We start from the raw sequence: 112,677 nt of genomic DNA, 5'->3' as shown, positions 1-112,677 counted from the left end.
CGTCTGCTCAAACGCCACTTTGGCGTCGGCATGCAGCACGGCGCTTTGCAATTTGAAGGGCAGGCTGGCCGGCCAGTAGGCCAGGTAGGGGTTCAGGTCGAAGCCGCGCAGGGTCAAGGTGGCGTCGGTTTTGTGGGTCTGGGCAAAGGGCGTGCCCTCGGCGGCGGTGTCAAAACTGCTGCCGTTGAGCTTGAAGGCCAGGTGCGGCGAGGTTTTGATCTCGCGCTGGGACTTGAGGTTGCTCAGGAAGGGCACGGAAAGGTTCAGCTCCCGCAGCGCATGGGTCTTGCCGACGGACTGGTCGCTAAAGTCCACGCGCCCGCCGCTCACCACGATGTTGTAGACCGCAAAGCGCGGCGGATCCCCGGCCGGCTGGTCCGCCGGCGCCTTCAGGCGCTCCAGGATGTCGTCGATGTCATAGCGGCCCTCGCCTTTGTGGGTCAGAAAGGCCACGGGTTCGTCGACCTGCACGGCGTCGGCCACCGGCGCCAGCCGCAGCAGGGACTCCAGTTCGGCATCTATATATATGCGCTTGATGGAAAGCTGGGGACTTTCCTGGGGAACTCCGGCAGCGCCGGCCTTGGCAATGGCCAGGTCGCGCAGGGTGAGTTCGAGCGACCAGGGCTTGAAGTCGACCGCGCCCACGGTGACCTGCCGGCCCAGTTTTTCAGAGGCTATCTTCTCGAGTTGCGACTTCAGGAGTACGGGCACAGCCGCATAGGCCAGCGCCCAGAGCAGCAGCAGCGCGCCAAGCGCCCAGGCGGCGCGTCGCCGCCACAAGGGTGAGCGGGCCAGGCCGGCAGCCCGTGCCGGCAGGGTTTTTGCGGTGTTCCGCCATTCGATTTCGCGCCATTTATTCTTCAAGTCAGGGATTGCCATAGGCGTCGAGTTTTTAACGCCGGCGCCAATCGGTCAACGACTTATTTGAAAAAGACAGTCACCCGAAAGGGCATAGCCCCCAAAAGAAAAACCCCGGGCAGTGAGACCGACCGGGGTTGACGGCGGGCGTTTATGCTCATGCCGTCGGGTTTCCGCAAAAGAGAGATGAATCGTCTCCAGTGCGATGAAAGCAAGTGATTGCTTCCAGATTTTCCGGGGTTGGTTACCCGGTTGGATGCGTGAATGAACACGCAATTGCAGGTTAAACCTCCAGCGCCGGGCAGGCAAGACCATCTTTTCAATCACAGGGACCGGAGTGATTGCCGCTGCCTTTGTCCAGCCCGAAAGACGCCTGAATCACCCCAACAGTCCCACATGGACCATCGAAAACCGCCTACAGCCGGATCCGCGATCCGCTGATCCGGCATTTTTCACGTCGAATTTAACTTAGAGCTTGGTCTCAAAAAGAGGCCGTAACTACCTTGATCCAGGCGGATTCTGCCGAAAATCAGGGTTTTTATTTGCTTATTTGATATAAAGAATGAATCTCTTATTATTGACAGGTTATTTAACGACCCCATAGAATCCCGCCAGTCCCACAGAAACCTAGGGACAACCCGAATCTCCGCTGCCCCATTCATCAAAGAAGCCGGCAACGTCAAACAGGGGTCAACACCCACAAGGCATGCCTTGGTTTGATGGCGACCCAATCAAAGCCTGCTCGGCCCCCAAAGGCCTGCAAGCGTAGAAAGGAGTGCTATGACAGCGCTAGGACAATTCGGCCTTGAGGCGCACTTGAAAAGTGTACAGAGCGGTATTTCAACCATCGCCGATGACATCGCCCAGGGCTTTTTCGAGATCACCCACAACAGCTTCGCCCTCCTGGGCCTGGCGGTCGTGTTCGCGGTGATCACACTGACGGCCCGGCCCGACTTGCGTCAGGCCGGTGAATTCAAGCTCATGACCTGGCTGCAGCAACGCCAGGAAGCGGCCATCGGTTTTACCGAGCCCGCCGCCATCGAGCGCGCCACGGCATCCAATCCCAAAGACCTGCCGGCCCAGCAGGCGGCGGTGGCCTACTGGCTGAGCAAAAAGTACGGCGTGGCGCCCGAGCCCTTGAGCGTGCTGGTGGCCGAGGCCTTCGAGATCGGCCAGAAGGCCAAGCTCGACCCCACCCTGATCCTGGCCATCATGGCGATCGAGTCCGGCTTCAACCCGTTCGCGCAAAGCCCTGTGGGCGCCCAGGGCCTGATGCAGGTCATGACCAAGGTGCACCACGACAAATACGACAACTTCGGCGGCAAGCTCGCGGCCTTCGACCCGGTGACCAACCTGCGCGTCGGCGTCAAGGTGCTGCAGGAATGCATCGCCCGCGCCGGCTCCGTGGAAGGCGGCCTCAAATACTATGTGGGCGCCGCCAATATGGAAGACGACGGCGGCTACGCCGGCAAGGTGATGGGGGAACATGCCCGCCTGCTGGCCGTGGTGGCCTCCGCGTCCAAACGCGGCAAACCCTCGCCTTTCTTTGCCGAGCCCGGCAACTCGCGCCCGGTTCCGGCCTCACTGCCGGGCAAGTCCGAGACGCCTGCCTCCGAGGGCAAAACGCCCGAGAAGGTGGCGCTGTTGAGCCAGTCCTGACCCCCGCCGGCGCGGCCTGAGGGCCCGCCGTTCGCACCGCAAAGCCGGGCCGCCGCCAGCGCCCTGTTTTTTGCTTTCCGGGCCACGGGTATGGGACGGGCGGGCACGGATTTCAGGCGCCCTCAGTTACACTAGCCGGGTGCGCAACTGGCGATAGGCTCAAGGTTTTCGCAACCATTGATGCTGACGTGGGACACCACTGGGAAGCGCACCGCTGACGGCCGTTGGGCCTCAGCGTTCAGCCGTTCGCCTGGGCAGCCCTTGTTTCATTCATTGAATAGCAGGGACCACGTCTTTAAGGACTGCCATGTACCACCGCAATATCCTGGTCGAACAGACCGATCCCGAAATCTTCGCCGCCATCCAGGCCGAAAACGCCCGGCAAGAGCAGCACATCGAGCTGATCGCCAGCGAAAACTACGCCTCGCCCGCCGTCATGGCCGCGCAGGGCTCGCAGCTCACCAACAAATACGCCGAAGGCTATCCCGGCCGCCGCTACTACGGTGGCTGCGAACACGTCGACGTGGCCGAGCAGCTCGCCATCGACCGCGTTAAAACCATCTTCGGCGCCGAAGCCGCCAACGTGCAGGCGCATTGCGGCGCTTCGGCCAACGAGGCCGTGTTCCTGGCCTTCCTCAAGCCCGGCGACACCATCATGGGCATGAGCCTCGCCGAAGGCGGCCACCTGACGCACGGCATGGCCCTGAACATGAGCGGCAAGTGGTTCAACGTCGTGTCCTACGGCCTGAACGACAAGGAAGAAATCGACTACGACGCCATGGAGCGCAAGGCCCATGAGACCAAACCCAAGCTGATCATCGCGGGCGCCTCGGCCTACAGCCTGCGCATCGACTTCGAGCGCTTCGCCAAGGTGGCCAAGGCCGTCGGCGCGATCTTCATGGTCGACATCGCCCATTACGCCGGCCTGGTGGCCGCGGGCGTGTACCCCAACCCGGTGCCGCATGCCGACATCGTCACCTCGACCACGCACAAAAGCCTGCGCGGCCCGCGCGGCGGCATCATCCTGATGAAGGCCGAGCACGAAAAAGCCATCAACAGCGCGATCTTCCCCGGCCTGCAGGGCGGCCCGCTGATGCACGTGATCGCGGCCAAGGCCGTGGCCTTCAAGGAGGCCATGACGCCTGAGTTCAAGGCTTACCAGCAGCAGGTCGTGAAAAACGCGCAGATCGTCGCCGACACCCTGACGCAGCGCGGCCTTCGCATCGTCAGCGGGCGCACCGAAAGCCACGTCATGCTGGTCGACCTGCGCGCCAAGGGCATCACCGGCAAGGAAGCCGAAGCGGTGCTGGGCAGCGCCCACATGACGATCAACAAGAACGCCATCCCAAACGACCCGGAAAAGCCCATGGTCACCAGCGGCGTGCGCATCGGCACCCCGGCCATGACCACCCGCGGCTTCAAGGACGAGGAAGCCCGCGCCACGGCCCACCTGATCGCCGACGTGCTCGACAACCCGCGCGACGCGGCCACGCTTGAAGCGGTACGCGCCAAGGTCCACGCCCTGACCAGCCGCTTCCCCGTCTATCGCTGACCATGGCGGACGGCGCGGGCACCATGGTTTTCATCGCTGCCCCTGCCGTCCTCAATGGGCTAAAGACCGGTTGATGTTTTTAAATTCAGGTCACCACCCATGAAATGCCCCTTCTGCGGCCACCTCGAAACCCAGGTTGTGGAAACCCGGGTGGCGGAAGACGCCGACTTCATACGCCGCCGCCGCCAGTGCGGTGCGTGTGAAAAGCGCTTCACCACCTACGAGCGGCCCGACGTCACCTTCCCGTCCATCGTCAAGAAGGACGGCCGGCGCATCGAGTACAAGCGCAGCAAGATCCTTGGCTCCATGAACCTGGCGCTGCGCAAGCGCCCCGTCAGTACCGAGCAGATCGACTCGGCCATCGAACGCATCGAGGAAAAACTGCTGAGCCTGGGAGTGCGTGAGGTGGCCTCCAACCGCCTGGGCGAGCTGGTCATGCGCGAACTCAAGAAACTCGACAAAGTGGCTTATGTCCGCTTTGCCAGCGTCTACCGCAGCTTTGAGGATATTGACGAGTTCAAGACCCTGGTGGATGAGGTCAGGCGCTAAGGCGCCGGACGCTCTGACCGTTCGTCACGCAGACCTGACCGGACGTCGAATACAGGAGGCGGGACCGGCGGGGCATGCTCACAATTGCGCATGTTCGAAAATCTATCGATCGCGGGCCCTGCCCCCCTCCGCCACCAACCGCCCTGGCGTGTCATGCGGCGAATCCAGCATGGATTCACCCTGATTGAAGTGCTGGTGGTGATAGCCATCATCGGAATCCTGACGGTCCTCGCAACGCCCTCCTTCATGGGCCTGCTTGCCAACGCCAATATCACCCGCGCCACCAACGGGTTTATCTCGGATACCCGCTACGCCCGCGGTGAAGCCATGCGGCGCGGGAAAAGCGTGACGATCTGCAGGACCGCCAACTACACCGCGGCAAGCCCGACGTGCTCCACCGGCAATGGTTCGACGGTCGGCGGCTGGATGGAGGGATGGGTGGTGTTYGTTGACAGCAATGGCAACGGCAGCTTCGATGCCGCGACCGACATCGTGCTGCGCGCCCAGGAGCCCATGGCCGGCGTCAGCGATTTTTTCGCGGTCGGCGTCTCCACTCCAACGGCTGTCGCCACGGGCAACGGCATCATCTACGACGGCACGGGCCGCGCCATCGGCCAGTCGGGCCGGTGGCTGGTGCATGCCTCGGGCTCGTTCGCCACCAACGCTTACTACACCCGCACCCTGTGCATGAACGCAGTGGGCCGGGTCAAGGTCCAGACGGGGGACGTCGCATGCTAGGCCTCACCAAAAAAGCACCACCTTCACGCAAGGGGCAGCAAGGCTCCTCGCTGCTGGAGGTCTTGATTTCCATATTGCTCATGTCCTTCGGCATGCTGGCGCTCGCCGGCATGCAGGCCTATTCGGTCGCGGCGCAGAAAAACGCGGCCAACCGTGCCATCGCCAGTGCCCTGGCCACGGAACTGGCGGAAGTGATCAGGCTCAACCCGACTGGACTTTCAGGCGGCAACTATGACGTGGCAATGATGACCACCGGCAGCCCCCCCGCCCTCGCGCCCTGCGCCTTTCCCAACTGCACAACCCCTGCGACACTGGCTGCAGCGGACCTGACGGCCTTCCAGAGCCGGGTTCGCGCGCTGCTGCCCCAGGGTGGCGTCGAGCTGGCCCGGCCCGGTGCCAGTGCAACTCAGGCCGACATCTGGATTCTCTGGGAAGAAGCCGGCGTGCTGGACAACTCCCGCCAGGTTGCTGGTGTCGACCAGTCCGCCGAATTGAAATCCGACAACTGCTCGGCCACCGCCAAAGCCCTGGCCACGCTGCCACGCTGCTTTTACATGAAGGTGCAGTTATGACTTCGCCCGCAAAAAGCTGCCCGCGGCAGCGCCTTCGCATGCCCGCGGCCAAGTCCGCAGCAAGGCAGCAATCAGGCTTCACCCTGATCGAACTGCTGATCTCCATGACACTGGGCATGGTGATCATCGGTGCGCTGGTGGTCATGTACCTCTCCGGCAGCACGGCCACGCGCAACGCGCAGGCCCAGGGCCAGATGAACGAGGACGCCCAGATGGCCCTCGGCGTCTTTACCCAGGAGCTGCGCCAGGCGGGCTACAACCCCACGCGCACCGGCGGCGTCAAGAACGACCTGGGCCTGGGCGGCTGGAACCTGTACGCCTGCAACACGGATTTCACGGATCCCACCGTTGCCGCCATGAGCGCCCTGAGCTGCGGAGCGGGCGGCGGTTTCGCGCTGGCCGTGGCCTACGAGGGAGACCTCAACAGCGGGAAAAATACCACCGGCAACCTGCCGATGGACTGCATCGGCAACGGCGTGGGTGCTGCGGGCGCTCCTTTCTACACCATGCAGTCGCGCATCTCCATCACGAACAATACGCTGACCTGCCGCGGAAGCGGCAACCTGGCGCAATCGCAGGTGCTGGCCGAAAATATTGAAAGCGCAACGGTGAATTTCGCGGTCGCCGAGCCCGCCGTGCCCAACAGCCAGAATGTGCGCGGTTACCTGAGCGCCTCCGGCATCACCACCCCCACGGATGCGGGCCTGGCGGCCCTGTCCCTGCTGGACCGCTGGAACAAGGTGGTTGCGGCGCAAGTCTGCGTGGTGGTCAGGAGCGAAGACCGCGTGCTGGGGGACCTGGGTACTTCGAGCACCAAGCCCAGCTATCAAGACTGCGCCGGCGCCGACGTCGACATCACCGACGGCAAGCTGCGCCGCGCCTATCGCACCACGGTGCTGTTGCGCAACCATGGAGTGGGTTATGTCAATCCCTGAACCACGCCAAACCGCGAAGACGAAGATGCACGGGCAGCAGGGCGTCGTCCTGATTGTGGCCCTCATCATGCTGATGATTCTTTCGGTTCTGGCCAGCATCTCGATTCGCGGCGCCTCGTCGACCGAGCAGGTGGCCAACCAGAGCCGTCAGCAGGCGCTGGCCCGGCAGACCGCCGAAACAGCCCTGCGCTTCTGCGAGCAGCAGGTGCAGCTCTACGCAGCCAACCCCGCCACCGGCTTCGCGCCCGAGGCGGCCCCCGTCGGCGCCGGGGTCCCCTACTCCTGGGCCACCATGAGCAACTGGGACAGCGCGACACCGGTGGCCAGCCTCAAGACAGTCACGGTCACCTCGTCCGGCGACGCGGGGACCAAGGTGTATTTCACCCGCCAGCCCGAGTGCATGTCGCAGTACCTGACCCCTGCCGACACCAAAGTTTTTGTCACGACGGCCAGAGGCTTCGGCCCTGAAGTCGGCGCGAAAGATGGAAGCGCACCCCAGGGCACCGAGGTGTGGCTCCAATCTGTAGTAACCATGAAATGATGCTCGACCCGAGCATGAAAGGCCTGGCCATGAAATTTTCCATTTTGCGCGGCGTTGCGTTTTACGCGGCTGCGTTGATCACGGCGGACAGTGCGTTCGCGGTTGTCGCGCAGGAGCCGCTGCTGTCCAGAACCGTGAACGTCCGGCCTAACATCGCGTTGGTGCTCGATACCTCGGGCTCCATGGACTGGGAATGCGTCTATGCCAAACATGTCAGCGCCGCGATGCTGGCTGAGTCCCCGGGCTCCACCAGCATCCCGGGCTTCCATGCGGATTGCATTAGCAGCGCCGACCCCCGTCAAAGCTCCCCTGTCAACAACCTGCTGTTTTACAACCCCAAAAAGGTCTATGGACCAGGTTATGTCGGAGGTGTTCTCCAGGCCAATGCGGCCGTGGGCAACTCCTCGGTCGTGACCATGTTCCTGCCTAAAGCAGGCAAGGATCCCACGACCTACACCACGTCCAATGCCATCAAGAACACGGCGGACTACGACAGCTATGAAGTGACGACCAGCAAGTTCAAGCTGAATGGGTCCAACACCTCCGGCAGCGGCAGCACCAACCCGTTTGGTCCGCACGGCGGCACCCGCACGGACTGCGCTGGTGCAACCTGCACGTTCAACGAGGAACGCCAGAACATCGCGAACTGGCGTGCCTACCACATAGATCGCCTCAGTTCGGCAAAAACAGGGTTGTCCGGGGCATTCGCAAGCCAAGCCGACAATTTTCGACTGGCCTACACAGACATAGACCCCCTAAACAACCTCAGTTCCATGAAGGACTTTGGCCTGGCCAAAAGTGCATTTTATTCGTGGCTTGATGCGCGCGTAGCCACCGGGGGCACGCCGCTGCGCGGCGCGCTTGACAAGGCCGGGAAGTACTACCAGAACAATGCCAACAATGGGCCCTGGGGATCCAAGCCCTGGGCCCCCCCCGCTGGCGAAACCGCAACCAGCCATTTATCCTGCCGTCGTTCATTCACCCTGTTGATCACCGATGGTTTTTACACGGATGCCGCCCCTGCAGGCATAGGTAATGTCGACGCGACCGTGGGACCAGCATATACCCATGCTCTGGATAACAGCAAAACATACCAGTACAAACCGACCGAAAAAACCGACGCACGAACCAAAGGCAAACCAGACAGAGTCAGTGGGACGGGTGGCGTTGCCGACACGCTGGCGGATATTGCCCTGAAGTACTGGGTCACCGATCTCCGTCCCGATTTGCCGAACGACCTTGGGAAAGGCACTTCCTCCGACCCCCCATTCTGGCAAAACATGACCAGCTATATGGTCAGCTTTGGCGCCCCGGGCAAAATGACGGATGCGGAGGTAACCAGTGCCAAGGCCGGCACCCTTGCCTGGGCCGACCCTGTACTCAATACCGTCACGACGATCGACGACATGCGCCACGCGGCCCACAACGGCGGTGGCGATTTCCTCACGGTAACCGACGCGGCCCAATTCACAACGGACCTGGGTAATGTCATTGGCAGTATCGCCAGCCAGCAGTTTTCACAAGCCGGTGTGGCGGCATCCGCCACGGATCTGGTCGCGGGCACCAAGAAATTTATCCCTTACTATACTAGCGGCACATGGTGGGGCAACCTGCAAATGAAAGATTTGACCAGCGGCTCCGTAGTTTGGCAGGTCGTCGCCACCGACGGCAACGGCCAGCCAACAGGCGTTACCACGCTGCCCGTACCAGCATCCCGGAAGATTTTCGTCTGGACCGACGCAACCAAGCAAGGCCTCGACTTCACCTATGCCAACATCACCACGGCGGCCAACAGCCTGAAGGGCACCAATACCAACATGCAGATGAGCAATGCGGTGACCTCCGACATGATCGACTACCTGCGTGGCGTGCGGACCAAGGAAGGTGCCGGCATGAGAAAACGTCCAACGGTTCTCGGTGACCTCGTCAATTCGACACCCGCTTACATCAGGAACAACACCAATCCCCAGTTTGAGCTGCTTCCAGTATCTACCCCAGGCTTGACCACCTATGCCGCCTACATGGCCAGCAAGGCGGCCCGCACCGAAGGTGTGGTGTTTGTGGGGGCCAATGACGGCATGGTGCATGCATTTGGAGAAGGCTACGGCTCAAGCATCGGCGGCCGGGAGGTCTTTGGCTATATTCCACGGTCTGCACTTGGAAAGCTCGAAGCCCTGACCGATAGCGGCTATCCCTATGCCCACACTTACATGGTGGACGGCCCGATGATGGAGGTCGACGCCTATTTAACAACCCCCAATCTGACCGGCGGAGGCACGTCCACAGGATGGCGCAACCTGGTCGTGGGTACCGCTGGCGCTGGCGCCAAGTCGGTCTTCGCGCTGAATGCCACCGACGCTCTCAATATGAATGGCAAGGCGATCTTGTGGGAGGTCAATGCGGACCCAGCATTTCCTGTGATGCCGGGAAACTCCACGACTTCGTTCGCAGAACTGGGCAATGTCCTGACTAAAGCCCAGAGTGGCATCACGGTTAGCGGCGACTGGGTGACCATCTTCGGCAACGGCTACGACAGCAAGTCCGGGAAAGCCAGCCTCTTCGTCGTTGAGACCGGCACCGGCAAACTGCTCAAGGAAATCCAGACCGACAACACGACCGGCAACGGGCTGGGAGGTGTGCGCGTGGTTTACAACGACAAACGGCAGATTATCGGCGTCTATGCGGGCGACCTGAAAGGCCGGTTGTGGAAATTCGACCTGAGCGGTGCTACCTCCTCCGCTTGGGGCGTTGGCAACGGCGGTGTTGCGCTGTTCACCGCGCTCAGCGGTGTAACACCTTTGCCCATTACAGCCGCACCGGCTGTCGTTGAGCGGACTGACCAACCTAGTTTCAAGCCCAGCTATATAGTGATCGTGGGTACCGGCAAGTTGTTTGAGGCGGGTGACACTTCCATAACAACGCCGATTCAGCAAGTCTATGGCCTGTGGGACCGGAAGCCATTCGGCTCCACGGGTACCGATTCCATTACTGACTCGCAACTCGAAGGTATTAAACAGACCGACGCTACAGGGGGTACCGATCCAAGCACCGGCGAGACAATCAATGGCGGCGGCGCTACTTCCGTCGGCGGGATCAGTTTTGTCAATCCGGCAGTCACCACCCTTGACTGGTCCACTCGTCGGGGCTGGAAGCTGGCTCAAGATACATTGACCGGTGAACGCGCCATCTCAGAGATCAACATAGTAGACGAAATAGTCAAAATCGATACGGTTGCCCCCCAAAGCAGCGCATCGAGCTGCCTGGCCTCAACAAGCAAAGGAGAGACCTACGCGATCAATCCATTCACTGCGACTTGCCGTGTGGGCGGCACGCTGGACACAAATGGCGATAAACAGATTGACGGGAAGGACGCGAACGTCTGCGCCTTCAGCACACCTGCTGATGGCGTCGACGTTGTCCTCATTATCCGGAACTCGCTGGGCGAAGACACCGGCCTCCGAAGCATTCAGACTGCAAGCGGCTCTATCACGATTCGCACCAAGGGCGCGCCCCCACCCCAGGACTGCACCAACCCGGCCTACGCGGTGGCACACGTTGCTGAATGCGGCAGCTGCGCCGACGCGGCATACGCTGCGGCACATGACAGCGAATGCACGACGGCCAACTGCAGCAACGCCGCCTACCGGGCAGCCCATCCCGGCGCCTGCCCGGGCGCAGTCCTGAACCGCTCGTGGCGCCAGCTCTTCCCGCGCGCCAACTGACGCCGGGCTTAAAAAACGCTGCCTTTACCAAGAGAATCACTCATGATGTCCAAATCAAAAAAAAACGGCGGCTCGGCGGGCTTTACGCTGATTGAGCTGATGGTCGTGGTGGCGATCATCGGCGTGCTGGCCGCGATCGCCATACCGTCCTACCAGAGCTATATCGCGCGCGGCAACCGCGCCGCGGCGCGAGCGGCGCTCTCGCAAGCCGCCCAGTACATGCAGCGTTTCTACGCGGCCAACGACCGCTACGACGCCGACCGCACCGGTTCCCAGACCATCTGGGCCACTCTGCCGCCCTCCTTCATGAGGGCCCCCGCCGACGGCACCCAGCTCTATGAAATCTCCAACACCGGCGGCAATGCCAGCAGCGCCACCGCGAGCACGTTCACGCTTATCATGCGTCCTGTGACCACAGCCAGCATGGCGAATGACAAATGCGGCGGATTCAGCCTGACGCAGGCGGGTGTCAAAGGCGTCACGGTCGCAGGCGCGACCACCGCATTGATCGCGGAATGCTGGCGTTAAAACCATAGGCCCGTCCCTGATGTGGCCGCAGCGGGAAACCATGCAGCAGCCCATCCAGACAGCCTCTACCCTCGAATTCATCCAGGCTGCCCTGCAGGCCGCGGCCAACGCGCCCCTCAGCGCAGCGCCCAACCCACGCATTGGCTGTGTCCTGGTCTCCGCCGCCGGGCAAACCATAGGCCTTGGCCACACGCAGCAGGCCGGCGGCCCCCACGCGGAAATCATGGCCCTGCGCGATGCCGTGGCCCGGGGCCAATCCACCGAAGGCGCCACCGCCTATGTCACGCTGGAGCCCTGTTCCCACCACGGGCGCACAGGCCCCTGCTGCGACGCCTTGATTGCCGCAGGTATCAAAAAAGTCGTCGCCTCCATGGCGGACCCCAATCCCAAAGTTTCCGGCCAGGGCTTTGAGCGCCTGCGCGCGGCCGGCATAGCGGTCGACGTGGGCGCCGGCGCCGCGCAGGCCAAAGAACTCAACATCGGCTTTTTCAGCCGCATGGTCCGCAAGACCCCCTGGGTCCGCATGAAGATCGCCGCATCGCTGGACGGCGCCACCGCCCTGGACAACGGCCAGAGCCAGTGGATCACCTCGCCCGAAGCGCGGGCCGACGGCCACGCCTGGCGCGCCCGGGCCGGCGCCGTGCTGACGGGCATAGGCACCGTGCTCCAGGACAACCCCAGGCTGGACGTCAGGCTGGTGGAAACGCCCCGGCAGCCCTTTCGGGTGATCGTCGACAGCCTGCTGCAGACGCCGATGGATGCGAAAATTTTCGAGGCCGGCGGCCCGGTGTGGATTTACACCGCCGTTCAAGGCGCCCCCCAGGAGGCCGCCCTGGCGGCCCGTGGCGCCACGGTCACCTGCATGCCCGGCGCCCGCGGCAAGGTGGACCTGGCGGCCATGCTGAAGGACCTGGCGTTGCGCGAAATCAACGAACTGCATGTCGAAGCCGGCAGCAAGCTCAACGGCTCCCTGGTTCGCGAAGGGCTGGTCGACGAGTTCCTGGTCTACCTCGCGCCCAAGCTGCTAGGCGCCGGCCTGGGCATGGCCTCCTTTGGTCCCCTGGAACAGCTCTCTGATGCGGTGCCCCTGCAATTCCAGTCCGTCGAGAGGGTAGGCCCCGACCTGCGCGTGCTGGCCCGCGGCGTTGGCCGGGACCAGTTCTAGACCGTTTTCACCTGCACCGGGTCTCGCCTGGACCGCATTTACAGGGCAATAGTGGCCTTTCCCCACGTCCGGGCCGGATTCCCTGCGAAAATAGCGCATGTTTACCGGAATCATTACCGGCTTGGGGCGCATCGTCGCCATCCAAAGCCTGGGCAGCTCTTCAGACCACGGCAAGCGCCTCACCATCGAGACGCCTGCGGGTTACCTTGACGACGTGGGCCTGGGCGACAGCATCGCCCTGAACGGCGCCTGCATGACGGCCACCTCGCTGGACCTCGCCCTCAACCGCTTTTCCATCGACATCTCCGCAGAATCCCTGGCCAAAACCACCGGACTGGCTGAAACCGGCCCCATCAACCTCGAAAAAGCCCTGCGCGCCCACGACCGCCTGGGCGGCCACATCGTTTCGGGCCATGTCGACGGCATAGGCCGCGTCACGCATTTCGCCGAAGTCGGTGAAAGCTGGGAACTGCGCATACTGGCCCCGCGCGAGCTCGGCAAATACCTGGCCTACAAAGGCTCCATCACCGTCAACGGCGTGAGCCTGACCGTCAACCGGGTCACGGACCTGGCGGGCGATGAGGGAGGCACGGAGCTCAGCATCAACCTGATCCCCCACACCGTGCAGAACACCGCCCTGGGCCAGCTGGCCGCCGGCTCCCACGTCAACCTCGAAATCGACCTGATCGCGCGCTATGTCGAGCGCATGCTGGGCGACACCCACAACAATATTTCAAAAAAGCCCTGAACCATGAGCACTGCCATTTCCCCTGTTGAAGACATCGTCGCCGACATGCGCGCCGGCCGCATGGTCATCCTGATCGACGAGGAAGACCGCGAAAACGAAGGCGACCTGGTGCTCGCGGCCGACCACGTCACGCCCGAGGCCATCAACTTCATGGCGCGCTTCGGACGCGGCCTGATCTGCCTGACCCTGACTCGCGAACGCTGCGAGTTGCTGCAGCTGCCGCCCATGGCGACCCGCAACGGCACCAAACATTCCACGGCCTTCACCGTCTCCATCGAGGCCGCCGAGGGCGTGACCACCGGCATTTCCGCGGCCGACCGCGCCCGCACCGTGCAAGCCGCCGTCGCCAAAAACGCCACCGTCAGCGACCTGGTGCAGCCCGGCCACATCTTCCCGCTGCAGGCGGTGGACGGCGGCGTGCTGATGCGCGCCGGCCATACCGAAGCCGGCTGCGACCTGGCCGGCATGGCCGGCTGCTCGCCGGCCGCCGTGATCTGCGAAATCATGAAGGACGACGGCACCATGGCCCGCCTGCCCGACCTGCTGCTGTTCGCGGCCGAGCACGGCCTCAAGATAGGCACCATCGCCGACCTGATAGAGCACCGCAGCCGCAACGACTCCCTGGTCGAAAAAATCGGCTGCCGCACGCTGAAAACCGCTTTTGGCGAGTTCACCGCCCACGCCTTTCGCGACAAGCCCAGCCAGGGCCTGCACCTGGCCCTCGTCAAGGGCGAATGGTCGGCCGACGACGTCGTGGCCGCGCGCGTGCACGAGCCGCTGTCGGTGCTGGATGTGCTGGAAACCGGCCGCCCCATGCATTCCTGGAGCCTGGACCAGAGCCTCAAGCACATCGCCGACGAAGGCCGCGGCGTGGCCGTGCTGCTCAACTGCGGCGAAAGCGCCGCGCAGTTGCTGGCCCAGTTTGAAGGCACGGCGCGCGCCAGCCAGGCCCCCGAGCGCGGCCGCATGGACCTGCGCACCTACGGCGTGGGCGCGCAGATCCTGCGTGAATGCGGCGTGCACCGCATGAACCTCATGGGCAACCCGCGCCGCATGCCCAGCATGACGGGCTACGGCCTGGAGATCGTCGGCTACATCACCAGGGACTGACGTTTGCGTCACCTCGCCTGAAATTCATAATCAATCAAAAGGGAAACACCGTGTTTGGAGCAGAAAAAGGGACGGCCGACAAGCTGGACGGCAAAAAACTTTCCATCGGCATCGTGCAGGCGCGCTTCAATGAAAGCATCACCAACGCCCTGGCCGAGGCCTGCAAGCACGAGCTCGCCGCCCTGGGCGTGCACGAAGACAACATCCGGCACGTCCTGGTGCCCGGCGCACTCGAGGTGCCCTGCGCCTTGCAGGCACTGGCCGAAAGCGACAAGTACGACGCGCTGATCGCGCTGGGCTGCATCATCCGCGGCGAAACCTATCACTTCGAGCTGGTGGCCAACGAAAGCGGCTCCGCCGTCACGCGCCTGGCGCTGGACTACCAGCTGCCCATCGCCAACGCCATCCTGACGACCGAGAACCTCGCCCAGGCCCAGGCCCGGCAGGTCGAAAAAGGCCGCGATGCCGCCCGCGTCGCCGTCGAAATGGCCAACCTGATCAATGAAATTGCCTGAGCTTGCGCTCCCACCCTTAACCCCGACTGGCATTTTTCATGGCTGATCCCATCATCAAACCCAAGCGCCCGCCGCAGACCCGCACCGGCCTGACCGACACCGGCGTCAAAAAAGCCGCCGACAAATCGGCGCGCACCCGCGCGCGTGAATTCGCCCTGCAGGCCCTCTACCAGCACCTGGTCGGCCGCAACGAGGCCGACTCCATCGATGCCTTCACCCGCGACCTGGTGGGTTTTCACAAAGCCGATTCGGCCCACTACGACGCCCTGCTGCACGGCTGCATCGCGGACGCGAAATCGCTGGACGCCGGCATCACCCCGCTGCTGGACCGGCCCATGGCCGAGATCTCGCCGATCGAGCATGCGGTGCTCTGGATAGGCGCCTACGAGTTCACCCACTGCCTGGATGTGCCCTGGCGCGTCGTCATCAACGAGTGCATCGAACTCGCCAAAGCCTTCGGCGGCACCGACGGCCACAAATACGTCAACGGCGTGCTCAACAAGATGGCGCCCACCCTTCGCGCCGCGGAAGTCGCTTCCGACAAAGCCAAACAACCTGCCCGGTGAAAGCGCCTGACGTGAGAATCGCCCGGCGGGCTCAACGCATCGAGCCGTTTTATGTCATGGAGGTTGCCAAGGCGGCCTCGGCGCTGGCGCAGGAGTTCGCCCATAGCGACCGGCCCATGATCTTCCTGAACATCGGCGAGCCGGACTTCACTGCGCCGCCCTTGGTGCAGGAGGCCGCGGCCCGGGCGATCTCGCAGGGCAACACGCAGTACACCCAGGCCACCGGACTGCCGGCGCTGCGCGAACGCATCAGCGCCTGGTACGCCTCGCGCTTCGGCGCCGATGTGGCACCCGGCCGCATCATCGTCACGGCGGGGGCCTCGGCCGCGCTGCAGCTGGCCTGCCTGGCGCTCATCGAGGCCGGCGATGAAATCCTGATGCCCGACCCCAGCTACCCCTGCAACCGGCATTTCGTCAGCGCCGCCGAAGGCAATGCGGTGCTGGTGCCGACCACCGCGGCCGAACGCTTCCAGCTCACGCGCGAGAAGGTCGAAGCGGCCTGGAAGCCGCAGACGCGCGGCGTACTGCTGGCCTCGCCTTCCAACCCGACCGGCACCTCGATCGCGCCCGAAGAACTGCAACGCATCCACGAATTCGTGCACGGCCGCGGCGGCATCACGCTGATCGACGAGATCTACCTGGGCCTGAGCTACGAAGAGCACTTCGGCCACTCGGCGCTGGCCATGCCCGGCGAGCTGGGCCAGAGCGTGATCAGCATCAACAGCTTCAGCAAATACTTCAACATGACCGGCTGGCGCCTGGGCTGGCTGGTGGTGCCCGAGGCGCTGGCGCCCGTGATCGAACGCATCGCGCAAAACCTGTTCATCTGCCCCAGCACCGTGGCCCAGCATGCAGCCCTGGCCTGCTTCGAGCCAGAAAGCCTGCAGGAATACGAGCGCCGGCGCGCCGAATTCAAGGCGCGCCGCGACTACTTCATCCCGGAACTGAATCGCCTGGGCCTCACGGTGCCGGTGATGCCCGACGGCGCGTTTTACGCCTATGCCGACTGCACCCAGGCCGCCGCGCGCCTGGGCGTCAGCGGCAGCTGGGACTTCGCCTTCGAGCTCATGAAGCGCGCCCACCTGGCCGTCACGCCGGGCCGCGATTTCGGCCATGCCGCACCTGAGCAGTTCGTGCGCTTTTCCACCGCCAACTCCATGGCGCAATTGCACGAGGCCGTGGCCCGGCTCAAGGCGGTGCTGGCATGAAGCCGGCCGCGCGGGTTTTCAGCTGGCCCGTCAGGGTCTATTGGGAAGACACCGACGCGGGCGGCATTGTGTTTTACGCGAACTACCTGAAATTTTTTGAACGTTCGCGCACCGAATGGCTCAGATCTTTGGGAATTGAACAGCAGCGCCTGCGGGAAAATACCGGCGGCATTTTCGTGGTGGCGGAAACCAGCATCCGCTACCATCGTTCCGCCCGCCTGGACGATGAACTGATTGTTACGGCAAGCCTGGTCGAAGCCGGCCGCGCGTCCATGATAATCAGCCAGCAGGTGCTATTAAAAACAGAGCAGATGCCGGCACAACCGGCGCCTTTACTTTGCGAGGGCAGCATACGGATCGGCTGGGTCGATGCCGCCAGCCTGCAGCCACGGCGAATACCAGCCTCCATTCTTGACAGCTTAAAACACGATACGGCCACAACATGAACCAAGACTTGTCCATCGTCAGCCTCATCCTCAATGCCAGCTGGGTCGTTCAGGCCGTCGTGGCGCTGCTGGTCGGCGTGTCCATCGCCAGCTGGGCCGCGATCTTCCGCAAGGTCATCGCGCTCAACAAAGTGCAGACGCTCAACGACGAGTTCGACCGCGAGTTCTGGTCGGGCACCAGCCTCAACGACCTGTTTTCCGGCGCCGCGCAAAACGCCAAGCACTCCGGCCCCATGGAGCGGATTTTCGCCAGCGGCATGCGTGAATACCAGAAGCTGCGCGAACGCCACATCACCGATCCCGGCACGCTGCTGGACGGCGCGCGCCGCGCCATGCGCGCCAGCTACCAGCGCGAGCTCGACGCCATCGAGGCCAACCTGTCCTTCCTGGCCACCGTCGGTTCGGTATCGCCTTACGTCGGCCTGTTCGGCACCGTCTGGGGCATCATGCACGCCTTCACCGGTCTGGCGGCCCTGGAGCAGGTCACGCTGGCCACGGTGGCGCCCGGCATCGCCGAGGCGCTGGTCGCCACCGCCATCGGCCTGTTCGCCGCCATCCCGGCCGTCGTCGCCTACAACCGCTTCTCGCACGACATAGACCGCGTCGCCAACCGGCTGGAAACCTTCATTGAAGAGTTCTCCAACATCCTGCAGCGCAACCTGGGCGCCCAATCACCTTCCGGCCACTAAGCCAAGAGGAGATAGCGATGCCAGCAGTCAATTCCCGCCGCGGCCGCAACCGGCGCACCATCAGCGAGATCAACATGGTGCCCTTCATCGACGTCATGCTGGTGCTGCTCATCATCTTCATGGTGACGGCGCCGCTGATCACGCCCAGCATGATCGCGCTGCCCAAGGTCGGCAGGGCGCCTAGCCAGCCGCAGAACCCGGTGCAAATCATGATCAGCAAGGACGAAACCGTGCAGATCAAGATCAAGACCGACAGCGTGCCCAGCAATGTGCGCAATGTCGCGGCCGACATCGCGAAGCTGGAGCCGGGCGTGAAGGCCGAGGGCGCGCAGGCCGTGCCCGTGGTGATCAGCGCCGACAAATCCATCAAGTACGAAACCGTGGTCCAGGTCATGGACAACCTGCAAAAAGCCGGTGTGTCGCGCGTGGGCCTGTCGGTACAGACCGGCAACAAGTAGCCGCCCGCACAGCCCCATGCCCAGCGCCGCAGACCGCCTCGACTTTCTTCCGCCCCGGGACGGCGGGTCGGGCCACGCGTTCGCGCTGGCGTTGCTGGTGCACGTCCTGCTGATCGCCGCCCTGACCTGGGGCGTCAACTGGAAGCGCAGCACCCCGGACGTCGCCTTCCAGGCCGAGCTGTGGACCAATGTGCCGGCGCAGCAGGCCGCGCCCAAACCGGTCGAAGTACCCACACCGCCGCCGCCTCCCCCACCCACACCCACCCCGGAAGTCAGGACGCCCCCGCCGCCGCCCGCCCCCAAGGTGGACATCGCGCTGGAGCAGGAGAAGAAGCGCAAGCTGGTGCAGGAACAGAAGGAAGCGGAAGCCCTGAAAGAAAAGCAGAAGGCTGAACTGCAAGCCAAAAAAGACAAAGAGCTGGAAAAGCAGAAAGCCGCCGAGAAGAAAGCCAAGGAAGACCTGGCCAAACGCAAGGCGGCGGAAGACGCCAAAAAGCTGGAAGCCCAGAAGGACAACAAGGACGCCGCGCAGCAGAAAGCCGCCCAGGCCGCCGCGGAGAAAGTGCGCCAGGAAAACCTGCGCCGCATCACCGGTATGGCCGGCGCCACCGGGGATGCGGAATCCAAGGGCACAGCGCAAAAATCCAGCGGTGGCTCCACGACTTACGGCGCGATCGTCAGGGCGGCCATCAAGCCTAACGTGGTGTTCACCGAGGACTTCACCGGCAATCCCATGGCGAAGGTGGAGGTCCGCCTGACGCTGGACGGCACCGTCATCAGCCAGCGGCTGGTTCAATCGAGCGGCAACAAAGCCTGGGATGATGCTGCCATCAACGCCATCATCCGCACCCGCGTCATGCCGCGAGACGTCGACGGGCGCATACCCGACACCACCTTGATCCTGGAAATGCGGCCGCGCAATTAGCGCCGGCCGTCAATTCAAGCCTTGCCCGCGCCCGTGTGAAGGGGCACCCGGCTCCGGCTCACTCGTAAACGATCTGCACCAGCCCCCTGTCGGCCTGCGCCATCCAGCTGGCCAGCGCCGCATCGGTCGGGAAGAATTTGGCCGCCTCACCCAGGTGCAGTTCTGCCGTCGCGCCGCCTTCGGTGTTTTGCCGCCTGAGGCTCAGGCGCACCGGCAGGCCGCGGCTGATCTCGCCCTGGTCGGACATTTCGCGGCGCGGCGGGAAATCCCGCACCAGCCGTGAGATGTCGGGCGCGCTGCCGTTGACGGCCACACGCAGGTATTTGCCGAACTTGCAGCGCGCGGTTTCCAGGTCCCACACCTGCGTGACCTTGAAGCGGCGGCCGAAGCGCTCCGACGCGCCCTGCAGCGTGCCCTGCACGATCACCAGTTCGTCGTCCTTGAGCAGGTTGCGGTTGGTGTTGAAGGTGGCTTCGTCCACGGAAGCTTCGAGCACGTCGGTCTTGTCGTCGAGCTTGAAGATGATCAGTTTGCCTCGATTGCCGTTGATGATGCGCAGGTCGCTCAAAATCGCGGCCAGCAGCTGCGGCTCGCGCGAATCGATCAGGTCCTCGATCTTGCGCTTGGCGAATTGGCGCACCTCGGTTTCCACCTCGTCGAACAAATGGCCCGAGAGGTAAAAGCCGATCGCGGTTTTCTCCTGCACCAGACGCGCTTTCACGCCGAAGGGCATGGCCTCGACCAGCGGCGGCTCCTGCGTGCTGGCGGCGTGCGAGTCGGACATGTCGAACAGCCCGCCCTGGTTGGCGTTGGCTTCGGTCGCGGCGGCGAACTCAAAAGCCCGGTCCACCGAGGCCAGCAGCGAAGCGCGGTTGAGCTGCAGGTTGTCGAAGGCGCCGCCTTTGATGAGGGCTTCCACCGTGCGCTTGTTAAGCCGGCTGCGGTCCACGCGCACGCAAAAATCGTAAATCGAAGTGAAGGGGCCGCCTTCCTTGCGCGCCGCGACAATCGCGGCAATCGCCTGCTGGCCCGTTCCTTTGATGGCCCCCAGGCCGTAGCGCACCGAGGTCGCGCTGATGGGCTCGAAGCGGTATTCGCCGCGATTGACGTCGGGCGACTCGAACTGCAGGCCCATCTTCTGTGCGTCGCCGAACAAGATCTTGAGCTTGTCGGTGTCGTCCATTTCCACCGTCATGTTGGCGGCGAAGAATTCGGCGGTGTAGTGCACCTTGAGCCAGGCCGTGTGGTAGGCCAGCAGCGCATAGGCGGCGGAGTGCGACTTGTTGAAGCCGTAGCCCGCGAATTTTTCCATCAGGTCGAAGACCTCGTCGGCTTTCTCTTCGCTGAGGCCGCCCTCGCCCGCGCCCTTGCGGAAGATCTCGCGCTGGGCGTCCATCTCCTCTTTTTTCTTCTTGCCCATGGCGCGGCGCAGCAAGTCGGCGCCGCCCAGCGAGTAGCCGCCAAGGATCTGCGCGGTCTGCATCACCTGCTCCTGGTAGACCATGATGCCGTAGGTCTCTTCGAGGATGGCCTTGACACGCGGGTCCGGGTACTCGGGCACTTCCTTGCCCTGCTTGCGCGCGATGTAGGTCGGGATCAGCTCCATCGGCCCCGGGCGATACAAGGCGTTCATCGCGATCAGGTCTTCCAGGCGGTCCGGCTTGGCGTCTTTCAGCATGCGCTGCATGCCGATACTTTCAAACTGGAACACGGCTTCGGTCTGCCCCCGGCCGAAAAGCTCGTAGACCTTGCGGTCATTGAGCGGCAGGTCCTCGAACTTGAAGTCTTTTTGCGCCGGGTGGCGCGCGATGATGAATTCCCTTGCGATCTCCAGGATGGTCAGGGTGGCCAGGCCCAAGAAGTCGAACTTGACCAGGCCTATGGCCTCCACGTCGTCCTTGTCGAACTGGCTCACGGCGGAGTCGCTGCCGGGCTGGGCATACAGCGGGCAGAAATCCGTCAGCTTGCTGGGCGCGATCAGCACGCCCCCGGCGTGCATGCCGACGTTGCGGGTCAGGCCTTCGAGCTTCTGCGCGAGTTCCAGCAGCGTGTGCACATCCTCTTCCTTGCGCTCGCGTTCGGCCAGGACGGGCTCCTGCTCCTTCGCCTGTTCAATCGTGATGTGCTGGCCCGGCTTGTTGGGAATCAGCTTGGAGATGCCGTCGCAAAAGCCGTAGGGAAAATCCAGCACGCGGCCCACGTCGCGGATGGCGGCTCGCGCCGCCATGGTGCCGAAGGTCACGATCTGGCTGACGGCCTCCTTGCCGTATTTGTCCTTCACGTAGTCGATCACGCGGTCGCGGTTGCTCTGGCAGAAGTCGATGTCGAAGTCGGGCATGGACACCCGCTCCGGATTCAGGAAGCGCTCGAACAGCAGGTTGTACTGCAGCGGGTCCAGGTCGGTGATTTTCAGCGAATAAGCTACCAGTGAGCCCGCGCCGGAACCCCGGCCCGGCCCGACCGGGCAGCCGTTGTTCTTGGCCCAGTTGATGAAGTCGCCGACGATCAGGAAGTAGCCGGGAAAACCCATCTTGAGGATGGTGTTGATCTCGAACTCCAGGCGCTTGACGTATTCCGGCCGTTTCTGGTCGCGCAGCGCCGCATCGCGGTACAGGTGCGCCAGGCGATCTTCCAGGCCTTCAAACGAGGCCTGGCGAAAATATTCATCGATTGGCATGCGCACGCCGCCCACTTCGGGCGTCGGGTAATCGGGCAGCATGGGCTTGCCGAGCTCCAGCGTGAGGTTGCAGCGCTTGGCAATCTCCAGCGTGTTGGCCAGGGCCGTGGGCACGTCGGCGAACAGCACCTGCATCTGCTCGGCCGACTTGAAGTACTGTTCGCGCGTGAATTTGCGCACGCGGCGCGTATTGCCCAGGATCTCGCCCTCCGAGATACAGACGCGCGCCTCATGCGCCTCGTAGTCTTCGTAGGTCAGGAACTGCACCGGATGCGTGGCCACCACCGGCAGCTTGAGCCGCGCCGCGAGCTGCACCGCCGCCGCCACATGGCGTTCGTCGTCGGGCCGCTGGGCGCGCTGCAATTCCAGGTAAAAACGGTGGGGGAACAGGCCCGCGAAATACAGCGCGCATTCCACGGCGCGGGCGCTGTCGCCCTGCAGCAGCGCCTGGCCCACGGAGCCGCCCTGCGCGCCCGACAGCGCGATCAGGCCTTCGCCCAGTTCCTGCAGCCATTCGAGCTTGACCACCGCCTGGTCGCGCACCACGTTTTTGGTCCAGGCCCGCGTGAGGATTTCGGAAAGGTTGAGATAGCCCTGGCGGTTCTGCACCAGCAGCAGCAGGCGCGCGGCGGGCGTGGCGGCATCCTTGCCGGGCACCTGCACCCAGATGTCGGCGCCAATCAGGGGTTTGACGCCCGCGCCGCGCCCTTCCTTGTAGAACTTGACAGTGCCGAACAGGTTGCTCAGGTCGGTGATGGCCAGCGCCGGTTGCCGGTCGGCGGCCGCTGCGGCCACGATTTCATCGATACGGTTGGTGCCGTCGACGACGGAAAATTCGGTGTGGAGACGCAAATGGACAAACATGAAGGCCATTTTAGGGCCGAGGCTGTCCGCTGAAGGGCCGCAGCCCGGTGCAAGGGCATGCATGCCTGCCTACAATCAAACGCATCATGCAAATCCTGAACATTGCAGCCTACAAGTTCGTCGCGCTGGCCCAGCCCGCGGCGCTGCAAGCCAGCTTGGCCGAACGGCTGCAAGGCCATGCCATCAGGGGCACGGTGCTGCTGGCCGAAGAAGGCATCAACCTCTTTCTGGCCGGCCCGGCCGGCGATATTCATGATTTTTTGGCATGGTTGAAACAGGATGTGCGTTTTGCCGACCTGCAGGCCAAGGAAAGCTGGTCGGGCGCCCAGCCCTTTCGCAAGCTGCTGGTCAAGGTCAAGCCGGAAATCATCCGCATGAACCACCCGGCCGTGCAGCCCGCCGCGGGACGCGCGCCGGCGGTGGACGCCGCCACGCTCAAGCGCTGGCTGGACGCCGGCCACGACGACACGGGCCGCCCGGTGGTGACGCTGGACACCCGCAATGACTTCGAGGCCGACGTCGGCACCTTCCGCCATGCCATCGACTGGCGCATCCGCAAGTTCACCGAGTTTCCCGAAGCCCTGCTGGCGCGCAAAGAGGAGCTCGCCGGCAAGACCGTGGTGAGCTTTTGCACCGGCGGCATTCGCTGCGAGAAAGCCGCCATCCTGATGCGCGAAGCCGGGGTGGAGAACGTCTGGCAGCTCGACGGCGGCATCCTCAAATACTTCGAAGAGAGCGGGCGCGCGCATTTCGACGGTGAATGTTTTGTTTTTGACGAACGCCGTGCCGTGGACCCGGAGCTCAAACCCCAGGTCAATCCATCCCCCAAAGCCTTGCAGCCACCCCCTGCCGCCCGCAGCACCGAAAATTTCGGGCTTTTGTCTGACAGCTGAGCCCCAAGCCCCGTGCGAAGCTTTTGAATCGTTCGCATCCCACGCCCGCCCGCCGTCCCCTTTTTAACGGTAGCCACCATGCCCACAGACACTTCCCCCGCGCGCCACCAGGCCGCCCATGCATTGCCCTCCCCGCTCGCCAGGCGCTTCAGTGCCGTGCGCCAGCAAACCGAGGTGCTGATCCAGCCCCTGAGCCCTGAAGACTGCCAGTTGCAGTCCATGCCGGACGCCAGCCCCGCCAAATGGCATCTGGCCCACCTGACCTGGTTTTTCGAGACCTTTATCCTCGAACGTTTTGAGCCCGGCTTCACGCCTTTCGATCCGGGCTTTCGTGTGCTGTTCAACAGCTATTACAACGGCGTGGGCGATAAATACCCCAGGCCCAAACGCGGCCTGATCAGCCGGCCTTCGCTGGACGAGGTGCTGGCCTACCGCGCGCAGGTCAACCAGCGCATGCTGGCGGTGATCGCCGCCGTGGAAGCCGGCGCCGACAGCGCGCAGCAGCGGGAACTCACCGAACTGGTGACCCTGGGCCTGCACCACGAACAGCAGCACCAGGAATTGCTGCTGACCGACATCAAGCACGCGCTGTCTTTCAACCCCGCGCGCCCGGCCTATGCCAGCCGCTGGCCGCTGGCCGGCATACACCCGCAGCCGGTTGACTGGCTGCGCCACGAGGCCGGCCTGGTGGAACACGGTTTTGACGCAGCGCGCGACGGCGAATTCGCCTTCGACAATGAAACGCCGCGCCACAAGGCCTATGTGGCGGCCTTCGAGCTGGCCAGCCGCCCCGTGACCAACGGCGAAATCATGGCCTTCATCGCCGACAAGGGCTACCAGCGCCCCGAGCTATGGCTGTCCATGGGCTGGGACTGGGTCACCGAGAACAAGGTCAGCCTGCCCTTTTATTGGCAAGGCGAGGAAGGCAGTTACCAGCACTTCACGCTGCAAGGCCTGATAGACGTCGACCCGAACACGCCGGCCTGCCACCTCAGCTATTTTGAAGCCGACGCCTTTGCGCGCTGGGCCGGCGCGCGCCTGCCGACCGAGTTTGAATGGGAGCTTGCCGCGCGCGGCCTCCCCGTCGGCCCCGCCCCGCAAGGCAACTTTGTGGAGACATCCGCCTTCCACCCGCTACCGCAGCAAGAGGGCAGCCACGGCCTGCCCGCGCAGATGTTTGGCGACGTGTGGGAGTGGACCCAGTCCAACTACAACCCCTACCCCGGCTACAAGCCCTGGGAAGGCCTGGTCGGCGAGTACAACGGCAAGTTCATGTGCAACCAGTTTGTGCTGCGCGGCGGCTCCTGCGCCACGCCGCAAAGCCACATACGCGCGAGCTACCGCAACTTCTTCCCGCCCGATGCCCGCTGGCAGTTCAGCGGCCTGCGCCTCGCGCGTGACCTGGCGCTTGGCTAGGGCCTCCTGGAGCCTGTCAGCACTGAACGCGAACGCGGTCTCCAACGATGGCAAGATTTGTCCTGGTGCCCGGGGGCTGGCACGGAGGCTGGGCATTTGACGCTGTCAGCCATGCGCTGGCAAAAGAAGGCCACGAAGTCCAGGCGCTCACACTCTCGGGGCTGGGTGACGAGCCCGCGCCCGGCGCCAATCTCGAACACCACATCAACGAGGTAGTTCAAGCGCTTCGCGGGGGCGACACGCCCGCCATCCTTGTCGGTCATTCGTATGGCGGAATGGTCATCACCGGCGCGGCGGACAGGGCGCCATCGCGCGTCAAGGCCATCGTTTATGTCGACGCCTATGTACCGGACAACGGTGCATCGGTCTGGTCGCTCACCACCCCGAACTATCGGGAGCGCTTCATCGCCGGCGCGGCCGCCGATGGTCTGGCTTGTGCGCCGGCCGCCCATCTTGACATGCGCTGCCGTCCCCATCCCATGGCCACCTTTCTGCAGGCAATCCAGTTGACCGGCGACTGGCGCAAGGCCAGCGGCAAAGTCTTCATCGCGGCGTTTGGCTGGGAGGGAAGCCCGTTTATTGCGCTATACGAACGCCTGCGGCTGGACCCCGAATGGGCCACGCATCGTCTCGACTGCGCGCACGATGTGCCGCGGCTGGCCCCCGAAGCGCTCGCGAAGATTCTCTTGACCTACGTGTAAACAAGCCGGGCTCGGCAGCCTGAGGCCCCGGCTTCAGCCCGCCGTGAATTTCCGCTCCGGCAGCGGAATGAATTCGGTCTCGCCAGGCACCTCTCCCATGGCCTGCGCTTCCCAGTCCTCGCCGGCCTGCACGATCCGCTCCTTGCGGCTGGAAACAAAATTCCACCACATGAAGCGGTGCGCATCGAGCGCGTCGCCGCCTATCACCACCAGGCGCGTCGCCGCCCCCGCGCTGAGCTGCACGGCCGCGCCGGGCGCGAGCGTCGCCAGGGTGTGCATGGCCAGCGGCTCGCCGTCGACCAGCAGGTCGCCGTCCACCGAATACAGCGCCATCTGCTCGGCCAGCGGGGGCAGCGTGAAAGGCGTGCCGGCGGCCAGGGCCACGTCGAGGTAAAGCGTTTTGGAAAAAGTCTTGACGGGCGAAGTTTCCCCAAAAGCCTCGCCGACCAGGATGCGCACCCGGGCGCCGTCCACCGCGGTGGAAGGAATCGTTTCCGCTGGCGTGTGAGAGAACACGGGCGCCGTTTCCTCAAACTCCTTGGGCAAGGCCACCCACAGCTGCAGGCCGTGGTTCACATAGGCGGTGCCGCGCAGGTCTTCGGGCGCGCGCTCGGAATGCACAATGCCGCGGCCCGCGGTCATCCAGTTGATGGCGCCGGGCTCTATGCGCTGGGCCGAGCCCAGGCTGTCGCGGTGCATCATGGCGCCCTCGAACAGGTAGGTCACCGTCGCCAGGCCGATGTGCGGGTGCGGCCGCACGTCGTGATTGGTGCCGGGCAGCTCGGTCACGGGGCCGAAATGGTCAAAAAAGATGAAAGGGCCGACCGACTGCTGCTGCGCGGCGGGCAATAGGCGGCGCACCATAAAACCGCCGCCAAGGTCCTTGTGGTGGCCCGTAAGTTTGAGTGCAACGCTCATGGCAGGCGCTCCAGTTCGGTGGTGATTTCGGTCGTGACCGTGGTCATGAGTTTGTGCACGGGGCACTTCTGCGCCACGGCGTGCAGTTCCTGCAGCTGGGCGTCGGTCAAATCACCCTTGATCTGGAGTTTGGCCGCGAGTTTGTACACACCGCTGCGCTCCTGTGAATCATCGCGTTCAATGCGCGTGTGGATGTCCTCGACCGGGATGCCTTTTTTGCGGGCGTACCACATCACGGTCAGGGCCTTGCAGGCGCCCAGCGCCGCATCGTAGAGATCGTGCGGGCTGGGGCCGATGTCGGCGCCGCCTTCGGCCTCGCCGACGTCGGCGGTGAAGCTGTGGCTGCGGATCTGCAGCTGCTGCGCCATCGCAGCGGTGAGATCGCGTTGGAGTTCAATGGTCATGGGGTTCCTGTGCGCTAGGGAAAAGCCGGGTCACGGCGCGAACTTCGCCGCGACGCCGGCAACACGTTCGCCGAAGCTGCGGGCCGTCTCCAGGTCGCCGGCGGACATTTCGCCGGCGCCGGCATCGGACGGCGACTGCGCGATGGCGCCGCTGTAGGAGCCCAGGTAGTTGGCATCGTTGCGCAGCGCGGCCTTGCTGTTGCTGGGCAGCATGCCCTGGCTGACCCAGATGCCGCCGTGCTGCATGGCCAGGGTGAACAGGTAGTTCAGCGTGGAGAATTTGTCGCCGTTCATCGCGGCGCTGTTGGTGAAGCCGGCGAAGAGCTTGTCTTTCCAGGCCTGGCTGTACCAGGGCTTGGAAGAAGCATCGGCAAATTTCTTGAACTGCCAGCTGACATTGCCCATGTAAGTGGGCGAGCCCATGATGATGGCGTCGGCGGCGTTCAGGGTTTCCCAGCCGCCTTCGGGCAGGTTGCCGTCGGCGTCTATGGCCAGCAGCTCGGCGCCCGCGCCTTCGGCCACCGACTGCGCCATGCGCTGGGTGTGGCCGTAGCCGGAGTGGTAAATCACGACAACTTTGGGCATTCGGGGGCTTTCGCGGGGAATGGATAAAGAGGATAAAGAAACGAGAAAACAAAAGGGCTGCAGCCCGGGCCTGAACTCCCTCGCTGCAGCCCCGTTTGTGGATCAGCCTTTGCGCTGGCCGTCCACGCTCCAGGCGCCGCCGCCGAAAGCCGCGATGCTGAACAGGCCGCCGACGATGGCCATATTCTTGAAGAACATCATCTGTTGCGTGGGGTCGGTCCAGAAGGCATGGAAGATGCAGGTGATGACGACCGTGAAAACGCCGATGGCCAGCGCGGCCCAGCGCGTCTGGAAGCCCACGGCCAGAAGAATGCCCAGGCCGAGTTCCACCACGATGGCGATGGCGGCCGCGACTCCAGGCAGCGGCACACCTTTGGAGGCGATATAGCCGACCGTTCCGGTAAAGCCGGCGATCTTGCTGAAGCCGGCAGGCACGAACAGCAGGGCCAGCAGCAGGCGGCCGATCAGGGAGAGGGGGTTTTGCAGGGAATTGAGCATGGTGAGTCCTTGTTAATGAAGTAAACGGGGGAAATGATGGAGGAAAAAAACACTCTGGGCAAGCGCCATGCGCCGATGCGCATTCGGCGCTTGCCCTGGGTGATGGGTTACAGGGTGTTATCGGGCCTGCAGGTTTACGGCGCCAGGTCAAACACCAGCACTTCGGCGTCCCGGCCATGGGCCAGTTGCAGCGTCGCTTCCGACTGCAGCGCCGCGGCATCGCCGGCCTTCAACAGCTGGCCGTTGACTTCGAGCTGCCCGCGAACCAGGTGCACATAGGTCTTGCGTGCCGCGCTCAAGGCCAGCGTGGCGCTTTCCGTGCCGTCAAACAGGCCGGCATACAGCCGGGCATCGGCATGGATCAGCACGGAGCCCTTGGCGCCGTCGGGCGAAGCCACCAGGCGCAGGGCGCCGCGCTTTTCGGCATCGGCAAAGGTCTTCTGCTCATAGCTCGGGGGAATGCCGGTCACATTGGGCTCGATCCAGATCTGCAGGAAGTGCGTGGTCTGGCCGTCGGCGTGGTTGAACTCACTGTGCTGCACGCCGGTGCCGGCGCTCATGCGCTGCACGTCGCCGGGCGGGATGCCCTTGATGTTGCCGATGCTGTCCTTGTGGGCAAGCTCACCACTCAGCACATAGCTGATGATTTCCATGTTCTGGTGGCCATGGGTGCCGAAGCCGCGGCCGGCCGCGATGCGGTCCTCATTGATGACGCGCAAGTTGCCGAAGCCCATGTGGGCCGGGTCGTAATAACCGGCGAACGAAAAGGAGTGGAAGGATTTGAGCCAGCCGTGGTCGGCGTAACCGCGTTCGCTGGAAGTTCTTAAAGTCATCATGAGGTGCTCCTTTCAAGGTGCGTTGAAAATGCGTTGTGATTCGTTTGCGATGACTCCAATGTAGGCGCGGGAACCCCGCTTTCCATTGCCGCGCTTTGATGGCATCATTCAAATTATTTGAATCTTTCTTATGGCAACGATCAACAACCGCGTGCGCGACGCCCTGACGCCGGAAACCCTGGGACTGATAGGCGCCATTCACAGCGCCGGCAGCATGGCGGCGGCGGCGCGCGAACTGGGCCTGGTGCCCAGCGCCCTGACCTACCGCATCCGCCAGGTGGAAGACGCGCTGGACGTGCTGCTGTTCGACCGCTCTTCACGCCAGGCAAAACTGACCGAAGCCGGCAAGGAGCTGCTGCGCGAGGGCAACCGCCTGCTGGCGGAACTCGACGCCGTGGCCAACCGCGTCAAGCGCGTGGCCACGGGCTGGGAACCGCAGCTCACGCTGGCGGTCGACAGCGTGATCTCGCGCACCACGGTGATGGAGCTGTGCGAGGCTTTTTTCGCACTGAACCCGCCCACCCGCCTGCGCCTGCGCGAAGAAGCGCTGTCGGGCACGCTGGAGGCGCTCACCTCGGGCCAGGCCGACCTGGCCATAGGGGTCGCCATCGAGCCGGCGGTCAATACCGCGGTGCAGCACAAGACGCTGGGCAGCATCCATTTCATTTATGCGGTGGCGCCGCACCACCCGCTGGCACAGGCGCCGGAGCCCGTGACCGACGCCATGCTGATGCCGCACCGTGCCGTGGCGGTCGCCGATTCGGTGCAGCGCGGCAGCGGCATCACGGTGGGCCTGCTGGGCGGGCAAGACATCTTCACCGTGCCCGGCATGCAGGAAAAATTGCAGGCGCAGCTGCGCGGGCTGGGCGGCGGCTTCCTGCCCGAATATCTGGCGCGCCCCCACGTCATCACCGGCCGGCTGGTGGAAAAGCGCATGCAGCGCGCCCCGCGCCAGGTGCCCATGAGTTATGCCTGGCTGCGCGCGCCCGACGGCAAGGAAGGCCGCGCACTGCAGTGGTGGCTCAAACAATTGGAGAGCGCGGCCACGCGAAAAGCGCTGCTGGAAAGGGATCAGTCCCTGTGAAAACCCGTAGTCGGTTCGCAATCCGAGCGCAGGAGCCCGGCCTGCGTGTAGAGTGTGCCTATGATTTTCGTTTATGGTTGAGATGTGATGACCAACGCCGGGGGGCCGTGAATTGCATGCGCAAGCAGCAAGGCGCCTTATTCATCAACCCCAAAGAAACATAAAGACCTCAGACATGAAAAAAAATTCTGCCCTCCCCCTCCCTGAATCCGCGGCCCGGCGCCGCATCGCCGTCATCGGCGCCGGCATCGCCGGCATTGCCTGCGCGCGCACGCTGGCCCAGGCCGGGCATGAGGTCACGGTATTCGAGAAAAACCGCGAAGCCGGCGGCCGCATGGCCACCCGGGACAGCGAATTCGGCGGCTTCGACCACGGCACGCAGTACTTCACCGCGCGCGACCCGCGTTTCGAAAAAGCCCTGGCCACGGCGTCCGGGCTGGTGCGGCCCTGGAGCGCCAACACCGTGCGCATCCTGGACGAGCTGGGCCGCGTCGTCGCCTCGGCGCTGCCGCCCAAAGAGGCGCACTGGGTCGCCACGCCGGGCATGAACGCACTGGTGCGCCAATGGGCGCAGCCCCTGGCGGCCGCGGGTCGCCTGCAGCTTGAAACCGAAGTGATCAGGCTGGAGCGCGACAAGCTGCACCCCGAGCAATGGCAGCTGCAGACCGAAGGCCCGGGCGCCGGCAGCCTGGTGCATTCGGGTTTTGACGCCGTGGTGCTGGCCCTGCCCTCGCCGCAGGCGCATGCGCTGCTGCTGAGCTCGCAGCAGGGAAAACCGCTGATGGCCGAGTTGTCCAAGGTCAGCGTGGCGCCTTGCTGGACCTTGATGCTGGCCTTCCCCCAGGCCATGCAACCCACGATGGTCCACCTGGGCCCGCACTGGAACGCCGCGCGCAGCACCCATCACCGCATCGCCTGGCTGGCGCGCGAGTCGTCCAAGCCCGGGCGCAGCCCCATCGAGCGCTGGACCGTGCAGGCCAGCCCCGACTGGTCGCAGCGCCACCTCGAAGACGACGCCGAGCGCGTCAAGGCCAAGCTGCTCAAAGCCTTCACCGAAGTCACCGGCATACGCGCCGCGCCGCCCCATGCCGTGGTACACCGCTGGCGCCATGCCCAGACCCTGCAGCCTCTGGGAAAAACCCATGCATGGGACGCCAAATCGGGCATAGGCGCCTGCGGCGACTGGTGCCTGGGGCACCGCGTGGAAGACGGGTTTGTGTCGGGCCTTGAAATGGCTCTCGAGCTGGCCTGAACCCAGGTAGCGATATCGGCGTGGAGGCCGCATACCGGGGCCGCTTCGCCCCCTCCCCGACAGGCCCGCTACATGCCGGCTCACTCGTAGCTGCCCTGGCCAGCTGGCTCGATGCGCGCGCGCACCAGGGCCGCTGGCTGGTGCGCATCGAAGACGTTGACACGCCGCGTTGCGCGCCCGGCGCCGACCTCATCATTCTTGAACAACTGGCCCAATGCGGCTTTGTGCCCGACGAGCCGCCCGTCTACCAGTCGCAGCGCAGCGACTCATACCAACAGGCGCTGGATTCATTGATCGCCCGCGGGCTGGCCTACCCCTGCGCCTGCACGCGCCAGGACATCGCCCGTGCGCTGGCGGCTTCAGGGCAGGCGCGCGAACGCCATGGCGAACTGGTCTATCCCGGCACCTGCCGCGGCGGCCTGCACGGACGCCCCGCACGCGCCTGGCGGCTGGACACGCAAGCGCATGCGCCTGTCAGCTGGCAGGACCGCCTGCTCGGCCCGCAGTCGCAGGACGTCGCCCATGAAGTCGGCGACTTTGTGCTCAAGCGCGCCGACGGCCTGTGGGCCTACCAGCTGGCCGTGGTGGTCGACGACGCGGCCCAGGGCATCACGGACATCGTGCGCGGCGAAGACCTGGCCGACAACACGGCACGGCAAATCCTGCTGCAGCGCGCGCTGGGCCTGCCGCTGCCGCGTTACCTGCACACGCCGCTGGTGCTGGGCGCCAACGGCGAAAAGCTCTCCAAACAGAACGGCGCACAGGCGCTGGACACGCGCGAGCCGCTGGCCCTGCTGCGGCAGGCGGGTGCCGTTCTCGGCCTGCCATCGCTCACCAGCGCCGCCACGCCACAGGATTGGCTGGGGCAGGCCGTGCCGCTGTGGGCGGACCGACTTAAAATCAAGCGGTGACAGACACCAACTCCCCCACCCCGCCCGCCACCCTCCCCGACCAGCCCGCCGAAGGCACGGCCGCCGAGCCGGGCGCCCCCCGCAATATCCGCAGCTTTGTGCGGCGCACCGGCCGCACCACCATCGGCCAGGCCAAGGCCTTTGCAGACGTGGGCCCGCAGTTCCTGCTGCCCTATACGGCGGCGCCGGCGGACTTCGAGGCCGTCTTCCAGCGTTCGGCCCCCACCATCCTCGAGATTGGCTTCGGCATGGGCGAGGCGACGGCCCACATCGCCGCCCTGATGCCCGAAAAAAATTTCCTGTGCTGCGAGGTGCACACCCCGGGTGTGGGCGCGCTGCTCAAGCGCATCAGCGAACAGGGCCTGGCCAACATCCGCATCCTGCAACATGACGCCGTCGAAGTGATAGACAACATGCTTCCGCCGGCCAGCCTGGACGGCGTGCATATTTTCTTTCCCGACCCCTGGCACAAAAAACGCCACAACAAGCGCCGCCTGATCCAGGCGCCGCTGGTCGCCAAGCTGGCGGCCCGCCTCAAGCCTGGCGGCTACCTGCACTGCGCCACCGACTGGCAACCCTATGCCGAGCAGATCCTCGAGGTGCTGGCCGCCGAACCACTGCTGAAAAACACCGCGGACGGCAGCGCCGGTGGCTATGCACCCAAGCCGGCCTACCGGCCTTTGACCAAATTTGAAAACCGCGGCATCAAGCTGGGGCACGGCGTCTGGGACGTGGTGTTTGTGCGTGCCTGATCTCCCGGCTGTGCGGGTGTGAGCAAGACACCCAAGCTCGGGCTGCATGGTTTGGCCACGCGGGCCGGCATCAGCCCCAGCTGCGTCGGGCTGCCGGCCGGCAGCTGGCCCAGCATCACCGATTTTCTGGTGGAGCGCTTCCCGGCCATATCGCGCGAGGTATGGCTGCAGCGCATGCAGGACGGCCTGGTGGTCGATGAATTCGGCGAAGCCGTTACCGCCGAACGCCCCTACCGCGGCCACATGCGCGTGTATTACTACCGCGCACTGGACGAAGAACCCCGCATCCCGTTTGAAGAGACCGTGCTGTTCCAGGACGAACACCTGGTGGTGGCCGACAAGCCGCACTTTTTGCCGGTCACGCCCTCGGGCAGCTATCTGCAGGAAACGCTGCTGGTGCGCCTGAAGAACAAGCTCGGCATCGACGGCCTGGTGCCCATCCACCGCATTGACCGTGAAACCGCGGGCCTGGTGCTGTTTTCGGTCAACCCGGGGGAGCGCGACGCCTACCAGTCACTGTTCCGCCGGCATGAAGTGACCAAGCACTACGAAGCGGTGGCGCCATGGCGCGGGGACATCGGCTTTCCCCTCACGCGCGAAAGCCGCATCGTCGAAGACGAGCCTTTTTTCCGGCAACGTGAAGTGCCCGGCGAAACCAACAGCAAAACGCAGATCGATGTGATCGAAGTGCGCGGCGACCATGCGCTGTATGCCCTCAGCCCCGTGACGGGCAAGAAGCACCAGCTGCGCGTGCACATGAATGCGCTCGGCCTGCCGCTGCTCAACGACCGCATGTACCCGCCGGTGGACCACACGCCGGACGACGATTACCGCTTTCCGCTGCAGCTGCTGGCCAAATCCATTGCGTTCATGGACCCGGTGACAGGCGAGCAGCGACGCTTTGAAAGCCGGCTGGCGCTGCGGGACCTACCGCCTTGATCAGACGAGGGTGAGAGGCACTGACAGGGCCACCCTATCCAAAGGCCAGCCCCCCCCTCTACGCACTTGCCTTGGGCCACCCAAGGTCTGCCGCACGACGAAGACTGGCTTTCACAACCTGGCGGTGAAAGGGAGCGATGACCGACAAGTAGGTTCGACCCAAAAGGTTGTGGCAGTGAACGACGGTTGACAGGGTCAGTTGGTTCCCGGTATCTGGCGGCGAGCCTGGTGTACAAAGAATTGACAGCCGGAAGTCAAGATGTTTGTCGTTCTCGCCTAGAACGACCTCAGTTTCGCTGGTGCCGAAGACCCTGAAGATGCTGATGCGGGGGGCTGTGGCGTCACTTGAGAGCGTTGCGAGGTGTCTGGCGGTCTTCAGACCCAATCCCGCAACGATTGCATCCCGGACGTTGGTGAGCGCGCCGATCCAGGATGGCTGCACCGAGAAGATGAATCGGGCCAGGACATCTGGATCAATAGAGGCGTCAGAAGGAAGTTGAACCGAAAATGCGTCCGCGAGATTCACCGACTTGAATACAGTAGCGACGGCAGACTGCGACGGGATGGCAACCTGCTTTACTGGCGTGAATTTTCTTGGCATGGATGGACTTTCTGAGGCCTAACGTGAAGGTAACCGGTAACCGGCAGCCGGAGGCCGTCCGGTTGACCGCAGATTGGACGACCGCGCATAGCTAAGACTGAGCATTGTCCTGGCGCAGCGCAGGCCCACGCTCGAGGATGGCTTGAAGTTCCTCCTCGAGCTCGGCGGGGCCCATGGTGCGTTCGCCAGAAAAATACCAAGCTGTGAGCAGCATGAAGTGCTCCTTCACGTCTGAGATGAGGTCTTCATCAACGCGACATCCTGCTGGAAGATAGTGGTCGAGATTGGTATCTACCTCGTAGAAGCCCGACGCCGCCCAGCGGTGAAGCAGAACCGTGTCTTCCGATTCGAGGCAGGCTTGGCGCATCAATCTAGCCAGCCGCGCTAACCGGGCGGTGGACCAACACCCGTTCATGGCGATTCCGAGGAACGTGTCGTCGCCTGCTTCGAACTCACACCGAAGGTCCTGCTCGTCGCTTTCAGTCATGCCGTGCTCTCCAGCCATGTGTTACCCAACGTTGCCGCTGCCCGGCATACAACATGTCCCGCGCAGCGGCCTCCTGCCGTTGCATGTCCGTGCCGGGCAAGCAGCTAACTGCCATGTTCCCTACCAGCAGATGCGCCATGGCGAATTTTCCCGTTTAATGAATTGTTAGAGCGCATGCCGAAAGAATTTGTATGCAATTGGTATGGTTATCAGTGGCTGAGCAGCAAGAAACACGAGCAAGTACTTAAAGGCTCTCGCTTGGGCAGATCTCCCGCGAAGAATCTTAGGGGGAGTCATGCAGCAAACAAAGATGGAAGCTGTCGCGACCAAAATGGCCACTTTGGATATTTCGATGGCAAGGCGCGGCGCGTAGATGCTGCTGCCCGTAAGTCCAATGATTACAAGGAAAAATAGACCAATAAAAACTCCGATTGCGGCAATCACGACTCGAAGCAGCATGGATAACGCGGTTAGCTTGGTGGAATCGTGATCGTTCACCATATGCGCTCCAACGCCTGGATTAGCCGGCGCGCCGCAGGTGCGCCCGGGTTGAATGCAATGTTAGTCATATACCCATGACGTGTAAAAACCTACACGTCCTCATGCCAAATTTGTCGCAGCTTTACGCCTCTTTCAAAGACTTCATCACTGCCATCATCAAAATGGACTTCAACTCGAATATCTTTTTCATCGTCAGATTTCTGTGCCCAATCAACCCATTCGATTGCCGGCGACAGCTCTCCACTGTCCCGAACGATTCGGTAGCCTTCTCCAAGATTTTCAGAGAGTACGTCTTCAATTTTTTCGTTGTTCATGCGCTTTCCTTTCCTGCTACGACTGTGGTGATTAGAGGCCTAACGCCTGAATTAAGCCGAGCCGCGAAGCGGCTTCGGCCTAAATGAATCATTAGGCGGCGTTACCGATTGTTCTTCACCGAAGAGCGAGTCTGATTCTTCGTGTCAGTGATAAGAGCCGAAATATCTGCCTGCTTGAGTGCTTTCAGATCGTCATATGTGGCGAGAACTGTGCCCATCATTTCTCCGGCACCGTTGAGTCGCTTAACGCCATCTTTCGAAGAAACAATGAAGGCGTTCGGTTTGGCCGCAGGATTGTTGGGGGAAGCGACGACTACAAGTGAGCGACTATCGCTGCAGCTGTACACATACCACTCCGTTCCTCCGTACTGCCTGGTAAGGGGTCCAGTCTCACAAATATTGGTTGGCTCGCCCTTCGGCTGGCACAAAGCGAGAGGCACGAAGCCTAGGAAAATCATCGTGACGAGTAACGAGTACAGTTTCATGTGCCGCCTAACGTTTGACATGAAGGGCGGCCGACAGCCGGCGAAGCCGGATGTTGGACGTCCCCTCGATGGAAGGGTTAGAGCCCATTGGGATAAGGGTACGCATCCGAAGATTGGTGCCAAACCGACGCTTCTGCACGGGCAAGCTCCATTGCGTACGTAGTGCGTAGCTGAGAAATGCGCTCCGGCGGGAGGCATACGCCTTCATGGCAGAGCGATTGCCCACAGAAAATGCATAGATACAAGGCAGCGAGCTCTTCGAGCCTAGATGAACCAGATGTGATCTCAAACGGTGCAGGGGCCCCTTCACGGAGTGCGATGTCAACGGCTGGATCGTTGCTCTCCCTGTTTTTGATGTAGAGCTCTGTCCAGGTGCGACTGTTAACGGGGTATAAGTTGCCCTCCGTATCTACATTTCGGCCGTGGCCGTATAGCAGATCAACAAGGACACGGAAATCTGGACGATCTCGATCGATTTCGACGGTGTGCATGTGGGCTCTAACGTAATGTATGCCGCAAAACCTGCGGTATAGCCTGGCGCTTGCAATCTAATCTGGACATTCAAAACTCCTGTAAGCCGCTTGCATGCCGGGCCTCACGTGTATGTACTGCAAATACATGCAGCTAAAAAATTTCGTGAAGCCCCGCAATTTTTAGCCCAGTCACACAGCTTTTTGCGTAGAGCAAGTTGACGACATGATCCAGACGATGAAAGCGCCCCGCAGCAAGCCGTCCTTAAAAATCGCCAGCTCCAATTGCTGTCCCACTGTTTCCTGCATCACCAGCCCTTTTTAAGCTGCACGCAACGAGGATGCTTAGGCCTTGACCTCTTTTGCAGTGATCTGGTACTTGAAATCATCAGGCGCGTAGGAATCAAAGCGCCCGGCGGCGTTCTCGCCAATCGGGTACATAAAGAAACCCAGCTTCTCGCCAGCCGACTTCGGCAGGGCCAGGTCATGCGCGGTGTTGTAGGCCATCCAGTTGCCTTCCCAGCCGCCGAACAGCGCCTTGTTGACGGGCGCGACCACCGGGTTGGTGGTGGTCTTGATCCAGTCGGCGGTTTCGAGGCGCATGACCTTGGCCACGTCGGCCGGGTCCATGGCCACCCAGCCGTGGCCCTTGAGGTAGACCTCGGAGCGGCAATGCTGCGCGCCCTTGAGGCTGGCTGGGTTGCCCGAGAGTTCCTTGTAGCCGAAGGCCGAAGGCACCAGGCGGATGCCGTAGACGTCGCGCGCCGGCAGGCCGACCGAGCGGCACAGGCCGACGAACAGCGCGTTCAGGTCGGCGCACTTGCCGCCCAGGTTGCCGGTTTCCAGCATGGTCTTGATGTCGCCTTCGCCGCAGCCACGCACCTTGGGTTCGCGGTAGGTGTTCGCGACGATCCAGTCATAGAGTTTTTGCGCTTTCTCGACGTCGGTCTTCGCGCCTTGCGTGGCCGCCACTGCGGTCTTGCGCACGATGCCGTCGGTCGGGATCAGGGTGGTCGGGCGGGTGAAGTAGCGCAGCGTGTCGGCGCTTTCGGCCGGCGCGGCTTTTTGCGACCAGTCGATGGCACGGCCCTGGGTCTGCACGCGGCTGGTCAGCTCCACAAAGGGCTTGGCTTCGCTGGCCGGGAATTCAACATAAAGCATCTTGGCACCATCGCGGCCGTCTTGCGTCAGCTGTGTGCTGCCGTTGCTTGAGAAGCTGTTGCCCAGCGAATGCTGGTAGTCGCTGTTGACCGAGGGAATCGGCAGCCAGACCTTGGTCATGCCTTGCGGCTTGACGATGTCCACGCGCGTGGTCACGTCAAACGTGCGCCAGGCGCCGCTTTGGGGCGCGAAGTGGCCGCGGCTGGGCGCGGGCGCCGTCTGGGCGAAGTTGAGGGAAGGCAGGGCGGCGGCCATGGCGGCGGCAGCGCCGTTTTTCAGAAAGGCTCGGCGTACGGTGGTCATTCAGGATCTCCGGGTGGGGTGAGGATGACGTGCACCGCGACAGGTAAAGATGCCCCGGGATGTCAGCTTGCGATTATCGCCTTTGCCTTGCCGGCGGCGATGAACTCAGGGTTTCAGCAGCCCGGCGATCAGTTTTTCGGCCGCAGGGCCGGTCCAGTCGACCTCGCCCTTCACACGAAAGCGCGGCTGGCCCGCGCTGTCCATCATCAGCGTCGTCGGGAACACCTTCACGCCCCATCGGCGGGCTGTCTCGCCCTTGAGGTCCAGCAGGACGGGCAAGGTCACGCCGGTGGTTTTGGCGAACTGCAGTGCGCGCGCGGCCGGCTCCTTGAAGTTAATGGCCAGCACCAACAGCTTGTCGGATCCGTAAAAGTCGGCGACCTGTTGCAGCGTGGGCATCTCGGCGCGGCAGGGTTCGCACCAGCTGGCCCAGAAATTCAGCAGCACGGCACGGCCGCGCAGGTCTGCGGGGTGCCATGTCTTGCCGGTGGTGTCGACCAGACCCAGGGCCGACACCGGGCCGCCCCAGGGGCTCACTTCATAGGCCGGACCAGTGAGGCCCTGCCCTCGGGCCTGGAACCAGGCGGTGCCGGCGCTTGCCGTGATCGCAGCCTGCAGGAATTGACGGCGGGAAGAAAGCGCCAGGGACATGAGCGGGAGCCCGTTTATTTGGCGAAGAGGTTTTCCAGCGTCGCGAAGGCCTTGAATTCCAGCGCATTGCCGGACGGATCCAGGAAAAACATGGTGGCCTGTTCGCCGGGTTCGCCCTTGAAGCGGATATGCGGCTCGATCACAAAATCGGTGCCGGCGGCCGTGAGCTTGGCGGCCAGCGCTTCCCATACCGGCATGGGCAGCACCGCGCCGAAGTGGCGTACGGGAACGTTGTGGCCGTCTACCGCGCTGGTCTGCTTGTGGCCGCATTCGTCCGGCGCGAGGTGGGCCACGATCTGGTGGCCGTAGAAATTGAAGTCCACCCATTCGTTGGAGCTACGGCCTTCGGGGCAACCCAGCACATCGCCGTAAAACCGGCGCGCCGCGGCGATGTCATGGACCGGAAAGGCGAGATGGAAGGGGATGGCGGCGGTGGCATGGGCTGTTGTCATGGAGGTTTCTCAGTGGACGTGAGGGGTAAAGATACCTCCACTGTAACCACCCACCGATCATGAAAAGTGAAGGCGCCGGGCATCTAACTTTTTTACCTTTTACCTTTTTACCTTTTTGTAAGAAATCGCAGCCTGCGGCGACCAAAAGGCGGGCGCCAGGGGCATCCCAGCCCCGGTGCCCACCGCAAACCCTATATAGGGCGGGAAATGGCAAGCGGCCTCTTGCCCCCAAAGCGATTCAGTCCTACAAACGTCCTTTCCAAACAGCTTTTAAATCTAACGTCATAACGACATAACCAACTAACCGTAGCCAAGGCGAATCTTGAACCTCCCACTCAACATCTCGGCCCTTTCGCTCCAGCTGCCTCCCGCCTCGCCGCAATTCATCGCCCTCTACCGTCCGGACAGCGACGCGCAGGCGGTGCACGCGACGACGCAGGAGCTGACGGACGGACTGCTGGCCGCGGCGGCCCATGTGTCGCCCAAATTTTTCTACAACGAACTGGGCTCCAGGCTCTTCGAGGCCATCACCGGCCTGGACGAGTACTACCCCACGCGGACCGAAGCCGGCATCTTCGAGGCGGCGCACGGGCATATCGCCGCGACGCTGGCGGAAGCAGGCATACGCAGGCCCTGCCTGATCGACCTGGGTGCGGGCAACTGCGCCAAGGCCGTCACGCTGATTCCCCACCTGCAGCCGCGCCAGTACGTGCCCGTCGACATTTCCGTCGACTTTCTGCGCGATGCCGCCGAGCAGGTGCAAAACAGCTTTCCGGCGCTGGACATCGTCGGCCTGGGCATGGACTTCTCGGCCGGGCTGGCGCTGCCCGATGAAGTCCAGGCGCATGAGCGGGTGTTTTTCTATCCGGGTTCCAGCCTGGGCAACTTCCATCCCGCGCAGGCCCTGCAATTCCTGCGGCACATCGCCGACCCGGCTCAGGGCAAAGCGCGAGGGCTGTTGCTGGGCATAGACCTGGTGAAAGACAGGGCGCGCCTGGAAGCCGCTTATGACGACGCACTGGGCGTGACCGGCGCCTTCAACAAAAACCTGCTGCTCAACATCAACGGCTTGCTGGGCGCGGACTTCGACGTGCGGCAGTGGCGCCATGTGGCGCTGTTCAACGCCGCCGAATCGCGTATCGAGATGCACCTGGAAGCCAGAAGCGACCTGACGGTGCACTGGCCCGGCCACGAGCGCCGCTTCAAGGCCGGCGAACGCATACACACCGAATGCTCCTACAAGTACACGGTGGACGGCATGACGGCGCTGCTGCGGCAGGCCGGTTTCCAGCACGTCGAATATTGGACCGACCCGAACCAGTGGTTCGCGGTGTTCTGGGCTGCGGTCTAGTCCTCAGTACACACAAAGAAAAGGCCGGCTTCCCTCGGGAAACCGGCCTTGATGTTTCTTAAAGTGGAAGGTGGTCAGGCGCGCTCAGCCACCCAGCCCTGCACCGACTTCAGCGCATCGCTCAGCTTGGACGCATCGGTGCCGCCGGCCATGGCCATGTCGGCCTTGCCGCCGCCCTTGCCGCCCACTTGCTGGGCCACAAAGTTGACCAGCTCACCGGCCTTCACTTTGCCGACGCTGTCGGCCGTCACGCCTGCGGCGATCTGCACCTTGTCGCCGTCGACCGCGGCCAGCACGATGACGGCTGTCTTGAGCTTGTCCTTGAGCTTGTCCATGGTGTCGCGCAGCGTCTTGGCATCGGCGCCTTCGAGCTTCGCGGCCAGCACCTTGAGGCCCTTGACGTCCACCGCCTGCGTGAGCAGCTCGTCGCCTTGCGACGATGCCAGCTTGCCCTTGAGCGCGGCGATTTCTTTCTCAAGCAGCTTGACCTGGTCCAGCACCTGGCCGATGCGGCCCTGCAGTTCCGAGGGGCTGGCCTTGAGCGAGCCGGCCGCGGCCTGCACCGTGGATTCGAGCGACTGCAGGTAGGCCAGCGCGTTCTCGCCGGTCACGGCTTCCACACGCCGCACACCCGCCGCCACGCCGCTTTCTGCCACGATCTTGAAGAGGCCAATATCACCGGTACGTTTGACGTGAACGCCACCGCAGAGCTCCTTGCTGGAGCCGATCGTCAGCACGCGCACGGTCTCACCGTACTTTTCGCCGAAGAGCATCATCGCGCCGGATTTCTGCGCATCTTCCATGGCCATCACGCTGGCGTCGGTCGCCACATTGGAGAGGATTTCGGCATTGACACGCGCTTCGATCTCGCGGATCTGCGCATCAGTGACCGGGGCGTTGTGCGCGAAGTCGAAGCGCGTGCGCTCGGCGTTCACGAGTGAACCCTTTTGCTGCACGTGCTCGCCCAGCACTTCGCGCAGCGCCTTGTGCATCAGGTGCGTGGCGCTGTGGTTGCGCACGGTAGCGGCGCGCACAGCGGTATTGACCTGCGCCGTCACCGCATCGCCGACCTTCAACGTGCCCTCTTCCTGCATGCCGTGGTGGCCGAACACATCGGCCCGGATCTTGAGCGTATCGTCCACCGCGAAGCCGGCGCCGGCCGCGGTGATGCGGCCCTGGTCGCCGACCTGGCCGCCGCTTTCGGCATAAAAAGGCGTGGTGTTCAGCACCACCACACCGCTTTGCCCGGCGTTAAGGGCCTGCACGGCCACGCCGTCGGCGTAGAGCGCCACCACCTTGGCGGGCTCTTCCAGCAGCTCGTAACCGGTGAAGGTGTTGCCGCCGCCGGTGTATTCCAGCGCGCGGTCCATCTTGAACTTACCGGCGGCGCGCGCCTGGTTCTTTTGCTTGTCCATCGCGGCCTTGAAGCCGGCCTCATCCACCTCGACGCCGCGCTCGCGGCAAACGTCGGCCGACAGGTCCAGCGGGAAGCCATAGGTGTCGTGCAGCTTGAAGGCCACGTCGCCCGGCAGCACCTTGGCGCCGCCGGCCAGCGCCGTGTCCAGGATGGTCATGCCGATTTCCAGCGTTTCAAAGAAGCGCTCTTCCTCGGCCTTGAGCACGGCGGTGATGCGGGCTTCGTCGGTCCTGAGCTTGGGGTAGGCGTCGCCCATCAGGCGGGCCAGGTCGGCCACCAGCTTGTGGAAGAACGGCGTCTTCTTGCCCAGCTTGTAGCCGTGGCGGATCGCGCGGCGGATGATGCGGCGCTGCACGTAGCCGCGACCCTCGTTGGACGGGTTGACGCCGTCGCTGACCAGGAAGGCGGTGGCACGGATGTGGTCGGCGATCACGAACAAGCTCTTGTTGCTAAGGTCATGCGATGTAACAGGCTCGCTATCAACAGGAACATTCAGCTCTCTCTTGGCTGGCCCCCAAACCTCGCGTGCCGCCGCCTTGATCAGCGCGTCGAAGATGTCGATTTCATAGTTGCTGTGCACGTGCTGCAGGATGGCGGCCAGGCGCTCCAGGCCCATGCCGGTGTCCACGCAGGGCGCGGGCAGTTTGGTGACACTGCCGTCGGCCGCCATGTCGAACTGCATGAACACGTTGTTCCAGATCTCGATGAAGCGGTCGCCGTCTTCACCGGGGCTGCCGGGCGGGCCGCCGGGGATGTGGTCGCCGTGGTCATAGAAGATTTCCGAACACGGGCCGCAAGGGCCGGTGTCGGCCATCATCCAGAAGTTGTCGGACTTGTAGCGGCCGCCCTTGTTGTCGCCGATGCGGATGACGCGCTCGGGCGGCAGGCCGATTTCCTTGGTCCAGATGTCGTAGGCCTCGTCGTCTTCCTCATACACAGTGGCCAGCAGGCGCTCGGGCGGCAGCTTGTAGACCACGGTCAGCAGTTCCCAGGCCCACGTGAGCGATTCGCGCTTGAAGTAGTCGCCGAAGCTCCAGTTGCCCAGCATCTCGAAGAAGGTGTGGTGGCGCGCGGTGTAGCCCACGTTTTCCAGGTCGTTGTGCTTGCCGCCGGCGCGCAGGCAGGCCTGGACGGACGCGGCGCGCACATAGGGGCGCTTGTCGGTGCCGAGGAACACATCCTTGAACTGCACCATGCCGGAGTTGGTGAACATCAGCGTCGGGTCGTTGCCCGGCACCAGTGAGCTGGAAGGCACCACGGTGTGGCCCTTGGACGCGAAGAAATCGAGGAAGGTCTTGCGGATGTCGGCGACGGTAAAGGTGGGCTGGCTCATCTTGGATTTTGTGGTCTGGCAAGGTGGCCGGCCGCCGGCGACCTCAGGTCGTACCCACTGCGTCGAACCCACCTAAGCGCTTGATTTACTTGAACATTCGATTATAGGCTTGGGCCCCCGCGCCGGCCCTGATGCCGGGCGAACCCTTGCGGGCGACAGATGCATCAAGGCGGTGCCATGGTGCACTGCCTTGGCGCCGGAGCGCAACGCGCGCCGCCGCACGGCACCAAAAGCTTCTTTCGCGCTCCTTTTCGCCCTCCTTTACCCCTAAAAAAGCTGGCACGCAAGCTGCTTAATACCCTATAAAGATAATTTAAATATCTTCTTAATATATTTACATCCAAGCAATCTCAACCCCGTCCTTTTAGGAGCACTCCCTTGAACAACCCCCGCTGGCAAGGCATTTTTCCCGCAGTCACCACCAAATTCCACGCCGACGAAAGCATTGACGCCGAGGGCACCGCCCGGCACATCGACTTCCAGATTCGCAACGGCATCCACGGCCTCGTGACCTGCGGTTCACTGGGCGAGGCCAGCACGCTGTCGCTGGAGGAAAAGCTCCAGGTCGCCAAGATCGCCCTGGACGCCAGCAAGGGCCGCGTGCCGGTGCTGGCCAATGTGTCCGAGACCAGCACCCGCGAGGCGCTGCGCTACATCGCCGGCGCCAACCAGCTCGGCGTGGACGGCTTCATGGTCATGCCCTCGGTGATCTACGTGGCCGACGCACGCGAAGCCATGCTCAACGTGCGCACCATGGCCGAAGCCGCGCGCAAACCGCTGATGATTTACAACAACCCGGTCGCCTACCGGGTCGACCTGAAGCCCGAGCACATGGCCGAGCTGGCCGACTGCGAATGGCTGGTCGCCATCAAGGAGAGCACCGACAACATCCGCCGCATCACCGACCTGCGCAACACGGTGGGCGACCGCTACCAGCTCTTCCTCGGCGTGGATGACCTGGCCTACGAAGGCCTGGCGCTGGGCTGCGACGGCCTGCTGGCCGGCGTGGGCTGCGCCTTCCCGCGCGAAACCGTGGCGCTCTACGACCTCATGAAGGCCGGCAAATTCGCCGAGGCACTCAAGCTCTACCAGTGGATGACGCCCATGCTGCACCTGGACGTCTCCACCAAGCTGGTGCAAAACCTCAAGCTCATCGACGCCCTGGTCGGCGTGGGCACCGAGCACATGCGCCGCCCTCGCCTGCCGCTGATAGGCGCCGAGCGCGAATTCGTCGAGTCCGTCGTCAAAAAAGCCCTGGCCACGCGGCCGGCGCAATACCAATCCGTCGCGTAATTTTTCCAACCCCGCAACCCGCATTGAGGAGACATCCATGACACATCGCAACAGCATCGTTTCTTTTGTCGGCATCGCCGCCATCGCACTGGCGTCAACGGCACAGGCCCAGGAACAGGTCGTGGCCATCGGCCACACCGGCCCGCTTTCGGGGCCGAACGCGTTCGCCGGCAAGGACAACGAAAACGGTGTTCGCCTGGCGGTCGAAGAACTCAATGCCAAAAAAATGGTGGTGGGCGGCAAGACACTCAAGTTCGAACTGCAGTCGGAGGACGACCAGTGCGACGCCAAGGCCGGCGTGAACGCAGCCCAAAAACTCGTCGACAGCAAAGTGAAGTACGTCATGGGCCCCTATTGCTCGGGCGTTGCGATTCCCGCATCACGGGTCTACAGCGAAGGCGGCGCCATGCTGTCGACCGTCGGCACCAACCCCAAGGTCACCCAGGGCGGCTACAAAAACCTGTTCCGGATCATTGCCAGCGACACACAGATCGGCTCCAGCATGGCGGTGTACGCCGCCAAGGTCCTGAAGGTCAGCAAGGTCGGCGTGATTGACGACCGCACGGCATTCGGTCAGGGCGTTGCGGAAGAGTTCGTCAAGGAAGCCAAAAAACAGGGCCTCACCGTGGTCGGGCAGGAGTTCACGACCGACAAGGCGGTGGATTTCCTCTCCATCCTGACCAACCTCAAGGCGCAGAAACCGGAAGCCATCTTCTTCGGCGGCTATGCACCGCAGGCCGCGCCCATGGTGCGCCAGATGAAACAGCTGGGCCTGCCCGCCAAGCTGCTGGGCGGCGACACGCTGTGCAGCCCCGAAATGGGCAAGCTCGGCGGCGACGCGGTCAACGACACGGTTTTTTGCGCGCAAGGCGGCTCCATGCTGGAAAAGGCCGCGGGCGGGCCGGCCTTCAAGGCCAAATACAAAAAGCGCTTCAACCTCGATACGGACGCCTACGGCGCTTCCTTCTATGACCAGACGATGCTGATCGGAGAGGCCATGCGCAAGGCCGACTCCATCGACGTGGCCAAGGTCGGCGCCGAAATCTACAAGGGCAGCTACAAGGGCGTTGCGGGTACCTACACCTATGACGACAAGGGCAACATGACCCAGGCGCCCATCACGGTGTTCACGTTCAGGAATGCCCAGCCCACGGCTCTGGCGAGTTACTGAACCGGCGCCATCGGGACACGGCCATCACGGACAACGCCATGAGCGACGCAGCGCATCGTGAGCACCACCGTGCCTGAAGCATCGAGCCGGCAGGCGGACGTCCTCGTGATCGGCGCCGGAATCGTCGGCGCGGCCTGCGCGCAAGCCCTGGCTGCCTCCGGCCTGAACGTGCGCATGCTCGATGCCCGCCGCCCGGGCGCCACGGCGGCCGGCATGGGCCACCTCGTGGTCATGGACGACAACCCCGCGGAGCTGGCCCTCAGCCAGCGCTCGCTGGCACTGTGGCGCGAACTGGCACCGCGGATGCCGCCCCAGTGCGCGTTCAGCCCGTGCGGAACGCTTTGGCTTGCGGCCGATGCGGCGGAAATGCAGGCCGCCGAAGAAAAGCACGCCCGCCTGGGCGCACTCGGCATTGATTGCCATCTGCTGGGCGCCAGGGCGCTGGCACAGGCCGAGCCCGCGCTCCGCCCGGGGCTCACCGGGGCCCTGAAAGTGACCGGCGACAGCATTGTGTACGCGCCGGCAGCGGCGAACTGGCTGGTTGAGCAAGGCGGCGAACGCATCCAGCTGGAACACGCCGAGGTCGTGCGCATTGAAGGCAACAGGGCGCAGCTTGCCGATGGCAGCCATCGCACCGCGCCCATGATCCTGCTGGCCAACGGCATCCACGCCACCGCGCTGTGCCCGGAGCTGCCGATCCGGCCCAAAAAAGGCCACCTGGTGATCACCGACCGTTACCCAGGCAAGGTACACCACCAGCTGGTGGAGCTCGGCTACGTCACCAGCGCGCACCACAGCGAAGGCCCGTCGGTCGCCTTCAACCTGCAGCCGCGCCCCACCGGACAGTTGCTGATCGGCTCGTCGCGGCAGTTCGGCACCACCGATCTCGCGGTGGAGACCGCCATGGTCTCGCGGATGCTGCAACGCGCGCTGGCCTACATTCCCGCGCTGGCCGGGCTGAATGCCATCCGCAACTGGACCGGACTGCGCGCAGCCACGCCCGACAGCCTGCCCCTGATCGGCCGCCATCCCTGGCGTGAAGGCCTGTGGCTGGCCGTCGGCCATGAAGGCCTGGGTGTCACCACGGCCACCGGCACCGCACAACTGCTGGCCGCGCAGATGGCCGGCGCCACGCCCGCCTTCGACCCCACGCCCTATGCCGCCCAGCGGTTTGCGGAGACCGCACACCCATGAAAACACCCGACACCGTGACGCTCCACGTCAACGGCCGGCCGCTGTCGGTCAAGACGGGTACCTCCGTGGCCGCGGCGCTGCGCATCGCCGACGCCGCGCGCATGGGCATGGCACGCCGCTCCGTGCACGGCGAAGCCCGCGCGCCCTTCTGCGGCATGGGTATCTGCCAGGAATGCCGCGTCGACATCGACGGCCTGCGCCGGTTGGCCTGCCAGACGCACTGCGAAGACGGCATGGTGGTGGAGGCTGCAACGTGAACGCCAAAAAATCGTCAACGGCCATGGAATACTGCGATGTATTGATCATCGGCGCAGGCCCCGCGGGCATGGCCGCGGCGCTGGCCGCCGCGCCCAGCGGCGCCCGCATCACGCTGCTGGACGACAACCCGGCGCCAGGCGGCCAGATCTGGCGCGACGGCCCAGGCGCCCACTTGCCGCCGCAGGCGCTGCGCATGCGTGAGGCGCTGGCGTGCTGCGCCAACGTGCGCCTGCTGTGCGGCACGCGCGTGGTCAGCCCGGCCGGCGCCGGCGCGCTGCTGCTGGAAGATGAAAAACAAGGCTGGGTGCAGCGCTACGGCAAGCTGATCCTGTGCACGGGCGCGCGCGAGCTGCTGCTGCCCTTCCCGGGCTGGACGCTGCCCGGCGTCACGGGGGCCGGCGGTTTGCAGGCGCTGATCAAGGCCGGCTTGCCGGTCGCCGGCGAACGCATCGTCATCGCCGGCAGCGGTCCCTTGCTGCTGGTGGCCGCCGCCACGGCGCGCCAGGCCGGCGCGCGCGTGCTGCGCATCGCCGAGCAGGCCGGCCTGGCATCGGTCGCGGGCTTTGCGGCCCAGTTGCTGCGCTGGCCCGGCAAGGCAACACAGGCCCTGGGCCTGGCCAGCACGCGCTACCGCACCGGCACCCGTGTTGTCTCGGCGCAGGGCGCGGGCCGCGTCGAGTCGGTGCGGCTTCACCATGCCGGGCGGGAGACGGACATCACCTGCGACCGCGTGGCCTGCGGCTTCGGCCTGGTGCCCAACACCGAGCTGGGCCAGCTGCTGGGCTGCGCGCTCACACCGAACCCCGGCGGCGCGCCGGCGCTGACGGTGGACGGCCTGCAGGCGACCAGTGTGGCCGGTGTCTACGCGGCCGGTGAATGCACCGGCGTGGGCGGCAGTGAGCGCGCGCTCGCTCAGGGCCGCATCGCCGGCCATGCGGCCGTCGAAAACATCGGTGCCGCGCTTCACCATGGTCGGCAACGCGCGCACTGGCAGGCCTTCGCCGACCAGCTGCAGCGCCACTTCGCCCTGGCCCCGGCACTCAAAACCCTGGCCGCTCCCGACACCCTGGTCTGCCGCTGCGAAGACGTGCCGCAGGCGGCGCTCGCGGCTTGCGGCGGCTGGACCGACGCCAAGCTGAACACGCGCTGCGGCATGGGCGCCTGCCAGGGCCGCGTCTGCGGCGCGGCGGCGCAATTCCTTTTTGGCTGGACGCCACCCGCGCCCAGGCCGCCGCTGTCGCCCGCGCGCATCGCCACGCTGGCAAGCACACCCACTCCCGACTGAAAGCACGCACCCACCACCATGCCACAGGACATCATTCTCGAAACCCAGGGGCTCAGCAAGGAGTTCCGCGGCTTTGTCGCCGTGCGGGGCGTCGCCCTGCGCGTCAGGCGCGGCAGCATCCACGCGCTGATAGGCCCCAACGGCGCCGGCAAGACCACGGTCTTCAACCTGCTGACCAAGTTCCATACACCGACCGAAGGGAAGATCCTCTTCAACGGCATCGACATCACGCACGAAAAGCCCGCGCAGACCGCGCGCCGCGGCATCGTGCGCTCCTTCCAGATTTCCGCCGTGTTCCCGCAGCTCACGGTGCTGGAGAACGTCAAGATCGCGCTGCAGCGCAAGCTCGGCGTGGAGTACCGCTTCTGGCAGTCGATCGCCGCGATGCAGCGGCTCGACGCGCCGGCCATGGCCCTGCTCGAGCAGGTCGGCCTGGCGCGCTTTGCCGCGCTTCTGGCCGGCGACCTGCCCTACGGCCGCAAGCGCACGCTGGAAATCGCCACCACGCTGGCGCTGGACCCGGAACTGCTGCTGCTCGACGAACCCACCCAGGGCATGGGCCACGAGGACGTGGACCGCATCAAGGCGCTGATCAAACAGGTGTCCGCGCAGCGCACGGTGCTGATGGTGGAACACAACATGAAGGTGGTGGCCGACATCAGCGACACCATCACCGTGCTGCAACGCGGCGAGGTGCTGGCCGAAGGGCCGTACGCGCAAGTCTCCACCAACCCCGCCGTGCGCGAGGCTTACATGGGAGTCGAAGAAGATGCCTGAACACACCCACCATGCGGGCGACGCCATGCTCACCATCCGCGACCTGCACGCCTGGTACGGCGAATCGCATGTGCTGCAGGGCATCAACCTCGACGTCAAGGCCGGTGAATGCATCACCCTGCTGGGCCGCAACGGCGCGGGCCGCACGTCCACCCTGCGCGCCATCCTCGGCCTGGTCGGCAAGCGCACCGGCTCCATCCGGGTGGCCGGCAAGGAAACCATCACCCTGCCGCCGCACCGCATCGCACGGCTGGGCCTGGGCTATTGCCCGGAAGAGCGCGGCATCTACGCCTCGCTGACCGCCGAGGAAAACCTCTTGCTGCTGCCCAAGGTCGGCGAAGGCGGCATGTCCCTCGAGCAGATCTACGCCATGTTCCCAAACCTTAAAGAGCGCGCCGGTAGCCCCGGCACGCGGCTGTCCGGGGGCGAGCAACAGATGCTCGCGATGGCGCGCATCCTGCGCACCGGCGCCCAGCTGTTGCTGCTCGACGAAATCACCGAGGGCCTGGCGCCGGTGATCGTGCAAAAGCTCGGCCAGGTGATACGCGAGCTCAAGGCGCGCGGTTTCACCATCGTGCTGGTGGAGCAGAACTTCCGCTTCGCCAGGCACCTGGCCGACCGCCACTACGTGATCGAGCACGGCCAGGTGGTCGAGGTCATGGAGCAGCGCGAGGTCGAAGCCCGGCAGGACCGGCTCAACGAGCTGCTCGGCATCTGAGTTCTTCAACGTCCCCTTTCTTTCTTTTCCTCACCCTTCCCCAACCCATGGAGTCCCTCATGCCATTCCGCAAACTCTCCGTCTGCCTGGCGGCCTGCGCCGCCCTCTCGTCCTTCTCTGTTCACGCCCAGGTCAGCGACGACGTCGTGAAGATCGGCGTGCTCAACGACCTCTCCGGCATCTACTCCGACCTGTCCGGCCAGGGCTCGGTCACGGCGGCGCGCATGGCCATTGAAGAAATGGGCGGCAAGGTGCTGGGCAAACCCATCGAGCTGGTCTTCGCCGACCACCAGAACAAGCCCGACGTAGCGGCCAACCTGGCGCGCGGCTGGTTCGACCAGGGCAAGGTCGACATGGTGACCGACTTCCCCACCACCTCCACCGCGCTGGCCGTGATGGAAATCGCGCGGCAGAAGAACCGCATCGTCATGCCTTCCTCGGGCCTGGCCACCGCCATCCTCGGCGAAAAATGCACGCCGCTGACGGCGCAATGGACCACCAACACCTACGCGCTGGCCGCCGGCACCGCGCGCGCGCTGGTCAAGGAAGGCAAGAAGACCTGGTACTTCATCACCGCCGACTACACCTTCGGCCATTCGCTGGAAAAAGACGCGACCGAGGTCATCAAGGCCGACGGCGGCAACGTGGTCGGCAGCTCGCGCCACCCCTTCCCGGGCAACGACTTCTCGTCCTTCCTGCTCAAGGCGCAGGCCTCCAAGGCCGACGTCATCGCGCTGGCCAACGCCGGCAACGACACCGTCAACGCCATCAAGCAGGCCAATGAATACGGCATCACGCGCAAGCAGGTGGTCGCGCCGCTGCTCACCTACATCTCCGACGTCCACAGCATAGGCCTGGACAAAGCGCAGGGCATGTACCTGAGCGAAGCCTTTTACTGGGACTTCGACGAGCGCTCGCGCGCCTGGTCGAGGAAGTTCTTTGAAAAACAAAAGCGCATGCCCACCGCCGCCCAGGCCGGCGTCTACTCGGCCACGCTGAGCTACCTCAAGGCCATCCAGGCCGCCGGCACCGATGAGGCCAAGGCCGTCATGACGCAATTGCGCAAGATGACCATAGACGACGCCGTGATCCGCAAGGGCAAGCTGCGCGAGGACGGCGCGCTGGTGCACGACATGCTGCTGCTGCAGGTGAAGACGCCGGCCGAATCGAAGGCGCCCTGGGACTACTACAAGGTCAAGTCCGTGCTCAAGGGCGCTGACGTCTTCCCGCCCATCAACCCCGCCTGCCAGGCCGCCAAGTAATGACACCCCGCGCGGCGGTGTGCCATGGGCAGCCGCCGCGCCCTCCACGAAACACACATCATGTTTGACATCCCGATGCAGTCCCTGCTGGCCCAGTTGCTGGTGGGCCTGATCAACGGCTGCTTCTACGCCATGCTGAGCATGGGGCTGGCGATTATTTTCGGCCTGCTCAACATCATCAACTTCGCGCACGGCGCGCAGTTCATGGTGGCCGCCTTCCTGGCCTGGATAGGCTTTTCGCAGCTGCCGCTGCTGCTGGGGCCCGAATTCAAGGTCAACTTCTGGGCCGCGCTGGTGCTGGCGCCGCTGATCGTCGGCGGCCTGGGCGTGCTGCTCGAGAAAACGCTGCTCAAGCGGCTCTACCACCTGGACCACCTCTACGGCCTGCTGCTGACCTTCGGCGTCGCGCTGGTGCTCGAAGGCGCGTTCCGCCACTTCTACGGCATCTCGGGCGCCAGCTACGACCCGCCCGCGCTGCTGCAGGGCGGCGTCGACCTGGGCTTCATGTATTTGCCGCTGTACCGCGGCTTCGTGGTGGTGGCCTCGATATTGATCTGCGGCTTCACCTGGTTCCTGTTCGAGAAGACCCGGCTGGGCGCCCTGCTGCGCGCCGGCACCGAGAACCCCAAGCTGCTGCAGGCCTTCGGCGTCAACATCCCGCTGATGGTCACCCTGACCTACGGCTTCGGCGTGGGCCTGGCCGGCATCGCCGGCGTGCTGGCCACGCCCATCATGCAGGTCAACCCGCTGATGGGCGCCAACCTGCTCAACATCGTGTTCGCCGTGGTGGTGATAGGCGGCCTGGGCTCCATCCTGGGCGCCGTCGTGAGCGGGCTGGCCCTGGGCCTGCTCGAAGGCCTCACCAAGGTCTTCTACCCCGAGGCCTCCACCGTGGTGGTGTTCGTGATCATGGCGCTGGTGCTGCTGACGCGGCCCGCCGGCCTTTTCGGCAAGGAGCACTAGGCCATGAAATCCCTGCTCGCCAACATCCCCACGCCCGTCCGCATCCTGCTGGCACTGCTGCTGCCCGCGCTGCTGGTGCCGGCCTTTCCCGAGCTCGCCTACCCGGTCTTCATCATGAAGGTGATGTGCTACGCGCTGTTCGCGCTGGCCTTCAACCTGCTGATCGGCTTCACCGGGCTGGTGTCTTTCGGCCATGCGGCTTTCTTCGGCTGGGCCGGCTACACCACCGGCATCCTGATGATCCGCTTCGGCGCCGCCGGGTTTCCCGTCGAGCTCGCCATCCTGGCGGGCGTGGCCGTGGCCACCGCCATCGGCTGGCTGATCGGCACACTGGCGATACGCCGCACCGGCATCTACTTCGCGATGATCACCCTGGCCCTCTCGCAGGTCGCCTACTTCCTGGCGGTGCAGATCCCCTGGACCGGCGGCGAGGACGGCATGCAGGGCATCCCGCGCGGCAAGCTGCTCGGCCTGGTCGACCTCTCGGTCGACAACCACATGTACTACTTCACGCTGGCGGTGTTCACGGCGGCCTTCCTGGCCATACACCGCATCGTGCATTCGCCCTTCGGCCAGGCCCTCAAGGCGCTGCGCGACAACGCGCCGCGCGCCGTCTCGCTGGGCTACGACACCGACCGCTGCAAGCTCTACGCCTTCATGCTGTCGGCCGCGCTGGCCGGGCTGGCCGGCTCGCTCCGGGCGCTGGTGCTGCAGCTGTCCACGCTCAACGACGTGACGCTGGGCACCTCGACCGAGGTGCTGCTGATGACCCTGCTCGGTGGGCTAGGCACCAGCTGGGGGCCCGTGGTAGGCTCAGCGCTGGTGGTCAGCCTGCAGAACCACCTCGCCGCCCTGGGCGGCGTGGTGACCATCCTCATCGGCCTGACCTTCATTGTCTGCGTATCGTTCTTCCGGCGTGGCCTGGTGGGCGAATGGCAGGCCCTGCTGCAACGCCGAGACACCCGACAACAACATGCCCCTGCCCACGACCGCACCCCCACCGCCGGCCAAACGCCGGGCCGCTGACGTCGCCTACGACGCCATCGAGGCGATGATCGCCACCCTGCAGCTGCAGCCCGGCGCGCCCGTGGTCGAGGCCGACCTGGCCCAGCGCACCCAGCTGGGCCGCACTCCCGTGCGCGAGGCGCTGCTGCGCATGGTCTCCATCGGCCTGATCGTGCAGCAGCCCCGGCGCGGCCTGCTGGTCTCCAACATCGACCTGGCCGACCACCTGGACGTGATCCTCACGCGGCGCGTGCTCGAGGGCGTGATCGCCGCGTGCTCGGCGCGGCGCGCCACGGCGGCCCAGCGCAAGGCCATCGTCGGCTGCGCGGCCAAGATGATCAAGGCCGCTGAGCGCGCCAACCTGGAGGCCTACATGGCGGCCGACCACGAACTGGACCTCGTCAACCACGAGGCCTGCCGCAACAGCCCGGCCGTCAAGAGCGTGGTGCCGCTGATCGTGCAGTGCCGGCGCTTCTGGTATGCCTACCAGCACGAGGGCGAGATCACCGAAGGCGCGCGCTTTCACATGGAGCTGGCCCAGGGCATCGCCACCGGCGACGAGGCCGCCGCCGTGCTCGGCGCCAACAAGCTCATGGACTACCTCGAGGGCTTCGCCAGGCGCGTCATCGAGATCTGATGCCGCGGGCCTGCGGGCCGTGCCCTTACTGGGCTGCCTGCTGGCCCAGCTCGATCCGCTGGGCCAGAAAGCGCCATATGCGCTCGTCGTCGCAGAACGCCACGTTAAAGCGCAGCCAGCCCGTGGGATGCGGTTCCATCAGGAACAGCTGTCCCGGGCCGAGCATGATGCCTTCCGGCGTCGCCTCTTTGGACAGGACGGCGCCATCCGGGAGGTCCGGATGCCGGGCCCACAGGTACATGCCGGCCCCCGGCTCATGGAAAAGCTCAAACCCCAGGCCGGTCAGGTTTTTTTCGGTCTTGCGATGCGCCGCGGCCAGCCTTTCCCGAAGCGACTTGAGGTGCTTGCGCCAGCGGCCGTCGGTGACCACCCCGAAGGTCAGCCGCTCGGCGATGTCCGAAGACGTGAGCCCTGAAATCATCTTGAGCTGGGCCAGGTCCTCGATCAGCTCGCCCCTGGCCAGCAGGTAGCCCACGCGCAGGTTGGGGGAAATGGTTTTGGAAAAGCTGCCGATGTAGACCACGCGCCGCAGCTGGTCCAGGCTGGCCAGCGTGGAGCGCGAGGTCGGGTCCATGTCGGCGTAAATGTCGTTCTCCACCAGCGTGAAGTCATGCGCCTCGGCCAGTTGCAGCAAGCGGTGCAGGTGGGCCGCCGAGGCGGTCGAGCAGGTCGGGCTTTGCAAACGGGGCTGCGTGAAAAAGGCCTTGGGCTTGTGCTCGGCCAGCAAGGCCTCCAGTGCGGCGAGGTCGTAGCCCGTGGGGGTGCGCGGCACACCCACCAGGTTGGCCCCCAGGAAGCGCAGCATGAACATCAGGTTGGGATAGCCGGGGTTGTCCACCAGCACCGTGTCGCCGGGCTTGAGGAGTTGCCGGGCGACCAGGTCCAGCGCCTGGCTGGACCCCTGCGTCAGCAGCACCTGGTCCGCCTCGACCGGTATCTGGTTTTCAGCCAGGCCCTCCGCGATGACCATGCGCAGCGCCATATGCCCGTGGGGCAGGCCGTAGCCTTCCAGGGACGAGCCGTCCGCCGACAGGTGCCGCATGCTGCGGCGAAGCGCGTCCCCGAACAGGAAATCGTGCGGCAACCAGCCGCAACCGGGTTTCATCGGCAGGTTGCGGTTTTCAAAGATCTGCTTGAGGTACCAGCGCGCGTCGAATTTCGGCTGCTGCGGCTGTGCATACGGCGCGCCCGATGCACCTTCGTCGCCCCTGCGCTTGACGAAAAACCCGGCATTGGCCCGGGAAACCAGCCATCCCTGGGCCACCAGGCGGTCATAGGCCTCCACCACCGTGAAGACGCTGACGCCGTGCATGGCGGCAAAACCGCGGATAGAGGGCAGCTTGACGCCCGGTTTCAGCGCCTGCCCGGCAATCATGCCCCGCAGGCCGTCGACGATCTGGCTCACCAGGGGGGTCTGCAGTTCCGGGCGGAGTGTGAGCATCAAAAAACCAAAAAAGGCAGATTGTGCATTGCAATCCTCGTGCACCGGGTTGGGGAATCCATGTACAGGATTCTAGACCCGCACAGTGCGCTGAAAACAGCGCAAAGGTGTACATGGACGGGCTTCACGCGCACTTCTACAGTCCACCCGTCCCTGTCCAGAAACCCGAAACCACCTTCACCATGCAGCCAAACCAGACTACCAGCAACGCCGCCCTGATGGCGCGCCGCCAAGCCGCCGTGACGCGCGGCGTGGGCCAGGCCCACGAAATTTTTGTCAGCCGGGCGAAAAGCGCCGAACTGTGGGACGTCGAAGGCCGCCGCTACATCGACTTCGCCGGCGGCATCGCCGTCCTCAACACCGGCCACCTGCACACCGAAGTCATTGCCGCGGTCAAGGCCCAGCTCGAGCTCTACACACACACCTGCTTCCAGGTGGTCGCCTATGAGCCCTATGTCGAACTGGCGGAAAAGCTCAATGCGCTGGCGCCCGGCAACTTCGCCAAAAAAACCCTGCTGCTGAGCACCGGCGCCGAGGCCGTCGAGAACGCCGTCAAGGTGGCGCGGTCCTACACCAAGCGCCCGGGCATCATCGCCTTCACCGGCGGCTACCACGGCCGCACCAACATGACCTTGGGCATGACCGGCAAGGTGGCGCCCTACAAACTGGGCTTCGGCCCCTTCCCCGGCGAGGTGTTCCATGCCGAATACCCCAACGCGCTGCACGGGGTCAGCATCGACCAGGCCTTGCATTCGGTCGAGCAGATCCTCAAAAACGATGTCGAACCCGAGCGCGTGGCGGCCTTCATCATTGAACCGGTGCAAGGCGAGGGGGGTTTCTATATCGCCCCGCCCGAGTTCATCAGCCGCCTGAAGGCGCTGGCCGATCGGCACGGCATCCTGCTGATCGCCGACGAGGTCCAGACCGGCGCGGGGCGCACAGGCACCTGGTATGCGAGCGAACAGTGGCCCGTGGCGCCCGACCTGATCGCCATCGCCAAATCCATGGCGGGTGGTTTTCCGATATCAGGCCTGGTCGGCCGCGCCGAGGTCATGGACGCACCCGGCCCCGGCGGGCTGGGCGGCACCTACGCGGGCAGCCCCATCGGCTGCGCGGCGGCGCTGGCCGTGCTCAAGGTCTTCAAGGACGAAAAACTCCTGGAGCGCAGCAAGACCCTGGGCAACTACCTCGTCAAGGGCCTGCGCGCCATCGCCGAGAAAGAAGCGGCCATAGGCGATGTCCGCGGCCTGGGCGCCATGGTGGCCATGGAGCTCTTCGAAAACGCGGACCCCGCCCGTCCCGACGCCACACTGACCAAACGCGTGGTCAGCGAAGCCGCCCGGCGTGGATTGATATTGCTCTCATGCGGCACCTACGGTAATGTGATCAGGATTCTGGTTCCCCTCACGGCGTCCGACGCCTTGCTGGACGAAGGCCTGCAAATCCTGGCCGACAGCTTCGCCGCCGTACGCTGATCTTCGTGAACAGCTCAGGAAAACCGATGACCGATAACGATGTCCTTGTGCGCTTTTCGGGCGTGCAGAAAACCTATGACGGCGAACAGCTTGTCGTGCAGCAGCTCGACCTTGACATTCATCGCGGGGAATTCCTGAGCCTGCTGGGCCCTTCCGGCTCCGGAAAAACCACCACGCTGATGATGCTGGCCGGCTTCGAGTCGCCTACCGCCGGGGAAATCTTTCTCAATGGCTCGCAGATCACCGGCACGCCGCCGCACAAGCGCAACTTCGGCATGGTGTTCCAGAACTACGCCCTCTTCCCGCACCTCACCGTGGGCCAGAACGTGGCCTATCCGCTCACGGTGCGCAAGGTGCCGAAAGCCGACCAGGCCAGCCGCGTGCTGCGCGCGCTCGACATGGTCCGCCTCTCGGGCATGTCCGATCGCCTGCCCGGGCAGCTGTCGGGCGGCCAGCAGCAGCGCGTCGCGCTGGCGCGGGCGCTGGTGTTCGAGCCCCAACTGGTGCTCATGGACGAACCGCTGGGCGCGCTCGACAAGCAGCTGCGCGAGCACATGCAGATTGAACTGAAGGAGCTGCACAAGCAGCTTGGCGTCACCTTCGTCTATGTCACGCACGACCAGGGCGAGGCCCTGACCATGAGCGACCGCGTGGCGGTCTTCAACGATGGCGCGATCCAGCAACTGGCCCCCGTGGAGGCGCTGTATGAGACGCCCTCCAACCGCTTTGTCGCCGGTTTCGTCGGCGACAGCACCGTGCTCAAGGGCAAAGAACGCGCCGCGGGCATTGAATTGCCGGACGGTCGTATCCTGGGCGGCATCCATGTCAACCAGGCGGCTGTCGGCGCGCAGGTCGAGGCCTATATCCGGCCGGAGCGCATTGTGTTGCATGGCCAGGCACCGGCTTCAACCGCCAATGTGCTGCCCGCGCGCGTGGCGCGCATCATCTATTTCGGCGACCACCTGCGGCTGCTGTGCGATGTCGGCGCCGGCCAGGCGGAAGCCACGGTCAAGCTGCCCCTCACCCTGCTGGACGGCCTGCCGCCGCCGCAACCGGGCGACGCGGTACACCTCGAATTTCCGCCCGCATTGACGCGGATCTACGCGGTGTAAGCCCGTTCCCCATTCCCCCATTCCCCATTGCCCTTCCCCCATTTTCAAGCGTCCCTTCAGCCTTCACCGCCTTCACCTTTTGCCTTTATCAACCACCGAGGAAATAGCACCATGAAGAAAAACATCATCGCCCTTGCCATGGCTTCGTGCCTGGCCCTGCCTGCGCTTGCACAGCAGCAGATCACCGTCGTCAACTTCGGCGGTGCCAATGCCAATGCGCAGAAAAAAGCCTACTACGAGCCCTACGAAAAAGCCGGCACCAAAGTCGTCGCGGTGGAATACAACGGCGAGCAGGCCAAAATCAAGGCCATGGTCGAAACGAAGAAGGTGACCTGGGATGTTGTCGAAGTTGAAGCACCCGATGTGCAGCGCGGTTGCGACGAAGGTTTGTTTGAAAAAATCGACTTCAGCAAAATCGGCGCCAAGGCGGACTTCCTGCCCGCAGCGGTCAAGGAATGCGGCGTGGGCGTTTTTGTCTGGTCCACCGTGATGGCCTGGAACGCCGACAAGGTCAAGACCGCCCCCACCAGCTGGGCCGACTTCTGGGACGTCAAGAAGATCCCCGGCAAACGCGGCATGCGCAAAGGCGCCCGCTACAACCTCGAATTCGCGCTGATGGCCGACGGGGTCAAGCCCGCCGACGTCTACAAGGTCCTGGGCACCAAGGACGGCGCCGACCGCGCATTCCGCAAGCTGACGGAACTCAAGCCCAGCATCCAGTGGTGGGAGGCCGGCGCCCAGCCCGCCCAGTTCCTCGTGGCCGGCGACGTCGCCCTCAGCACGGTCTACAACGGCCGCATTGACGCCGCCAACCGCGAAGGCCGCAACCTGAAGATCTACTGGCCCGGCGGTATCTACGACCTGGACTACTGGGTCATCCCCAAAGGCGCGCCCAACAAGGATGCGTCCATGAAGTTCATCGCCTTCGCCAGCCAGCCCGCCACCCAGGCCGTGTACGCGCAGAACATCGCCTACGGCCCGGTCAACAACCAGGCTTTGGCCAAGCTCGACAAGAAGGTGCTGGATGACCTGCCGACGTCGCCGGCCAATGCGAAAGAGGCCATCCAGATGAACGTCGGCTTCTGGGCCGACCAGGGCGAGGCGCTTGAAAAACGCTTCGCCGCCTGGGCCACGCAATAAAGCCGGGAGCAGGCCAGCATGAACAGTTTCACCCGCAAGGCGGCCCTGACGGGCGAAGACGCTGGCGCGCTGCGCCGGGCGCTGTCGCGGGCCGATGCGCGCCGCAAATGGCGTGCCTTCGCCCTGACCCTGCCCTTGCTGGTGTTTCTGTTGGTGACCTTGCTCATTCCCATTGCGGCACTGCTGCAGCGCGCCGTCGAAAACCCCGAAGTCGTGAATGCGCTGCCGCGCACGGTGCAAAGCCTCAAGGGCTGGGCCCCGCAGGCGGCGCCTGCGCCCGCCAGCTATGCGGCGCTGGTGGAAGACCTCGGGCATCTTTCCGACAGCTCGGACGCCGGCGCCCTGGCCCGGCGGCTCAACTCGGAGGTGCCCGGCTCTCGCTCGCTGGTCATGGGGGCCTACCGCGCGCTGCCCATCACCGGGTCGCCGCAGGACATACAGGCCCGGCTGGTCGAGCTGGACCCGCGCTGGGCGGAGCCCTCCTTCTGGCAGGCGATTGCCAAAAACGGTTCCCGCTGGACGCCCGACTACCTGCTGGCATCGGTGGACCTGCGGCGTGACAGCCAGGGCAGCATCGAACGCATGCCGCCGGACCAGCGCGCTTTCGGGCCCATCCTGCTGCGCACCTTCCAGATCAGTTTTGTCGTCACCCTGTTCTGCCTGGCGCTGGCTTACCCGCTGGCCTGGTGGCTGGCTTCGCTGCCGGCGCGCAAGGCCAACCTGCTGATGATCCTGGTGCTGGTGCCTTTCTGGACCTCCATCCTGGTACGCGTCGCCGCATGGATCGTGCTGCTGCAATCCGAAGGCCTGGTGAATCGCGGGCTGATGGGCATAGGCCTGATCGACAGCCCGCTGGCGCTGCTGTTCAACCGCGCGGGCGTGGTGATCGCCATGGTGCACATCCTGCTGCCTTTCATGATCCTGCCGCTGTACAGCGTGATGAAAAACGTGCCCGCAACTTACGTCCGGGCCGCCGTTTCACTGGGCAGCACGCCGCTGTCCGCCTTCTTTCGGGTGTATGTGCCGCAGACCTATCCCGGCATCAGTGCCGGGGCGCTGCTGGTGTTCATCCTGTCCATTGGTTATTACGTCACCCCCGCCCTGCTCGGCGGCGCCGATGACCAGATGCTGAGCTACTACATCGCCCGCTATACCAACGTCGAAGTCAACTGGGGCATGGCCTGTGCGCTGGGCGCCGTGCTGCTGACCGCGACCATGATTCTTTACAGCGTCTACCGGCGCATCGGCAAGGCCGAACTCAGCATCGGCTGACATCCTTTTTTCTTCTACAGACTTACAGACGCAGACGCCGATTCACCATGTTCAAAATCACAGGGCCCGCCTTCCCCCGCTACGCCACCCTGGCCGACAAAGCCGGCTGGTGGCTGGTGCGCGCCGCCTGCGTCGCCATCCTGGTTTTTCTGCTGGCGCCCATCCTGGTCATGGTGCCACTGTCCTTTTCCGACAGTTCCTTCCTGGCCTATCCGATCCCGGGCTGGTCGCTGAAGTGGTATCGCAACCTGCTGGATTCGCCGGAATGGGCCAGGGCCGCAAAAAACAGTTTCATCGTGGCGCCCGCCGCCACCCTGATCGCCACCGCGCTGGGCACTTTGGCGGCGGTCGGCCTTTCCAGAAGCAACTTCCCGTTCAAAAGCCTGCTGATGGGCATCCTCATCGCCCCCATGGTGGTTCCCATCATTGTGGTCGGCGTGGCCACCTACCTGTATTTCGCGCCGCTGGGCCTTGCCGACAGCTACTTCGGGCTGATCGTGGTGCACGCCGCATTGGGCGCGCCCTTTGTGCTGACCACCGTGCTGGCGACGCTGGCGGGCTTCAACCACAACCTGGTGCGCGCGTCGCTCAGCCTGGGTGAAACGCCTTTCAGGACGTTTTTCCGGATCACCCTGCCGGTCATCGCGCCGGGCGTGATCTCCGGCGCGCTGTTCGCTTTCGCCACCTCCTTCGATGAAGTGGTGGTCACGCTGTTCCTGGCGGGTGCGGAGCAAGCCACGCTGCCGCGCCAGATGTTCACCGGCATCCGGGAAAACATTTCGCCGACGATCGCGGCCGTGGCGACCTTGCTGATCCTGTTCACCACCTCCCTTTTGCTGCTGCTGGAATGGCTGCGCGGGCGCAGGGCCTGACACGCCGGGACGACGCCCTCGCGCGGAAACCCTTTCCCGGGGTCGCATACCCACCCGCCGCCCGTAGCTCCCTGCGAAAGCTGTCAAAATCACCCGACGCGCGCATTCTTCGCCCTCCCTCCACGCCTCTTCCGCCCTCCTCCACCCTCTCCCCCTCTTCAGCCTTCTCGCTTTAAGGACTCCCGCCCATGGACATGAAAACTTCCCCCATTTCCCTGCTCAAAGATCCCAGCCTCTTCAAGACCGACGCACTGGTCAACGGCCAGTGGGTCGCCGGCAAGGCCCGGTTTGACGTGAACGATCCGGCCACCGGCCGCAAGCTGGCCGACGTGGCCAACCTGGGTCCGCAGGACGCCGAAGCCGCCATCGCCGCGGCCAATGCCGCCTGGCCCGCCTGGCGCAACAAGACCGGCAAGGAACGCCACGCCATCCTGCTCAAGTGGTTCCAGCTGCTGATGGCCAACCAGGAAGACCTGGGCCGCATCATGACCGCCGAGCAGGGCAAGCCCTTTGCCGAGGCCAAGGGCGAGATCGCCTACGGCGCGAGTTTTGTCGAGTGGTTCGCCGAAGAAGCCAAACGCGTCAACGGCGAGACCCTGCCGCAGTTCGACAACAACCGCCGCCTGATGGTCCTGCGCCAGCCCATCGGCGTCTGCGCCGCCATCACGCCCTGGAACTTCCCGCTGGCCATGATCACCCGCAAGGTCGCCCCGGCCCTGGCCGCCGGCTGCCCGGTGGTCATCAAGCCGGCCGAGCTCACGCCGCTGACGGCCCTGGCCGCCGCCGAGCTGGCCGTGCGCGCCGGCATCCCGGCCGGCGTGCTCAATGTGCTGACGGCCGACAGCGCCAACAGCATCGCCGTCGGCAAGGTGTTCTGCGCCAGCGACGTGGTGCGCCACATCAGCTTCACCGGCTCCACCGAAGTCGGCCGCATCCTGATGGCGCAAAGCGCGCCCAGCGTCAAGAAGCTCGCGCTCGAGCTGGGCGGCAACGCGCCCTTCATCGTGTTCGACGACGCCGACGTGGACTCGGCCGTCGAGGGCGCCATGGCCAGCAAATACCGCAACGCCGGCCAGACCTGCGTCTGCGCCAACCGCATCTATGTGCAGGACGGCGTGTACGACCAGTTCGTCGAAAAATTCGCCGCCAAGGTCAAGGCGCTCAAGGTCGGCAACGGCTTTGAGGACGGCGTGGTGCAGGGCCCGCTGATCGAGGACGCGGCCATCGAGAAAGTGCAGCGCCACGTCGCCGACGCCCTCGCCAAAGGCGGCAAGCTGCTGGCCGGCGGCCACAAGCTTGAAGGCCAGTTCTTCGAGCCCACGGTGGTCTCCGAAGCCACCGCCGACATGCTTTGCGCCCGCGAGGAAACCTTCGGCCCCTTCGCGCCGGTGTTCCGCTTCAAGCACGACCAGGAAGCCATTGACGCGGCCAACAACACCGAGTTCGGCCTGGCCAGCTACTTCTACAGCCGCGACATCGGCCGCATCTACCGCGTCGCCGAAGCGCTGGAGTACGGCATGGTGGGCATCAACGCCGGCGTGATCGCCACCGAGCACGTGCCCTTCGGCGGCGTCAAGCAGTCCGGCCTGGGCCGCGAGGGTTCGCGCCACGGCATGGACGAATACCTCGAGATGAAGTACCTGTGCCTGGGTGACATCCAGCGCTAAGCCAACCCGCCCGCCAAACCCATCCCTGCCGCACCGACATGCGCCTGCTGCTTGTGGAAGACGAAGCCGAGATGGCTTCGTGGCTGCTGCGCGCTTTCAAGCAAAGCGGTTATGTCTCCGACCACGCGCCGGATGCCGCCACGGCCGAGTCGCTGCTGGCCGGCAACGACTATGACGCCGTGGTGCTCGACCTGCGGCTGCCCGACAAACACGGGCTGGCCCTGTTGGCCGAGCTGCGCAAGGGCGGCAACCGTACGCCCGTGCTGGTGCTGACGGCCCAGGGTTCGCTGCAGGACCGGGTCAAGGGCCTGAACGTCGGGGCCGACGACTTCCTGGCCAAGCCTTTCGCCATCGAGGAGCTCGAAGCCCGGCTGGCCGCGCTGGTGCGGCGCAGCCGGGGACGCTCCCACGCGCCGCTGCAATGCGGCTCCCTGTCATGCCCGCACGACAGCCGCGCCTTCACGCTGGCCGGCACGCTGCTGCAGCTCACGCCGCGCGAAAGCGCGGCCCTGTCGGTGTTGCTCGCGCGCAGCGGCACGCCGGTGGAAAAATCGCAGCTCTCCGGCAAGGTCTTCCCGGCCGACAGCAATGCCGGCCCCGATGCAATCGAGCTGGTGCTGCACCGGCTGCGCCGCAAGCTCGACGGCGGCGATGTGCGCATCGTCACCGTGCGCGGCCTGGGCTACATGCTCGAAAGCATCACGCCGGACAGCACCGCGCATGAAAATACTGCGCACTGACCCCGATCGCTTCGGCATACGCGCGCGCCTGCTCACGCTGCTGCTCCCGGCCATCCTGGGCCTGCTGGCCCTGGACAGCTGGAACGATTACCGCGCCCTGCGTGACCAGGTGCAGGAGGCCTACGACCAGAGCATGCTCGAGGCTGCGCATGTGCTGCAAAGCAGCGTGGCGCCGGCGCCGGACGGCTCACTGCGCCTCAATGCATCGGCCGGCGTGCAAGCCCTGTTCGCCGCCGCCGGTCCCCTGCAGAAATACCTGCACGTCGGCCTGACAGAGCTGGGGGATGCACAGGCCGGGAAGCCGGCCGCCCCGCGCGAGATCACCTTGCTGGGCGTCACAGACCTGCCCGCGCCGCCGCCGCTCTCATCGCCTTCATCGCCGGACCTCTACTCCCCCGCCGCGGTTTGGCCCGTCTGGTACGACGACTTCTACGCGGGTCATCCGGTGCGTGTGGTGGCGCTGCAAAGCCAGGTGCTGGACGGGCGCGGCGGGAATTTCAGGCTGCTGGTCCAGGTCGCGGAAACCACAGTCCCGCGTGACCGGGCGCAGGCCGCCACCCTGCGGCAGGAGCTGATACGCGACGCGCGCATGGTGCTGGTGATGGTGCTGCTGGTCTGGCTGGGCGTGACCTGGTCGCTGCAGCCGCTGGAGCGGCTGCGCAAATCCGTGCTGAAAAGCAAAGGCACCGACCTCCAGCCCCTGGACACCCGCGACGTGCCGCATGAAGTCGCGCCCCTGGTCGACGCCCTCAACCAGCACCTGGCCAGCTACCGCGAGTTGCTGGAGCAGCAGTCGCAATTTCTGGCCGATGCCTCGCACCAGCTGCGCACGCCGCTGGCCATCATGCTGACCCAGGCCGGCGTGGCGCTGCGCGAAAAAGACACCGGGCAACTTCACGCCACCCTGCGCGCCATGGTCGCCCAGATCGCGCGCAGCCGGCGCCTGTGCGAGCAACTGCTGTCGCTGGCCCACGCCAATGAGGGCGCGGCGCCCGCCCATGTGTCCGACACGCCCGGCATCGTCGACCTCAACACCATCGCCAGGGAGGTGGTGCTGCAGTACCTGGCGCTGGCCCACGAGAAGAACCAGGACCTGGGCTGGGTCGACGCCCGCGGCGACTCACCGGAAACAGGCGCACGGCAGGATGCACCCGTGGTCCCGGTGCGGGCGCGCGGCCCCGAGCTGCACGAGGCGCTGTCCAACCTGGTGCACAACGCGATTGCCTACACGCCGGCCGGCGGGCACATCACCGTGATGGTGTCCGTGCTGGACGGCATGGCCCTGGCCGAGGTCCGCGACGACGGCCCCGGCATTGCCCCCGAGCGGCGCGCGCAGGTCTTCGAACGCTTCCATTCGGCCGACCCGGGCGCCGAAAAAGGCTCGCACGGCGCCGGGCTGGGCATGGCCATCGCGCGCGCTTATGCGCGGCGCAACGGCGGCGACATCGAGCTCGCGGACACGGCCGCCGGCGCCGGCCTGCGCGCCATCCTGCGCCTGCCGCTGGCAGCCGGCTGAACGGCCCGGAGCGCCGCTTCGGGCGTTAGTGATAACACGTATTTTGGCCCCCGCCGCGTAAAACGAAAGCCGATTGGAAGCCTCGCTTCCTAACATCGCCTCCAGCCCGAACGCCCGCCGCCTGCGCTGTGCAGGACCGGAGAGCCGGGACATTAGCAGGAGACGCGATGACCCACCCTTCATTCACCGACAAGGCCCCGCCGGCGCGGCCCCGGAGGTGCTTCCCATGAACCTGAACAACCGCAACTTCGTCCGCGGCCTGTGCCTCATGGCGATCGCCCTGGTCTTCGGCGGCGTGTCCTTCAACTACACACTGGGCGAGCTGAGCCGCTCCGGGCCCGGCCTGTTCCCGCTGATGGTGAGCTCCTTCCTGTTCATCATCGGCGTGCTCACGGTGGTGCGCTCGCACTTCGTCGGCCCCGTTCCCCTGGACTACAGCGTCAAGAACATCGCCATCATCCTGCTGAGCCTGGTGGGCTTTTCGGTGCTGTCCCAGTACGTCAACATGATCCTGGGGATCGTCTTCCTGGTGTTCTGCTCCACACTGGCCGGCACCTCGTATTCCGTGGTGCGCAACATCAAGATCTCCATCGGCCTGGTCGCCGTGGCCTTTGCCTTCAAACAATTTCTCGGCCTCGGCCTGCCGCTGTACTGATATGGAAGTCTTTCACAACCTCGCGTTCGGTTTCGAACATGCGCTGACCCTGCAAAACCTGCTGTACTGCGCCCTGGGCTGCACGGTGGGCACGCTGATCGGGCTGCTGCCCGGGCTCGGCCCCCTGTCCACCATCAGCCTGCTGCTGCCGCTGACCTACTCCATCCCCACCGGCGGCGCGCTCATCATGCTGGCCGGCATCTACTACGGCGCGCAATACGGCGACAGCGTCAGCGCCATCACCATGAAGATCCCGCACGCCAGCAGCATCGTCGCCTGCATTGACGGCTACCAGATGACGCTCAAGGGCAAGACCGGCCTGGCGCTCTTCACGGCCGGCGTCTCCAGCTTCATCGGCGGCACCGTGGCCATCGTCGTGCTGTCGACCATGGCGCCCGCGCTCGGCGAGGTCGGCTTCCTGTTCGGGCCGGCCGATTACTGCGCGCTGATGCTGCTCGGATTCTTCTGCGTGAGTTTTGTCAGCAGCGGCAGCCTGCTCAACGGCCTGGCCATGGCCATGGTCGGCGTGCTGCTCGGCATGGTCGGCACCGACGTCAACAGCGGCGTCGCGCGCTACACCATGAACCTGCCCTTCCTGATGGACGGCATAGGCCTGATCAGCATCGCGCTGGGCTGCTTCGGCATTGCCGAGGTCGTGAAAAACCTCGACAACAAAAACGTGCTCACGCCCTTCAACGGCAAGATCAAACTCATGCCGACCTGGCCCGAGTTCAAGCGCATCATCCCCAGCGCCCTGCGCGGCAGCGTGATCGGGTCCATCCTGGGCATACTGCCCGGCGGCGGCCCCACCATCGCCCAGTTCGCCGCCTATGCCGCCGACAAGAAATTCAGCAAGTACAAGCACGAGATCGGCACCGGCTGCATCGAAGGCGTGGCCGGCCAGGCGGCGGCCGACGAGGCCGCCGCGCGCACCAGCTTCATCCCGCTGATGGCCATCGGCATTCCCGAGAACGCCGTCATGGCGCTGATGATGGCGGCCTTCGTGGTCAAGGGCATACAGCCCGGCCCCAACATGATCGCCACCCACCCCGATTTGTTCTGGGGCCTGGTGGCCAGCATGTGGATAGGCAACTGCTTCCTGCTGGTCCTCAACGTGCCGCTGGTGCGCTACTGGCTGTCGGTGTTCAAGATCCCCTACACCGTGCTGTTCCCGGCCATCCTGTTCTTCTGCTGCATAGGCACCTACAGCATCAACAACAGCCTGGACGACATCTACACCACCGCCGTCTTCGGCTTCATCGGCTACCTCTTCCTGCGCCTGGACATGGAGGCGGCGCCCTTGCTGCTCGGCTTTATCCTCGGTCCCATGCTGGAGGAGAACTTCCGCCGCGCCATGCTGCTGAGCCGCGGCAGCTTCAACGTCTTCGTGAATCGCCCCATCAGCGGCACCCTGCTGGGTGTCATCGGCATCCTGGTCGTGTGGCAGGTGGTGGTGTTTGTGCGCAAGCTGGTCAAGTCGCCCGACCATCACATCCATTCAGGCGGCAATCCGCCTGTCGTACCTGCAGTGCCGCTGCCCGCAACCGGCGGTAAATAGTCAACCCTGGTCCTTTTGAAGGCCGCTGGCCCCCACCCCTGCCCTCCCCCAGCGGGGGAGGGAGAAGAGTGGCGGTTTTACGCCTTCCCCCGCTGGGGGAAGGTTGGGATGGGGGCCTGCGGCCCTTGTGTTGAAATAAGCCTCCCATCAGGAGACTTCCCCATGAACCGCAGACTCGTACTCCAGGCCGGCGCCGCGGCAGCCCTCGCCACCGTCCTTCTCAGCGTCCACGCCCAGTCCACAGGCGGCAAACGCCAGGGCATCGTGATCCAGGTCAGCGACAACGACCCGGCCAAATGGAACCTGGCGCTCAACAACGCCAAGAACCTGCAGGACGACGTGGGCGCGGCCAACGTCGAGATCGAGATCGTCGCCTACGGCCCGGGCATAGGCATGCTCAAGCTCGAATCACCGACCGGCTCGCGCATCGCCGACGCCGCCAAGGCCGGCATCAAGGTCACCGCCTGCGAGAACACCATGCGCGGCCAGAAGCTGACGAAGGACGACATGCTGGCCGGCATCAGCTATGTGCCCGCCGGCGTCACCGAGATCATGAAGAAGCAGCACGAAGGCTGGGCGTACCTGCGGCCCTGATTGTTATCCGGCGGTTGCCACGACCCGGCCATGGACTGTTCCGGGTGAGCTGGAGGCCTTGCTACACTGGGGCTGTCGAAAAAGGCAGACTTGGTATGGTCAGTCCAGGTCCTTTCAGAAACGAGAGCTCTGCCTCCGCACATCGCCGGAGGCCCCACGACGAATACCGATGCCGTACGGGCGTCCCATGTTCGTCCGTGTGGTTCTCAATGTCGACGAACCGCTCCGGCCGGACATCACTCAGGAGCGGACATGAACAATTCTTCCATCTATGACGTCGTAGTCGTCGGGGCTGGCCCGGTTGGCTTGCTGCTGGCCGGTGAACTGCGGCTGGGCGGCGCATCCGTCCTGGTGCTCGAGCAGGCCGACAACCCGGACTCTCCGCTCAAGAGGCTTCCCTTTGGCATGCGCGGGCTTTCAATTCCCACTGCCGAAGCGCTCTATCGCAGAGGACTCCTGGGAGAAGTTCAAGCCTTGCAGGTGCAAAGAGCCAAGGCCCCCGACGGCAAGCCGGCGCCTGTCGCGCATTGGATGGGGCAGACGCGGCGCCCCGGCGGACACTTCGCAGGTATCCAGTTCTTCCAGGACAACATCGACAGCAAGCGGTGGCCATACTGCCTCCCCAACCCGGCAAGCGCGCCCATGGTTTCGACCATGGCGGACCTCGAAGCCGTGCTGGACGCGCATGCGACTGCCCTGGGGGCCGAAATCCTGCGAGGTGTTGCCGTGGACGGGTTCAGCGCTTCAGACGATCACGTGGATGTCCTCGCGGGTACCCACACCTTCCGCGCCCGCTGGCTCGTCGGATGTGATGGCGGCCGCAGCACCGTGCGCAAAGCCGGTGGTTTTGATTTCTTGGGTACGCAGCCGGAGTTCACGGGCTACTCGGTTGAAGTCGAGCTGGCCGACCCGGAGAAGCTGACGCCTGGGCGCCAGTACACCCCCACCGGGGTGTACACGTTCCAGCCCCCGGGAACGATTGCAATGGTTGACTTTGACGGGGGTGCGTTTCACCGCAACCAACCCATGACCCTGGAGCATGTGCAGTCGGTCTTGCGCCGTGTCGCCGGCTCCGGCGTCACCGTCACGGCGCTCAGGCTCGCCACCACGTGGACCGACCGGGCTTTTCAGGCCGGCCAATACCGCAAAGGGCGGGTGCTTCTCGCCGGTGATGCCGCCCATATCCATTCGCCGCTCGGCGGGCAAGGCTTGAACCTGGGATTGGGAGACGCCATGAACCTCGGATGGAAGCTTGCCTCCACCATTCGGGGCGAAGCGCCGGGCGAGCTGCTGGATACCTATGCCGCCGAGCGCCACCCCGTGGGTGCGCAAATTCTGGACTGGTCGCGCGCCCAGGTCGCGCTCATGCGGCCGGGCGAAAGCTCCCGCGCTCTCGGAAGCATCATGCGCGACCTCATTGAGACGCAGGACGGCGCGACCTATTTCGCCGAGCGGGTATGGGGTGCGACCTTGCGGTATGACCTTGGCAACGCGCATCCGCTTGTCGGTCGAAGTGCGCCGGACTTCGAAGTGTCCGATGGCCGAAAACTTGCTGATTACCTGCGTGCCGGAAAGGGCTTGTTGCTTGAGTTCGGCGACTACACCTTGAGACCCATCGCCGGAGCCTGGAAAGACCGCCTCGCATACGCGCGTGCAAGCACCGACACCCGGTTCGGCCTGAGTGCGGTGCTCGTACGCCCGGATGGCGTCGTCGGGTGGGCAAGCGAGTCGATATTCGACGCCAAAGAGTTGCTCATACAAACGACGCGATGGTTTGGCACAACTTGATAACGGTGGGTTGGCCGCCCGCACCGGCCGGTGAAAGCGCTGGTTCAGCTTACGGCGCTAAGGGTTGATGAGATGGCAGATCAGCCGGAAGCAGACCGTGAAGATCACGATCACCAGCGCGATCAGCAACAGCCTGCCGCTGACCTTGGGCAGGGTTTCCATGGTGCGCAGCGTGATGGTAGTGGCGTCGACCACGCCCACCGCGGCGCTGAAGGCAGCACGAAGGCTGGGCTTACCTGCGGCCTTGATTCGGTGAGGGCCTTTGCCTGAGGGTTCTCCTGGCGCGCTGCTGCGCAGTACCATGACTCTTGTCGCCGCGCGTTCGGCGCCGCACACACCCCCATGGAAATCGAACTCAAGCTGAGGCTGCCCCCCGACGCGCTGGCCGCGCTGCGCGCCGACCCGCTGTGGGCCCATACCCGCGCCACGCGCAAGCAGCTGGACAACATCTACTTTGACACGCCGCAGCGCGCGCTGGCCCAGGCCGGCATAGGCCTGCGCCTGCGCAGCGACGGCAAGCACTGGCTGCAAACCGCCAAGGGCGGCGGCAGCAGCCGCGCCGGCCTGCACCAGCGCGAGGAAATCGAATTCCCCGTCGCCGGCCCGGCGCTCGAATGGGGGCCGCTGGCCGGTACAGCTTTTGAGCCCGTTCTGGCGCCCCTCAAAGACACATTACAGCCGCGATTCCGCACCCGCTTTGAACGCGAGATCCGCCAGGTCACCGGCGCCGCGGGCGGCATCATCGAGGTCGCCATCGACCACGGCGAAATCCTGGCCGGGGACCACAGCGAAGCGCTGTGCGAGGTGGAACTGGAACTCAAGGGCGGGCCGGTGGACGAATTGTTCGCGCTGGCCCTGCTGCTGGTGGAACGCCACCCGCTGGTGCTGGACAGCCGCAGCAAGGCCGAACGCGGCGACCGGCTGGCCCGCGGCGCGGCGCTGGAACCCGCCGTCAAGGCCGCTGAACTGGCAACACCTCCGGGTGAGGACGCCCGTGACACCGCGCGGGAGGCCGTGCAAGCCTGCCTGGCCCACTGGCAGGCCAATGAAGCCGGCTTCCTCGCCCAGCCCCAGGCCGGGCACTACGACAGCGAATACCTGCACCAGTTGCGCGTCGCGGTGCGGCGGCTGCGTGTGGCCTGCGGCCCGCTGGCCGGCGCGGCCGAATGGCGGCAGGACGCGCTGGCGCCCTTGCAGGACAGCCTGCGCGCACTGGGCCAGCGCCTGGGCGCCGCCCGCGACTGGGACGTCTTCGTCGAAGAAACCTGGTCGCCGCTGGCGGACAGTCTGCACGATGCGGCCTTGCGGCAAAAACTGCAGGAGGGCATCGCCCTGCAACAGGCCACCGCGCGCCTGCAGGCCCAGGCCGCCCTAGCGGAACGCGATACCCAGCACCTGCTGCTGCAGCTGGGCCGCTGCCTCGCCCAGCCCGAGGACGAAGGTCCACCCGTGCCCTTTGACGCGCTCACGGCGCAGCTCGAGAAACTGGGCCACAGGCTGCGGCAGGCCCTGCCCCGGCTGGAACAGCTAAGCCCCACGCGCCTGCACCGCCTGCGCATCACCGCCAAAAAGCTGCGCTACCTCACCGAGTTCATCGCCGGCCGCTACGACGTTAAAGCCATCGAAGACTGGCTGGACTGGCTCAAGAAGGCGCAAACCGTTTTCGGCGTGCACAACGACCGCGTCACGGCCAGGGCCCATATCGAAACCCTGTGCGCCGGCATGGAGCAGCCCGGCAAGCTGCAGCACGGGCTGCAGGCGGCGCTGCGCGAGCAGGACCAGCCTGAGCTTTCGCTGCCGGAGTTGCCCGAGCCGTACTGGCGTGCTTGAAGGCCGAAGGCCGGGGTGTAAAATCGCCGCGAGCCCGCCCCTGGCGCGGCTTTAGCGCAAAAAGTGGCTCGTCAGCAGCCACCTAGATGCGGGTGTAGTTCAATGGCAGAACGGCAGCTTCCCAAGCTTCATACGAGGGTTCGATTCCCTTCACCCGCTCCATATCCCTACCCTGGATCTTGAATTCTTTGAAGATTTAGCGGCAATTTCCATTCCCCATCCAGCCCTCCTGTCAAAAAGATATACGCCAAGCGGCCAACTCATTGAGCACGAGCGGATGGCGATGACATCCGAGCGCAGTTCCAGGTACAGCAACGTAGGCTAGACTTCCATCGCGGTGAGTAGCCGTACATGGGTCCGGCCCAAGAGCCTGTGGTTATCAGCTGCGGTCAAGGCCGTGGCTCTGCAGGAGTCATTCGCATGCGCCATCTCGCTACCGCCGTCATTTTGATCCTCAATGCGCTTGCCGCGTCCGCTGCGCAGGTGGGTGTACTTCCACCTCTGGACGAAGCAGCCGAGCGCCTGCAACGCCAGACACCGGCGCTGATGGCCGGCGCCAGGGTGCCGGGGCTATCCATGGCACTCGTGACCGACAAAGGATTAGCCTGGCACGGTACGTTCGGCCTGGCGAATGCGCGCACGCGGGAACCGGTGGCGGAGGACACCGTGTTCGAGGCCGCTTCACTGAGTAAAGCGGTTTTCGCCTATGCGGTGCTGCAACTCGTGGACGCCGACCTGCTCGAGCTGGACACTCCGCTCGTGCACTACCTCCCGGGTGGCTACGAAGTGGGAGAAGACCCGCGCCTTGCGCAGATGACAGCGCGCCATGTGCTGAGCCATCGCACGGGCTTTCCGAACTGGAGGACGGCGGGCGCACCCTTGACGATTCATTTCACCCCGGGTGATCGCTTCAGCTATTCAGGAGAAGGCTTTGTCTACCTTGCCCGTGTGGTGGAACGCATCACCGGGGAAAGCACCGAGCGCACGGTAAAGCGGCTGGTTTTCGACCCCCTGGGCATGATGCACAGCAGCTTCCTCTGGCAAGACAGCCATGCGCAACGCAAGGTTTTCGGCCATGACGCACGCGGCGAGCCGCAGGGGCAGCGGCGCTGGGCATCTGCGAACCCGGCCGCCAGCCTGAGCACCACCGCACCTGATTTCGGGCGCTTCCTGGTCGCAGTGTTAAACGGCGAGCGACTGAAGCCGGACACCGCCGCGCAGATGCTGCGCAGCCAGGTTCGCGTGGGGCCATTTACGAGCAGCATCGGCCGGCCGGCAACACCGCTTTCGGACGAAGTCACCTGGGGCCTCGGTTGGGGGCTGCAACAACGAAACGGGGACGAAGCGTTTTGGCACTGGGGCGACAACGGAAACACCAAGGCCTTCGCAGTGGTATCGCGCACGCATCGACGTGGCCTCGTGTTCTTTGCCAACGGCGCGAACGGTCTGTCAATCGCAGCAGACCTCGTAGCGTTGGCCATGGGGGAAGGAGGGCAGCCGGGTCTGGAGTGGCTCGACTACCGGCGCTGGCAGAACCTGCCGCCCGGCAGTCGCGGCGACCTCCCGCCTCAGCTATTGCACTAACGTCCGGCGGAGGATGTTCATGGCAAAGGCTGGCTATCTCTATCGCCGCGGCAAACCTTCAAAATATCGCCCGAGCGCCAGGTTGAATTCCTGGGGTGCTTCCAGTGCCGGCAGATGCGCCGTGCCCTGAAGTACGCAGCTTTGGGCCCCGGGTATGCGCTGCGCAAGCAGCGCGCATCTTTCCTGCAAGTGCGGGAGGTCAAGATCGCCCCACATCACGAGCGTAGGCGCGTTGATCGCTTCCAGCTGTTCCCATGCTGAAGGTTCTTCGGATGCCGGGCCAGGGTTGGCTGCCCGTAAAGCGGTACCGTTCATCGAGAGGAAGAGCCGGCGGATCTCACCGCCTACCCGCTCCGACGCACTCAAGGGGCCGTCCAGCCAAAGACGCGCCTGAAGCTCATTCTTTGCATCCAGGTCGCCCTGAGACGTAGCAGCGCTGATCGCATCCATCAAGGCTTTGACCGAATCGCCGAATCGTGGTGCCGGCGCGCCGCTAACACCGGGGGAAACCAGCACCAGACCGCTCACCCGGTCTGGCCGCGCCAATGCCGCGTCGATGGCCACACGGCCTCCCATGGAACAGCCTATCAACACCGCACGGTCATATCCCAAAGAATCCATCACGTCCCAAAGGTCGGCCACATTTGAATATGGCGTTGGCCTCAATGTGCGCGATTCTCCAAAGCCACGACGGTCGTAACTCACCACAGGATGGATTGTTGCCAGCCAGTCCCATTGGCCTTGCCACATTCTTCGATCTGCGACGTTGGCGTGCAGGAAAAGAACCGGCATGCCAGCTGCTCCATGGATGGCCTCGTATTCCACGGCCAGCAATGCGCCAGGAACTTCATGCAGTTTCATTGTTTTCATGATTATGACGATACTGATTGCAGACCCTGGATGTCAATTGTGATGGCCGGCCGCTTGCCAGTCGCCCAGCAGTGGCTCACCCGATGCCGTGCTGGCGCAGCAGCGCTTCCTCATCCCCTGTGATCCAGCCGAACACCTTGGCAGCAGCGCCTTCGAGGCGCACCAGGTAGACGTTGGTGAAGGGGATGACTTTTTCCTGGCCTTTGACCTTGTAGGTCGCGCTCCATTGCACACGGGCCAGTCCGTGAAGCTCGTCGATGGCCGAGACTTGGAGATTGCGCACCACCATTTGCTGCACACCTGTTTCACGGTAATGCTTGAAACCTTGCATGGTCACCTTTTTGAATTCTTCATCGTTCTTGCCCGCGAAGAGGCCCGAGGGCGATGCGGCGATAAACGAATCCGCATACAGCGCTGCGACGGCCGGCAGGTCGACTTCACCCTTCAAGCCAGCGTTGAAATTTCCTTCATAACGCTCAAACAATTGCCGCACCGCTTGCTCCATCTCGTGGGAACCGGCTTTCTTGTTCATGGCATGCACCCCTTTTTAAATGTCACCCTCTCTCTTTCACAAAATCGACCATCAATTCCGCGCAATACGCAGCATGGGTCTCGAGCAAGAAATGCGGACCGTCGAGGACATGCGCCTCCATGCGCGGCAAGTCCCGCAGCCAGGACACGATTTCAGCGCAGTCGAAGAAGCTGTCATGCCGTCCCCAGAGCAGGAGCGCCGGCGGCTGGTGCTGGCGCAGGTAGCGGCCGATGTCCTTGAACCGGTCGGCATAACGGCCATAGTCTTTGACCAGGGCGCGCTGCAGTTCAAGATGGCCGGGCCGGCTCATGATGCGCCAATCCTCTGTCCAGTTGTCGGCGGAGATGCGCGAGGCGATGTCCTCCGGTATGCCGCCCACGTACTGGGCCCGCACCCCCTCGAAGTTCAAGTGAGCCGTGGCGGCTTCTTCATTCTCTTTCGACGGCGTATCCCAATAGGCAATCGTGTCCTGCCAGGCCGGGCCAAAGCCTGTGCGATGTGCATTCGCATTCTGGACGACCAGACCCCGCACGCGGCGCGGGTCGCGCATCGCGAGGTCGAGCGCGACGGGTGCACCGTAGTCGTGCACATACAGGTAGGCACTGGTCACGCCAAGCTTTTCCAGCAGGCCCTCGATCACATCGGTGAAGCGCGCGAAGGCCGGATCGGGAATGAGGCCTGACTGGCCGAAACCCGGAAGATCCGGCGCGATCACAAAACACCTTTCCGACAAGCGCGGAATGATGTTCCTGAAGGTCCTTGACGAGCTTGGAAACCCGTGCAGGAGCAGGAAGGCGGGATTGCTCCGGCTTCCGGCGAGCACAGTGGAAATTTTGCAGCCGGCAATATCAAAAACCTCGCGGCGCGATGGATCGGCCGTCATTCCGGTTCTCCCTGGCGATGGATGGGTGGGTTCAAAAAAGCAGCCTAGCCGCTCCTGCGCGATGGCGTGTGGGAATATGGTGCGGTGCGGTATCGGACGCTTTCCTGTCGCCTGCCTGGCGCTTCCGGGGGGCAATTCCCCTATGCCAGCGTGTCCCTCCCAATTGTTCTAAAAACAGGACGCAGACATGCGGTTTTGCCCCCTAATGGGGCGCCTATCTGCCCCCATCTGCGCTGTGCTGGCCCGCTTCTTGCCGGCCTCACCACAGGAAACAGGAGAAACACGCGATGAAAAAAGTTCTGGGCATTTACAGCAACCCCCACGGCCACTGGGTGGGTGACGGTTTCCCCGTGCGTTCGCTGTTCACCTATGACACGCTGGGCTCGCATGTGAGCCCCTTCCTGCTGCTGGACTACGCCGGCCCGGCGCAGTTTGAGCCCACCGACACGCCGCGCGGCGTGGGCCAGCACCCGCACCGCGGCTTTGAGACCGTGACCATCGTCTACAAGGGCGAAGTGGAGCATCGCGACTCCACCGGCAACGGCGGTGTGATCGGCCCGGGCGACGTGCAGTGGATGACGGCGGCCTCGGGCATCCTGCATGAGGAATTTCACTCGCGCGAATTCACGCGCACGGGCGGGCCGTTTGAAATGGTGCAGCTGTGGGTGAACCTGCCCGCCAAGGACAAGATGGCGGCGCCGGGCTACCAGGGCATCCTGGACAAGGACATCCCGCGGGTGGACCTGCCGGACGGCGCGGGCAGCGTGCGCGTGATCGCGGGTGACTATGAGGGCCACAAGGGGCCGGCGCGCACCTTCACGCCTATCGACGTGTGGGACATGCGGCTGCGCGAGGGCAAGACGGTGGTGCTGACCATTCCCGAAGGCCGCACGGCGGCGCTGGTGGTGCTGCGCGGCACGGTGCAGATCAACGGCCAGGACGTGGTGCGCGAAGCGCAGATGGCGCTGCTGGAGCGCGAAGGCGAAGCGCTGCAGATCGAGGCCAACGGCGACGCCACCCTGCTGCTGCTCAGCGGCGAGCCGATTGACGAGCCCATCGTGGGCCACGGGCCTTTCGTGATGAACACCCGCGAGGAAATCCTGCAGGCGATGAAGGATTTCAACGCGGGGCGTTTCGGCCGGATGGCGGGCTGAACACCGCACAGCCCCACGGGCTGTGCGGGGGCTTTAGCCGAGCTTCAGGTTCACGTTCTTGGTGTACGTGAACTCCATGAGCTCGGCAAAACATTCCTCGCGCCCTATGCCCGACTGCTTGACGCCGCCGAAAGGCGCGCCCATGAAGTGCTGGCTGGAGTTGTTGATCCACACATAACCGGTGTGTATGCGTTTGGCGGCGCGGTGCGCGGTGTTGATGTTCTGCGTCCAGATGGAACCGGTGAGGCCGAAGTCCACGCCGTTGACCTGCTCGAACAGGCTGTCTTCGTCAGTCCATTTAAAGACCGACATGATGGGGCCGAAAACCTCTTCCTGCGCCAGGCGCATGTGCGGTTTCATGTCGGCGAACACGGTGGCTTCGTAGAAGAAGCCGTCCTTCAGCGCTTCGTCAGTGGGCTGCTTTCCGCCGCACACCAGGCGGCCGCCGTCTTCCAGGCCCTTGGCGACATAGCCTTGCACTTTCTCCAGCTGCGCGCGGCTGACCAGCGAGCCCATGGTGGTCCTGGGGTCCGTCGGGATGCCGGGCTTGTGGCGCTCGGGCAGCAGCTTGACGACTTTCTCCAGCACCGCGTCGTGGATGGACTCGTGCAGAAAGACGCGGCTGGTGGAGCCGCAGCTCTGGCCCGACCAGGTGAAGTTCATGCCGCCGATGATGCCGTTGACGAGTTTGTCGAGATCGGCATCGGGGTAGGCGATCAGCGCGTTCTTGCCGCCCAGTTCCAGCAGCACGGGCTTCAGGTTATCGGACGCCGTCTTCATGACAGCCTTGCCCGTGGGCACGCCGCCTATCAGCGTGATCTTGCGCACCAGCGGGTGCTTGCCCATGGCGTCGCCGCACTCGCGGCCGCCGCACAGAAAATTGGCGACGCCGGGCGGGAAGATGTCGCCCACGAGTTCGGCCAGCCGCAGGATGGACAGCGGCGCCTGGTCGGGCGACTTCACCACCACGGTGTTGCCGGCGGCCAGCGGCGCGGCCAGGCGGGCGGCGGCGAACATGAAGGGGTGGTTGTAGGCGACGATGCGGGCGATCACGCCCAGCGGCTCCTGCAGCGTGTAGTTGAAGTTGCCGTCGCCCATGGGGATGGTCTCGCCCTTGATCTCGGTGGCCAGGCCCGCGAAGTAATCCAGGCAGTCGGCGGCAAAGCCCGCGTCCATGGCCAGGGCCGACACCGGGTTGCCGTTGTTGAGCGAGTCCAGCAGCGCCAGCGGCACCGCATGCTCGCGCAGCACGGCGGCAGCCTTTCGCAGGTAGCGGCCGCGCTCCACGGGCGGCGTGGCGGCCCAGGCCGGAAACGCCGCGTGGGCAGCCTGCACGGCGGCATCCACATCGGCCGCATCGGCGATGGGGGCGCTGGTGATGGCTTCGTTATAGGTCGGGTTGAAAGTCTCGGCATAGCCGCCGGCCTTGGGCGCATGCCAGGCGCCGCCGTAGTAGAGGCCGCGTTGGGTCGGCAGGATGCCGGCGGGGATTTCGTGTGCGCGCATGTGTGTGTTTCCTTTGCTTCGTATGACTCCCTCTCCCCTGGGGAGAGGGCGGGGGTGAGGGTTCCCCGTATTGAAAATCTGTGGTCGTTCGAAAGCCGCCGGCCCTCACCCTAACCCTCTCCCAGAGGGAGAGGGAAAAAAGCCGGGGGAAAAAAGGCTCAGTCTTTCGACCGCGTGAGCCCCGCCGTCATGGCCGCGCTGTAGCCGGTCTGCACCACCACGTCGACCACCACGGTTTCGCCGCGCTTCACGGCGGCAATCGCGTCGACCAGGATCTTCTCGAGTTCACCCGCGTCTTCGACCGGGCCGATTCCCGTCAGGCCCTGGCCGCGCGCCATCATGGCGAGGTCGGGCGGCGGGTCGCTGATGCGCTGGCCTATCCAGCGGTTCTCGATCGGGCGCTTGCGCTGGCGTGCCACGCGCTCCTGGTGGACCTCGTCGTTGAAGAAGGAGCGGTTGTTGCAGACCACGACCAGCATGGGGATGCGCGCATTGGCGGCCGTCCAGAGCGCGTTGACGCCCATCATGTAGTCGCCGTCGCCTATCACCGCGACGGGCAGGCGGTCGCTGCCCTTGAGGCCCAGCGCCGAGCCTATGGACATGCCGGGACCGGAACCGATGCCGCCGCCGCCGTCATAACCGAGGAAGTCCAGCGGATGTTTGAAGTCCCACATCTCGCCGCTCCAGCTCAGCGGCAGGCGCATCAGGCAGACCTTCTGGTCGCCGACGGCGCGCTTGAGCGTAGCCGCCAGCGTGGACACCATCATGTTGCTGGCGCCCGAGGCGCCCGGCACGGGCTGCACCGGCGGATACACCGGCAGCGGCCGTTTGGCGGGCGCGGGTGTCTTGCGCGCTTTGACGTGCTGGTTCAGCAGGGTCACTGCCGGCTCGGGCTCGCACAGCATGAAGACGTCGACGGGCGGCAGGCCCTGGTGGTCCATGCTCCAGCCGTTGTGGCTGTAGTGGTCGACCGAGACCTGGATGATCTTGCTGCCCACGGGCTTGTCGCCCCAGGCCTGCTTGAGCGTGCCGGAGAGATCCAGCCAGTCCAGGCTCAGCACCACGTCGGCTTCGCGCAGCACTTGCTGCGCATTGGGCGTGAGGAAGGCGCCGCTGGGTGCTGCATGCAGCTGATGGTCGGTCGGAAAGGCCGCGCCCACGCGCAGGTCGGTCAGCACTTCGGCGTTCAGGGTTTCGGCCAGCTGGATGCGCTCGGCCCAGGCGGCTTCGCTGCGGGTGACGCGGCCCATCAGGATCACCGGACGGCCGGCACCGGACAGCAGCGCCGCAGCCAGCGCGACGATGTCGTCCGAAGGGCGTGCCTGCGGCGGCGCGAGGTAGCGCGCCGGGTCGGGAATGGCCGGGCGCTCGCTGAGTTTGGATTCCTGCAACGCAGCATCAAAGCAGACATAGACCGGCCCCTGGGGTGCGGTGGTGGCAATCTGCCGCGCGCGCAGCAGGGCCTCTTGCGCCGAGGGGATGGACGCGGGCTGGCAGTCCCACTTGATGAAGTGGCGCACCAGGGCGGCCTGGTCCTGCGCCGTGTGTATCCAGTCGATCCAGGGCCGGCGCTTGTTGGCGTCGACCGGGCCGGTGGCGCCCAGCACGATGACGGGCACGCGGTCCACCCAGGCGTCGAAGATCGCCATGGAGCCGTGCATCAGGCCGACGTTGCTGTGCAGGATGGCGATCAGCGGCTTGCCTGTGACTTTGGTGTAGCCGTGGGCGATGGCCACCGCGTGCTCTTCATGCAGCACCACCATCATCTGCGGCTTCTCGTTGCCGAGGTGGTTGACGATGCTGTCGTGCAGGCCGCGAAAGCTGGCGCCCGGGTTCAGCAGCACATAGGGGATGTCCATCGCGCGCAGCATGTCGGCGATGGCATCGCTGGCCCAGACGGTGTCTTCCGGTTCGGAAGGCTGGGGAATGTCGCGGCGCACGGCGGAGCCGGAAGGAAGAGTCATGAAATCTCCTGATGAAAAAGGGGGTGGCCGCTTACTCTGGCTTGATGTTGGCGGCCTTTATTACCGCAGCCCAACGCTTCTGGTCGTCGGCGATGAGTTTTGTGAACTCGGCGGGCGTGCTGGTCTCGGCATAAATGCCCTGCTCGGCCAGCTTGGCCTGCACGTCGGGCAGCGCCAGCGAACGGCGCAGCTCGGCATTGAGCTTGTGGATGATGGCGGCCGGCGTTTTGGCCGGGGCCACCATGCCTATCCAGATGTCGCTTTCATAGCTGGGCACGGTCTCGGCAATCGTCGGCACGTTGGGCAGCAGCTCGACGCGTTTGGTGCCTGTGGTGCCCAGGGCGCGCAGCTTGCCGCTGCGGATGTGCGGCAGCGCGGAGTTCATGGGGCAGAACATCACGTCGACCTGGCCGCCCAGCACATCGACCAGTGCCGGCGCGGAGCCCTTGTAGGGAATCTGTGTGAGCTTTGTTCCGGTCATGGATTTAAAAACCTCGGCCGCCATGTGCTGCGGGCTGCCGGAACCCGCGGAGGCATAGGTCAGTTTGTCGGGGTTGGCCTTGGCCAGCGCGATGAGTTCAGCCACGCTGGTGGCCTGCACCTTGGCCGGCGAGACCACCAGCACCATGGGCACGCGGCCCATCAGCGTGATGCCGGTCAGGTCGCGGTTCACGTCAAAGGGCAGCTTGGGATAAAGCACCGGGTTGACGGCCACGGTCTGGTTGGGCGCGACCGCGATGTTGTAGCCGTCGGGCTCGGTCTTGGCCATGAAGTCGGTGGCGATGTTGCCGGCCGCGCCGGGCTTGTTGTCGACGATGACGGGCTGGCCGAAGGACTCGGACATCTTCTGGCCCAGGATGCGGGCCAGCACGTCGTTGGAGCCGCCGGGCGGCAGCGGCACGACGATGTGGATGGGTTTGGTCGGGTAGTCCTGGGCCCAGCCGGGCGAACCGGCGAAGGCGGCGAAAGCGCCGGAAAAGCAGAGGGCGAGCACCCCGGTGCGACGATTGAATGGCATGTCTTGTCTCCAGTTTTTATGGCGCGAATTTGCAGGCGCCAGTCATCCTAGTGAAGACCCAAGATTGATTCAATCTTGAACGCTGAATCAACATGACAGTCAATGCGGTGCCGTGTTTTGAGGCCGCTGGCCCCCACCCCTGCCCTCCCCCAGAGGGAGAGGGAGCAAGAGCGGCACGCTGCGATGACGCTAGGACTGGATTTACTCCTTCCCCCGCTGGGGGAAGGTTGGGATGGGGGCTGACGGCTTTACAAACTTCGCACGCGGCCGCAGCAGCGTTCCTGTCGCGCGCTGCTCCTGCACATGCGCAACCCAACCCGCGAGCCGGCCCAGCACGAAGAGCGCGGCCGTGGCCTGACGCGGCAGGCCCATGGCGCGGGCCATCACGACCAGGGCCAGTTCCTGCCGGGGCAGCAGGCCGGCGCCGGCGCGCATCTCGTCGATGAAACGCGAGACCGCGCGCAGTTCGCGGCCGGGGTTCTCACGGTTGAACACCATGGCCAGCAGCTGCGCGGCGCGCGGGTCGCCCCTGGGATACAGCGGATGGTCGAAGCCGGGCACGCTCTGGCCCTGGGCATGGAGCTTGTGGGCGCGCTTGACGAGCGCTGCCGTGGTGGGGGCCTGGCCCAGGAAGTCTTCCACGCGCTCGTACATGCGGCCCACGGACACGCCCGATGTCGCGCACAGCGCGGCGGCCAGGCAGCTGTGCAAGGTGCCTCCGGCCGAGGCCACCACGCGGGCGCCCAGGGTGCCGGGCGGCAGTTCGTGGTCGGCCATCAGGATCAGCATGGCGCGCAGGGCTTCGCTGTTCTCCGCGGTCGGCGGCACGGCCAATGCGTGCAGCAGGCCGGTGACCATGGACTCGCCGCGCTGCATCGGCCGGTAGCCTTGCGCCGCGCCAACAAAACCGCAGCAGGCCACGACGGTCTGCATGATCTCGCGCGCGGCCGGCAAGGTTTTGCCCTGCGACAGGCGCTCGGCCACAGAGCCGCGCCGCATGCCGAGCAGCAGCACCACGAGTGCGAAGGACTCGAGCACGTTGCCCTGCACCTGTAGGGTGGTCAGTGTCTGCGTGAGCTTGACGAGTTCGGCGGAGGGTTTGCGCACAGTCCAGGCTTTCGCGCGGGTGGCCAGCTCGCCGGTCCAGAGCAGTTCGGCCACCGCTTCGAAGGAAGCGCCGGATCGCACCAGGTCGGCCGCCAGGTGGCCGCGGTAGCGCGGGCCCTCTTCGGTGATTTCGGTGATGGAGGTCGGGAAGATGGGCTCGCCCCAGTTCATGGCCGAGGCCGCCACTGCGCCGTGGCCGGAGCGCGCCAGCGAGCGCATGCCGACGCGCGTGAGGTCGTCGCGCAGGTAGAGCTTTCCCTTCTGGCCCTGCTGGGCCACGCTGCGTATCCAGCCCCGGCTCACGTAGGCGTACAGCGTCTGCGGCCTGACATTGAGGATCTTCATGGCCTCGGCCGCCGTGGCGTAATCGCGGTGCAGCGTTTTGTCCGGGGTGTCCATGGGCGTGCCTTGTGTCTGCGGGCGAAATGTTGCCGGCCTGCGGTGGGCCGGCGGCTCAGCGCATCACGATGATGGCGATTCCGAGCAATGTCAAGCCGCTACCGGCCAGCGTGGTGGCCTTGATGGCGTCCTTGTCCTTGAACAGCAGGTGGCTGAGCGGAAACACCAGGATGGGCGTGCACAGGGTCACCAGCGTGGCGACGGACAGCGGTATGTAGCGCATGGAGGCGATCACGCAGATCTGCGCGCTGATCGTCGACACGCCGATCAGTGCAAAAAGCGCCATGCCGCCGCGGTCGGCCGCACGCATGCGCGAGGCGATCTCGCGCTTGCCGGCGCTGAACAGCAGATGCAGCGCCAGGCCGCTGACCGCGCCGACCAGTGCGCCCAGCACGGGCTCGTTCCAGCCGCGCACCGCCGAGCCCCTGAGCACGTTGCCGATCGCGTAGGCCATGGAACTGCCCACGCCCAGCAGGAACACCGACTGCAGCACGCGCTGCATCACGGTCGATGGAAGGGCCGCAGGCGCGGGGCCACCATCGGGCGCCATCACGGCGGCCGTGCCGCGGCGTGAGAAAAACCCGGGCTTGTAGCTGACCAGCATCAGGCCGACGATGGTCAGGACCATGCCCAGCGCGACCAGCACGCTCAGGCGCTCGCCCAGCCACAGCCAGGCCATCAGGGCCGTGAACAGCGGACTGCTGATCTGGAAGATGCTGGCCTTGGCCGGGCCGAAGCGCACGACGGATTCGTAAAAGAAGAAACGCCCCAGGTAGGTGGCGAAGACGCCCGCCGCGGCGAACAGCCAGAAAGCCTGCGCATTCCACTGCAGCACGTCGCCGCGCAGGCCCATCTGCACCCCGAAAGCCAGGGCGGAGAAAGCGACGTTGGCGGAAGTGGCGACCAGGAAGCCCAGGCCGAGGTCCAGGCGATGGGACGCCACCTTGGTGACCAGGATGGACGCGGTGAAGAGCAGCAAGGCGGCGCTTGCCAGCAGGTAGCCCAGAAAGGTGTCAGACATCCAGTCTCATCTTGTCATTTTGTCATCTTGATCTTGTTGTGCGCCGGGTGTGTGCCGGGGGGCACCCTATATTTTGAAGGCTTCTAGCGATTCCGGTGCGAACAGCTCCTCGGGTTTCAGCAGCCGCTTCGACAGCCCCTGTTCAAACGAGTAGCGCAAAAAGGTCTGCAGCGTGGCCTGGTTCTTCTCGAAGCCGTAGGGCCAGAAGTCCTCGCCCATTTCGCGCCTGACCTGCTCGACATGCGAGGTCAGCCAGGGCAGCATGGCCTTGAGGGCCGCGGTTTCATAGAGGTCCTCATAGGTGCGGCGCTGCGATTCTTCGAGCGCCTTCATCATGGAACGCGCCACCCAGCGGTTGGCCTCGTAGACGTCGCGGCGTATCGCCACCGTGTGCATGATGGGGAATATGCCCGTCTCTTTGAAGTAGTTGCGCTCGACCTGTTCGTAGTCCTCAAACAGGCGCAGCACCTTGCCGCCGCCCTTGAGGAAGCTGGAGGGCATGCGCGCGGTGTAAAGCGCGTCGATCTCGCCGTCGAGCAGCATCTGCGCCAGGGTCTGGTCAGGTCCTATGCGTTCGACCTTGATGTTGGGCGGCAGGTCGAGCTTGATCTTCTCGGAACGGCCGGGCTCTTCCTCGCCGCCGGTGAAGTAGGTCACGCTGTCGACCGGCACGCCGTAATGGTCGGACAAAATGCCGCGTATCCACACCGGGGCCGTCATCTGGTACTCGGGGTTGCCGACGCGTTTGCCGATCAGGTCCTTGGCTTCGCGGATGCCTGAGTTGGCGTTCACATAGATGCAGGAGTGGCGGAAGAAGCGGGAGGGGAACACCGGGATCGCCACAAAGGGCCTCGACTCGTTGAACAGGGAGACGGTGTACGACGAGAGCGACATTTCCGCGATGTCGAACTCCTTGTGCCGCAGCATGCGGAAGAAGGTTTCCTCCACCGGCATGTTGAGGTAGTTCAAATCGATGCCGTCGGGCTGCACGCTGCCGTCCATCAGGGCGCGGGTGCGGTCGTAGTTCCAGCAGCCGAAGCTCAGTTTCAGTTTTGACATGTCGCGGTGTGTTCCTTGAGAGGGCTAAGAGAGATTTCAGTAAGGGTTATTCAGGTTTGATGCCTGATGCAACGATAGCCTTTGCGAGGCGTTCGTTCTCGCCGAGGATGGCTTTGTTGTAATCGGCCGGACCGCTGCCGATGGCCTCAATGCCGGCATTGCTCAGCGTGGCGATCACTTCCGGCATCTTGGCGATCTGCGCCATTTCGGCGCTGATGCGATTAATGGCGCTGGCGGGGGTGCCCTTGGCAGCCAGCACGCCGACGATGGGCGCGAAATCAAAGCCCGGGATGGTTTCGGCGATGGCCGGCACATTGGGCTCCTGCGGCGAGCGCTGGGGTGAATTGATGGCCAGCAGTTTGACCTGACCACCCTTCACAAAGCCCACCAGCGAAGGCAGGGCCGCAAACAGCACTTCGACCTGCCCGCCGATCAGCGCCGGCACCGACTGGCCGGAGCCCTTGAAAGGCACATGCGTGATCTGCAGGCCAAGCGAAGCTTTCAGCGCCTCCATGGTCAGATGATGCGTACTGCCGATGCCGGAGGAGCCGTAGTTCAGTGTGTCGGGTTTGGCTTTGGCCAGCGCGACAAATTCCTGAAAGGTGTTAGCCGGCACCTTGGGGTGCACCGCGAGGTACAGCGGCGCGCGCGCCGCGAGCGAGACCGGCATAAAGTCGCGCTTGTAGTTGTAGCTCAGACTCTTGTAGATGGCGGGGTTGATCGAGAACATGGAGCCGTCCGTCACCAGAAAGGTGTAGCCGTCCTTCGGGGCCGTGGCCAGCGCCTGCGCGGCGACCACACCATTCGCGCCGGGCCGGTTGTCGACCACCACCGCCTGGCCCAGTTTGTCGCCCAGGCGTTGCGCGAAGATGCGCGCCACGGTGTCGGGCAGGCCGCCGGCCGCATAGGGCACGACGAACTTGATGGGGTGGTTAGGGTAAGCGCCCTGGGCACTCGCGAACCGGGGCAGCAGGCCGGCCAGCAGCAGTGCGCTGGCCAGCAAGAGGAAGCGGCGTGGGGATTGCATGGACTTGTCTCCTGATAATTTTTAAGCTGACGATGCGGAACGGGAAGCAACGGGAAGCAAACGGGAACAAAACGAGGCCAGGTGGGCCTAGGTGGAGTAGGACGGCTCAAGCTCGGGTTCACGTGTATCCCAGACATAGGAAGCCTGGTAGGCGCGCCAGTCGGTGGTCTTGGGCACGATGGCCTGGAAGGCGACCACGCTGGACGGGATACGCGCCGCGCCGGTGCCTATGGCCGTGCCGCCGGCCTGGAAGGCGCGCACCGCCTCCAGCATCTGCTTGCGGAACTCGACCACCGCCATGTCGCTGGCGCCCAGGCGCTCGTGTGTGCGGTCGGCAATCGGCCCCATGGTCACCCACATTGCGATGTCCTGGTTGGGAAAGCCGGTGATGCCGGTGAAGTTGCCGGCCTTCATGGCCTCGCGGTCTTGCCAGAAATGGTTGCCGCGGTTGCGCAGCGGCGCGTAGTTGGCATCGAGGTCAGCGCCCAGCTGCTGGCCCAGGAATTTGCGCCAGCTGCCGGTGTCGGGTGTCTGCGAAGGATGACCCCAGGCGATGAAATAAAAGGCTGTGTTGGTGTCGTCCATCGGCACGTTGATGTTGGCGACGTTGTAGAGGTTGTTGGGCGGGATCAGCGCGGTGGCCGGCGCGACGAACACCGTCGAGCGGATGTAGTCATTGGCCGCCGCATTCTTGATCGGGCGGCGGATGGCGGCGTAGCGGAAACCGTAGCTGCCGCGCTCCACCTGCATGCGCGGCGCCTTGTCGGTCGAGGGGCGCAGCCAGTTGGTATCGGTGGCCTCGGCGCCTTCGACGCGCGCCGGCACCATGTCCGAGGAATGCAGGCTGGAGCTGTGCGCCGAGTCGATCGCACCTTCGAGGATCTGCGCCCAGTTGCAGGGGATCAGCGCCTTGGCGATGGTGACCTTGGCATCGGCCGTGGGCGCCCAGGCCGGCGGCTCGAACTCGGGCTGGCTTTCTTTCGGGCCCATATAGGCCCAGACAAAACCGCCCCACTCTTTCACCGGGTAGGCCAGGTGCTTGACCTTTTGCGCCATGCCGCTGGCGGCGGGTTCGGAGACCATCTCCAGCACATTGCCCTCGACGTCCATCTTCCAGCCGTGGTAGAGGCAGCGCAGGCCGCAGTCTTCATTGCGGCCGAACACCAGCGAAACGCGGCGGTGCGGGCAGTATTCGTCCATCACGCCGACGCGGCCCTTGGTGTCGCGGAACACCACCAGGTCTTCGCCGAACACGCGCGCCTTGACGGGCGTGCCGTCGGGCTCGCTGACCTCTTCGATCAGGCAGACGGGCGTCCAGTGGCGGCGCATCAACTGGCCCATCGGTGCCTGGCCTTCAACGCGGCACAGGAGTTCATTTTCCTCAGCGGTCAACATCGCAAATGTCCTTCTCATCAGTGGCGGGCCGCGGGTGGGGCCCGTGCTTCAAAACGGGTTTAAAAACAGCTTGCAAATCCAGGGCAAGGCGATTATTCTTAGATGACTAAGATTATCGTTATTTTGTTTTTTGTCAAGAAAATTTTGGAGACAAGAATGAGCGTTAACCCCAAGGCCAATGACGCCGCCACGCACGCCGCGGCAGCGGAGCCCGATTTCTTTCCCTTGAAGGTTGCGCGCAAAGAGGAAGTCGCACAAGGCATTTACCTGTTCGAGCTGCGCCATCCCGACGGCGCCTCCCTGCCCGCCTTCACGGCCGGCTCGCACCTGACGGTGGAAGTGCCCAGCGGCGTGCGCCGCAACTACTCCTTGTGCAGCGACCCGGCCGACAGCGGCGCCTGGCAGATCGCCGTCAAGCGCGACGGGCGCGGCCGCGGCGGCTCCATCAGCATGGCCGACGAGGTGCAGGCCGGGCAACTGCTGTCTGTGAGCGCGCCGCGCAACAATTTCGAGCTGGCCGCGCACGCCAGCGACTTCATTTTTGTCGCGGGCGGCATAGGCATCACGCCCATCCTGTCCATGATGCGGCAGCTCAAGCGCAGCCAGGCCGGCGGCTTCAAGCTCTACTACTGCACACGCGATGCCGCAGGCACGGCCTTCATCAACGAGCTGCAAACCGAATTCCCCGGACAGGTGCAGATCCACCACGACAACGGTGACGTCGACCAGGCGCTGGACCTGTGGCCGGTGTTTGAAAAACCCGCCGCGGCGCACGTCTACTGCTGCGGCCCCAAAGGCCTGATGGACAGCGTGGCCGACATGTCGGGTCACTGGCCCTCCGGCGCCGTGCATTTCGAAAGCTTTGGTGTCGATGCCACCGTGTATGCGGAAAACACGCCTTTCAGCGTGCGCCTGGCCAAAAGCGGAAAGACCGTGGAGGTCAGCGCGGAGCAGACCCTCCTGGAAGCTCTGCGCGGCAGCGGCCTGCGCGTGGCCAGCTCCTGCGAAAGCGGCACCTGCGGCACCTGCAAGACCGGCCTGCTGGCCGGCGAGGCCGAGCATCGCGACATGGTGCTGAGCGACGAGGAAAAGGCCGATCACATCATGGTCTGCGTCTCACGCGCAAAATCGCCTGAACTGGTACTGGACTTATGACACAGCGCACACTGAAACTAGGCATCGTGGGCCTGGGCCGGGCCTTCACGCTCATGCTGCCCACCTTTGTGCACGACGGCCGCGTGAAGCTGGTGGGCGCGACAGACCCCATCGCAGTGGCGCGCGCGCAGTTTGAAAAAGACTTCGGCGCGCCCAGTTACGAATCCATCGAGGCCCTCTGCGCCAACCCGGCGGTGGAAGCGCTTTACATCGCCTCGCCGCACCAGTTCCATGCCGAGCACGTGCGCCTGGCCTCCTCCTTCGGCAAGCACGTCATGGTCGAAAAACCCATGGCCCTGACGGTGGACGAATGCACGGCCATGATTGAGGCGGCCCGCGGCGCGGGAGTCCACCTGATCGTGGGCCACAGCCACAGCTTCAACACCCCGATACGCCGCACGCGCGAGCTGATCGACAGCGGCCGCTATGGCGCGGTGAAGATGATCCACGCGCTGAACTTCACCGACTTCCTTTACCGCCCACGCCGGCCCGAAGAGCTGGACACGGCCGCCGGCGGCGGCGTGATCCACAGCCAGGCCACCCACCAGATGGACATCGTGCGCCTGCTGGGCGGCGGCCTGGTGCGCAGCGTGCGCGCACACACCGGCGCCTGGGATACCAGCCGCCCCACCGAGGGAGCCTACAGCGCGCTGCTGGGATTTGAAGGCGGCGCTTTCGCCTCGGCCACCTACAGCGGCTACGGCCATTACGACTCGGATGAGTTGCTGGGGAATATCGGCGAGATGGGCCAGGCCAAGAACCCGGCCGACTATGGCGCGGCCCGCAAGCGGCAGCAGGGCGCGGCCACGTCGGCGGAAGAAAGCGCGCTCAAAGCCGCCCGCAACTACGGCGGCAGCCTGTACACGGCCGGCAGCGCCCTGCCCCTTGGCCTGCGGCACCAGCATTTCGGCCAGATCATCGTGAGCTGCGAAAAGGCCGACCTGCGCCCCGGGCCGTCGGAAATCACCATCTATACCGACAGCGAAAAAACCGTGGAACATCTCCCCGCGCCGGCTATCCCGCGCCGGGAAGTGATAGACGAGCTGTACGCCGCCGTGGCCGAGGGCAAGCCGGCCGTGCACAGCGGCGAATGGGCCCGCGCCACCACGGCGGTCTGCCTGGCGCTGCTTGAATCCGCCCGCAGCGGCCGGGATTGCATCCCCCCGCACCAAGTCGGTCACAATGTTGGTTCATGAGCAACGACACCCAAAACATCATCCGCCACTGGCGTGAAGCCGTGCCCAATGACCGCCTCGCGCACCTGATCCGCGATGCCTCACGCGCTTTCCACCGCGCGCTGCAGGTGCGGCTGGCGCAGCATGGGGTGCCCTTCGGCCACTGGACTTTCCTGCGCATCCTCTGGGAATCCGACGGACTGACGCAAAAAGAGCTCAGCGAACGCGCCGGCGTGATGGAGCCCACCACCTTCACCGCCATGAAGGCCATGGAGTCGCTGGGCTACATCGAGCGCAAGCAGTTGCCCACCAACAAGAAGAATATGTATGTGCACCTGAGCGACAAGGGCCGCGCGCTCAAGAAGCTGCTGGTGCCCCTGGCCGAAGAGACCAACAACGTGAGCATCGAAGGCATAGAGCCTGAACACATCAAGATGACACGCACGGTGCTGCTGGCCATGATCGAAAACCTGGCCCGCGACGAGTTGCTGCAGGACAAGGCCACGCCGGCCAGGCGCAGGGCCGCGGCGGCCACCGAAGGCGAGCGGCATGGGAAGGCCGGGCAGGCCGAAAAGGTGAAGAGCCCCGAAAGAACGAGATCCGCAAAAAAATAAGCCCCAAGGAAACCCCCGGGGCGCCAAAGCCGCCGCCTGAAAAGGCCGGCGGCTTTTTTGCTTTCAGCCTTAGATCAAGGTCACGCCGGTCTTGGCCTGCAGTGCTTCGCGCGTCACGCCGGGCGCCAGTTCCATCACCTTGAGGCCTTCGGGTGTCACGTCCATCACGGCCAGGTCGGTGATGATGCGGTCCACCACGCCCACACCCGTGAGCGGCAGGGTGCACTGGGGCAGGATTTTCATGTCCTCGCTGCCGTCCTTCTTTTTGGCGACGTGTTCCATCAGGATGATGACGCGCTTGACGCCCGCCACCAGGTCCATCGCGCCGCCCATGCCCTTGACCATCTTGCCCGGGATCATCCAGTTGGCCAGGTCGCCTTTTTCGCTGACCTGCATCGCGCCCAGGATGGACAGGTTGACCTTGCCGCCGCGGATCATCGCGAAGCTGTCATGGCTGCCGAAGATGGACGAGCCCTTGATGGTGGTGACGGTCTGCTTGCCGGCGTTGATCAGGTCGGCGTCGACCTGGTCCGCGGTCGGGAACGGGCCTATGCCCAGCATGCCGTTTTCCGACTGCAGCCACACTTCCTTGTCGCCGGTGAAATTGGCCACCAGCGTCGGGATGCCGATGCCGAGGTTCACATAAAAACCGTCTTCGAGTTCCTGGGCGGCACGTGCCGCCATCTGGTCTTGGGTCCAAGGCATGTCAGGCTCCTGCTTTCTCGGTGATGGTGCGCTTCTCGATGCGTTTTTCGGGGTTCGCATTGAGCACGATGCGGTGCACATAAATGCCCGGCAGGTGAATGTCGTCGGGCGCCAGTTCGCCGACTTCGACGATCTTCTCCACCTCGACGATGCAGACCTTGCCGGCCATCGCGGCGGCCGGGTTGAAGTTGCGGGCCGTGAGGTTGAAGCGAAGGTTGCCCGATTTGTCAGCCACATGCGCCTTGACCAGGGCCACGTCCGGCACCAGCGAGCGCTCCATCACATAGGTCTCGCCGTCGAATTCGCGCAACTCCTTGCCTTCGGCCACCTGCGTGCCCACGCCGGTCTTGGTGAAAAATGCCGGGATGCCGGCGCCGCCGGCGCGCAGTTTTTCAGCCAGCGTGCCCTGGGGCGTGAATTCAAGCTCGAGTTCGCCGGCCAGGTACTGGCGCTCGAACTCCTTGTTTTCGCCGACATAGCTGGAGATCATTTTTTTGATCTGCCGGGTCTCCAGCAGCTTGCCCAGGCCGAAGCCGTCGACACCCGCGTTGTTGGAGATCACCGTCAGGTTCTTGGCCTGGCTGTCACGCAGCGCGTCGATCAGCGCCTCGGGAATGCCGCACAGCCCGAAGCCGCCCACGGCCAGCAACTGGCCGTCTTGGACGACGCCCTTGAGGGCCTCGGCGGCCGAGGGAAAAAGTTTCTTCACAAATCGTCTCCTTGAGTCGTTCGATGTCCAGGCAATCCATTACGATACTACTTATTAAGTTACGTAGTTTTCCGTAAAGGTAAGTACTGTGGAAGTGGATTACCAGCTCGCATTCGATCTGGCGCCGGTGGGACTGGTGCTGTCCCGCAACCGCTCGATTGTGGACTGCAACCAGCATTTATGCGAGATGTTCGGCGCCACGCGCGAGCAGCTCGCGGGCCAGTCCTTCCAGATCCTCTACCCCAGCGCGGACGAGTATGAGCGCATAGGCGCGCGCATGCTTCCCATCCTGAACGCCAAGGGCCTGTACGCCGACGACCGCATCATGAAACGTGTGGACGGCCGCAACAAGGGCGAGACCTTCTGGTGCCACGTCACCGGCCGGGCCCTCAACCGCAGCGCGCCGCACGAGGCCGGCATCTGGACTTTCGAAGACCTCAGCTCGCGCCGCCCGGTCACCGCCGAACTCACCGCGCGCGAGCGCGAAGTGGCCGCCCACCTGATGGACGGCCTGACCTCCAAGGAGATAGGCCGGGCGCTGGTCATCAGCCACCGCACCGTCGAGATCTACCGCGCGCGACTGATGCGCAAGTACAAGGCATCGACGACGGCCGACCTGGTACACAAGCTCATGGCCGGCTCCTGAAAGCCTAGCCCTCTTCCCCCGCCAGCCGGTCAAACGGCAGCACCTGCTTGACCAGTATCACCGTGCAGGGCGCCGCCATGGCGACCTTGATCGGTACGGTCGCCAGCAGGCGCTGCATCTGCAGGCCATGCGTCGCCGCCCCCATGACGATGATGCCGGCCTGGTTGCCGCGGGCATAGTGCAGAAGTGCCTGCGCGACGTCGCCCGATTCGATGACGTGAAAGGACAACGTCCGGCTGTCCAGGCCCAGCGGCTGGGCCCACTGCCTGAGCATGCCCAGGTAGCGCCGGTGCACCGTGGTTTCGCTGGTCCGGGTATCGGAGCCGTCCACTTCCGCGGGGTCTATCACGGTCACGCAGGCCAGCCGCGCGCCGGGCGCCGTGCCCAGCACCCGCATCACGGCGCCCCGCAGCGAATACAGCGTGGCGTCGCTCACGTCCCGATGCGGGACAGCCGCCATGATGATGGGCGCCGCGTCAATCTGCCGCGAAGGCAGCGCGCTGGGCCGGTAATCCTTGCCCACCGCACGCAGCCACCGCTTGAAGTGGGCCCAGAAGCCCGTGGCCTTCAGGCGCCGCCCCAGTTCCGTCACGGCGATCTGCGCCGGGTCCGACAGGTCCAGCGCCAGGTGCGCGGCCGATGCATAACGCCGGCCGGCATCGCTCTGCAGGCAATGCAGGATCGCCTCCTGCAGCCACTCCGGCAAATCCGGCCGCAGGGCGCGCGGCGGCACCGGGTCCATCCACAGGCGTTGCCGCAGGCCGCCCCGGGTTTGCGGGTTGCCGAAGGGCAGCTCGCGCGTGGCCAGTTCGTACAGCATGACACCGATGGCAAAAATGTCGCTGCGCGGGTCGCCCCGCACGCCCACCACCTGTTCAGGCGCCATCCAGACGGACGAACCGACGGCGGGACGCAGTTCTTCGGCCAGCAGGTCCGGGTAATGCGCATGGCAGGACAAGCCGAAATCCAGCAGCACCGCGCTGCCGTCGGGGCGCATCAGCACGTTGGCCGGCTTCAGGTCCAGGTGGCAGGCATCCTGCAGATGCAGGCTGTGCACCGCCTGGGCCACGGCTACACCCAACTGGGCGACTTCCTGCGCGGGCAGCGGCCCCGTGGTGTCGTCCAGCAGTTGTTGCAGGGTGCGGCCGGGCACGTATTCCATCACCAGGTAGGGCAGCTTTTCCAGGTCGCCCGCCGCCACCAGCCGCGGCACGTGCGGCCCCGTCAATGCCGACAGCAGCTGCAGCTCGACCTCGAAGCCCACGATGTTTTCGGCGCCATCGCCGGCCGTCATGCGCGGCACCTTCATCGCCATGGGAAAAGGCGCGGCCCGCGACGGGTCGGCATACCCCACCTGGTAGATGTGGGCCATGCCGCCGGCATGCAGGCACTCACCGACGACAAACCCGTCGACCACGGTGCCGGGCGCCATCAGCTTCACAGGCCAGCCTCCAGCCGCTCGGCGAACCAGGCGGGCAAACCCGCCGCGCGTATATCGGCCGCGGCGGCCAGATGGTCGTAAGCCACGCGGTGAAAGGTCAGCTCGGCCCGGTCGGCGTCGAACAGCGCATACATGGCCCGGGTGTTGCCGTCGCGCGGCTGGCCCACCGAGCCCACGGTGGCGATCCAGCGCCGATGCGGCGGCACCGGTATGGGCACACCCGGCGTGGGCTGGAAACGCATCAGCCCTTGCCCTGTGCCGCGGAAATAAAGCGTCTGCTCGTGCACGTGGCCGCAGAACACATAACGTACCGCCGGGTTGAGGCACGCCGCATCAAGGCTGGCTTCGGCGCGGCGTTCGTTGTCGACATAGTGCCAGCGCCCGGGCGCGTCGGCGCTGGCATGCACCAGCAGCGCCGCATCGACGGTGGCCGTCAAAGGCAGCGCCGCCAGGAAGTCCAGCGCATCCTGGTCCAGCCGCTCGTGGGTCCAGGCGGCGCCGCTCTGGTCGAGTGAACGGGCCTGCGCGGGCGGCGCCACGGCGCACTCGTCATGGTTGCCCTTGAGCACAATGGCGCCCTCGCCCGCCAGGCCGCGAATGCGCCGCACAACCTCCGCCGGTTGCGCACCATAGCCCACCAGGTCGCCCAGCACGGCCAGCCGGCCGGCGCCCTGCGCGGCGGCATGGGCCAGGCAGGCTTCCAGCGCGCGCAGGTTGGCGTGTACATCCGACAGCAGGGCGATTTTCATGGGATCAAGCGGCAGTTTTTAATTCAGCGTGAAACACGGCTTTCCGGCAAGTTTGCACCATGCCAGCAAAATTTCCGCAACGGGAACAAAATCAGGGCCGGCATTTCCGCCACGGCCATCCCGCCGAAACCTACCCTCGAGAATCCCCATGGCACTGACGCTTTACCAGGCTTCCATTCCCGTCTTTATCCGCGGCTTCGCCAACCTGTCGGCCGTGCTTGAAAAGGCCAAGGCCCACGCCGAAGCCAACAAGGTGGACCTTTCCACTTACGTCAACGCCCGCCTGGCGCCCGACATGTACCCGCTGTCGGGCCAGGTCCAGGGCGCGAGCGACGCCGCCAAGTTCGGCGCGGCGCGCCTGGCCGCCGTCACACCGCCCAGCTTTGCCGACACCGAAACCACGTTTGAGGAACTGCAGGCCCGCATCACCAAGACGCTGGACTTCCTCAAGACCGTGGACGAGGCGCAAATCAATGCGCGCGCCGGCGGCACTGTGACGCTCAAGGTACGCGGCAAGGAATTGAATTTCGAGTGCGAGCCCTACCTGCTGAACTTCGTGCTGCCTAATTTGTTCTTCCACCTGACCACGGCGTATGACATCCTGCGCCACCAGGGCGTGCCGCTGGGCAAGATGGATTACCTGGGGAAATTCTGAACGCATGCACATCCGGCCCTACACAAACGCAGACCTGGCCGCCGTTGCCCAGCTTTACACTGATGCGGTGCACGGCCTCGCGGGCAGCCACTACGACGAAGCCCAACGCAAGGCCTGGGCGCCGCAGCCGCCCGACCTGGACATCTGGGAGGCGCGGCTAAAACCTTTGAGGGTACTGCTGGCGCAAGAGGCCGAAAACAGCGACGCGCTGCTGGGTTTCGTCGCCTATGAGGACGACGGCCACATCGACCTGATGTTCAGCTCACCGCTGGCGCCGCGCCGCGGTGTGGCCTCGCAACTGCTAGGCCGCGCCGAGGCCGCGCTGCGCGCCATCGGCGTGGCACGGCTTTACACCGAAGCCAGCCTGGTGGGCCAGCCGTTTTTTGCGCGCCAGGGTTTCACGGTCACGGGAGAGCAGCTCGTCGAGCGGCGCGGCGCCCAGCTGCGCCGCTTTGTCATGGTCAAGGCCCTGGACAAGCCTGGCGCGGGCTAAGGCGTCCCGGGTTCCGGCGCGGGCTCGTGCCGTATGGTTTCGCGGTCACGGTGATGGTCGCGCAGCTTGCCCAGCGTGTGGTCCAGCACGCGCTTGAGTTTGTCGCTCGCGCCGCGGAACGCCAGGTCCTGGTTGGGCGCGTTGTGATTGACGGCCAGCGGCTCGTGGTGCGCCAGCCGCGCTTCCATCACGCAACGCTTCTGGTCGGGGCTGGTTTTGTCGCTGTTCTCATCGCTCATGTGCACTTCGATGCGTGTGATGTCGCCCTTGAAGCGGCCCAGCGATTGATGGAGTTCGCCGCTGGCCCAGCGTTCGAAAGATTCGCCGGTCTGCAGGCTGTGGTTGGAATTGACCTGGATTTGCATGCGCGTTTTTCCTTTCAGGAGTTGCAGCGCGCGGGCCTGCGGGCCGGGCTGCCTGATGATCCGATCCGCCAAGATGACGGCTGGAAAATTCATTGTGCGCGCGATGGGCTCCCAGGTCTGTAGTCCTGAACGCAACCCTCAAGTCAGGGCGGGTTTGGGCGCTTTGCTTGCCAATGCGGGCGCCCGGCTGCACACTAGGCCTTGGCCAATTCCGCGCAGCGCTGCTCGATAAACTCCCGCAGCAGGCGCAGGCCCGGTGTCAGTTGCCGCCGCCCTGGTAACACCATGTAGATCGGCGAAGCCTCGGTTTGCCAATCGGTGCACAGCGCGACCAGCCGGCCCGCGGCCAGGTCGGCCACCACGTCCAGCCGCGATTTGTAGATGATGCCGCGCCCGGCCAGCGCCCACAGGCGCACCACGTCGCCGTCATTGGCGATGTTGCCGCCGCCGGTGCGCACGGTGAGTTCTTCGCCATCACGCCAGAACCTCCAGCGGTCATACACCTCTTCACCGAGCATGAAACACAGGCAGCTGTGCTGCGCCAGGGCTTGCGGCGTCGCGGGCGTCCCATGCGCCTGCAGGTAGGCGGGCGAGGCGCACAACACGCGGCGGTTGGTCAGGTGTACCGGCAGCGCCAGCATGCTGGAGTCGGGCGGCTCACCCTGGCGAAAGGCGGCATCGACAAGGTCGCTGTAGACATTGGTGACGCGGTCCGACAGATGCAGGCGGTAGCGGATACCGGGATGCTGCTGCTGAAACGCCTCCAGCCAGGGCAGCAGCAGGTTGCGGCCGAAGTCGGAAGGCGCGGCCAGTTGCAGCATGCCGCTCACCTGCTGCCGGCCGCTGGCCAGTTCCAGTTGCGCATCACGCAAGGCGGCCAGCGCGGGCCGGCAATGCGCGAGGAAGACCTCGCCCTCGCGCGTGAGGCGCAGGCTGCGCGTGGAGCGCACAAACAGCGGCGCCTGCAATTCCGCCTCCAGCCGCTTGAGCGCGGCGCTGGCGGCGGCCGGTGTCAGGTCGAGGCTGCGTGCGGTGGCCGACAGGCTGCCCGAATCCACTGTGCGGACAAAGATTTCCAGGTCTTGCAGGGCTTTCATTTGCAAATTTTATTTGTAAATAGCTTCAACTGCTACGTTGTTTATCCCGACTTTCAAAAACCATACAGTTAAAACATCGCTTTTCGTCCAACTTGAACCACAAAGGAAACACCATGAAAGCCATTGGCTACATCCAGGCCCACGCCCTCAACGCTGCAGGCGAAGCCGGCCTTACCGACATCACCCTGCCCGATCCGACGCCCAGCGGCCACGATGTACTGGTTGAGGTCAAGGCGGTGTCGGTGAATCCGGTGGACACCAAAGTGCGCGCCAGCGCGGCCCGCAGCGCCGGCCCGGATTACAAGGTGCTGGGCTATGACGCCAGCGGAGTCGTGCGCGCCGTCGGTCCGGAGGTCACGCTGTTCAAGGCCGGTGACAAGGTCTGGTACGCGGGCTCCATCGCCCGGCCCGGCACCAACAGCGAGCTCCATCTGGTCGATGAACGCATCGTCGGCCGCATGCCGAAAACGCTGGGCTTTGCCGAAGCCGCCGCCCTGCCCTTGACCAGCATTACCGCCTGGGAAATGCTGTTCGACCGCCTGGGTATAGCTCCGGGCAAAACACCGAACAACAAAACACTGTTGATCATCGGCGCCTCGGGCGGTGTCGGCTCGATCATGACGCAGCTGGCCACGCGCCTGACCTCGCTGACCGTCATCGGCACGGCCTCACGGCCTGAAACCCAGGCCTGGGTGAAAGAGCTCGGCGCCCACCACGTCATCGATCACAGCCGGCCGATTGCCGAAGAGCTCAAGCGCATCGGCATTCCCGCGGTGGACTACATCGTGAGCCTCACACAAACCGACAGCCACCTCGCGCAAATCGCCGAAGCCATCGCACCACAAGGAAAGTTCGGCCTGATCGACGACCCGGTGAATTTCGACATCACGCTGTTCAAACGCAAGAGCGCATCCATCCACTGGGAACTGATGTTCACCCGCCCCCTCTTCGGCACGCCCGACATGGTGGCGCAGCACCGCCTGCTCAACGAAGTCGCCCAACTCGTCGATTCGGGTTTGATCCGCACGACCTTGACGGAGAGCTTCGGTTCGATCAGTGCGGCGAATTTGCGGCGAGCGCATGAGTTGATTGAGTCCGGCAAGGCGCGGGGGAAGGTTGTGCTGGAAGGCTGGATTTAAAGTTGGTTTCTTTGCCGTATGGGCGCGCCTCTTGCTAAGGTAGCTGGCCGGGGGTTGCCCGGCGGCAAGTAACTTTCTTTTGCTTCGCCAAAAGAAAGTCACCAAAGAAAAGGCGACCCGCAGTCTGGGTCCCTACGCTTCGCTACGGGCAACCTGCGGTGCTCGAGCCAAGCGGGGTCCGGCTAAACTCGCTTCGCTCAGACAACGCCGGCCCTGATCCGCTTGTCTCTGCGCTCCTCGGCCCAGCCAGAACGGGGCAATCGGGAGCGGGGACAAAAATACAAAGAACAAACCAAGACAAACAAGGACTCGCCACGGCGAGTCCTTGTTTCTTAGGTATTGGTATTCACTCCCCACCCCTTGTGGATGCGCCGAGGAGCGCAGGTTCAGGCGGATCAGGGATCGCGTTGTTTGAGCCGAAGGCGAGTTTAGCGAGACCCCGCCTGAACCGAGCACCGCAGGTTGCCCGTAGCGCAGCGAAGGGACGCAGCAACCAGGGTCGCCTTTTCTTTTGCTTACTTTTCTTTTGGCGAAGCAAAAGAAAAGTGAGTAGCCGCCGGGCTACCCCCGGCCAGCAACCCTCAGAAGAGAGCGCAAAGGCCGGAGCAAGGCCCGGCCCAGCCCGAACGGCCAGTTCAAGAATCCCTAACAGGTCCCCGCAAGCCCTTGGTCGCCGACCGCTGGCTCTTGCTCTCCAGCCGCCGCTGCTTCGACCCATAAGTAGGTTTGGTAGCCCGCCGCGCCTTGGGAGGATGGGAGACCCCATCAACCACCTCCTGCAGCCGCGCCAAGGCATCGGCGCGGTTCATCTCCTGGGTGCGGTGCTGCTGCGCCTTGAGCACCAGCACACCCTCCTGCGTGATGCGGCTGTCGGACAGGCACAGCAAGCGCTCCTTGATCGCTTCGGGCAGCGACGAGGCGTGGATGTCAAAGCGCAGGTGCACGGCGCTGGAGACCTTGTTGACGTTCTGCCCGCCCGCGCCCTGCGCACGTATGGCGCTGAACTCGACCTCGCGTTCGTCAACCGGGAATTTCGGTGGCGCAGCCATGCCAGTCAGCGCTCCACGTCAATCGTCCGCTTCAACCGGCCAGTTCGGCCAGGCCGGCAATCGCCAGGGCATAACCCTTGACGCCGAAGCCGGCCATGACGGCCTTGGCGGCGGGCGAAATATAGGAGTGGTGGCGGAAGGCCTCGCGCGCATGCACATTGCTGATGTGCAGTTCGATCAGCGTCACGCCCGCGCCCTTGATGGCATCGTGCAGGGCCACGCTGGTGTGGGTGTAGGCGCCCGCATTCAGCACCACGCCGGCCAGCGTGCCCGCGGCCTGCGCGCGGCCGGCCTCGTGGATCGCATCGATCAGCGCGCCTTCATGGTTGCTTTGCCGGAAGTCCAGCTTGAAGCCATGGGCCTTGCAGGCCTGGCTGCACAGCGCCTCGACGTCGGCCAGGGTCTGCGAGCCGTACACGGCCGGTTCGCGCGTGCCCAGCAGGTTGAGATTGGGGCCGTTGAGGACCAGGGCTGTTTTCATGAAGCGGGTCTTTCCTGTGTGTCGATGGGAAGAAGATTGGGTGCGAGGTCCTGCAGCGCGACTGTCCTGCCGGTGGCGATCGAGCGCCGCACGGCTTCCACGGCCAGCAGGCTTTGCAAGGCATCCGTGACCGTGATTATCGGCCCTGCCTTGCTCTCCACCAAATCGCAGAAATGATCCAGCTGCGCCTCTAGCGGATCCACCGCCTCCAGGGCGATGTTTTTTTCGGTGAAAGGCGTCATCCAGCCGGGCTCGCCGCGGCTTTCGGGGCCATGGGTCCAGGTGTGCAAGGTGGGCACGGCCAGCGATCCTTGCGTGCCGGCGATGAAATAGCAGTCTTGCGAGGCATACCGCGCATAAGCCGTGTTTTCGCCCGAGGTCTGCTCCCAACTGCGCGGCGAGGCCACCGTGTCCGACAGCGTGAAAGTGCCCAGCGCGCCGCTGGCAAATTTGAGCGTCATCACGGCCGTGTCTTCGACCTCGAACCCGCGCACCGCGTTGGACACCAGCGCATGGACGGACTCGAGCTCGCCGCAGAGGTAGCGCAGGTTGTCCATCTCGTGGATCAGGTTGATCAGGATGGGGCCGCCGCCGGGCTGCGTCCGCCAAGGACCTTGTTCAAAGTAGCTGTCGGGTTTGTAGAACTGCGCGCTGCCCGTCACCGTGACCACGCGGCCCAGCATGCCCGACCTGATGGCCTGCCGCGCTGCCCGCAGCGTGCTGCTGTGCCGCCGGTGGTGGCCCACCAGCATAGGCACCGGCTGCTTCGCCAACGCATCGGCCAGCCACAAGCCGGCTTCCAGCGAATCAGCCACGGGTTTTTCAATCAAGGCCGGCACGCCCTGCCGCGCGCAGGCCAGCGCGCCGGGCACATGCAGGTGGTTGGGTGTAGCGAGGATCACGCCATCGGGCTGGGCCGCGGCCGGCCCGGCGAACAGCGCCTCCAGGCTCTCAAAATGCGGCACGCCGAGGCCGGCGGCGAAGTCCCGCGACGCGGGCTGCGGATCCACCACGGCACACAAACGGGTGCGAGGGCTGGCCTGGATCAGCTCGACATGCCTGCGGCCTATGACACCGGCGCCCGCGACGGCGATGCCCAGCGCGGCGCTGCCGGCCTGCGGCATGTCAGCGCAGGCCTTCGAAAAAGCGCTCCAGCAAGCCGGCGAAAGCGGCCGGCTGTTCGACCGCGCTCAGGTGCGCGGCTGGCAAGGTCTGGAGCTGGGCGCCCGGGATGCTGCTACGGATCGCTTCGGACATGGCCACGGGCGTGGCCTCGTCGCGCGTGCCGGCAATCACCAGGGCCGGGCACTGGATGCCGCCGTTACTGGCCCGAAAGTCGATGCCGGCCACCGCTTCGCAACTCGCGGCGTAGGCGGCCGCATTGGTGTTCACCAGCCGCTCGCGCAATGCGGCCACACGCTGTTTGCCGCCTCCCGTTTCATCGGCGCGGAACTCGGGCGTGAACCAACGCTGCAGCGCGCCGTCGGCAATCGCCTCCACGCCTTGCGCCAGCACGGTTTGCACACGCGCGGACCACATGGCGCGCGCCGCCTCGTCGTAATACATCGCGGCATTGGCCACCGTGATGCTCTTGAGCAGCTGCGGATACTTCGCGGCCAGCGCCTGCGCGGTCATGCCGCCCATGCTGAGGCCGACAAAATGCACGGGGCCGGCGGCATGCGCTTCAATCAGGCCCGCCACGTCATCGGCCAGCATCGCCATGTTGTAAGGGCCGGGCACGGCTTCCGAGCGGCCATGGCCGCGGTGGTCGTGGCGCAGCACGGTGTAGCGATCCTTGAGCGCGGCGGCCACGCCGTCCCACATGCCGAGTTCGCAGCCCAGCGCGTGGCTGAGCACCACAACCGGCCCGCTGCCCTCCTGGACCCAATGCAGATGAGGTTTTTTCATATTTGATTCTTCAAAAATGGGAAACGTGGGCGCGGGCTCAGGTTGCGGGCAGCAAGCCTTTTTCGCGCAGGATGTCGCCGGCCAGCGCGAACGCATGGTTGGCCGCCGGCACGCCACAGTAAATCGCAGCCTGCAAAATGACTTCCTTGATCTCGTCGGGCGTGAGCCGCGATTCGGGCGGGCCGTCAAGCGCGGCGCGCACGTGCAGCGCGAACTCCTCGTAGGCCTTGAGCGCGATCATGGTCGACAGCACCATCAGGCGGCGCGTCTTGTCGCCCAACGCCGGGCGGCCCCAGATTTCATTCCAGGCATAGCGCGTGATCAGGTCCTGGAACTCGCCGTTGAAAGCATTGCTTTTGGCGATGGACTTGTCCACCCAGGCGTCGCCGAGCACGCGGCGGCGGTTGACCATGCCTTTTTCGTTGTCGTTCATGGGGTCACCTTTGTCCGTTTGTTGTCGTCAGTCTGTGCAACCAGCGCCTGCAGCGCATCGGCCTGGGCATGCGCCTGGCCGGCGGCATGCGCGGCCAGTTCCGGGTTGAACCATTCGTCGGCGGCATCTTGCGGCAGCTCGGCGCGCAGCGCGTCGAGGTTGGCGCGCATGCGTTTTGTATCCACCTGCAGGCCGGGCAGCGCTTGCGCCATGGCGCGCACCGAGCCGTGGGCCGACATCAGCAGGCCCGGCCATTCGGCCAGTTCGGCCTGCCAGTTGCCGAGTGCGCGCTCATGCTCCTGCGGCATGGTGGCCAGCAAAGCGGCCACGCGTTGCGGCGCGCGCGCACTGGCCGCCAGCGCCACCATGCAGGCGACGGGATTGCGTTTGTGCGGCATGGCCGATGACCCGCCGCGGCCGGGCTCAGTCGGCTCGGCCAGCTCGCCGACTTCGTACTGGCCCATCAGCGAAATGTCTTTCGCGATCTTGCCCAGGCTGCCCACCAGCAGGCCCAACTCGCAGCCCAGTGCCACCCATTCGTCGCGCTGCGTGTGCCACGGAAATGCGCCGGCCTTGAGCTTCAAGTCGGCCGCCATCAGCGCAACGACCTGCGGGCCCTTGCCCTTCATCTGCGCGAGGGTGCCGACCGCGCCGCCCAGCTGCACGGCCAGCGCGTTGCCGCCGGCGGCGCGCAGGCGCAGCAGGCTGCGTGCCAGCGGTGCGGCCCAGCCCGCGCACTTGAAGCCAAAACTCGTGACCGAAGCCGGCTGCATCAGGGTGCGAGCCAGCACCGGGTCGGCCGCATGGCGATGGGCCAGCACCAGCAGGGCCGCCACCGCCTTGCGGATGTCGGCCTCGACCAGGTCCAGCGCGTTGCGCGTCACCAGGGCCAGCGCGGTGTCGATCACGTCCTGCGAGGTCGAGCCGAAATGCACATAGCCCGCGGCGTCCTTGTTGAACAGTCCCACGGTTTCCTTGAGGCTTTTGACCAGCGGAATCGCGATGCTGCCGGCGCGCCCGCTTTCGCGCACGATCTTGGCGACGTCGAACAGCTCGACCTTGCAGGTGCCGGCGATGGACTGCGCTGCCGCCTCGGGGATCAGGCCGGCGCTGGCCTGGGCGCGCGCCAGCGAAGCCTCGAAGCGCAGCATCGCGTCGAGGAAGTTACGCTCGCTGAACGCGTCCAGTATCTCGGGCGTGGAGAGAAAACCTTCAAAAATACTGCTCATTCCATGCAACTCTCAAAAATAATTCAAGCGGGGTAAATCACCTCGAAGGCATCAACGCTTCAAGCGCATCTGGTTGGGCAAAGGGACTGAACGCCGCAAGACGTCCTCGCCCAGCCACAAGGCCGAACGCCAGGCGCGCTCCGCCACCGAAGGCAGGGGCATCTGCTGGTAGTCGTCGTTGAACACCTCAAAACTGTAGTCGCCGCGGTAGCCTAGACCGTGCAGCCGGGTCACCAGCGTCGCGAGCGCCTCGCTGTGCACGCCTTCGCCAGGGAAAACGCGGAAATGCCGGGCGGTGGCGATGCGCTCCTCAACCGACTTGATCTCGGTCCACATGAAGTCGGCCAGTTGCACCAGGAAAATCTTGTCCGGATCCAGGATGTCGAGCTCGTCCAGCGAGGTGCCGGTGGCGAACATGTGGTACGAGTCAAAACCCAGGCCCAGGTTGGGCATATCGGCTTCGCAGATGAGCTCCCAGGCCTGCGGAAATTCGTTGATCACGCGCCCCCAGGACAGGGCCTCGTAGGCGATCTTGATGTTCATCGGGATCGCCAGCATGGCCAGCTTGCGCAGGTCTTTGACCAGCGCGGCAGTCTCGCCGGTGGCATGCACCGAGGTCGACGAGCAGACCAGCAGCAGCCGGCAGTCCAGCGCATGGCACATGTCCAGCATGGACTTGGCGATGTCCATCTTGTAGTCGTGCAGGTGGCCCGACAGGCCCTCGAAATCGCGCAGCACCTGGAAGCCCGTGACACGCAGGCCGCTGGCGCGCACCGCCGCGACGGCGGCTTCCATGCCCTCGGGGTGGCCGACGATATCTTTGGCGGCCAGCATGATCTGCGTGAAGCCGGCTTCGCGCACGGCCTTGAGCTTGGCCTCCAGCGGCCCCGCAAGTGAGATGGTGTCCATCCCGAAGTCGTCAATGTTTCCGCTGTAGTGGCTCATGATGTATGCCGCCGTTCAGCGCTCGTTGTGGACCAGCTCGAAACTCACGCTGCCCATCCAGGTCCGCGTGAGCGCGCCGCGGTCTTCGGTGTGCACGCCGCGCGATTCGACGAACTCCACGCCGCGTTTGCTGAGCTCGGCCACCGAGGCCAGCACGTCGGGGCTGCCCAGGCCCACGCGCTGCAGGGCCTCGTCGCCCTCCACGTCCAGTACGCTGGCCTCGGGCTCTATCAGCTGCAGGTAAAACCGCGAGGCCGCCGGACATGGGCTGCGCAGGATGCGGCCCTTGGGCAATATGCCGAAACGCTGGTCGTCGGGCAGGTCGGTGAAACCGAAGAGCTCGCGGTAGAACTCGGCCCAGTCCTCGGTGCGGTCGTTTCCGATGTACTGCACGACGCCGAAAAAATGCAGGCCAGCCACCGCCGGCGGGTGCGGCTCCACCGTCGGGATGGCCACGAAGTCCACGTCGTAGATCGAAAAGGTTTCGTAGCGGTCGACAAAATAGATGCGGCTCTTGCCCACGCCGTGGATGGCGGGGATGTTGAGCTCCATCACCTCGACGCGCGAAGGCACGGCCCAGGCGCCGCGCTCCAGCGCGCGGCGGTAGGCCTCGGCCGCATCGCGCACGCGCAGCGCCACGGCGGCGATCACCGGCTTGTCGGTGGGCGCGGCGCCGTCGGGCATGGCCGGGATGTGGGCATTGACGATGACGTTCATGCCGCCTTGGCGGTACAGCATGACCTCGCGCGAGCGGTGCCGCGCCACCGGCCTGAAACCCATCATCTCCAGCACCTGGCCCAGGGCCTGCGGCTTGGAGGTGGTGTATTCGATGAACTCGATGCCGTCCATGCCGAGCGGGTTGGCGACTTCGGGGATGGCTTCGCGGTCGGCGGCGAGCGCTTGCTTGGCGGTGCTCATGGTGTTCTCCGGTTCAAAGGTTCCAGCTCAAGAAGTTTGCGCGACGGGCGCTGCCACGGCCGCGCCCGGCACATGGCCGCCGCCCAGGAACAGGCGTTCGATGTTGGGATCCGCCAGCAGCTGCGCGGCCGGCTTGTGCAGCACCAGCTGGCCTGACTCCAGCGCGATGGCGTCGTCCGAGATCTTGAGCGCGCTCTTGACGTTCTGCTCGACCATCAGCACGGTCGTGCCCTGGGCCGCCAGCCTTTGCAGCAGCTTGAACACGTCCTGCACCACCATGGGCGACAGGCCGATGGAGGGCTCGTCGATCAGCAGCACCTTGGGCCGCAACAGCAGCGCGCGGCCGATTTCAAGCTGCTTCTGCTCGCCGCCCGACAGCGCCGAGGCCTGGGAATGCAGGCGCTCCTTGACGCGCGGGAAAAACTCCAGCACCTCGGGAATGCGCTCGTGCGTGGTCTTGGTGCCCAGGGTGATGCCGCCCAGTTCCAGGTTCTGGAACACCGTGAGCTGCCCGAACAGGTTGCGGCCCTGCGGCACAAAGGCGATGCCCCTGGCCAGCAGTTCTTTCTGGCTGGCGCCCGAGATGTCCACGCCGTCCAGCAGGATGCGGCCATGGCGCGGCTTGAGCAGGCCGAACAGGGTTTTGAGCACGGTTGATTTGCCCGCGCCGTTGGGGCCCAGCAGCAAGGTGATGGAGCCGCGCCTGACCTTGAAGGACAGGTTGTTGAGGATCATGAAATCCTTGTAGCCCGCCACCACGTCGTCGAATTCAATACAGGTATCGTTGCTCATCTTCAATTCCCCAAATAGGCGTCGAGGACTTCTTTATTGGCTCTGATCTCGGCCGGTGTGCCTATGGCCATCACGCGGCCCTCCACCATCACCATGATGCGGTGGCACAGGTCCATCACAAAGTCCATGTTGTGCTCGATCACGACAAAAGAGCTCTTGCGGCCGAACTTGGGGTTCTGGTTGAGTTCCTTGAGCAGCGAGGAAATGCCGCCCACCAGGCTGGGGTTCACGCCGGCGCAGGGTTCGTCGAGCAGCACCAGGTCGGGTTCGGCCATGAAGGCCATGGCGATGTCCACCAGTTTTTGCTGGCCGTAGCTCAGGGTGCCGGCCGGCTTGTCGGCCACGTGGCGTATGCGGAACTGGTCGATCAGCGCGTCGGCCTTGTCGCCCAGGCCCGAATCGCCGGGCGCGAACATGCGGCTGAACATGCTGCCTTTGTGCTCCTGCGCAGCAACGATCAGGTTGTCGCGCACCGTCATCTTGCCGAAAACCTGCAGGGTCTGGAAGGTGCGGCCGACGCCACGGCGGCTCAACTCGAGCGGCGACAGGCCGGTGATGTTCTGGCCGTTCAGTTCGATCGAACCCTCATTCGGCGTGATCTGCCCCAGCACGCTGTTGAACATGGTGGTTTTTCCCGAACCGTTGGGGCCTATAACGCCGAAAATCTCGCCCGGCATCACCTCGAAGGACACACCGGCCACGGCCTGGATGGCGCCGTAGGCTTTCTTGAGCCCGCTGACCTTTAACAGTGCATTGCTCATGATGCCGCTCCGATCCGGCCGGCGGCCGCAGCGCGCGCCTGTGAAGCCTCGCGCGCCGCGCGCCGGCTCCTGATGCGGTCGGGAATGCTGAGCAGGCCGTCGGGCAGCCAGACCATCAGCAGCACCACCGCGGCACCGAACATCGGCAGATACCAGTTGGAGACCAGGGGCACGTCGCGCAGCCATTCCGGCAGCACCACACCCACGGCGGCGCCGACGACAGGGCCCAGGAAATAGCCCGCGCCGCCCACCACCACCATCAGGTACAGCATGATGGAGGCCGCCACAGCGAAGGGCCCCGGCTCGATGAACTGCACCAGCGAGGCGAACAGCGCGCCGGCGATGCCCGCATAGGCCGCGCCTATGGCAAAACTCAGCAGCGTGTAGTTGCGGATGTTCACGCCCAGGCTTTCAGCGCGTATCGGGTTGTCGCGCAGCGCCGTGAAGGCCTTGCCCCAGGGCGAGCGCAGCAGGCCCCACAGCGCCCCGGCCAGCAGCACGGTAATCGCCAGCACCAGGTAGTAATAGGCCCGGTTGCCCTCGAGCGAGTAGCCGAACAGCGAGGGCCGCGCGATGTTGTTGATGCCGAAGGTGCCGCCCGTGAGCCACTCTTCGTTGCGCATCACCAGCCAGATCGCGGTGTTGAAGCCCAGCGTGGCGAAGGCCAGGTAAATCGCCTGCACCCGCAGCGCCGGGAAGCCCAGGACCACGCCGACGGCGAAGCAGATCAGCGCGGCCGCCGGCAGGCCCAGCCAGAAGCTGACACCGGCCTTCATCAGGATGGCGACGGTGTACGCGCCTATGCCGAAGAAAGCCGCGTGGCCCAGTGATTTCTGGCCGGCGTAGCCGACGGTGAGGTTCAGGCCCATGGTGGCGATGATGAAGACCAGCCAGTAGCTCAGCAGGTAGATGCCGTAGTTCTTGAGGAACTGCGGCGCGGCCAGCATCCCCACCGCAGCCAGCAGCGACAGCGCCAGGGCGAATTTGTTGTTGGCGAGTTTCATACCTTGCGCTCCTCTTTTTTACCCAGCAGGCCCTGCGGCTTGAAGAGAATCACAACCATAAAAATCACCAGCGCCACCGCGTCCTTGTAGGCCGGCGAAATATAGGCCGAGGCCAGGTTCTCGCACACGCCCACGATCAGGCCGCCCAGCAGCGCGCCGCGCGAGTTGTTGAAGCCGCCGATGATGGCGGCGAAAAAGGCCTTGGTACCCAGGCCCTCGCCCATGTCGAACTTGGCGAGGTAGGTGGGCGTGACCAGCAGGGCCGCCGCCACCGCCAGCACGGCATTGATGGCGAAGGTGTAGAAAATCATGCGCGGCACGTTGATGCCGAGCACGGAAGCGCTTTCGGTGTTCTGCGCCACGGCCTGCATGGCGCGGCCCGTCACGGTTTTGGCCAGGAAGGCCTGCGTCGCCAGCACGATGACCAGGGCCAGCGCGAAGGTGCCTATGTCCTGCAGGGTGATGGTGACCCCGGCGATGTTGAACAGCTTGTCGGCGAACAGGCTGGGGAAAGGGTGGGCTTCGGCGCTGTAGCCGGCGCGCACACCGTTGCGCAGGGCGATGGACAGGCCTATGGTCGCGACGACGATGGGCATCATGCCGTATTTGAAGAGCGGATCCACCACCCCCCGTTTGAAGACCCAGCCCAGCAGCAGCACGGCCAGCAGCACCGCCATCACAAAGCTCACCAGCATGGGGGCACCCAGCGAAATGAAGGCCAGCATCATGAAGGCCGGCAGCATCACAAATTCGCCCTGGGCGAAGTTGATCGTCCCCGAAGCCTGCCACAGCAAGGTAAAGCCCAGTGCCGCCAGCGCATAGATGCTGCCGGTGGCCAGGCCCGAAAAGAAAAGTTGGAGAAAGTCCGTCATGGAGAAGGTCCGATGGAGAAAGCCGTTTGTAGTCAGCGGAAGTTTCGATGGGCAGGGTGGCGCCCTTGCCCACCTGCGGCCGGCCCCGCATGGCCGGCCGCGGTTTCAGCTCACTTCTTGGCGGTGGGCTTGGATGCGGCCGCCTTGGCAGCGGGTGCGGCGGGCGCCGCTGGAATGGCCTTGCTCACGTCGCGGGTGGCCTGGCCCAAGGGTGCCACCATGTCGATGACTTCCTGCTTGCCGTTCTTGACTTCCACCATGAAGCTCATGCGGTCGAGGTCGCCCTTGTTGTCGAACTCGGTGTACATCAGCGCGCCGGGGTATTTGTCGGTGTTGACCTTCAGGCCTTTCATGGCTTCGGCCACGGCCTTGCGGTCCAGCTTGCCGGCCTTTTCAATCGCGGCCTTGAGCACGTAGACGCCGGAGTAGCCCTTCATGCCGTTGTGGTCGGAGATGTACTTGTAGTCCCGCTCGAACTTGGCCTTGAAGGCGCGGATGGCGGGCACCGGGGCATCCACCGTCAGGCCCACGTGGGCAATCGCCCCATTGGCGGCCTCGCCGGCCAGCTCGATGACCTTCTGGCCGGTCAGGGTGGTCTCGCCGATGATGGGCTTGTTCCAGCCCTGCTTGCGCAGCTCGCGCAACAGGCGCGCCGACTCTTCCTCGTTCGAATAGGCGAACACGCCGTCCGCATTGCTTTGTTTGGCGCGCAGCACGGCGGCCGAGAAGTCGACCTGGCCGGGTTCGGTGGAAATTTCGCTCAGGATCTTGGTCGGTGAGTTGGCCAGGGCTTTGCGGATTGCGTCCATGCCGCCCTTGCCGAAGTCGTTGTTCACGTAAATGACGGCAATGCTTTTGAGCTTGGCCTGTTCGCTGATGTAGCGCGCCACCTTGGGCATGGCGGTGGCCTGCGTGAAGCTGGTGCGGAACACATAAGGGTTGCCCTGCTCGGTGATGCTGGCCGCTTCACCGCCGGTGAAGTTGGGGACTTCGGCACGCCGTGACTCGGCCATGCTGACCATGATGGAGCCGGAGAACACCGGGCCAAAGATGGCGAACACGTCGTTGTCGATGGCTTTTTGCGTCAGGCCCTTGGCCACGCCGGGATTGCTTTGCGTGTCGGCGGTGGTGGTCTGTATCTTCTTGCCCAGGATGCCGCCCGCGGCATTGATTTCCTTGACGGCCAGTTCCACGCCGTTCTTGAAGTTGGTGCCCGCCGTGGCGCCGCCACCCGAAAGCTCGACGATGTTGGCGATCTTGATCACGTCTTGCGCGAAGCCGGCCGTTGTGCCCATGACCAGCGCGCAGGCGGCGATCAGGTGAAGTGCGAATCGTTTTTTCATGCTTGTCTCCTCTGGTTAAAAATCAATGCGGTCCAAAAATGACCCTCAAAGGGCGGCCAGCGGCGCACTGGCGTGCGCCCCGATGCGCCGGATTTCACCCGCCATCGCGGCCGGGTACAAATGCTCGCGGATAAAGGTCGCGTCGCGGCGCACCGCTGCGGCGGCCTCGGTGTAGCCAAAAAATTCGAGGTAATCCGGCGCCTGCTGGATCAGCATTTCAAAGCCGGGCTGGGCCACCAGGCCGCGGCCGCGCACCGCACGCACGAAAGGCGTCGGCTGGTTTTTCATGAGGATGTCGACCACGGCCGCATGCGGTGCCAGCCGCGACACATCGCAGGGCAGCGGGTCGGCGGCCTGCAGGCCCAGGGGCGAGGCATTGACCACGAGGTCGTAGCCCGAGGGATCGCTGCCGGCGGCGGCCAGCACAAGCGTGCCCGCGGCCTGCGGCGCCGCGGCGATACGGGACGCCACCGCGTGGGCCTTGCCCGGCACCGGGTCATAGAGCGCAATTTCCGCCGGGGCGCGGCTGCCGGCGATCGCCAGCGAGGCGGCAATGGCCGACGCGCCGCCGCCGGCGCCCAGCACCAGCACGCGTTTGCCGGCATAGGCCACGCCGAAGTAGTCGAGCGAAGAGACAAAGCCCTTGCCGTCGAACAGCCCGCCCTCGAGTTTCCCGTCAGGGTTGCGGCGTATGCCGTTGACGGCGCCGGCCACGCGGCCGTAATCGTTGCAGCGCGACAGCAAGCCCATCACCAGCGACTTGTGGGGAATGGCCAGGAACATGCCCTTGATGTTCCTTGCCAGGAAGGCCGCGCGCACAAAAGTCTCGATGTCGCCGGCCGCTACATGCACAGGCACCAGCACGGCATTGATGCCCAGGGTTTTGAAGATCAGGTTGAACACATCCGGCGCCCGGACCTGCTCCACCGGATCGCCGGGAATCAGGTAGACGTCGGTATTACCCTGGACGGTTGCAAGCATGTCGAAGTTCGCCTTGTTTTCCGCTGAGCGTTCGATGATCGATTAATCAGCGTTGATTGGGCTGAACTTTATCGCCCAGGACAGCGACATCAAAGCAATATCCTTGATATTTGTACGATCATCGATCAATAATGATCGACAATCGACCGAAACAAGGGTTTGACCTATGACCACCCCCGCCCTGCCCGCACAGCCCGACGCCCTGCAGGCGCCCAGCCCGCCCGCGCTCGACAAACGCGACTGGATCGCCGGCCTCGAAAAAGGCCTGGGCATCATCGAATGTTTTGACGACGCCAACCCGCGCCTGACGGCCAGCCAGGCCGGCGCGCGCTGCGGCATGACACGCACCGCGGCGCGCCGTTATTTGCTGACGCTGGAACACCTGGGCTATGTCGCCGGCGACGGCAAGCTGTTCTGGCTCACGCCGCGCGTGCTCAGGCTGGGCCAGTCTTATCTAGAGTCGGCCCGGCTGCCGCGCATCGTCCAGCCCTTTTTGCAGCGCGTGACGGCAGGCACGCAGGAAAGTGCGTACGTCAGCGTGATGGACGGCGACGACATCGTCTACATCGCCCGCAACGGCTCCAGCCGGGCGATGAACACCGGCTACGTGCTGGGCTCGCGCGTGCAGGCCCAGGTCACCGCCGCGGGTTTGCTGATGCTGTCCATGCGCGAACCGGCCTGGCTCGAAAAATGGCTGGCCAGCCACGAACTCAAGGCCTACACCTCTTTCACCATCGCCAGCAAGGACCGCTTGCGCATAGAACTGGCCCGCGTGCGGGCACAGGGCTGGGCGATTTCCGAGCAGCAGCTCGAGCTCAATTACCGCGGCATCGCGGTGCCGCTGCGCGACCGGCATGGCGACGTGGTGGGGGCGCTCAGTGTGACCATGCCTATGGGGCATGAGTCTAGTGAGGAGGCGGTTGGGAGGGTTTTGTCTGTTTTGCGCGAGACTGCGCAGGCTATGAGGAACTTGATTTAGCTTTTCGGTCGCTGGTCGGGTTGTTTTTGACGCCGGTTCTTGCTCCGGCCTGCGCGCTCTCTGCTGAGGACTGTTGGCCGGGGGTAGCCCGGCGGCTACTCACTTTTCTTTTGCTTCGCCAAAAGAAAAGTAAGCAAAAGAAAAGGCGACCCTGGTTGCTGCGTCCCTGCGCTTCGCTACGGGCAACCTGCGGTGCTCGGTCCAGACGGGGTCTCGCTAAACTCGCCTTCGGCTCAAACAACGCGATCCCTGATCCGCCTGGCCCTCCGCTCCTCGGCGCATCCACAAGGGGTGGGGACGGGGAGAAGAAATACCAAATAGCCGAAGACAGAAAACCGAATACTGAAAACCACAAGGACTCGCCGTGGCGAGTCCTTGTTTGTCTTGGTTGTTTCTTTGTCTTTTGTCCCCGCTCCCGATTGCCCCGTCCTGGCTGGGCCGAGGAGCGCAGAGACAAGCGGATCAGGGCCGGCGTTGTCTGAGCGAAGCGAGTTTAGCCGGACCCCGCTTGGCTCGAGCACCGCAGGTTGCCCGAAGCGAAGCGTAGGGACCCAGAC

At 64.6% G+C, this 112,677-nt stretch carries 110 protein-coding genes, 1 tRNA gene and 1 riboswitch (1 of these 112 only partly in view); of the genes, 63 read left to right on the top strand and 48 right to left on the bottom strand.

From position 1 onward, the window contains the following. A protein-coding gene (locus tag AC1D0O_RS22375; protein WP_477655697.1) for a DUF748 domain-containing protein crosses the window boundary here: on the bottom strand, positions 1-879 show its beginning. It extends 3,120 nt beyond the left edge of the window; the window shows 879 of its 3,999 coding nt (coding positions 1-879); its start codon is at positions 877-879; its stop codon lies off the left edge, out of view. Positions 880-1,638: 759 nt separating this feature from the next. Between AC1D0O_RS22375 and AC1D0O_RS22370 the strand changes: the two genes are divergently transcribed. The 19 genes from AC1D0O_RS22370 to tolA all read left to right on the top strand — a co-directional run bounded on the left by AC1D0O_RS22370 (position 1,639) and on the right by tolA (position 19,484). After that, a complete protein-coding gene (locus tag AC1D0O_RS22370; protein WP_477655696.1) occupies positions 1,639-2,517 on the top strand; it encodes a lytic transglycosylase domain-containing protein in 879 nt (292 codons plus the stop codon). 133 nt (positions 2,518-2,650) lie between these two features. After that, positions 2,651-2,780, top strand: a riboswitch (ZMP/ZTP riboswitch). A gap of 44 nt (positions 2,781-2,824) precedes the next feature. Next, the gene (gene glyA, locus AC1D0O_RS22365; RefSeq protein WP_477655695.1) at positions 2,825-4,069 is read left to right on the top strand and encodes a serine hydroxymethyltransferase; all 1,245 of its coding nucleotides are present in this window, start codon (positions 2,825-2,827) and stop codon (positions 4,067-4,069) included. 99 nt (positions 4,070-4,168) lie between these two features. Then, positions 4,169-4,618 carry a transcriptional regulator NrdR gene (gene nrdR, locus AC1D0O_RS22360; RefSeq protein ID WP_007872661.1) on the top strand — a complete coding sequence of 150 codons (450 nt, stop codon included), beginning with the start codon at positions 4,169-4,171 and terminating at the stop codon, positions 4,616-4,618. A gap of 153 nt (positions 4,619-4,771) precedes the next feature. Continuing rightward, positions 4,772-5,356, top strand: a complete 585-nt coding sequence (locus tag AC1D0O_RS22355; protein WP_477655694.1) for a GspH/FimT family pseudopilin — start codon at positions 4,772-4,774, stop codon at positions 5,354-5,356. Further along, positions 5,350-5,928, top strand: coding sequence for a type IV pilus modification protein PilV (pilV, locus tag AC1D0O_RS22350; RefSeq protein WP_477655693.1), 579 nt, complete (start codon positions 5,350-5,352; stop codon positions 5,926-5,928). Before AC1D0O_RS22355 ends, pilV begins: the two co-directional genes overlap by 7 nt. Then, positions 5,925-6,863, top strand: coding sequence for a PilW family protein (locus tag AC1D0O_RS22345; RefSeq protein ID WP_477655692.1), 939 nt, complete (start codon positions 5,925-5,927; stop codon positions 6,861-6,863). The genes pilV and AC1D0O_RS22345 overlap by 4 nt, the downstream gene beginning before the upstream one ends. Next, on the top strand, positions 6,850-7,404 hold the full coding sequence (locus tag AC1D0O_RS22340) for a pilus assembly PilX family protein (RefSeq protein WP_477655691.1): 555 nt from the start codon (positions 6,850-6,852) through the stop codon (positions 7,402-7,404). The genes AC1D0O_RS22345 and AC1D0O_RS22340 overlap by 14 nt, the downstream gene beginning before the upstream one ends. Beyond that, positions 7,401-11,126, top strand: a complete 3,726-nt coding sequence (locus AC1D0O_RS22335; RefSeq protein ID WP_477655690.1) for a pilus assembly protein — start codon at positions 7,401-7,403, stop codon at positions 11,124-11,126. Before AC1D0O_RS22340 ends, AC1D0O_RS22335 begins: the two co-directional genes overlap by 4 nt. Positions 11,127-11,168: 42 nt before the next feature. Then, complete coding sequence (locus AC1D0O_RS22330) at positions 11,169-11,654, top strand: type IV pilin protein (protein WP_477655689.1); 486 nt, start codon at positions 11,169-11,171, stop codon at positions 11,652-11,654. Between the two features lie 40 nt (positions 11,655-11,694). Next, positions 11,695-12,819: a bifunctional diaminohydroxyphosphoribosylaminopyrimidine deaminase/5-amino-6-(5-phosphoribosylamino)uracil reductase RibD gene (ribD, locus tag AC1D0O_RS22325; protein ID WP_477655688.1), complete on the top strand. Its 1,125-nt coding sequence runs from the start codon at positions 11,695-11,697 to the stop codon at positions 12,817-12,819. 97 nt (positions 12,820-12,916) lie between these two features. After that, on the top strand, positions 12,917-13,567 hold the full coding sequence (locus tag AC1D0O_RS22320) for a riboflavin synthase (protein ID WP_477655687.1): 651 nt from the start codon (positions 12,917-12,919) through the stop codon (positions 13,565-13,567). Positions 13,568-13,570: 3 nt separating this feature from the next. Continuing rightward, positions 13,571-14,677 carry a bifunctional 3,4-dihydroxy-2-butanone-4-phosphate synthase/GTP cyclohydrolase II gene (ribBA, locus tag AC1D0O_RS22315; protein ID WP_477655686.1) on the top strand — a complete coding sequence of 369 codons (1,107 nt, stop codon included), beginning with the start codon at positions 13,571-13,573 and terminating at the stop codon, positions 14,675-14,677. 50 nt (positions 14,678-14,727) lie between these two features. Beyond that, complete coding sequence (gene ribH / locus AC1D0O_RS22310) at positions 14,728-15,192, top strand: 6,7-dimethyl-8-ribityllumazine synthase (protein WP_477655685.1); 465 nt, start codon at positions 14,728-14,730, stop codon at positions 15,190-15,192. A gap of 38 nt (positions 15,193-15,230) precedes the next feature. After that, positions 15,231-15,758 carry a transcription antitermination factor NusB gene (gene nusB / locus AC1D0O_RS22305; RefSeq protein WP_477655684.1) on the top strand — a complete coding sequence of 176 codons (528 nt, stop codon included), beginning with the start codon at positions 15,231-15,233 and terminating at the stop codon, positions 15,756-15,758. Between the two features lie 11 nt (positions 15,759-15,769). After that, entirely contained in the window at positions 15,770-16,966 is a 1,197-nt protein-coding gene (locus AC1D0O_RS22300) for a pyridoxal phosphate-dependent aminotransferase (RefSeq protein ID WP_477655683.1), read from the top strand. Further along, positions 16,963-17,412, top strand: a complete 450-nt coding sequence (gene ybgC, locus AC1D0O_RS22295; protein ID WP_477655682.1) for a tol-pal system-associated acyl-CoA thioesterase — start codon at positions 16,963-16,965, stop codon at positions 17,410-17,412. Before AC1D0O_RS22300 ends, ybgC begins: the two co-directional genes overlap by 4 nt. Beyond that, the gene (gene tolQ / locus AC1D0O_RS22290; RefSeq protein ID WP_477655681.1) at positions 17,409-18,101 is read left to right on the top strand and encodes a protein TolQ; all 693 of its coding nucleotides are present in this window, start codon (positions 17,409-17,411) and stop codon (positions 18,099-18,101) included. Before ybgC ends, tolQ begins: the two co-directional genes overlap by 4 nt. Before the next feature lie 17 nt (positions 18,102-18,118). Next, entirely contained in the window at positions 18,119-18,559 is a 441-nt protein-coding gene (locus AC1D0O_RS22285; RefSeq protein WP_436153950.1) for a biopolymer transporter ExbD, read from the top strand. 16 nt (positions 18,560-18,575) lie between these two features. After that, a complete protein-coding gene (gene tolA / locus AC1D0O_RS22280; RefSeq protein ID WP_477655680.1) occupies positions 18,576-19,484 on the top strand; it encodes a cell envelope integrity protein TolA in 909 nt (302 codons plus the stop codon). A gap of 58 nt (positions 19,485-19,542) precedes the next feature. Here the strand turns inward: tolA and dnaE are convergent, their stop codons facing one another. Continuing rightward, positions 19,543-23,025, bottom strand: a complete 3,483-nt coding sequence (gene dnaE / locus AC1D0O_RS22275) for a DNA polymerase III subunit alpha (RefSeq protein ID WP_477655679.1) — start codon at positions 23,023-23,025, stop codon at positions 19,543-19,545. Positions 23,026-23,111: 86 nt separating this feature from the next. Between dnaE and AC1D0O_RS22270 the strand changes: the two genes are divergently transcribed. The 3 genes from AC1D0O_RS22270 (at position 23,112) to AC1D0O_RS22260 (ending at position 26,035) form a co-directional block, all read left to right on the top strand. After that, on the top strand, positions 23,112-23,918 hold the full coding sequence (locus tag AC1D0O_RS22270; RefSeq protein ID WP_477655678.1) for a sulfurtransferase: 807 nt from the start codon (positions 23,112-23,114) through the stop codon (positions 23,916-23,918). A gap of 78 nt (positions 23,919-23,996) precedes the next feature. Further along, positions 23,997-25,334 (top strand): ergothioneine biosynthesis protein EgtB, encoded by a 1,338-nt coding sequence (gene egtB / locus AC1D0O_RS22265; protein WP_477655677.1) that lies wholly within the window; start codon positions 23,997-23,999, stop codon positions 25,332-25,334. Between the two features lie 47 nt (positions 25,335-25,381). After that, complete coding sequence (locus tag AC1D0O_RS22260; protein WP_477655676.1) at positions 25,382-26,035, top strand: alpha/beta fold hydrolase; 654 nt, start codon at positions 25,382-25,384, stop codon at positions 26,033-26,035. Between the two features lie 33 nt (positions 26,036-26,068). Here AC1D0O_RS22260 and AC1D0O_RS22255 read toward each other — a convergent pair whose 3' ends face one another. From AC1D0O_RS22255 to AC1D0O_RS22235, 5 genes are all read right to left on the bottom strand, one after another. Then, positions 26,069-26,953, bottom strand: coding sequence for a pirin family protein (locus tag AC1D0O_RS22255; protein WP_477655675.1), 885 nt, complete (start codon positions 26,951-26,953; stop codon positions 26,069-26,071). Next, entirely contained in the window at positions 26,950-27,357 is a 408-nt protein-coding gene (locus tag AC1D0O_RS22250; protein ID WP_477655674.1) for an OsmC family protein, read from the bottom strand. The genes AC1D0O_RS22255 and AC1D0O_RS22250 overlap by 4 nt, the downstream gene beginning before the upstream one ends. A 30-nt stretch (positions 27,358-27,387) precedes the next feature. Beyond that, entirely contained in the window at positions 27,388-27,942 is a 555-nt protein-coding gene (locus tag AC1D0O_RS22245) for a flavodoxin family protein (protein WP_477655673.1), read from the bottom strand. A 102-nt stretch (positions 27,943-28,044) separates the two neighbouring features. After that, positions 28,045-28,440: a DoxX family protein gene (locus AC1D0O_RS22240; RefSeq protein ID WP_477655672.1), complete on the bottom strand. Its 396-nt coding sequence runs from the start codon at positions 28,438-28,440 to the stop codon at positions 28,045-28,047. Between the two features lie 134 nt (positions 28,441-28,574). Next, positions 28,575-29,276 (bottom strand): pirin family protein, encoded by a 702-nt coding sequence (locus AC1D0O_RS22235; protein ID WP_477655671.1) that lies wholly within the window; start codon positions 29,274-29,276, stop codon positions 28,575-28,577. A gap of 130 nt (positions 29,277-29,406) precedes the next feature. Between AC1D0O_RS22235 and AC1D0O_RS22230 the strand changes: the two genes are divergently transcribed. From AC1D0O_RS22230 to AC1D0O_RS22210, 5 genes are all read left to right on the top strand, one after another. Further along, entirely contained in the window at positions 29,407-30,360 is a 954-nt protein-coding gene (locus AC1D0O_RS22230; RefSeq protein WP_477655670.1) for a LysR family transcriptional regulator, read from the top strand. A 175-nt stretch (positions 30,361-30,535) separates the two neighbouring features. Then, positions 30,536-31,612, top strand: a complete 1,077-nt coding sequence (locus tag AC1D0O_RS22225; RefSeq protein ID WP_477655669.1) for an NAD(P)/FAD-dependent oxidoreductase — start codon at positions 30,536-30,538, stop codon at positions 31,610-31,612. A gap of 20 nt (positions 31,613-31,632) precedes the next feature. Further along, entirely contained in the window at positions 31,633-32,523 is an 891-nt protein-coding gene (gene gluQRS / locus AC1D0O_RS22220; protein ID WP_477655668.1) for a tRNA glutamyl-Q(34) synthetase GluQRS, read from the top strand. Continuing rightward, entirely contained in the window at positions 32,520-33,275 is a 756-nt protein-coding gene (gene trmB, locus AC1D0O_RS22215; protein ID WP_477655667.1) for a tRNA (guanosine(46)-N7)-methyltransferase TrmB, read from the top strand. The genes gluQRS and trmB overlap by 4 nt, the downstream gene beginning before the upstream one ends. Before the next feature lie 18 nt (positions 33,276-33,293). Further along, positions 33,294-34,214: an RluA family pseudouridine synthase gene (locus AC1D0O_RS22210; RefSeq protein WP_477655666.1), complete on the top strand. Its 921-nt coding sequence runs from the start codon at positions 33,294-33,296 to the stop codon at positions 34,212-34,214. 58 nt (positions 34,215-34,272) lie between these two features. On the opposite strand, the gene AC1D0O_RS22205 is transcribed toward AC1D0O_RS22210, so the two are convergent. From AC1D0O_RS22205 to AC1D0O_RS22175, 7 genes are all read right to left on the bottom strand, one after another. Beyond that, positions 34,273-34,815 (bottom strand): DUF2867 domain-containing protein, encoded by a 543-nt coding sequence (locus AC1D0O_RS22205; RefSeq protein ID WP_477655665.1) that lies wholly within the window; start codon positions 34,813-34,815, stop codon positions 34,273-34,275. Positions 34,816-34,906: 91 nt separating this feature from the next. After that, positions 34,907-35,302: a hypothetical protein gene (locus tag AC1D0O_RS22200; RefSeq protein ID WP_477655664.1), complete on the bottom strand. Its 396-nt coding sequence runs from the start codon at positions 35,300-35,302 to the stop codon at positions 34,907-34,909. Positions 35,303-35,892: 590 nt separating this feature from the next. Further along, a complete protein-coding gene (locus AC1D0O_RS22195; protein ID WP_477655663.1) occupies positions 35,893-36,117 on the bottom strand; it encodes a hypothetical protein in 225 nt (74 codons plus the stop codon). Positions 36,118-36,218: 101 nt separating this feature from the next. Continuing rightward, the gene (locus tag AC1D0O_RS22190) at positions 36,219-36,602 is read right to left on the bottom strand and encodes a hypothetical protein (protein WP_477655662.1); all 384 of its coding nucleotides are present in this window, start codon (positions 36,600-36,602) and stop codon (positions 36,219-36,221) included. Positions 36,603-37,417: 815 nt separating this feature from the next. Next, positions 37,418-38,536, bottom strand: a complete 1,119-nt coding sequence (locus tag AC1D0O_RS22185) for a transglutaminase-like domain-containing protein (protein WP_477655661.1) — start codon at positions 38,534-38,536, stop codon at positions 37,418-37,420. 105 nt (positions 38,537-38,641) lie between these two features. After that, entirely contained in the window at positions 38,642-39,187 is a 546-nt protein-coding gene (locus AC1D0O_RS22180) for a TlpA family protein disulfide reductase (RefSeq protein ID WP_477655660.1), read from the bottom strand. Positions 39,188-39,201: 14 nt separating this feature from the next. Further along, positions 39,202-39,639 (bottom strand): VOC family protein, encoded by a 438-nt coding sequence (locus tag AC1D0O_RS22175; RefSeq protein WP_477655659.1) that lies wholly within the window; start codon positions 39,637-39,639, stop codon positions 39,202-39,204. Positions 39,640-39,961: 322 nt separating this feature from the next. Between AC1D0O_RS22175 and egtD the strand changes: the two genes are divergently transcribed. Next, entirely contained in the window at positions 39,962-40,990 is a 1,029-nt protein-coding gene (gene egtD / locus AC1D0O_RS22170) for an L-histidine N(alpha)-methyltransferase (RefSeq protein WP_477655658.1), read from the top strand. A gap of 74 nt (positions 40,991-41,064) precedes the next feature. Here the strand turns inward: egtD and alaS are convergent, their stop codons facing one another. Beyond that, a complete protein-coding gene (alaS, locus tag AC1D0O_RS22165) occupies positions 41,065-43,740 on the bottom strand; it encodes an alanine--tRNA ligase (protein ID WP_477655657.1) in 2,676 nt (891 codons plus the stop codon). Positions 43,741-44,118: 378 nt separating this feature from the next. On the opposite strand from alaS, the gene AC1D0O_RS22160 reads away from it, so the two are divergent. The 11 genes from AC1D0O_RS22160 to AC1D0O_RS22110 all read left to right on the top strand — a co-directional run bounded on the left by AC1D0O_RS22160 (position 44,119) and on the right by AC1D0O_RS22110 (position 54,303). Next, complete coding sequence (locus AC1D0O_RS22160) at positions 44,119-45,033, top strand: dihydrodipicolinate synthase family protein (protein WP_477655656.1); 915 nt, start codon at positions 44,119-44,121, stop codon at positions 45,031-45,033. Positions 45,034-45,070: 37 nt separating this feature from the next. Continuing rightward, the gene (locus tag AC1D0O_RS22155) at positions 45,071-46,204 is read left to right on the top strand and encodes a branched-chain amino acid ABC transporter substrate-binding protein (protein ID WP_477655655.1); all 1,134 of its coding nucleotides are present in this window, start codon (positions 45,071-45,073) and stop codon (positions 46,202-46,204) included. A gap of 69 nt (positions 46,205-46,273) precedes the next feature. Continuing rightward, positions 46,274-47,398: an NAD(P)/FAD-dependent oxidoreductase gene (locus AC1D0O_RS22150; protein WP_477655654.1), complete on the top strand. Its 1,125-nt coding sequence runs from the start codon at positions 46,274-46,276 to the stop codon at positions 47,396-47,398. Beyond that, positions 47,395-47,655 (top strand): 2Fe-2S iron-sulfur cluster-binding protein, encoded by a 261-nt coding sequence (locus tag AC1D0O_RS22145; RefSeq protein WP_477655653.1) that lies wholly within the window; start codon positions 47,395-47,397, stop codon positions 47,653-47,655. Before AC1D0O_RS22150 ends, AC1D0O_RS22145 begins: the two co-directional genes overlap by 4 nt. A 23-nt stretch (positions 47,656-47,678) precedes the next feature. Next, a complete protein-coding gene (locus tag AC1D0O_RS22140; RefSeq protein ID WP_477655717.1) occupies positions 47,679-48,941 on the top strand; it encodes an FAD-dependent oxidoreductase in 1,263 nt (420 codons plus the stop codon). 18 nt (positions 48,942-48,959) lie between these two features. After that, positions 48,960-49,718, top strand: a complete 759-nt coding sequence (locus AC1D0O_RS22135; RefSeq protein ID WP_477655652.1) for an ABC transporter ATP-binding protein — start codon at positions 48,960-48,962, stop codon at positions 49,716-49,718. Then, a complete protein-coding gene (locus tag AC1D0O_RS22130) occupies positions 49,711-50,436 on the top strand; it encodes an ABC transporter ATP-binding protein (protein ID WP_477655651.1) in 726 nt (241 codons plus the stop codon). The genes AC1D0O_RS22135 and AC1D0O_RS22130 overlap by 8 nt, the downstream gene beginning before the upstream one ends. Positions 50,437-50,495: 59 nt before the next feature. After that, positions 50,496-51,698, top strand: coding sequence for an ABC transporter substrate-binding protein (locus AC1D0O_RS22125; protein WP_477655650.1), 1,203 nt, complete (start codon positions 50,496-50,498; stop codon positions 51,696-51,698). Positions 51,699-51,758: 60 nt separating this feature from the next. Further along, entirely contained in the window at positions 51,759-52,661 is a 903-nt protein-coding gene (locus AC1D0O_RS22120) for a branched-chain amino acid ABC transporter permease (protein ID WP_477655649.1), read from the top strand. A 3-nt stretch (positions 52,662-52,664) separates the two neighbouring features. Continuing rightward, positions 52,665-53,687: a branched-chain amino acid ABC transporter permease gene (locus AC1D0O_RS22115; RefSeq protein WP_477655648.1), complete on the top strand. Its 1,023-nt coding sequence runs from the start codon at positions 52,665-52,667 to the stop codon at positions 53,685-53,687. After that, the gene (locus tag AC1D0O_RS22110; protein ID WP_477655647.1) at positions 53,635-54,303 is read left to right on the top strand and encodes a GntR family transcriptional regulator; all 669 of its coding nucleotides are present in this window, start codon (positions 53,635-53,637) and stop codon (positions 54,301-54,303) included. The genes AC1D0O_RS22115 and AC1D0O_RS22110 overlap by 53 nt, the downstream gene beginning before the upstream one ends. 25 nt (positions 54,304-54,328) lie before the next feature. Here AC1D0O_RS22110 and AC1D0O_RS22105 read toward each other — a convergent pair whose 3' ends face one another. After that, positions 54,329-55,744: an aminotransferase-like domain-containing protein gene (locus tag AC1D0O_RS22105; RefSeq protein ID WP_477655646.1), complete on the bottom strand. Its 1,416-nt coding sequence runs from the start codon at positions 55,742-55,744 to the stop codon at positions 54,329-54,331. A gap of 182 nt (positions 55,745-55,926) precedes the next feature. Between AC1D0O_RS22105 and gabT the strand changes: the two genes are divergently transcribed. The 12 genes from gabT (at position 55,927) to AC1D0O_RS22045 (ending at position 70,133) form a co-directional block, all read left to right on the top strand. Further along, a complete protein-coding gene (gene gabT, locus AC1D0O_RS22100; protein WP_477655645.1) occupies positions 55,927-57,219 on the top strand; it encodes a 4-aminobutyrate--2-oxoglutarate transaminase in 1,293 nt (430 codons plus the stop codon). A 26-nt stretch (positions 57,220-57,245) separates the two neighbouring features. Next, a complete protein-coding gene (locus tag AC1D0O_RS22095) occupies positions 57,246-58,331 on the top strand; it encodes an ABC transporter ATP-binding protein (protein WP_477655644.1) in 1,086 nt (361 codons plus the stop codon). Between the two features lie 111 nt (positions 58,332-58,442). Further along, entirely contained in the window at positions 58,443-59,471 is a 1,029-nt protein-coding gene (locus tag AC1D0O_RS22090) for an ABC transporter substrate-binding protein (protein WP_477655643.1), read from the top strand. An 18-nt stretch (positions 59,472-59,489) separates the two neighbouring features. Further along, positions 59,490-60,743, top strand: a complete 1,254-nt coding sequence (locus AC1D0O_RS22085; protein WP_477655642.1) for an ABC transporter permease — start codon at positions 59,490-59,492, stop codon at positions 60,741-60,743. Positions 60,744-60,790: 47 nt separating this feature from the next. After that, a complete protein-coding gene (locus AC1D0O_RS22080) occupies positions 60,791-61,615 on the top strand; it encodes an ABC transporter permease (RefSeq protein ID WP_477655641.1) in 825 nt (274 codons plus the stop codon). A 188-nt stretch (positions 61,616-61,803) separates the two neighbouring features. Then, positions 61,804-63,282 carry an NAD-dependent succinate-semialdehyde dehydrogenase gene (locus AC1D0O_RS22075; RefSeq protein ID WP_477655640.1) on the top strand — a complete coding sequence of 493 codons (1,479 nt, stop codon included), beginning with the start codon at positions 61,804-61,806 and terminating at the stop codon, positions 63,280-63,282. Positions 63,283-63,320: 38 nt separating this feature from the next. Then, the gene (locus AC1D0O_RS22070; RefSeq protein WP_477655639.1) at positions 63,321-64,022 is read left to right on the top strand and encodes a response regulator; all 702 of its coding nucleotides are present in this window, start codon (positions 63,321-63,323) and stop codon (positions 64,020-64,022) included. Continuing rightward, a complete protein-coding gene (locus tag AC1D0O_RS22065; RefSeq protein ID WP_477655638.1) occupies positions 64,003-65,538 on the top strand; it encodes a sensor histidine kinase in 1,536 nt (511 codons plus the stop codon). The genes AC1D0O_RS22070 and AC1D0O_RS22065 overlap by 20 nt, the downstream gene beginning before the upstream one ends. 226 nt (positions 65,539-65,764) lie before the next feature. Next, positions 65,765-66,193 carry a tripartite tricarboxylate transporter TctB family protein gene (locus AC1D0O_RS22060; RefSeq protein WP_477655637.1) on the top strand — a complete coding sequence of 143 codons (429 nt, stop codon included), beginning with the start codon at positions 65,765-65,767 and terminating at the stop codon, positions 66,191-66,193. Between the two features lies 1 nt (position 66,194). Beyond that, positions 66,195-67,751: a tripartite tricarboxylate transporter permease gene (locus AC1D0O_RS22055; RefSeq protein WP_477655636.1), complete on the top strand. Its 1,557-nt coding sequence runs from the start codon at positions 66,195-66,197 to the stop codon at positions 67,749-67,751. 162 nt (positions 67,752-67,913) lie between these two features. Continuing rightward, entirely contained in the window at positions 67,914-68,345 is a 432-nt protein-coding gene (locus AC1D0O_RS22050) for a DsrE family protein (RefSeq protein WP_477655635.1), read from the top strand. A gap of 252 nt (positions 68,346-68,597) precedes the next feature. After that, a complete protein-coding gene (locus AC1D0O_RS22045) occupies positions 68,598-70,133 on the top strand; it encodes an FAD-dependent monooxygenase (protein WP_477655634.1) in 1,536 nt (511 codons plus the stop codon). Between the two features lie 57 nt (positions 70,134-70,190). On the opposite strand, the gene AC1D0O_RS22040 is transcribed toward AC1D0O_RS22045, so the two are convergent. Continuing rightward, entirely contained in the window at positions 70,191-70,328 is a 138-nt protein-coding gene (locus AC1D0O_RS22040; RefSeq protein WP_477655633.1) for a hypothetical protein, read from the bottom strand. 147 nt (positions 70,329-70,475) lie between these two features. Between AC1D0O_RS22040 and AC1D0O_RS22035 the strand changes: the two genes are divergently transcribed. From AC1D0O_RS22035 to AC1D0O_RS22025, 3 genes are all read left to right on the top strand, one after another. Then, on the top strand, positions 70,476-71,963 hold the full coding sequence (locus AC1D0O_RS22035; protein WP_477655632.1) for a CYTH and CHAD domain-containing protein: 1,488 nt from the start codon (positions 70,476-70,478) through the stop codon (positions 71,961-71,963). An 88-nt stretch (positions 71,964-72,051) separates the two neighbouring features. Then, positions 72,052-72,125 (top strand) — tRNA-Gly (locus tag AC1D0O_RS22030). Positions 72,126-72,383: 258 nt separating this feature from the next. Beyond that, positions 72,384-73,547: a serine hydrolase domain-containing protein gene (locus AC1D0O_RS22025; protein WP_477655631.1), complete on the top strand. Its 1,164-nt coding sequence runs from the start codon at positions 72,384-72,386 to the stop codon at positions 73,545-73,547. A gap of 39 nt (positions 73,548-73,586) precedes the next feature. Here AC1D0O_RS22025 and AC1D0O_RS22020 read toward each other — a convergent pair whose 3' ends face one another. From AC1D0O_RS22020 to AC1D0O_RS22010, 3 genes are all read right to left on the bottom strand, one after another. Further along, positions 73,587-74,417 carry an alpha/beta fold hydrolase gene (locus AC1D0O_RS22020; protein ID WP_477655630.1) on the bottom strand — a complete coding sequence of 277 codons (831 nt, stop codon included), beginning with the start codon at positions 74,415-74,417 and terminating at the stop codon, positions 73,587-73,589. Positions 74,418-74,493: 76 nt separating this feature from the next. After that, positions 74,494-74,949: a nuclear transport factor 2 family protein gene (locus AC1D0O_RS22015; protein ID WP_477655629.1), complete on the bottom strand. Its 456-nt coding sequence runs from the start codon at positions 74,947-74,949 to the stop codon at positions 74,494-74,496. A gap of 22 nt (positions 74,950-74,971) precedes the next feature. Then, complete coding sequence (locus AC1D0O_RS22010; protein ID WP_477655628.1) at positions 74,972-75,832, bottom strand: alpha/beta fold hydrolase; 861 nt, start codon at positions 75,830-75,832, stop codon at positions 74,972-74,974. A gap of 287 nt (positions 75,833-76,119) precedes the next feature. Between AC1D0O_RS22010 and AC1D0O_RS22005 the strand changes: the two genes are divergently transcribed. Beyond that, complete coding sequence (locus tag AC1D0O_RS22005; protein ID WP_477655627.1) at positions 76,120-76,986, top strand: pirin family protein; 867 nt, start codon at positions 76,120-76,122, stop codon at positions 76,984-76,986. A 33-nt stretch (positions 76,987-77,019) separates the two neighbouring features. Here AC1D0O_RS22005 and AC1D0O_RS22000 read toward each other — a convergent pair whose 3' ends face one another. The 8 genes from AC1D0O_RS22000 to AC1D0O_RS21965 form a co-directional block, all read right to left on the bottom strand. Continuing rightward, complete coding sequence (locus AC1D0O_RS22000) at positions 77,020-78,492, bottom strand: aldehyde dehydrogenase family protein (RefSeq protein WP_477655626.1); 1,473 nt, start codon at positions 78,490-78,492, stop codon at positions 77,020-77,022. A 158-nt stretch (positions 78,493-78,650) separates the two neighbouring features. Next, a complete protein-coding gene (locus AC1D0O_RS21995; RefSeq protein WP_477655625.1) occupies positions 78,651-80,456 on the bottom strand; it encodes a thiamine pyrophosphate-binding protein in 1,806 nt (601 codons plus the stop codon). A gap of 31 nt (positions 80,457-80,487) precedes the next feature. Beyond that, positions 80,488-81,474: a Bug family tripartite tricarboxylate transporter substrate binding protein gene (locus AC1D0O_RS21990; RefSeq protein WP_477655624.1), complete on the bottom strand. Its 987-nt coding sequence runs from the start codon at positions 81,472-81,474 to the stop codon at positions 80,488-80,490. 201 nt (positions 81,475-81,675) lie between these two features. Further along, positions 81,676-82,980, bottom strand: a complete 1,305-nt coding sequence (locus tag AC1D0O_RS21985; RefSeq protein WP_477655623.1) for a citrate synthase — start codon at positions 82,978-82,980, stop codon at positions 81,676-81,678. Between the two features lie 55 nt (positions 82,981-83,035). Continuing rightward, entirely contained in the window at positions 83,036-84,001 is a 966-nt protein-coding gene (locus AC1D0O_RS21980) for a DMT family transporter (RefSeq protein WP_477655622.1), read from the bottom strand. A 66-nt stretch (positions 84,002-84,067) separates the two neighbouring features. Then, positions 84,068-85,060: a substrate-binding domain-containing protein gene (locus AC1D0O_RS21975; protein ID WP_477655621.1), complete on the bottom strand. Its 993-nt coding sequence runs from the start codon at positions 85,058-85,060 to the stop codon at positions 84,068-84,070. A 46-nt stretch (positions 85,061-85,106) separates the two neighbouring features. Next, positions 85,107-86,087 (bottom strand): Bug family tripartite tricarboxylate transporter substrate binding protein, encoded by a 981-nt coding sequence (locus AC1D0O_RS21970; protein WP_477655620.1) that lies wholly within the window; start codon positions 86,085-86,087, stop codon positions 85,107-85,109. Between the two features lie 87 nt (positions 86,088-86,174). Next, on the bottom strand, positions 86,175-87,482 hold the full coding sequence (locus AC1D0O_RS21965) for a Rieske 2Fe-2S domain-containing protein (RefSeq protein ID WP_477655619.1): 1,308 nt from the start codon (positions 87,480-87,482) through the stop codon (positions 86,175-86,177). A 156-nt stretch (positions 87,483-87,638) separates the two neighbouring features. Here AC1D0O_RS21965 and AC1D0O_RS21960 point away from each other — a divergent pair, with 156 nt between their 5' ends. Genes AC1D0O_RS21960 through AC1D0O_RS21950 form a run of 3 tightly spaced genes read left to right on the top strand, consistent with a single transcriptional unit; the run spans position 87,639 to position 90,426 of the window. Continuing rightward, entirely contained in the window at positions 87,639-88,637 is a 999-nt protein-coding gene (locus AC1D0O_RS21960; protein WP_477655618.1) for a PDR/VanB family oxidoreductase, read from the top strand. Further along, positions 88,634-89,833 (top strand): Gfo/Idh/MocA family protein, encoded by a 1,200-nt coding sequence (locus AC1D0O_RS21955; RefSeq protein ID WP_477655617.1) that lies wholly within the window; start codon positions 88,634-88,636, stop codon positions 89,831-89,833. Before AC1D0O_RS21960 ends, AC1D0O_RS21955 begins: the two co-directional genes overlap by 4 nt. Then, a complete protein-coding gene (locus AC1D0O_RS21950; RefSeq protein ID WP_477655616.1) occupies positions 89,830-90,426 on the top strand; it encodes a MarR family winged helix-turn-helix transcriptional regulator in 597 nt (198 codons plus the stop codon). The genes AC1D0O_RS21955 and AC1D0O_RS21950 overlap by 4 nt, the downstream gene beginning before the upstream one ends. Before the next feature lie 69 nt (positions 90,427-90,495). On the opposite strand, the gene AC1D0O_RS21945 is transcribed toward AC1D0O_RS21950, so the two are convergent. Both AC1D0O_RS21945 and AC1D0O_RS21940 read right to left on the bottom strand, forming a co-directional pair. Beyond that, positions 90,496-91,131, bottom strand: coding sequence for a 3-oxoacid CoA-transferase subunit B (locus tag AC1D0O_RS21945; RefSeq protein WP_477655615.1), 636 nt, complete (start codon positions 91,129-91,131; stop codon positions 90,496-90,498). 1 nt (position 91,132) lies between these two features. Then, positions 91,133-91,840, bottom strand: coding sequence for a CoA transferase subunit A (locus tag AC1D0O_RS21940; RefSeq protein WP_477655614.1), 708 nt, complete (start codon positions 91,838-91,840; stop codon positions 91,133-91,135). Between the two features lie 88 nt (positions 91,841-91,928). Between AC1D0O_RS21940 and AC1D0O_RS21935 the strand changes: the two genes are divergently transcribed. Continuing rightward, the gene (locus tag AC1D0O_RS21935) at positions 91,929-92,486 is read left to right on the top strand and encodes a helix-turn-helix transcriptional regulator (RefSeq protein WP_477655613.1); all 558 of its coding nucleotides are present in this window, start codon (positions 91,929-91,931) and stop codon (positions 92,484-92,486) included. Between the two features lie 4 nt (positions 92,487-92,490). On the opposite strand, the gene AC1D0O_RS21930 is transcribed toward AC1D0O_RS21935, so the two are convergent. Continuing rightward, positions 92,491-93,927, bottom strand: coding sequence for a serine/threonine protein kinase (locus AC1D0O_RS21930; RefSeq protein ID WP_477655612.1), 1,437 nt, complete (start codon positions 93,925-93,927; stop codon positions 92,491-92,493). Continuing rightward, complete coding sequence (locus AC1D0O_RS21925; RefSeq protein WP_477655611.1) at positions 93,924-94,676, bottom strand: metallophosphoesterase family protein; 753 nt, start codon at positions 94,674-94,676, stop codon at positions 93,924-93,926. The genes AC1D0O_RS21930 and AC1D0O_RS21925 overlap by 4 nt, the downstream gene beginning before the upstream one ends. 148 nt (positions 94,677-94,824) lie before the next feature. Between AC1D0O_RS21925 and AC1D0O_RS21920 the strand changes: the two genes are divergently transcribed. Continuing rightward, a complete protein-coding gene (locus tag AC1D0O_RS21920) occupies positions 94,825-95,331 on the top strand; it encodes a DUF1993 domain-containing protein (protein WP_477655610.1) in 507 nt (168 codons plus the stop codon). A gap of 4 nt (positions 95,332-95,335) precedes the next feature. Continuing rightward, positions 95,336-95,824, top strand: a complete 489-nt coding sequence (locus tag AC1D0O_RS21915; RefSeq protein WP_477655609.1) for a GNAT family N-acetyltransferase — start codon at positions 95,336-95,338, stop codon at positions 95,822-95,824. Here the strand turns inward: AC1D0O_RS21915 and AC1D0O_RS21910 are convergent. Together AC1D0O_RS21910 and AC1D0O_RS21905 are read right to left on the bottom strand one after the other, a co-directional pair. Further along, positions 95,821-96,189 carry an HPF/RaiA family ribosome-associated protein gene (locus AC1D0O_RS21910; RefSeq protein WP_477655608.1) on the bottom strand — a complete coding sequence of 123 codons (369 nt, stop codon included), beginning with the start codon at positions 96,187-96,189 and terminating at the stop codon, positions 95,821-95,823. The genes AC1D0O_RS21915 and AC1D0O_RS21910 overlap by 4 nt on opposite strands. Before the next feature lie 194 nt (positions 96,190-96,383). Next, the gene (locus AC1D0O_RS21905; protein WP_477655607.1) at positions 96,384-97,286 is read right to left on the bottom strand and encodes a LysR family transcriptional regulator; all 903 of its coding nucleotides are present in this window, start codon (positions 97,284-97,286) and stop codon (positions 96,384-96,386) included. 113 nt (positions 97,287-97,399) lie between these two features. On the opposite strand from AC1D0O_RS21905, the gene AC1D0O_RS21900 reads away from it, so the two are divergent. Then, entirely contained in the window at positions 97,400-98,425 is a 1,026-nt protein-coding gene (locus AC1D0O_RS21900; RefSeq protein WP_477655606.1) for a zinc-binding alcohol dehydrogenase family protein, read from the top strand. A gap of 635 nt (positions 98,426-99,060) precedes the next feature. Here AC1D0O_RS21900 and arfB read toward each other — a convergent pair. The 14 genes from arfB to AC1D0O_RS21830 all read right to left on the bottom strand — a co-directional run bounded on the left by arfB (position 99,061) and on the right by AC1D0O_RS21830 (position 111,141). Further along, positions 99,061-99,474 (bottom strand): alternative ribosome rescue aminoacyl-tRNA hydrolase ArfB, encoded by a 414-nt coding sequence (gene arfB / locus AC1D0O_RS21895; protein ID WP_477655605.1) that lies wholly within the window; start codon positions 99,472-99,474, stop codon positions 99,061-99,063. Positions 99,475-99,505: 31 nt separating this feature from the next. Beyond that, positions 99,506-99,955, bottom strand: a complete 450-nt coding sequence (gene aroQ, locus AC1D0O_RS21890) for a type II 3-dehydroquinate dehydratase (RefSeq protein WP_436155354.1) — start codon at positions 99,953-99,955, stop codon at positions 99,506-99,508. Then, the gene (locus AC1D0O_RS21885) at positions 99,952-101,079 is read right to left on the bottom strand and encodes a Gfo/Idh/MocA family protein (protein ID WP_477655604.1); all 1,128 of its coding nucleotides are present in this window, start codon (positions 101,077-101,079) and stop codon (positions 99,952-99,954) included. Before AC1D0O_RS21885 ends, aroQ begins: the two co-directional genes overlap by 4 nt. A gap of 1 nt (position 101,080) precedes the next feature. Next, the gene (locus AC1D0O_RS21880; protein ID WP_477655603.1) at positions 101,081-101,863 is read right to left on the bottom strand and encodes an alpha/beta fold hydrolase; all 783 of its coding nucleotides are present in this window, start codon (positions 101,861-101,863) and stop codon (positions 101,081-101,083) included. Positions 101,864-101,900: 37 nt separating this feature from the next. Next, positions 101,901-102,296 carry a carboxymuconolactone decarboxylase family protein gene (locus AC1D0O_RS21875; protein WP_477655602.1) on the bottom strand — a complete coding sequence of 132 codons (396 nt, stop codon included), beginning with the start codon at positions 102,294-102,296 and terminating at the stop codon, positions 101,901-101,903. Beyond that, entirely contained in the window at positions 102,293-103,525 is a 1,233-nt protein-coding gene (pcaB, locus tag AC1D0O_RS21870) for a 3-carboxy-cis,cis-muconate cycloisomerase (protein WP_477655601.1), read from the bottom strand. The genes AC1D0O_RS21875 and pcaB overlap by 4 nt, the downstream gene beginning before the upstream one ends. A gap of 51 nt (positions 103,526-103,576) precedes the next feature. Then, the gene (locus AC1D0O_RS21865) at positions 103,577-104,470 is read right to left on the bottom strand and encodes a sugar phosphate isomerase/epimerase family protein (RefSeq protein WP_477655600.1); all 894 of its coding nucleotides are present in this window, start codon (positions 104,468-104,470) and stop codon (positions 103,577-103,579) included. A gap of 15 nt (positions 104,471-104,485) precedes the next feature. After that, a complete protein-coding gene (locus AC1D0O_RS21860) occupies positions 104,486-105,388 on the bottom strand; it encodes a 4-hydroxyphenylpyruvate dioxygenase (protein ID WP_477655599.1) in 903 nt (300 codons plus the stop codon). Between the two features lie 27 nt (positions 105,389-105,415). After that, positions 105,416-106,180: an ABC transporter ATP-binding protein gene (locus AC1D0O_RS21855; RefSeq protein WP_477655598.1), complete on the bottom strand. Its 765-nt coding sequence runs from the start codon at positions 106,178-106,180 to the stop codon at positions 105,416-105,418. Between the two features lie 2 nt (positions 106,181-106,182). Further along, positions 106,183-106,941: an ABC transporter ATP-binding protein gene (locus AC1D0O_RS21850; protein WP_477655597.1), complete on the bottom strand. Its 759-nt coding sequence runs from the start codon at positions 106,939-106,941 to the stop codon at positions 106,183-106,185. Next, entirely contained in the window at positions 106,938-107,945 is a 1,008-nt protein-coding gene (locus tag AC1D0O_RS21845) for a branched-chain amino acid ABC transporter permease (RefSeq protein WP_477655596.1), read from the bottom strand. Before AC1D0O_RS21845 ends, AC1D0O_RS21850 begins: the two co-directional genes overlap by 4 nt. After that, the gene (locus AC1D0O_RS21840) at positions 107,942-108,817 is read right to left on the bottom strand and encodes a branched-chain amino acid ABC transporter permease (RefSeq protein WP_477655595.1); all 876 of its coding nucleotides are present in this window, start codon (positions 108,815-108,817) and stop codon (positions 107,942-107,944) included. The genes AC1D0O_RS21845 and AC1D0O_RS21840 overlap by 4 nt, the downstream gene beginning before the upstream one ends. A 110-nt stretch (positions 108,818-108,927) precedes the next feature. Further along, positions 108,928-110,160 (bottom strand): ABC transporter substrate-binding protein, encoded by a 1,233-nt coding sequence (locus tag AC1D0O_RS21835; protein ID WP_477655594.1) that lies wholly within the window; start codon positions 110,158-110,160, stop codon positions 108,928-108,930. Between the two features lie 45 nt (positions 110,161-110,205). After that, positions 110,206-111,141: a shikimate dehydrogenase family protein gene (locus AC1D0O_RS21830; RefSeq protein WP_477655593.1), complete on the bottom strand. Its 936-nt coding sequence runs from the start codon at positions 111,139-111,141 to the stop codon at positions 110,206-110,208. Positions 111,142-111,307: 166 nt separating this feature from the next. Between AC1D0O_RS21830 and AC1D0O_RS21825 the strand changes: the two genes are divergently transcribed. Beyond that, positions 111,308-112,120 (top strand): IclR family transcriptional regulator domain-containing protein, encoded by an 813-nt coding sequence (locus AC1D0O_RS21825; protein ID WP_477655592.1) that lies wholly within the window; start codon positions 111,308-111,310, stop codon positions 112,118-112,120. Positions 112,121-112,677: the final 557 nt, after the last annotated feature.

This window comes from Polaromonas sp. P1_F2 (assembly GCF_056405735.1).
The sequence above is the reverse complement of the archived record's forward strand: the minus strand, read 5'-3'. Positions and strand labels throughout refer to the sequence as shown.

Coding starts and splice junctions, on each gene's coding strand:
- AC1D0O_RS22015 (WP_477655629.1), bottom strand. CDS start 74,949: ATGAACAAGAAAGCCGGTTCCCACGAGATGGAGCAAGCGGTGCGGCAA.
- AC1D0O_RS22080 (WP_477655641.1), top strand. CDS start 60,791: ATGTTCAAAATCACAGGGCCCGCCTTCCCCCGCTACGCCACCCTGGCC.
- arfB (WP_477655605.1), bottom strand. CDS start 99,474: ATGGCTGCGCCACCGAAATTCCCGGTTGACGAACGCGAGGTCGAGTTC.
- AC1D0O_RS22195 (WP_477655663.1), bottom strand. CDS start 36,117: ATGAACAACGAAAAAATTGAAGACGTACTCTCTGAAAATCTTGGAGAA.
- AC1D0O_RS22285 (WP_436153950.1), top strand. CDS start 18,119: ATGCCAGCAGTCAATTCCCGCCGCGGCCGCAACCGGCGCACCATCAGC.
- gabT (WP_477655645.1), top strand. CDS start 55,927: ATGCAGCCAAACCAGACTACCAGCAACGCCGCCCTGATGGCGCGCCGC.
- AC1D0O_RS22010 (WP_477655628.1), bottom strand. CDS start 75,832: ATGACGGCCGATCCATCGCGCCGCGAGGTTTTTGATATTGCCGGCTGC.
- AC1D0O_RS21975 (WP_477655621.1), bottom strand. CDS start 85,060: ATGTCAAAACTGAAACTGAGCTTCGGCTGCTGGAACTACGACCGCACC.
- AC1D0O_RS22115 (WP_477655648.1), top strand. CDS start 52,665: ATGAAATCCCTGCTCGCCAACATCCCCACGCCCGTCCGCATCCTGCTG.
- AC1D0O_RS21910 (WP_477655608.1), bottom strand. CDS start 96,189: ATGCAAATCCAGGTCAATTCCAACCACAGCCTGCAGACCGGCGAATCT.
- AC1D0O_RS21970 (WP_477655620.1), bottom strand. CDS start 86,087: ATGCAATCCCCACGCCGCTTCCTCTTGCTGGCCAGCGCACTGCTGCTG.
- AC1D0O_RS22240 (WP_477655672.1), bottom strand. CDS start 28,440: ATGCTCAATTCCCTGCAAAACCCCCTCTCCCTGATCGGCCGCCTGCTG.
- nusB (WP_477655684.1), top strand. CDS start 15,231: ATGGCTGATCCCATCATCAAACCCAAGCGCCCGCCGCAGACCCGCACC.
- AC1D0O_RS22230 (WP_477655670.1), top strand. CDS start 29,407: ATGGCAACGATCAACAACCGCGTGCGCGACGCCCTGACGCCGGAAACC.
- ribD (WP_477655688.1), top strand. CDS start 11,695: ATGCAGCAGCCCATCCAGACAGCCTCTACCCTCGAATTCATCCAGGCT.
- AC1D0O_RS21825 (WP_477655592.1), top strand. CDS start 111,308: ATGACCACCCCCGCCCTGCCCGCACAGCCCGACGCCCTGCAGGCGCCC.
- AC1D0O_RS22330 (WP_477655689.1), top strand. CDS start 11,169: ATGATGTCCAAATCAAAAAAAAACGGCGGCTCGGCGGGCTTTACGCTG.
- AC1D0O_RS22190 (WP_477655662.1), bottom strand. CDS start 36,602: ATGAAACTGTACTCGTTACTCGTCACGATGATTTTCCTAGGCTTCGTG.
- AC1D0O_RS22120 (WP_477655649.1), top strand. CDS start 51,759: ATGTTTGACATCCCGATGCAGTCCCTGCTGGCCCAGTTGCTGGTGGGC.
- AC1D0O_RS21960 (WP_477655618.1), top strand. CDS start 87,639: ATGAGCGTTAACCCCAAGGCCAATGACGCCGCCACGCACGCCGCGGCA.
- AC1D0O_RS22070 (WP_477655639.1), top strand. CDS start 63,321: ATGCGCCTGCTGCTTGTGGAAGACGAAGCCGAGATGGCTTCGTGGCTG.
- AC1D0O_RS21830 (WP_477655593.1), bottom strand. CDS start 111,141: ATGCTTGCAACCGTCCAGGGTAATACCGACGTCTACCTGATTCCCGGC.
- AC1D0O_RS21985 (WP_477655623.1), bottom strand. CDS start 82,980: ATGGACACCCCGGACAAAACGCTGCACCGCGATTACGCCACGGCGGCC.
- AC1D0O_RS21980 (WP_477655622.1), bottom strand. CDS start 84,001: ATGTCTGACACCTTTCTGGGCTACCTGCTGGCAAGCGCCGCCTTGCTG.
- AC1D0O_RS22370 (WP_477655696.1), top strand. CDS start 1,639: ATGACAGCGCTAGGACAATTCGGCCTTGAGGCGCACTTGAAAAGTGTA.
- AC1D0O_RS21915 (WP_477655609.1), top strand. CDS start 95,336: ATGCACATCCGGCCCTACACAAACGCAGACCTGGCCGCCGTTGCCCAG.
- AC1D0O_RS22020 (WP_477655630.1), bottom strand. CDS start 74,417: ATGAAAACAATGAAACTGCATGAAGTTCCTGGCGCATTGCTGGCCGTG.
- AC1D0O_RS21900 (WP_477655606.1), top strand. CDS start 97,400: ATGAAAGCCATTGGCTACATCCAGGCCCACGCCCTCAACGCTGCAGGC.
- AC1D0O_RS22090 (WP_477655643.1), top strand. CDS start 58,443: ATGAAGAAAAACATCATCGCCCTTGCCATGGCTTCGTGCCTGGCCCTG.
- nrdR (WP_007872661.1), top strand. CDS start 4,169: ATGAAATGCCCCTTCTGCGGCCACCTCGAAACCCAGGTTGTGGAAACC.
- AC1D0O_RS21945 (WP_477655615.1), bottom strand. CDS start 91,131: ATGCCTTGGACCCAAGACCAGATGGCGGCACGTGCCGCCCAGGAACTC.
- AC1D0O_RS21855 (WP_477655598.1), bottom strand. CDS start 106,180: ATGAGCAACGATACCTGTATTGAATTCGACGACGTGGTGGCGGGCTAC.
- egtB (WP_477655677.1), top strand. CDS start 23,997: ATGCCCACAGACACTTCCCCCGCGCGCCACCAGGCCGCCCATGCATTG.
- AC1D0O_RS22095 (WP_477655644.1), top strand. CDS start 57,246: ATGACCGATAACGATGTCCTTGTGCGCTTTTCGGGCGTGCAGAAAACC.
- AC1D0O_RS22050 (WP_477655635.1), top strand. CDS start 67,914: ATGAACCGCAGACTCGTACTCCAGGCCGGCGCCGCGGCAGCCCTCGCC.
- AC1D0O_RS22200 (WP_477655664.1), bottom strand. CDS start 35,302: ATGACTGAAAGCGACGAGCAGGACCTTCGGTGTGAGTTCGAAGCAGGC.
- ribBA (WP_477655686.1), top strand. CDS start 13,571: ATGAGCACTGCCATTTCCCCTGTTGAAGACATCGTCGCCGACATGCGC.
- AC1D0O_RS22140 (WP_477655717.1), top strand. CDS start 47,679: ATGGAATACTGCGATGTATTGATCATCGGCGCAGGCCCCGCGGGCATG.
- AC1D0O_RS22065 (WP_477655638.1), top strand. CDS start 64,003: ATGAAAATACTGCGCACTGACCCCGATCGCTTCGGCATACGCGCGCGC.
- AC1D0O_RS21905 (WP_477655607.1), bottom strand. CDS start 97,286: ATGAAAGCCCTGCAAGACCTGGAAATCTTTGTCCGCACAGTGGATTCG.
- AC1D0O_RS21835 (WP_477655594.1), bottom strand. CDS start 110,160: ATGAAAAAACGATTCGCACTTCACCTGATCGCCGCCTGCGCGCTGGTC.
- tolQ (WP_477655681.1), top strand. CDS start 17,409: ATGAACCAAGACTTGTCCATCGTCAGCCTCATCCTCAATGCCAGCTGG.
- AC1D0O_RS21860 (WP_477655599.1), bottom strand. CDS start 105,388: ATGAGCACCGCCAAGCAAGCGCTCGCCGCCGACCGCGAAGCCATCCCC.
- pilV (WP_477655693.1), top strand. CDS start 5,350: ATGCTAGGCCTCACCAAAAAAGCACCACCTTCACGCAAGGGGCAGCAA.
- glyA (WP_477655695.1), top strand. CDS start 2,825: ATGTACCACCGCAATATCCTGGTCGAACAGACCGATCCCGAAATCTTC.
- AC1D0O_RS22035 (WP_477655632.1), top strand. CDS start 70,476: ATGGAAATCGAACTCAAGCTGAGGCTGCCCCCCGACGCGCTGGCCGCG.
- tolA (WP_477655680.1), top strand. CDS start 18,576: ATGCCCAGCGCCGCAGACCGCCTCGACTTTCTTCCGCCCCGGGACGGC.
- AC1D0O_RS21880 (WP_477655603.1), bottom strand. CDS start 101,863: ATGAAAAAACCTCATCTGCATTGGGTCCAGGAGGGCAGCGGGCCGGTT.
- AC1D0O_RS22000 (WP_477655626.1), bottom strand. CDS start 78,492: ATGCGCGCACACGAAATCCCCGCCGGCATCCTGCCGACCCAACGCGGC.
- AC1D0O_RS21850 (WP_477655597.1), bottom strand. CDS start 106,941: ATGAGCAATGCACTGTTAAAGGTCAGCGGGCTCAAGAAAGCCTACGGC.
- AC1D0O_RS22155 (WP_477655655.1), top strand. CDS start 45,071: ATGACACATCGCAACAGCATCGTTTCTTTTGTCGGCATCGCCGCCATC.
- AC1D0O_RS22125 (WP_477655650.1), top strand. CDS start 50,496: ATGCCATTCCGCAAACTCTCCGTCTGCCTGGCGGCCTGCGCCGCCCTC.
- AC1D0O_RS22270 (WP_477655678.1), top strand. CDS start 23,112: ATGCAAATCCTGAACATTGCAGCCTACAAGTTCGTCGCGCTGGCCCAG.
- AC1D0O_RS22085 (WP_477655642.1), top strand. CDS start 59,490: ATGAACAGTTTCACCCGCAAGGCGGCCCTGACGGGCGAAGACGCTGGC.
- pcaB (WP_477655601.1), bottom strand. CDS start 103,525: ATGAGCAGTATTTTTGAAGGTTTTCTCTCCACGCCCGAGATACTGGAC.
- dnaE (WP_477655679.1), bottom strand. CDS start 23,025: ATGTTTGTCCATTTGCGTCTCCACACCGAATTTTCCGTCGTCGACGGC.
- AC1D0O_RS22335 (WP_477655690.1), top strand. CDS start 7,401: ATGATGCTCGACCCGAGCATGAAAGGCCTGGCCATGAAATTTTCCATT.
- AC1D0O_RS22145 (WP_477655653.1), top strand. CDS start 47,395: ATGAAAACACCCGACACCGTGACGCTCCACGTCAACGGCCGGCCGCTG.
- AC1D0O_RS22260 (WP_477655676.1), top strand. CDS start 25,382: ATGGCAAGATTTGTCCTGGTGCCCGGGGGCTGGCACGGAGGCTGGGCA.
- AC1D0O_RS22320 (WP_477655687.1), top strand. CDS start 12,917: ATGTTTACCGGAATCATTACCGGCTTGGGGCGCATCGTCGCCATCCAA.
- AC1D0O_RS22250 (WP_477655674.1), bottom strand. CDS start 27,357: ATGACCATTGAACTCCAACGCGATCTCACCGCTGCGATGGCGCAGCAG.
- AC1D0O_RS21995 (WP_477655625.1), bottom strand. CDS start 80,456: ATGACTCTTCCTTCCGGCTCCGCCGTGCGCCGCGACATTCCCCAGCCT.
- AC1D0O_RS22105 (WP_477655646.1), bottom strand. CDS start 55,744: ATGCTCACACTCCGCCCGGAACTGCAGACCCCCCTGGTGAGCCAGATC.
- AC1D0O_RS22045 (WP_477655634.1), top strand. CDS start 68,598: ATGAACAATTCTTCCATCTATGACGTCGTAGTCGTCGGGGCTGGCCCG.
- AC1D0O_RS22175 (WP_477655659.1), bottom strand. CDS start 39,639: ATGACAACAGCCCATGCCACCGCCGCCATCCCCTTCCATCTCGCCTTT.
- AC1D0O_RS22130 (WP_477655651.1), top strand. CDS start 49,711: ATGCCTGAACACACCCACCATGCGGGCGACGCCATGCTCACCATCCGC.
- alaS (WP_477655657.1), bottom strand. CDS start 43,740: ATGAGCCAGCCCACCTTTACCGTCGCCGACATCCGCAAGACCTTCCTC.
- AC1D0O_RS21840 (WP_477655595.1), bottom strand. CDS start 108,817: ATGACGGACTTTCTCCAACTTTTCTTTTCGGGCCTGGCCACCGGCAGC.
- AC1D0O_RS22345 (WP_477655692.1), top strand. CDS start 5,925: ATGACTTCGCCCGCAAAAAGCTGCCCGCGGCAGCGCCTTCGCATGCCC.
- AC1D0O_RS21865 (WP_477655600.1), bottom strand. CDS start 104,470: ATGAGCCACTACAGCGGAAACATTGACGACTTCGGGATGGACACCATC.
- AC1D0O_RS21875 (WP_477655602.1), bottom strand. CDS start 102,296: ATGAACGACAACGAAAAAGGCATGGTCAACCGCCGCCGCGTGCTCGGC.
- AC1D0O_RS22185 (WP_477655661.1), bottom strand. CDS start 38,536: ATGACCACCGTACGCCGAGCCTTTCTGAAAAACGGCGCTGCCGCCGCC.
- AC1D0O_RS22340 (WP_477655691.1), top strand. CDS start 6,850: ATGTCAATCCCTGAACCACGCCAAACCGCGAAGACGAAGATGCACGGG.
- AC1D0O_RS22245 (WP_477655673.1), bottom strand. CDS start 27,942: ATGCCCAAAGTTGTCGTGATTTACCACTCCGGCTACGGCCACACCCAG.
- AC1D0O_RS22235 (WP_477655671.1), bottom strand. CDS start 29,276: ATGATGACTTTAAGAACTTCCAGCGAACGCGGTTACGCCGACCACGGC.
- AC1D0O_RS22110 (WP_477655647.1), top strand. CDS start 53,635: ATGCCCCTGCCCACGACCGCACCCCCACCGCCGGCCAAACGCCGGGCC.
- AC1D0O_RS21845 (WP_477655596.1), bottom strand. CDS start 107,945: ATGAAACTCGCCAACAACAAATTCGCCCTGGCGCTGTCGCTGCTGGCT.
- aroQ (WP_436155354.1), bottom strand. CDS start 99,955: ATGAAAACAGCCCTGGTCCTCAACGGCCCCAATCTCAACCTGCTGGGC.
- AC1D0O_RS22025 (WP_477655631.1), top strand. CDS start 72,384: ATGCGCCATCTCGCTACCGCCGTCATTTTGATCCTCAATGCGCTTGCC.
- AC1D0O_RS22135 (WP_477655652.1), top strand. CDS start 48,960: ATGCCACAGGACATCATTCTCGAAACCCAGGGGCTCAGCAAGGAGTTC.
- AC1D0O_RS21990 (WP_477655624.1), bottom strand. CDS start 81,474: ATGCCATTCAATCGTCGCACCGGGGTGCTCGCCCTCTGCTTTTCCGGC.
- AC1D0O_RS21925 (WP_477655611.1), bottom strand. CDS start 94,676: ATGAAAATCGCCCTGCTGTCGGATGTACACGCCAACCTGCGCGCGCTG.
- AC1D0O_RS21950 (WP_477655616.1), top strand. CDS start 89,830: ATGAGCAACGACACCCAAAACATCATCCGCCACTGGCGTGAAGCCGTG.
- ybgC (WP_477655682.1), top strand. CDS start 16,963: ATGAAGCCGGCCGCGCGGGTTTTCAGCTGGCCCGTCAGGGTCTATTGG.
- AC1D0O_RS21885 (WP_477655604.1), bottom strand. CDS start 101,079: ATGCCGCAGGCCGGCAGCGCCGCGCTGGGCATCGCCGTCGCGGGCGCC.
- AC1D0O_RS22180 (WP_477655660.1), bottom strand. CDS start 39,187: ATGTCCCTGGCGCTTTCTTCCCGCCGTCAATTCCTGCAGGCTGCGATC.
- AC1D0O_RS22055 (WP_477655636.1), top strand. CDS start 66,195: ATGGAAGTCTTTCACAACCTCGCGTTCGGTTTCGAACATGCGCTGACC.
- AC1D0O_RS22205 (WP_477655665.1), bottom strand. CDS start 34,815: ATGCCAAGAAAATTCACGCCAGTAAAGCAGGTTGCCATCCCGTCGCAG.
- AC1D0O_RS22060 (WP_477655637.1), top strand. CDS start 65,765: ATGAACCTGAACAACCGCAACTTCGTCCGCGGCCTGTGCCTCATGGCG.
- AC1D0O_RS21965 (WP_477655619.1), bottom strand. CDS start 87,482: ATGTTGACCGCTGAGGAAAATGAACTCCTGTGCCGCGTTGAAGGCCAG.
- AC1D0O_RS22075 (WP_477655640.1), top strand. CDS start 61,804: ATGGACATGAAAACTTCCCCCATTTCCCTGCTCAAAGATCCCAGCCTC.
- AC1D0O_RS21955 (WP_477655617.1), top strand. CDS start 88,634: ATGACACAGCGCACACTGAAACTAGGCATCGTGGGCCTGGGCCGGGCC.
- AC1D0O_RS21920 (WP_477655610.1), top strand. CDS start 94,825: ATGGCACTGACGCTTTACCAGGCTTCCATTCCCGTCTTTATCCGCGGC.
- AC1D0O_RS22005 (WP_477655627.1), top strand. CDS start 76,120: ATGAAAAAAGTTCTGGGCATTTACAGCAACCCCCACGGCCACTGGGTG.
- AC1D0O_RS22255 (WP_477655675.1), bottom strand. CDS start 26,953: ATGAGCGTTGCACTCAAACTTACGGGCCACCACAAGGACCTTGGCGGC.
- AC1D0O_RS22225 (WP_477655669.1), top strand. CDS start 30,536: ATGAAAAAAAATTCTGCCCTCCCCCTCCCTGAATCCGCGGCCCGGCGC.